This window comes from Sphingobacterium micropteri, assembly GCF_014692515.1.
Lineage (GTDB): Bacteria > Bacteroidota > Bacteroidia > Sphingobacteriales > Sphingobacteriaceae > Sphingobacterium > Sphingobacterium micropteri.
The window spans coordinates 1-115,343 of sequence record NZ_JACOIK010000004.1 but is presented as its reverse complement, the minus strand read 5'-3'; the positions used below and the strand labels follow the sequence as shown (position 1 = coordinate 115,343).

Sequence of the window (115,343 nt, the reverse complement as noted above, 5' to 3'; positions counted from 1 at the left end):
AGCATATGACGATAAGGAGCATGCAGAGCAGATAATTAAATTTATTGTACATAATTCACTCGTATAGATGGTTTGCTTGAAAGGTAATAAATTTATATTAAATATAGGTTATTCGTTTACTAATTAGCGGAAATTTAGTACTTTGGGGCTTGTTAAAAGGCTAGAAAGTTATCGTTCTAACTTTAAATATAAATACATGAAGATTCTATACGGAGTGCAAGGAACAGGGAACGGTCATTTATGTAGAGCGTTAGATATTATTCCAATACTGCAGACCTTAGGAGAAGTGGATGTGCTGGTGAGTGGTATCCAAGCGGATATAGAACTTCCATTTCCGGTAAAATATCGTCTACACGGTTTGAGCTTTATTTTCGGAAAATCGGGAGGTGTCGATTTGTGGCGGACTTTCATGAGTTCAACTGTCCGAAGATTTATTAAAGAGATTAATACGCTGCCAGTAGAGAATTACGATTTGATCATCAATGATTTTGAACCGATTTCGGCATGGGCTTGTCAAACACGAGATATACCTTGTGTCGGATTGAGCCATCAAATTGCAGCATTGCATCCCGCTAGTCCCAAACCCGAAGAAGCAGATATGCTAGGTAAATTTATCATGAAGAACTATGCGCCCGCCAGTACTTCTTACGGGTTCCATTTTAAATCCTATAACGATCACATCTATACACCTGTAATCCGGGAATCTGTTCGTCAGCTCGATCCAAAGGATAATGGGCATTATACTGTCTATTTGCCATCGTATGATGATGCCCATTTGTTGAAAAATCTTTCCAAATTTCCCGATATTCAATGGGATGTGTATTCCAAACATAATAAAAGTAAGTTTACGGTCAAGAATGTGACCATTAATCCCATACAGAGTGATACCTTTGTGAAAAGTATGGCTAATGCGGCCGGGGTGTTGTGTGGAGCAGGATTTGAAACCCCTGCAGAGGCGTTGTTTTTAGAAAAAAAATTGTTGGTGATTCCTATGAAGAATCAATACGAACAACACTTAAATGCAGCGGCTTTGGAACAAATGGGTGTTCCGGTAATTGGTAGCTTGAAGAAAAAGTTTGATTATGCTATGGAAGCATGGCTGAATAGCAAGAATAAAGTAAAGGTCGATTATCCCAATATGACAAGTGAAATTGTGATGAATATAGTAGAAAAACATAAACAATGAATATAAACAAGATTGGATTAGCCGTGATGGCAGTTACATGTACAGGAATGTCCGCAGCACAGGCGCAGGTTTTAAAATCAAATACCGATTCCGTATCCTATGCATTGGGTAAGGATGTAGGTTCTTCACTTACAAGCAGCGGTGTTAAGATTAATGCTGAAAGTTTCTTACAAGGTGTAAATGATGCTATACAGGGAAAAGAGGAATTGATTGGTGAAGAAGAGGGGATACGTATTATTAAGGCAGCTTTTGCAAAAGCGGCAGAGGAAAAAATCAATGTATTTAAGGAAGAAGAGATCGCCTTTTTCAATACCCTTAAGGAAAAGCCAAGTGTCCAACATCTTCAAGAAGGACTTTATTACGAAGTGATTCAAGAAGGAAGCGGACAGAAGCCTACGGGTGATGATGAAGTGACTGTACATTATAAAGGTACATTGGCGAATGGAAAGGTTTTTGATAATTCATATGAACGTGGAGAGCCGTTGGATATTGATTTAGCCAATGTTATTAAAGGATGGCAGTTGGGCATTCCATTAATGGCAAGTGGAGCTAAATATAAATTATATATCCCCTCTAGCTTAGGTTACGGTGAACGAGGTGCAGGAAGAGATATACCGCCTTATAGCCCATTGATTTTTGAAATCGAATTAATTGCTATAAAAGGCCAAGAAGCACCAGCTACGTTGTAGAGGAGTAAAAACGTCGTCAACAACAATGAAAGATGATAGCATTAAAGAAACTAGGACATTCCGTATTACAAGTTGCACCTATTGGTTTGGGGACGATGTCACTGAAAGGAGGTGCTACAAAACAAAACACGGAAGTTTTGCGACGTGCTGTCGAATTGGGTGTTAATTACTTTGATACGGCCGATTTGTACGAGCGGGGCATGAATGAGGATATGATCGGCCAAGTACTAGCACCGATACGTGACAAGGTCGTTTTAGCGACCAAAGTTGGCAATCAATGGCGTTCAGATGGTAGTGCGTGGGATTGGAAAGCTTCCAAAGCTTACATTCTCAAGGCAGTAGATGCTTCGTTAGCACGACTGAACACTGACTATATTGATTTATATCAATTGCATGGAGGTACAATAGAGGATCCGATAGATGAAATTATAGAAGCATTTGAACAGTTGGTAGAAGAAGGAAAAATCCGTTATTATGGCCTCTCTTCCATACGTCCAAACGTGATTAGGGCGTATGCGGAGAAATCAAATATCGTTAGTGTCATGATGCAATATAACCTATTAGATCGCCGACCTGAAGTTATATTTCCACTCCTGCGAGAGAAGAATATTTCCGTTATCAGTCGTGGTGCTTTGACACAGGGATTGTTAATTGATAAACCCGTAAAAGATTATTTGCAATTGACTTCCGGAGAAGTTGGACATGCACAACGGAATGTTGAAAAGCTGGCAAATTCATTGGGAATTAGTAAAACGCATCTTTTATTGGCGTATGTCCTTAGCCATCCTGTGGTGGAAGTTGCTGCGGTAGGCGTGCGTACGTCAGCGCAATTGAATGATCTCAAGGACGTTATAGACCGACCGGTCGTGTTGTCTGAAAATGATCGTGTAGAACTGGAGCGAGGTATCCGTAGATTGGTATATAAAGAGCATGTATAAAAACGTAGAGACGCAACATGTTGCGTCTCTACGTTCTTTTTTTCCTTTAAGAAAGGATAAACTGTACGTCAGCGTAAAATTTAACGTCCTCACTGACCATAACACCCCCTGTTTCTAAAGCGGCATTCCAGGTCAATCCGAAATCTTGTCGATTGATTTTTCCATTTACGGTATAACCGACTTTTTGATTTCCCCAAGGGTCTTTTGCTAAACCACCAAATTCAGCAACAAAGCTTGCTGGCTTAGTAACGTCTTTAATGGTTAGATCACCCGTTAATTCAAACTCGTCATCATCTATCCTTTTGATTTCATTTGTTTTAAAGCGAATGGTAGGATAAGCGTCAGCGTTGAAGAAATCAGCACCTCTTAAATGTTCGTCGCGTGACTCACTTTTGGTATTGATAGAAGCAGTTTTAATCGAAATATCTACGTTGGCTTGTGTTAGATCTTCTGCATTTCCATCTACCGTAACATCAAAATCGTGAAAATACCCTTTGACGTTAGAAATCATCATATGTTTTACTTTAAATTCTATTTCGCTATGCGCTTTGTCTAAGCTCCATGTTGCCATAATCTTATTTTATTTTTTAATTTAAACTTTAATTCTCTTGAACACTACAAATGTAGACCAAAAATCAGCACGGTACATTGATGTATGTTAAGAAAAAGAATGGGTTAGAACAGTGATGTTTGCCCTGAGTCGTCGAGATTAATATCATCAGGATTTGTAATTTCAAAGCTGACGTTGTCACGGTCGTTATCCTGCGATATAATCATTTCTTCATTTTCTCCTTCTTCTATGGTCCCCATATCCGTAAGGTCCTGTTTTACATTTTCTTCGGACGTTTCCTTTTCTGGCTGATCCACGGAAAGAAGCATGGCGTCTTCTGTTTGTTGCTCTATTTTTTCCGTAAGGTCAATGTCCTCCGTGATCAATTTTACGTTCTTCACCGTATGGAACGAAAGCCGATTACCTTGAGCGCGCATACCTTTGATATCGATAATCTCGTTTAGAGGTTGTTCTAACGTCTCTGGTGTTTGTGCTTTTCCTTTCAATAGATTTACACGAACCACTGGTTCTATGCCGTTTGTCAGGACAATAAGCTTAGAACCGGGGGCTTCGTTAATGAAGGAGAGACGTTTGCCGATGGGTTGATCGTCGAACTTGAAGCGTTTTACATAATATGTTCCCGATTTACCATCTTGATGAACAGCGGTATAAATATGTTCTGATACAAATTTCTCCATCCGCAAAACATGGCCGTCAAAGTGATTGCTGAGGTCAAAGCTGGAGAACTCGTAGGAGCCGTCCGGATACACTAATAAGATTTTGTCATCGCCATCAAATTCGCCTAAGTAACGGCCACGTTCGTCCGCATTCAGACGACGAAGAACATCATCAAACCATATTTTACGGCCGGCAAGCGTCGAAACACCCGCATTTTTGAATACTACCTTTTTCAATGGATATTTGGAAACGATATTGCCCTGCGAGCCTCTACCTTTGATCGCAATTTCCGCAAAATCAACATCGAAGTTGAGTTTACGTAATTTGGAATGTGGTTTCAGCTGTATATTGACGATTTCCGCTTCTCCATTTGGGTTGGCTGTGAAGTACAGTACTTTAGAGCCTTTTGTTCCCTTGGAAATATCGTATTCTTTATCCCGTGTGACACCGGTGACGGCAAACCGTTTGACATAACTTGTACCCGAAGTGCCATCTTTATAAATCGCATTGTAAATCGTACGGTCATCACCTTTTTTAAAAACAGCGACGTGAATGATATCTTTTCCGACAAAAACTTTGTCTTGTACTTTGGTGACGGAATATTTGCCGTCAGTGCGAAATACGATGATATCGTCTATGTCGGAACATTCCGATACAAATTCATCTTTACGCATGCCGGTTCCAATAAAACCCTCTACGCGGTTCACATACAACTTGGCATTGGCTAACGCCACTTGCGAAGCTTCTACCTTGTCGAAGATCCGGATTTCTGTTTTGCGTTCCCGTCCCTTACTATATTTGCTGCGTAAATGTTCGAACCAGTCGATTGTGAATTCCGTTAGGTTACGTAGATTTCTTTTAACCACCTTGATGTCATCCTCCAGTGCCTTCATCTGCTCGTCGGCTTTCTTTACATCGAAGCGCGTGATGCTACTCATCGGTTTATCGATCAGGCGTTTATAATCTTCAGGGGTGATCGCACGATAAAATTGATCGAAAAACGGTTCAAAGAGTTTATCTAATACGTGCACGACGGTATCAAAATCACCTGAATTTTCATAGGCAGGATGTTTATACATGCCCTCTTGTATAAAAATTTTCAGCAACGAACTGAAGAATATTTTTTCCTGCAATTCGTGAAGCTTAATCTCGAGTTCTCTTTTTAAGAGTGCTTTTGTTTGCTTGGTGTTTTCAATCAAGATATCGTTCACACTCATAAAGTGCGGTTTGTTATCGATGATAACACAGGTATTGGGAGAAATCGACGTTTCGCAGGCAGTAAAAGCATACAGCGCATCGATGGTTACGTCCGGAGAAATACCAGCGGCCAAATGCACGATAATTTCTACATTTTTAGCGGTATTATCTTCAATGCGTTTAATTTTTATTTTGCCTTTTTCGTTGGCCGTAACTACACTGTCAATCAAACCGCCTGTCGTTGTCCCGTAAGGAATTTCGGTGATGGCAAGCGTCTTTTTATCCCGTTCTTCAATTTTAGCACGTACGCGGATTTTTCCGCCTCGACGCCCTTCACTATAATTGGAGACGTCAGCAAGTCCTCCCGTCGGAAAATCTGGAAAGAGATGGGGACGCTCGCCTTTTAGTACCTGTATAGCACCATCAATCAACTCGATAAAGTTATGCGGCATGATTTTAGTCGCCAATCCGACGGCGATCCCTTCTGCACCTTGTGCTAAGAGGAGCGGAAATTTTACCGGTAAGGTAACGGGTTCTTTATTTCGTCCGTCGTAACTTAATTGCCATTCGGTCGTATCGGGGTTGAAGATTACTTCGTTCGCGAATTTAGACAACCGACCCTCGATATACCGCGGCGCAGCTGCGGAATCGCCCGTTATCGGATCGCCCCAGTTTCCCTGACAGTCGATTAATAGATCTTTCTGCCCGATCTGAACCATGGCGTCGCCAATAGAGGCATCGCCATGCGGATGGTATTTCATCGTATTACCAATCACATTGGCGGCTTTGTTGTAGCGCCCGTCGTCCATTTCCTTTAAGGAATGCAGGATACGTCGTTGTACAGGTTTAAAACCATCGTTGATATGCGGCACAGCACGATCCAGGATAACGTATGAAGCATAATCCAGAAACCAGTTTTCATACAGACCCGATAGGGGTATCGTGGTCGAATTTAACTCGTGTTCGGGATGGTCTGTGTTCTGATCTGGATTTCCGTTCGGAAAATTTGTCTCTTCGTTCATTTAAAATAAAATGCCTTTTATTTTGATACAGTTTGTTTCACTTTGAAAGTAAGTAAAAGTACGAAAAAACGAAGAATCCTAAAAGAAATTCGTGTGATGATTTGATTTAGTCATCGTGATAAAGAAAATCTTCCACACATAAATTTGTTTCATCAAACAGCTGCGCAAAAAAGTCTGCCGACAACGTCAGTTTTTCCCCTGCTATTTTTGTTTCCTTCAGCAGATATACGGCATTGTCAAAGGAGATTATAAATTCTTCCTGCGTTTATTTTGTTTTAGCGTTCATGTATGCAAAATTATCGTCCGGCAACGCCGGTTTTCAGCCTGTTATTTTTGTGACATGGAGCGGGTACGCGGGATTGTCGGACGACAAAACAAAATCTTCTTTCCATGATTTTGTTTCGTTAGACGAATATCTAGAAATGTCGTCCGATAATCCGAAATTTCCGTTCACTTTTTTTGTTTTGTCAGACGACTTTTTGTTTTTGTTAGACGGTTTTTTTGAAAACTTGTCTGTTTTTTATTTTCTGAGCGGTGTACTTGCAAAACGGTAAAAAAGTGTATTTAAATGCTTTTAAAGGCTGTTTTTTGATGAAAAAGCCTATTGTAAATAGGCCTTTCATGGGGCAAAATCCTGCCAAAAATATTTTTGAGGTACCCCTCATTTTGGCAGGATTTTATCCTATACATATCAGAAAAAATGTGTATGGGCCTTGCCGGAATGTTAAAGCAACGAAAAATCCGTTTCTTTCACATCGCTGGAACTCGTGCCGATAAATAGCTTGAAATCGCCCGGTTCGGCCACAAACTCCAGCTCGTTGTTGTAAAACTTCAGATCATCGACCGTAATCTCAAAGCGGATATCACGACTTTCCCCTTTTTTCAGAAAAACCTTCTGAAAGCCTTTAAGCTCCTTCACCGGACGCGTAACTGAACCCACCAGGTCACGGATATACAGCTGAACAACTTCTTCGCCATCATAATTACCCGTATTGCTCAGGGTAATCGTAGCGGTGAGTTTGTCATCGGCACCCATCGTGTTTTTATCCAATTGGATATCGCCGTAGTTGAATGTGGTGTAACTTAAACCATAACCAAAAGGATAGAGGGGCTCGTTCGTAACGTCTAGATAGTTCGAACGAAATTTTTCAAACCATGCGCCATCAGCCAAGGGGCGTCCGGTATTTTTGGCGCTATAATAAAGCGGAATTTGTCCTACGTTTTGCGGAAATGTAGCCGGTAGTTTACCGGAAGGATTCACTTCGCCAAAGAGCACATCGGCCACCGCTTTACCTGTTTCGGTACCCCCAAACCAAACATTCAATATAGCAGGAACATGTTCGTTTTCCCAAGTCAATGTTAAGGGCCGGCCTGCAAACAAAACCAATACAACAGGTTTACCTGTTTTTAGTAATGCCTCCAATAACCGCTTTTGGGTATCCGGGATGTCCAGATCGGTACGGCTGGAACTTTCACCACTCATCTCGGAGGATTCGCCAAGTGCGGCTACGATAACATCCGCCGATTCCGCTACTTGCAATGCTTCGGCAATGATTTCGTCTTCCGGTCGCTCGTCTCGTGGTATGGTGCGCCCAAACATGGTGGCGCGTTCTTGATAGGCAGCATCCGCCATTAAATTGGCCCCCAGATGCTGTACGATCTTCACTTGATCGCCTAGCGCAGCTTGCATACCTTCTAATAGGCTAGGCGTATTCGCCAGATCAGCACTCACACTCCACGTTCCGGGCATATTCGCTCGGGTGTTGGATAACGGACCAATTAACGCAACTGTGCCTTCTTTTTTCAGCGGGAGGATATTATTTTCGTTCTTTAATAGCACAAAAGATTTGCCGGCGATTTCACGCGCTTTGGCTAAATGGGCGGTCGTGAGGATGTTGTTTTTTGCCCGTTCCTCATCGCAATAGCGAAACGGATCGTCAAAAAGTCCTAACTTATATTTTGTTTCTAATATTAGTCGGCAAGCTTCATCAATTTCCGCTAGCGTCACTTTTTCTTCATTTAGTGATTTTTTTAACGTTGTAAGATAACCTTCGCCAACCATATCCATGTGTACACCGGCTTTCAACGCTAAAGCGGATACGGCTTGTAGATCACCCAAGCCGTGATCAATAAGTTCGTTAATCGCGGTATAGTCGGTAACGACCATCCCTTTGAATCCCCATTGGTTGCGTAAAACATCCGTCATCAGCCATCTATTTGCAGTAGCAGGTACACCATTGATATCGTTAAACGATGTCATCACCGTTCCGGCACCGGCATCGATGGCGGCTTTGTAGGGCGGGAAGTATTCGTTATACATCCGGTGCAGACTCATATCGGTTGTATGGTAATCTCTTCCAGCTTCGGCGGCACCATAAAGCGCAAAGTGTTTCACACAGGCCATCAAGGTATAGTTTGCAGCGAGATCATCACCTTGATAACCTTTGACCATTTCTGCTGCAATGCGCGAGCTAAGGTAGGTGTCTTCGCCACTTCCTTCGGATATCCGGCCCCAACGCGGATCCCGGGAAATATCGACCATCGGAGAGAATGTCCAGTTCAAACCATCTGCGCTGGCTTCTACCGCGGCGATACGTGCTGATTCGCGAATAAGCTCCATATCCCAAGTGGCTGCTAAACCGAGCGGGATAGGAAACATCGTTTTATACCCATGAATAACGTCCATACCGAAAATAATAGGGATGCCCAAGCGCGATTGTTTAACCGCTAATTCTTGTGCTGCTCTGATTTTGCCGGGGGAAGACATACTGAAGATTCCACCGATTTCGCCTGCCTTTATTTTAGCTTCTACACCGGTAGACACAACCGAGCCCGTCACGGCTTCGCCTCCGGTAACAAGATTTAGCTGTCCAATTTTTTCTTCCACGGTCATCTTGCCCATGAGATCTGCGATAAATTGATCCATTTTGGTGTCGGTTTGGGCAAAAGCAGAGGAGCAAATGGAAATAGTTAATACGACTATGGAACGTACGATCTTCTTCATGGCTACAATTTTACTTGATATATGTACTGGTAAAACCTAGTTTTTTCAAACCTTCTTGTACATCCGGCGCACCCATGAAGAGATTCCAGATGAAACCATCTTTATAGTTTTGGATCATGACGACCATCGGACCTTGATCAATGGCAAGATAACGTTGAGGATACCAATTTTCTGTTTCGCTATAGGCATCATAGAATCCGTATTTGCCCCATACCTTGTCGCCAATGCTATCTTTTAAATAGCGCATAAAGCTGATGCTTTCCTTTGGTGTGTAAGGTATGGATGAAATAGCTGCTGTGGGGGAGATCACACCGGTAGGATCATTGTCCGGATGATGGGCATTATATCCATTTGTAGAATAACTTGCTGTCCAACCCCAGCCTTTGTCTGTTCCATAACCTTTGAACTGTTTCGGGTTCTCTTTGGCGTAAGCAATATTGATTTTGGTATGGTTTGTAACCACATCTTGATAATTTGCATATTGATCGGATAGTCCCATTGGATTAAGTCCTAAAAAGGAATAGTGTGACCAGAATAGCGGACCTATTTCGCCTTCTTTTGCATTGTGTTTCAATACGGTCGGAATATCATATTTTGTAACGGATGTACGGATAGCACCGTCACGGGTCCAACCTTTATGGTAAGTGTCTGCTGGAATGGCATGGGTAGGGGATGAAGCCCCCAGAATGTAAGCAATCATACATTCGTCAAATCCTTGAATCGAATGATTCATGCCCCAGCCGTGTTTGGGGCTCCAGTGCCAATAAAGTACATCTTTCCCGTTCCGATAGAAATCCCAATTGATGCCTTTCCAGAGTTCATCAGCTTTAGCGGCTATTTTCTTCTCCGCATCGCTACCGTTTTTATAATATTCTCGGATGCAGATCAAGGCTTCAGCCATAAATGCCGTCTCCACGATATCGCCGCCATCGTCTGCGTCACTAAAAGCCTTCGGTTCTCCGGTATCACCGTGATACCAATGTGACCATACGCCTTGAAACCGATCGACCGTATCAAGAAAGTTCAGCGCTTTTTCAAAACGTGCCAGTCCTTCTTCTTTGGTGATAAATTCATTATGTATCCCTACCAAGACAGACATTAAACCAAAACCGCTTCCACCGATAGTAATAACGTTTTCATCATTTTGAGGATATTCGCCATCTATGTGAATCCGTTCTCTGGCCAATCCGGAGTTAGGTTCAGCCCCATCCCAGAAATATTGGAAGGTTTGTTCTTGAACGAGATTTATTAGCGAATCATCAGATAATGTTTTCTCGGCCTCTGAGTCCGTACTGTTTTCTGTTTTGGGAGCGGAACAATTTAGGAATAATATACTTAGTACGGTTGTGAATGTCAAATAGGTAAACTTCATTGTTGAAAATTATGAGTTTTGAAATTAACTATCGGATCTCAGCGGATCCGATAGTTGGTAAAGGGGTATCAAATATTAATTTGACGGTTGTATGCGCATCGCGTTAATATAAAAGAACTTGTTTGCATGTGTATTGTTGGCGCCTGCGGTTACGGTTATCGTAATTTCTCCATCATTGTTCGGAGTAACTGCACTAGGGCTACAGACTACCGGTGGATGTGCTGGCGGCGTAGTAGAAGTAAGTACAGACACGGTACTGGTATTTGCTCCTTCTGCGATAAAGGCGGTTTCCCTTACATTTACATCACCTCCCTCTCTAGATGCATAGTAGCAGAGTTCATAGGATTTTTCAGGATCCAGTCCGTAAAGTTTAAACACGCCTTTTTCAAAGGCTGGCGTCGTTCCCCAATCCAAAGCATGCCCAAAGAAAGATCTTCGCGCTACAGATTCGGGTATTGGAAATACCGTTGGATTAGCTAACGGGACACCGTTAGTATTTACGCCATTGAATCGTTCGAGCATGGTGTAAGATATTCCGGTAAATTCGTTATTGATGTCCTTCAGATTAGAGATAGAAAAACCAACAGCATTTGTCGTAATACCGTTCCATCCATCCACAGCAGTAGCTTGTCCAAAATCAAGATAGATTGGATCGACAAATTCAAAACTGCCACCCCAGTCTTTGTAATCGACCATATCTGTCACTTCTAGTGGTGTAGTAATGGCTGTGTGGGCAGCATGTTGCGCGATCTCGGCTTCATAATCCGACATACCAGCCGGCTTGTATGCATTGCCGATCACGCTTTGTCCAGTGATGGCTTCAAACCATACACATGCCGCCGTGTACCGGCCGATACCGCTGTTTAGATGGTAGCCATCGCGTGTAACATTGTCGCCGATAATACTGGTCCGCACGTTTTGAATAGCTGTTCCAGCTGGAACAACGAGGTCAATGTGAACCAAATCTTTCGCCCTGTTTACGGCATCAACGATGGCATTATACATCTTGGTCTGATCCCGATCATAGTTGGCAAATCCTTCATGTGTCGAGTTTTGTGCATACGCCCAAGTTTGATGCAATAGGAATTTGACTTCGGGATTCTTTGCACGAGGGGTTACGTATTTGTATATAAAAGGCAGTGTGTCTTCCCAGGTGTCGTACTGACCCGAGTTTTGGCTGACTTGCTGAAAGCTGATATGTGTCCAGTTTTCTTCAGAAAGAGCGCGGTGTATTGTATATCCTGCCGTGGTTGTTTTCTCACCTTCACGATCGATCTTTCGGAAGCTGTATGCACCTTCATTTTGCCGGATATTATCCTCATGGTTTTTGAGAGACGCGCCACCGACATAGAGATTTCCAATGGTAACAGATATCCCAGCAGCATCGAAAAGCCCGTAGAGGTGTTCCTCAAGGGCATCCTCAGAAAAGCTATTCCCTATAGCGAGGATGCGAATGCTTCCATCATCCGCCGGATCGGGGATGATTTCTCCCATAACGGGATGCTCCATTTTCTGACAGGAGCTGAAGGTTAGTGTCCCGGCTAAGATGCCAAATAGCCACAATAAACCCGTATATATATTTTTTTTCATATCAATATATGCTTAATGTATGTTATAATCAATAATCTGGATTTTGAATCAATACGCCGTTAGAACGGTCTATTTCAGCTTGTGGGAGAGGATAGAAGCGATTTCGTAATTGATAGTTTGTATGTCCAGCAGCATGCATCGTCTCTACGTCGATTCCCCAACGTATTAGATCATAAAACCGCTCGTTCTCCATCCCAAGTTCCACTTGGCGTTCGTGACGTATCGCCTGGCGCAACTCCTCTTGATTCCGTGTTGTAACCTCCGGTAAAATATTGCTGTTGTTTCCCCGTGCACGGGCTCTTACCTGTTCGAGGTAATCCAAAGCTAAATCAATATTGGCATCACCTCCTATTTCGTTGGCGGCTTCGGCAGCAAGTAAAACGATGTCGGCATAACGAATAATCCGGACATTAAACCATTGACCCATTCGGCTACCGTATTGATCTCTTAAGTCCGGATTGGTGTATACCTTTTTATTCCAGTACGGTCTTGGCAGATTGTTTGGCAATGTTTCTCCGTAAGGGGCGTTGGTCTGGCCACTAAATAATACCGTTGCTTCCAACCGTGGATCGCCCGGCTCGAAAGCATTGATGAGTCTGGCCGTAGGGATATTCCATCCCCAACCAAGATCCCATTCTCCCGAACCACGAACACCTTGGCGACTTGCATAAGTGACACCAAAATTATTCACCCCATCATAAAGAGCCTGTATTTCAAAGATAGACTCTTTGCTGTTTTCACTTTGCTCTCGGAAGATCATGTCGTAAGGAACACTGAGATCATAAACTCCCGAGTTAATAACAGCCTGTGCAGAGTTCAATGCCTCTTGATAACGCTGACGCGCGATAAAGGTTTTGGTTTGTAGCGCCAATGCAGTACCTCGCGTGACACGTCCTGGGAAACCAGCCCAAGTCTCGGGTAAATAGGCTACGGCATCCTTTAGATCGGTATCAATAAGTTCGTAAATCTGCGGAATGGTGGATTTTGGTCGATTTGCCGAAGCCTGATCTGTAATCCGAAAATCAATAATTGGAACTTCGCCAAATGTGCGCACTAGGTTAAAATAAGCCCATGCGCGAAGAAATTTGGCTTCACCAATATTGGCAAGCGTGCCGTCTGTGAGATTGTCTAAAGAGTCCGCTGCCGACAAGATGTTGTTGGATAAGTTTATGAGACCAAAATGCCCGGACCAATAACCGTTGACGAGCCAGTGATCGAGTGAATAATTGAATTCGTCATAGATCGGACCTGCAGAAGCGGCGTCACCTGGACTACTTCCTACCTGTGCATCGTCTGAACGGACGTTATGTAGAGCCACATATTGTAAGCCGCTTGTTCCTTCACTGCGCAAACCGGAATAGGCAGCAAATACCTGTTCCTCTAAGGAACCTGTAGGCAAATCCTCTTCGGTAAAGCGTCCCTTTGGTTTAATATCCAACCAATCTGTACTGCAACTCGCCGTTAATAGAAGTATCATTACGGACAAGGCAAATACCGCTTTGTTTTTTTTATATATTTTCATTTCAATCTTCATTTTCGATTTTAAAAATTCATGTTCAAACCAAAGGTATACACGGCGGGAACAGGATAGGTGCCGCCATCGACTCCAAAAGAAGTCGCGCTACCGCCAATTTCCGGTGTAAACCCTGTATTATTAGACAGCGTAAACACGTTTTGTGCATTTAAAAATAATCTCAGATTTTTTAATTTCAATCTGGATACCGTTTCCCGTGGGAAAGTATATGCTAACGTCACATCACGTAAGCGGAAAAAGCTTCCGTCTTCAATATAATATGTCGAGTATTGCCTATTGTTAGCGCGGCCTTCATCTAAAATCGGTTCCCAATTGCTGCTGCCAGGAGTTGTCCAGCGCGCCATGCGATCTTGTAGAAAGTTAATCGTGGCGAACTGGCTCTGGTTCCATGTGCGCATAATTTCGTTGCCGTACACACCTTGGAATTCTAAGCCAAGGCTGAAGTTCTTATAGGTTGATGATAACGAGATGCCATAATAAAAATCCGGGGTAGGATTACCAATATATGTACGGTCGTTGGCATCTATTGTTCCGTTTCCATCAATGTCACGAAATTTGATATCTCCAGGTCGGAAGACCCCGCCTACTACACCGTTAGCGGGATATTGATCCACTTCGGCTTGTGTTTGGAAAATACCGTCATGAATGTAACCAAAGAAATAGCCGATCGGCTGACCGGTATTGGTTCTTGACGGGCCGTCCACTACTTGAAAACCATCGGTAGAAAGTTGTTTGACCATATTTTCCACGGTAGTGATATTTCCGCCAACAGATATAGACCAGTCATCCTTTATAGGTTGGGTCCATCTTGCGGAGGCTTCAATACCCTTATTTTCAATCTCACCAAGGTTACTTAACCCCGGAATAGAACCAAACATACCGGGTACCCTGGTCATTACACCGTCCGTATTTTTGTAATAATAAACAGCTTCGAGGTCTAATCTATTTTGAAAAGCTGCCAGTTCAAAACCAACCTCCCAACTTTTTACGATTTCCCAACGCAGGTTCGGATCTGGTATATATTCTGGTCCGTAAGCAGGAATTAATCTATTGCCGAATACCGCTGAATTTCCCGCAGTAAGTTGTGCATACATCGGGTAACGGTTACCACCTACATTCTGGTTGCCCAAGGAACCCCATGACCCACGAATTTTTAAATTGTTGATAGCTGTTACATCTTCCATAAAAGCTTCTCGGGAAGCTACCCAAGCGCCACCAATGGCGAAGAAATTTTGCCAAGGGTTATTCAATGCGAAAGCCGAAGAACCATCACGTCTAAAGGAGGTATTGAGTAAATATTTGCCATCGTAATTATACAATACACGTGCCATATAGGATAATGTCCGGTATTCCGATCCTGTTCCGTTGCCGGTTTGGGTACCTACGTCGCCAATGCTGACATACCAATAGTCCGGGTCGTTGGGAATGGGCAATCCGCTGTCACCCTCTGTTCTGCGGGCGGAGGTGCTTTCCATGCCTTGTATATAGGTTGTATAGCCTAGCAAGCCCGTGAAGTTGTGCAAACCAAAACTGTTCTTATAGTTTAACAACCAGTCGGTTTGGTATTTGTAGTGCTTGTTCTGTTCCTGACTGACTGCGGTTAATAGATTTCCTACATAGTCTGTTTTATCATCCTCGGCAATATCCGGATTGTATTGTGCTACGACACCATCGTATGTTCTGAAATTGTTGAAACCATAGTCAGCGGATAAGTTAACGCGGAAATTGAAATGCGAAAGGAAATCAACTTCGGCGTATCCGTTGGCCAACACGCGGTAGTTTAACCGGATATTGGAGTTCTTTCTTTCCTCGATCGCCAACAAAGGATTGTACACCTGCGCCCGTTGAAAATCGGGCATCGTGTGGTATAGTCGGTATTCTTCGTTATATACCGGAGCTATCGGCGCCGCCTGTATTGCGCCGAATACTCCACGCTCGACAGGGAGTTGTGCTCTGTATCCATTAAGTACGATACCTGTGCGGAAATTATCGGTCAGCTTTAGTTCATCCGCAATATTAAACGTAAATTGATTGTGTCGCTCATGGTTAATAACACCCTCATCATGGGAATAACCTAAACCCATTCGAAAACTATTACGCTCCGTCGCACCACTAACACTTAGATTGTTGTAATTCAAGATACCGTTTTTGAAGATCTGATCTTGCCAGTCTGTATCGCCCGTCCAATGTGTATAGTCGTATTCAACATTCCCTTGATTAAACAACTGCTCATCATATAGTTCCTTAAATTGGGCGGCATTGGCCATTTTCATGCGATGGTTGACATCTTTTATACCAATACGAGAACTAAATTCAAAATTCAGCTGTCCTGTTTTTGCTCTTTTTGTCGTAACGGCAATTACCCCATTTGCTCCGCGAACACCAAAGATAGCTAAAGACGAGGGATCCTTTAATACTTCGATACTCTCAATGTCAGCAGGGTTCAAAAAGTTGATATTGTCATTCAATAGTCCATCCACTACGTAAAGCGGTTTTACGGAGTTGATGGAGTTCGTACCCCGAATACGGATGTCTGGCTCTTGGCCTGGGCGTCCGGAATTGGTTACTTGTAGACCAGCTACCTTACCTTGAAGATTGGCCACCGGATTCGTACCGGGTTTGTCGACGATATCTTCACCTTTTACTTGGGTAATGGAACCGGTTAAATCTCTTTTTTGAGCAGTACCATAACCAATAACAACAACTTCTTCTAAAGCTTGGTCTTCACTGACCAAGAAAACATCTATAGTTTCCTGATCGCCGACCTCGACCGTCTGGGCAGTGTACCCAATAAAACGAAAAGTTAGCGCATCTGTAGGATTCGCCTCAATCGAAAACCGTCCAGCGGCATCCGTCTGGCTTCCCGTGCCATCCGGTTTAGAAATGGTCACCCCTGGAAGACCAATTAAAGATCCGCTGTCTTTGACTGTTCCGGTGACCGTTCTAACCTGTGCATACCCATAAGATAAGGTAGCGGTTAAGAACAAAAAAAGTATAAATAACTTCCTCATAAAACTAGTTTGTTAATGTTTATAATTGTGACACAATAACAGGTTATCGTAACACCGTGCATATAATCATAACAAAGATGTGATGTATAAGGTTTTAGGCAAAATAAAGCCGTTGCACATTACTACATCATACGTTTGGTGCTGCTACAGAAAGGGTTTGTTACTGACTTATTTATCTGATTATTAGATTTTTAGTGTTAATTCGAGCTTGCTCAAATATTTTTAGTTAGTGTTTTTTGTACACTATGATGATGTAGTAATAATGATGTAGTTTTTTATCGTTCTAATAAGAATTCTGTTAGATTTTTTTCTGTCGGAAGATTGAATTTTTTACGTAAACGGTACCGTCTTATCTCTACACCCCGTGTCGTAATGTTGAGTAGAGACGCCATATCTTTACTTGACATGTTGAGTCGCAAATAAGCACATAGCTTGAGATCATTTGGAGATAAGGATGGATAATCGGCCTTTAGTTTTTTGAAGAAGTTTTCGTGCGACTCATTAAAGCTTTTTTCAAAGACATCCCAATCGCGCTCATCGCTACGGGCATTATCCATGAGTTTGTTTATTTTTTGCAATTGGTCTGCGGATAGCTTGTTGCCGCCTTTGTCTTTAATGTTGAGGAGTTCCTCTTGCAGATTGTTTAACAGTTCGTTTTTGTATACGATATTCGTCGCCACATTAGCAATCTCTCGGCTTTTTTGCGCTAATTCCTGCTCCAATTGTGCATTTTTTAATTGCATGAGCTTTTTCTCGTTTTGCTCGACTTCACGGCGCAACAATTCTTCTTGACGACGACGCAGTTTATGTCGCAGCTGGAGCTTATCTTGTTTTATTTTTTTGATGATACGACGTCGTACAATCATAAAACCAAATCCCAGTATAATAAGGTATAAAAGAAGTGCAGGCCATTGCAGATAAAATGGCGGTTTAATCGTGAACGTAATCTGACTGATGTCTGAAATCTGTCCGTTAGTGGCTAAGGCGCGTACTTTAAATACATAGGTGCCCCAAGAAAGATTCGTGAAGTCAATATAAGGTATTTCCGAAGGACTTGACCATTTATTATGGTACCCCTCTAATTGATACTGGTATTTTAAGGGCGTACTGGAATACCAAGGGGACGAGAATAGGACACGTATGTTGTTCTGGTGATAAGGAATAGATTTTTCGATGCCTAGATAAAGAATAGAATCACCGCTCATCATGGAGATATCCTGTAACCCTTTGATGATAGGACTTTTGATCGGTAAGTTATGTCTGAAATGCGGATTGTAGGCAACAAAACCGTTATCCAACGCAAAAAGAAATCGATCCGCGGCAAACTCCACATTTTCATGATTTTTCATAACCGTATTCTCTAGCACATTAAACGTGGCAGAATCAACGTGAATGTTATTGTCTTTCCACTCTACTAAAGCAAAACGTCCGTCATGGATAAAAATGTAAGTGCCATTGTCTCGCTCTTTTATGCTAGCGGCGTAGGCAAAAGAACCGAGTGATTTATTTAAATCGCTGTATACATCGAATTTTCCCAATACCTTATCGTAGATAAAAATACCTTTATCGGTCGCGAAAACTGTATTGCCCCGTATACTAGTTGGTGTGATCCGCTGGATGTCGGGGAAATCTTCTATAAAGGAGAAGGTCTTTAAGGTTTTTAGCGATGGCTGGGTTGTAGAAAGTTCTAAAAGCTGAATGTTATTGTTTAACACAGCCCAAAAGCTCCTATTCTCCCAAGGATAAAGTTTAAGGACGGCTTGTTTCAGTTCTTTAAACCTGTGATTTAATTGCCATCCTTGTCGGTTTTCAAATAGCGCTATGCCGGTGTAATTTCCTTGTATGAAAAAAGGATCGTCAGGTGTGAGCTGGATGTTTTGCCAACCTCCGGTCCAACTCGATATTCGTTCTATACGATTATCTTTCACTAAAAAAGTGCCATCATTATGTCCACATATAAGTTGATTGTTGAATATTTCCAGTGACCAAACTTGTCCTTGTGAATTAGGGATGAATTGAAATTGAAGCTGTTGGAGGTAACTATCTGCTGTCCAAGAGCTATAAAATAAGCCTTGATTCGTTCCGAGATATATTTTGTCTTGAAATACCTTGATGGCATATACGGTACCTAACTCTCCAAAAATATCTTTGTAGTAATAAAAAGGAGAGTTAATTTCGATGCGATCGATACCATTATCTAATCCAGCCCATATATTACCCTGCTTATCCAATACCATGCTAAGTACGGTATTGTTTTGAAGCCCATTTCGTTTATGGATATGTTGGAGGATTTTTCCTGTTTTATCGGCAATGAAAATGCCATTTTTTATGGTTCCGAACGCAAATGTGTTATCATCTATCTTAATGCCGTTATTTATTTGCGCTTCTTTAAGAAGTTGGTTTAATTGGGAATTCGTATTCCATGGGGAAGCTGTTCCGTTGGTGTTTAGTAAAAAAAGACCGTTTTTTGCTGTTCCAACCAGTATCTCGTTTGTACCGAAGGGAAGTAGTACCAAAACGTTCGTCAGTCGCGTTTCCAAAGGAGTAAAGCCATTAGGCCCCCAGGAACTTAGTCCACTTGGAATCTTTTCTAGCCATATATGGTCTCCTGTTTTATGGGCAAAGAGGAATGGTTCTCCGTTTCCATAATGTGTCGTTATTTTATCCTGATGCAGGAGATAAAATTTAGAGAATGACTGAAAGATAATGGAATCACCGCTGATGAGGATTTTCCATATCTCGTCGTTTTGGATGACACCGGGCTCTATCAAATGTGTTAAGGAATGATATTGAAGCTTTCCGTTCTTCTTTTCAAAATAACCGAATTCCGCTTTGCCACCCGCATATATCTTCCCGTCGTCCGCAACACGGACACTTCGCGCCCCCGCTTTATTTTTCAATGGATATATCTCCCAATAGGAGCCGTCGAATGTGATTATACCATCACCATTAGCAGCATATATCACCCCATCTTGTCCTTGATCAATACTCCAATTCTGGTTTCCTGCTTTATATTGCGATTTGGTGTAATTCTGTACGTACGGACTCCCGATAGAGGAAATGGACTGTCCATAACAGTATACGCTTAGAAGTAACCAAAACAACAAATTTAAGATACGTAATATCATATATTTCCTTTACGAACTTTGCAAGTTACAAACTCAGATGCTTTTTAGCAAAAGCTTCGTTAAACCTCCGCTGTTAAGGTTTAATGAATGTTTAATATCTCTAGCTCGCACTTCTCCCGCATCGAGAATAGTTTATATGTGGCAATAAGGGGTTAAGGATGGGATAATTGCATGAATCCTCCCTTAACATTAAAATGCTGCATCCGAATGTTTTACAACTGTACAGAACTCATTCTTAGTACTATCCCAAATGTAAAACATTCGAAGCAGCGAGGTTTTTGGTTCTTTTTTACGGAAAAAAAGAACTTTTAACTATCATTGCATTATGATTTCATTTGCTAACGCTAAAATCAATATCGGACTAAATATTGTCGGTAAGCGTGCCGATGGCTATCATCTATTGGAGTCTGTATTTTATCCTTTTCCGTTATACGATATTATAGAAATCATATCGACGGAATCTGCTACAAAAGCAACATTGGAAATTACAGGGCTACATTTGCCGGTAGAAGATAATAATCTGTGTTTAAAGGCTTACCACTTACTCGCAGAAAGATTTAGTTTACCTCCAGTACATATCCATTTGCATAAGCAGATTCCGTTTGGAGCAGGACTAGGAGGAGGTTCGTCAGATGGCGCATTTGTATTAAAAATGCTGAACGAGAAATTTAATATTGGACTTTCAGCTTTACAGTTGGAAGAGGAGGCTGCCAAATTGGGAGCGGATTGCCCCTTTTTTATGCAAAACAAACCCCTTTATGCAGAAGGAATCGGAACAGATTTTTCTCCTATTTCAATAGACCTGTCAGATAAATTTTTAGTACTCGTTAAGCCCGAAATAAGTATAGCTACGGCAGAGGCCTATCAACATGTCAAGCCTAATTCCTCCAACGATGACTTGAGAGAAGTGTTGCAGCTTCCCGTACAAGACTGGAAATTTTATGTTAAAAATGATTTTGAAGAGGGTATCTTTGAGATATATCCAATCATCAGGAAGATTAAATTAGCGTTGTATGCCGCAGGAGCCTTATATGCTTCGATGTCGGGTTCTGGATCGGCCGTATATGGGATATTTCCGAAGCCTGTCGATTTAACCACCTTAAAAGGTTTAGGCGAGGTTTATTATCCGAAAGAGATTTAAATTATATCCCGAAATATTCCCGAATACTTTTTTCATCCGCTTTAATCTGATTGCGCATGGCTTCCAGCGAATCAAACCATTGATCATGACGGATGAATTTAAGAAACTTCACCCGTAGGGTGGTAGAATAAATATCATCCTTAAAATCCAATAAATTAATCTCAATTTTTCGGTTCATGCCATCCACTGTCGGACGTGTACCAATATATGCCATTCCTTTCGCTATACGGTCGGGCTGTGGCGTGACATACTCACCGGTATGGACCGTGGACATATTGGCGTATATTTCGACTTCTACTGCATAAATGCCATAGGCGGGGATAAGTTTGTGTGGTTCATGTACGTTGAGGTTTGCGGTTGGGAAACCGATTTCCCTACCGATTTGATCGCCACGGACGACCGTACCTGTCAACTCGAATGAATAACCCAAGTATTTATTAGCCGTTTCGATGTCTCCTTTTATTAAGGACTCTCGAATTTTGGTCGATGACACGGCAACATCCTCGATATCCTGTTCAGGGATCTGCTCGACCGTGTAATCGTATATTTCTGCCAACTCTTTCAGGTCTTTGATAGATCCCTGTCGATCTTTGCCAAAATGATGGTCGTATCCAATCACAATTTGTTTGGTGCCTAGCCGCCCCACCAAGACGTTACTGATATATTCTTCTGGTGTTTGATTGGAAAAATCACGTGTAAAAGGGGTAATGATTAAGTGGTCGATCCCCGAAAGAGCTAACCGGTGGGTCTTTTCCTCTATATCGTTAATGAGACGCAAATTGTCATCATCCGGATTAATGATTAGACGGGGATGCGGAAAAAAAGTAAGCAAGATCGTTTCACCATTTCTTTCTGCAGCACATTCTCTTAATTTGGATAAAATTTTTTGATGGCCAATATGTACACCATCAAATGTACCGATAGTTACGATAGCATTGGAGAGTGGTTCAAACTCATCTAAACTTTTATATATTTTCACTATAATTAGTTGTTTGTCTGTTGTTGTTGAATCGTTGTTTTGTGTAATTTAATTTTTTCAATTAAATCCTGCAAATTCCAGGCATCATCTACGTGAAAATCACCGCTTTTTGTGCGCCTAAGCTTACTTAGATGGGCACCTATTCCCAATGCCTTCCCAAAATCATGTGCTATAGAGCGGATATAGGTGCCTTTAGAACAACTGATTCGGAAATATAGGTTGGGCATTTCAATTTTCTCTATATCGAAACTCGTAATGGTGATACGCCGTGCTTTCAACTCAACATCTTCTCCGCGCCGTGCTTTTTCGTATACACGCTCGCCTTTTATTTTAATAGCGGAATGGGCAGGTGGATACTGTTCAAGTTCACCCGCAAATTGTAGTGCTGTTTCGTAAATATCGGCTTCGGTGATATGGGTGTAATCAAATGTTTGATTAACGGCTGTTTCCAAATCGTAGGAGGGAGTAGTTGTACCTAGCGTAATGACACCGGTATATTCTTTGTCTTCCGCTTGGAAGGAGTCAATTCTTTTTGTGAATTTACCGGTACAAATAATCAATAACCCCGTTGCTAAGGGGTCAAGAGTTCCGGCATGACCTACTTTGATTTTCTGGGGTTTCATACTATTGCGGAGTTTACCTACCACATCAAAACTTGTCCATTCTAAAGGTTTATCAACCAATAGAACCTCACCTCCTGCAAAATCGAATGGAGAAGATAGGGTTTCTTCTACGTTTGTCATTTATATAATTTCCAAACTATGACCACTCAATAATAATCCAATAATCACGAGTCCTACGATAATACGGTACCATCCGAATGCTTTAAAACCATACTTTGTTAATACGCTGATAAAGCTTTTAATAGCGATAATGGCAACAATAAAACCGACCACGTTACCCACAATGAGGAGGTTTATTTCCTCACCGGTTAAAACATGCCCTTCCTTCATGAATTTATACAATTTGACAACCGAGGCACCCAACATCATCGGAATCGCCAAGAAAAAAGAGAACTCGGCGGCAGCTTTACGTGTGAGGCTTTGAGTCATACCACCAACAATGGTGCTTGCTGAACGTGATGTTCCCGGAATCAGTGCCAAACATTGATACCAACCGATGATGAAGGCTTGTTTGTAAGAGATATCGTCCGAATTATCGACTTGAGGTCTGTTAAACCATTTGTCCACAAATAATAAGATAATACCGCCGATGACCAGCATTACTGCTACCATCAATGGACTTTCTAAAAGGGAGTCGATGAAATCATTGAGTACTAACCCGAGTATAGAAGCGGGAATAGCGGCTACCACCAACTTATAATAAAAGTCTAGCGATTTAAAAAATCTTCGATAGTATAAAACTAACACGGAAAGGATGGTGCCGAGTTGTATAACGATGGTAAACAGTTTAACGAAAGGAGAGGGCTCCATGCCCATTAATGCTGTTCCGATAATCATGTGACCTGTCGAAGAAACAGGTAAAAATTCTGTTAATCCTTCAATGATTGCCAAGACAATCGCCTGAAAATAGGTCATTTTTAATTATTTTTTTTGTTTTTGGGTTTGTATAAAATGGCAACGAAGCCTAATGCGAATCCGAGAACAACTACGAAAGGTGCTAGCGTTATTTTTGTGAAACTGTAAATATCTTCCGTGCCTGTCATGAGGATGAACCCTAGAACAACCACAAGTACACTAGCAATAAACAGTTGATAGTTTATTTTTTCAAAAACAAAGCCGAATTTTGGCGGTGGGGTATGATGTTGTTTTTTTTCTGACATATTTCGTTGTTCGTAATTTAATTGGACCAATACGATTGCCCTTTATATTTCACCTTTTTATACATTTATGGTTTAACTTTTTAACTCTCTAACCCTTAATTCTTTAACTTTACTATCTATACAAACTATGTGATTTAGCTCTTAGATATTTTGTTACCGCGAAATAAGTGCTGAAACCGGAAATAACAATCCCTAGCGCAACTACTATAAGGAAAATCGCACCAAATTCATACCAGTTACGTAAAAATACCAGATCGGGAATTTGCTTTTGGGCAAATTGCAGGGTAAATATCAATAACAAAATAGCAATTAAGGCACCTAATAAACCGTGGAATATACCATATAGGAGATAAGGTTTACGAATAAAGTTCTTCGTTGCGCCGATAAGCTGCATACTCTTGATAAGAAACCGTTGTGAATAAATTGCTAAGCGGATCGTATTATTAATCAGTGCTACGGCAATGATTAATAGCACAATGGTGAAGCCTAACACCACAATACCAATAATACGGATATTCTTGTTAACCATATCAATAAGTGATTCTTGGTAAACCACCTCTTTTACGCGGCTGTTTTTAGCTGATTTCTGAATAAAAGTCTGTATGCTGTCTGTATTGGCATATTGTTCTTTTAAGTAGACGTCTATAGAAGGCAACAGCGGATTATGTCCCAGATATTCCACGAAATCCTCTCCGAGGTCTTCTTTAAGGTTTTTTGCCGCCAGTTCCTTACTGATATATTCCGTACGTAATACATAAGGATCTTTTTCAAGGTCCTTTTGCATCGCCAATACATCTCCCTCATTCACATTGTCGTTGACAATGATATTGAGAACGATATTCTCTTTGACGTATTTTGATAGATTTTTTGCGTGCACCAGAATCAAGCCTAATAAACCTGTCATCAACAGTACCAAAGCGATACTAATGACCGTTGATACATAAACAGATTTGGTTTTCTTTCTCGGTGAACCTTCTTCGTGAGTAGACATACGCTCTTTTTAATCTAATATTATGATGCGAAAGTAAATAATAATGTGCATTTAAGAAACAATTCGTCCGAATAATTTGCTTAAGCACCTAGACATTTAACATTCAATATATACATTTTATTGCCTATTCTGAAACTTTTATGCCTAAATTGATGTAAAATAGCTATTTTCGCATCTCTTTCAGATTAGCAGCATCATTATTATGGAATACAATCATCAATCGTTAGAAAAGAAGTGGCAACAATTTTGGGCGGAGAACGGTACATTTAAACCTTCGGAGACAACGGACAAACCCAAATATTATGTGTTAGACATGTTTCCTTATCCGTCTGGTGCCGGATTGCATGTAGGGCATCCGCTTGGCTATATTGCGTCGGATATTTTTTCTAGATATAAAAGATTAAAAGGTTTTAATGTATTGCATCCCATGGGATATGACTCATTTGGGCTACCTGCTGAACAATATGCTATTCAAACGGGACAACATCCGTCCGTTACGACGGAAACAAATATCAAGCGCTATAGAGAGCAACTGGATAATATCGGCTTTTCCTACGATTGGTCGAGGGAAGTGCGTACATCGGAACCCGATTATTATAAATGGACACAGTGGATTTTCATGCAGTTGTTTAATGCTTGGTATAATAAAGAAACGGATAAGGCTGAGTCAATTGATAGTTTAATAGCACGGTTTAAAGACTCAGGCTCTGAGGATATTGAAGCAGTTTGTGACGATGATATATTAACGTTTACAGCTACGGAATGGAATGGCTTTTCGGAAGAAGAGCAGCAACGAGAGTTGTTAAAATATAGGCTGGCTTATTTGCGGGAAAGTACGGTGAACTGGTGTGCTGCTTTGGGAACCGTATTGGCAAATGATGAGGTTATTAATGGTGTATCTGAACGGGGAGGATATCCTGTCGAGCAGAAAAAAATGATGCAATGGTCAATGCGTATTACAGCATATGCTGACCGTTTGCTCCGCGGATTGGATACGGTGGATTGGCCGGAACCTTTAGTAGAAATGCAACGTAACTGGATAGGGAAATCGGTGGGCGCGTCGGTAAAATTTCTGCTACCCCAGTTGCATACAGATATCGAAGTATTTACGACTCGAGTGGATACCATCTTCGGTGTCTCTTTTATCGTTTTAGCTCCGGAACATGAATTAGTTGACACTTTAACTACAGATAATCAACGAGCTGAAATTGAATCTTATAAAGAGAAAACTGCGAAGAAATCTGAACTAGATCGTATGGCGGATACCAAAACGGTATCGGGTGCTTTTACAGGTTCATACGCGAAGCACCCATTGACTGGAGAGGACGTGCCGATTTGGATTGCAGACTATGTTTTGGCGGGATATGGAACGGGAGCTGTGATGGCTGTACCATCTGGTGACCAACGGGATTATGTTTTTGCAAAACATTTTAATTTGCCGATCATTCCGATTTCCGATGCACAAAATATCGAAGAAGAAGCTGATCCTACTAAAGATGGTCGCTATATCAACGCTGATTTTATCAATGGTATGACGTACAGTGAAGCTTTACCCGCATTGATCGGACGTTTGGAAGAGCTCCGTTTAGGTAGGGCTAAAATAAACTATCGGATGCGCGATGCTATTTTTGGTCGTCAGCGTTATTGGGGAGAACCCGTACCCGTATACTTTAAAGATGGATTGCCTTATTTGATAAAAGAGGAGGAGTTACCTTTGTTGCTGCCGGAGGTAGACAAGTATTTGCCAACAGAAACAGGTGAACCTCCATTGGGTAGGGCTGAAGGATGGAAGTATAATGGGAAATATGATTACGAGTTGAGTACGATGCCTGGCTGGGCTGGTTCTTCCTGGTATTGGTTCCGCTATATGGATCCCAAAAATGACCAGACCTTTGCATCGAAAGAAGCCGTAGATTACTGGAAATCTGTAGATTTATATATCGGTGGTTCAGAGCATGCTACGGGTCATTTGCTCTACTCTAGGTTCTGGAACAAAGTGCTGAAAGATCTTGGATATCACAACGAAGAAGAACCTTTTAAAAAGTTGATCAACCAAGGGATGATTCAAGGGCGTTCTAACTTCGTGTATCGTGTGCTTGACGAAGAGGGTAAGGGAACAAATGTTTTTGTGTCATATGGTCTAAAAGATAAATACAACACTATTCCATTGCATGTTGATGTAAACATCGTTTATAATGATATACTCGATACAGAAAGATTTAAAGCCTTTCGTTCAGACTTTGCGGACGCGGAATTTGTCTTGGAGAATGGCAAATATATTTGTGGTACGGAAGTGGAGAAGATGTCAAAGTCTAAATTCAACGTGGTTAATCCGGACGACATTATAGAAACCTATGGCGCCGATACGCTCCGCCTCTACGAGATGTTCCTAGGTCCATTGGAGCAATCAAAGCCTTGGAATACAAATGGTATTGAGGGTGTATATAAATTTTTACGTAAGGTATGGCGTTTATTCCATGATGCCCAGGGAAATCTTGTTATATCGGACGAAGAGCCTAGCAAAGCAGAATACAAGGCACTGCATAAAATCATCAAAAAGGTAGAAGAGGACATAGAGCGTTTCTCGTTCAATACTTCTGTATCGGCGTTTATGATCTGTGTGAATGAGCTGACTGATTTGAAATGTAATAAACGAAAAATATTACAGGATCTCATTATTGTTCTTCAACCTTATGCGCCTCATATTACAGAAGAATTGTGGGGATTACTGGGAAATGAGGCAGGGACAATCTCCTATGCGCCATATCCTGTGTTTAATCCTAGTTACTTGGTTGAGTCAGAATTTGCTTACCCGGTCTCTGTTAATGGAAAAATGAAGATGAATCTATCGTTGGCTTTAGATTTGGATGCAAAGGCAGTAGAGGGAATTGTATTAGCAAATGTAGACGTACAGCGTTATCTGGATGGAAAGACCGTAAAAAAAGTCATTTTTGTGAAAGGTAAGATTATCAATATTGTAGTATAATATTATCACTGTTTTTAGTGGTATTTTGATTTATCATCGTTTTTAGTGATAATTTTAATTATCACTAATTTTGCTGATATGCTGTTGTATACTTATCTTTACGTAAAAGTCGTTATATGATAGCTGTAATATCAGGTGATATAATCAAATCGCGCTCTGTAGATCCGAAAGTATGGATGCCGGCATTGGAGGAAGCCATAGGACTATATTCGGATAAATTTGATATTTTTCGAGGAGATAGTTTCCAAGCGGAGCTCACACGCCAAAATGTATTAACAGCTACCGTCTATATTAAAGCTGCTATGCTGGCGTATAATTTAGATGTACGTATTGGTATTGGTATCGGAACCAAGGAATACGATGCCCCGCATATTAAAAACTCCTTTGGTTCCGCACTTACTTATTCTGGAGAAGCTTTTGAAGAACTAAAAAAGGAAACAATATTTTTTAAATCGGCTTATCCCAAGCTTGATGCCGTATGTAATGTGATATTACCTTTAGTCGCAGAATTGACTACCCGATGGACACCTAATATAGCCGAAACGGTGAAAGCGGCATTCCAGAATGAGGGAGCTAACCAAGCTGAATTGGCTAAAATATTAGACAAGAAATATCAAAGTCAAGTGAGCACCGAATTGCAAAAAGCGAGCTATGCTAAAATACAACGCGCATTGGACTATTGTACAAAAGAAATGTTAGCGTTATGAGTATTTTATTTTTAAAACTGTTGCTGGCTCATTTTATAGGTGATTTCGTCTTACAACCCAAAAGCTGGGTGCAGAAACGCAAAGATCACATCCTTTATTTGCTGATACATATTGCGATGCATACCATGCTGCTGGTCCTGTTTTTCATCCCGGAACTATCCGACCAATGGCAAATAATATTATTTATAAGCTGTGTGCATCTGTTGATCGATAGTGCTAAGATTTATTTTGAGAAAAAATTTCCACGACGTACGTTTTTGTTATTCATAGCAGATCAAACGTTACATATCCTGTCATTGGTTGCCGTTGTATGGTATACATATGGCTTACCTGTCAATTGGGAAACGTTATTTTCCGCAAAAAGCCTATTATATGTTTTAGCTTTTGTGTTAACGGTGTTTGTTAGTCCGATTATGTTAAGGGTTTTCTTCAGCAAATGGACGTCCGAAGCGGATGTTGTGAACAAGCCGAAAAATTCTCTTGTCGACGCCGGGATGCTGATTGGTATTATGGAACGGTTGCTGATCGTCCTTTTTATACAGGTAGGATTCCTGTCGGGTATAGGATTTCTTTTGGGCGCAAAATCTATTTTCCGTTTTGGTGACTTAACTAATGCTAAGGACACGAAGTTTACGGAATACATCCTCGTAGGTACCTTAGCTAGTTTTGTTATTGGGATAGCAATCGGTTATGGTTTACGTCTAGGCTTGAAGTATCTCGTATAGTTTCCACAAAGGGTAATAACTATCTTCCATAGGCCTAAATAAAAAAGCAGTTATAATTTAACTGCTTTCACCAATGCCGCTACTTCTTCAGCGACCGCTGTTTCTGTCCCATCCGTGATGGCCGACGAATGAAAATATTCGGTACCTGTTTCCTGCCAAATATGCCCAATATTGGTGGAGCGTAAACCTCCGCCAGGCATAATAAGAATACGGCTACGAGCTTGCTGTACCAAACGTTTCAATTCCTCCTTTCCTAAATCTACATTGGGCGCACAGCCAGAAGTGAGGACTGTCGAAAAACCACAATCGATAATATCTTCTAATGCTTCTATGCTGTCCGTGACCTCATCAAACGCCCTATGAAAAGTGCAAGGTTTTCCACCCGCCAATCTAACTAATGCCCCGTTTCGTCGTCTATCAATATTCCCTGCCGAATCCAGGACACCAAATACAAAACCATCCACGCCTAATGCATCATATAGGGCTATGTCTTTTTGCATTTGCGTAAACTCGTGATCCGAATACACAAAATTACCACCTCGGGGTCTTACCATAACGTTGAGTGTAATTTTTAATTCGCGGCGTACGATTTCTGTCTCCTGCAAATCGGGGCTTGTCCCACCGACTTGCATATTGGTACAAAACTCTACACGGTCAGCGCCGTACTGTTGTGCTATCCGTGCTGCTTGTGTATTAAAACAGGCAATTTCTATTTTGGGCATCTTTATTTGAGATAATGTGGAGAAAATATAAGTTCATTTCCGACATAGTCATACTTCGCATAATTAAAGCCGCCATGTATACAATATGCACCATATTCTCCTTGTTTACTAAGGGCAATAAATCCAACCTGTATGTTATCTAATGTTTTCTTCCGGTTTTTGGTGAAATTAATAATTCGATTTACCGCCTCTTCACAAGCTTTTTGAGGCGTGTGACCTTGGCGCATTAATTCCACCACCAGATGTGAACCTACTGTGCGGACAACTTCTTCGCCGTGTCCAGTGGCTGTAGCTGCCCCCACTTCGTTGTCGACATATAGTCCCGCGCCAATAATAGGGGAATCGCCAACCCGTCCATGCATCTTAAAAGCCATGCCGCTGGTTGTACAGGCTCCCGAAAGATTGCCGTCTGCGTCTAATGCAATCATGCCTATGGTATCATGGTTTTCAATATTGACAACAGGTTCGTACTTTGCTGTTTTGAGCCATTCCCGCCATTCTTTTTCCGAAACTTCCGTTAATAGGTTTTCTAATGGAAATCCTTGTTCTTGTGCAAACTGTTGTGCGCCGTCGCCAACGAGCATCACATGTGGTGTTTTTTCCATTACTGCCCGGGCTACTGATATAGCATGTTTTACCCCTTCTAGCGCAGCTACAGATCCAATATTTGCATTTTCATCCATAATACAAGCGTCCAACGTCACTTTACCGTCTCTATCCGGACGCCCTCCGTAACCTACGCTGCGCTCGGTAGCGTCAGCTTCGGTATAACGTACTCCCTGTTCGACAGCATCTAATGCACGTCCTCCTGTAGAAAGAATTTTCCACGCTTCTATATTCGCTTTCAACCCAAAATCCCAAGTGGAAAGAACGATAGGTTTGTTTATCGGGCTCTGTAGCGGTTTTAGCTGTTGGGCATAACTGGGATGTAATCCAAGCAGGAGCGAACCAACGCCCATATTTTTTAAAAATTTTCTCCGCGAATCCATATGAACAAATCTAGAAAAACCTAACGAAATCCCTATAAAAAATGAATTACTCATAAAAAAATAGCCTAGGCATTGGTGAATACAAAGCATTTTATTTAGGTTTGTAACATCATGAGTACGACATCATATTTATCAGATAGGATTAATAATTTATCCGAATCAGCGACCTTAAAAATGACAAAATTAGGGCGCGAATTAGCCTCTAAAGGTATTAACGTTATTAGTTTGAGTGTAGGAGAGCCAGACTTTAATACACCCGATAACGTGAAGGATGCAGCAAAAAAAGCGCTAGACGAAAACTATACACGTTATTCTCCGGTACCGGGTTATCCAGAACTCCGCCAAGCCATTGTGAACAAATTGAAAAATGAAAACGGGTTGGATTATGAGCCTTCGCAGATTGTGGTTTCTACGGGTGCGAAACAATCACTTTCTAACGTTATCTTGACATTGATCAATCCCGGTGATGAGGTTATTATCCCTACACCATACTGGGTCTCTTATTCAGAGATGGTCGTTTTGGCAGAAGGAAAATCCGTATTTATCGATACGGATATTGATTCGGATTTCAAGATCACTGCTGCGCAATTGGAAGCAGCTATTACGCCGAAAACAAAATTGTTTATGTTCTCTTCACCTTGTAATCCAACAGGTTCGGTTTATAGCAAGGAAGAATTAGCAGCATTAGCTAAGGTTTTCGAGAAATATCCCCATATTTTCATCTTGTCTGACGAAATTTATGAACATATTAATTTTATCGACAAACATGAATCTATCGCCCAATTCGAATCTATCCGTGATCGCGTTATCATTGTAAATGGTTTTTCCAAGGCTTTTGCGATGACAGGTTGGCGTTTAGGGTATATAGCTGCCAATAAGGAAATTGCTGCCGCGAACGATAAATTACAGGGACAAACGACTTCTGGGACTTGTTCCATTGCACAACGAGCAGGTATTATTGCTTATAATGATGGGTTGGAAAGCGTAAATGAAATGAAAGAAGCATTTTTACGCAGACGCCAACTGGTATATGATTTATTGAATGATATTCCGGGAGTGAAAACAAATCTCCCAGAAGGAGCATTTTATTTCTTCCCCGAAATCAGTTCGTTTTTTGGAAAAAAAGATGCACAAGGCAATGTAATTAAAGATTCCTCAGATCTTGCGCTATATCTGCTCAATGAAGGACATGTCGCAACGGTTGGAGGTGATTCTTTTGGAAATAACAACTACATCCGTCTTTCGTATGCTGCTTCAGATGAAAACTTGAAGGAGGCTCTTCGGCGGATAAAAGAGGCGTTAGGAAGGTTGTCTTCTTAGCATTTTTTGTCTACGAATATGTTAAATATTAGTAGAGACGCAACATGTTGCGTCTCTACTTCATATAGATCTGTATGAAACTGAAATTCGATGGCTTTATTCTGGCTCTATTTTGTTTCATTGTTTTAGCTTATTACTTTCCGCAGCTATATCTGTGGCAGGGCGGACAGATAATCGGATGGACAACAAGCATCGGTGTATCCCTGATCTTCTTTTTCTACGGACTTAAATTAAGTTTCCAACAATTGAAAGTAGGACTACGCAATTGGAAACTTCACCTACTGGTACAAGGTGCAACCTTTGTCCTATTTCCGCTGCTCTTACTACCATTTTATCCATTTGTCCAAAACGAATTACAGTACGATTTTTGGCTCTCTTTTTTCTTTTTGGCAGCATTGCCATCCACAGTGTCTTCTTCTGTGGTGATGGTTTCCATTGCCCGAGGGAATATTTCGGCCGCGATTTTCAATGCTAGTATATCGGGATTGATAGGTGTGATTATTACGCCATTATGGATGCAGTTTTTTCTTGATTTTGGTGAGATTGATGTTTTTGGTGATGTGTATTGGGGTTTGATAAAGGAAATTATTATCCCGGTTATTGCAGGGCTACTATTGCAGCCGTATTTGGGTAAATGGGCTTTAAGATATAATCGACAATTAACGTTGTTCGACAAATCCGTTATTTTACTCATTGTCTATTGTAGTTTCGCTGAATCATTTGTAAGTGGCGTGTTTGAAAGCATGGGGAAGTTATATTTGCTATGGACTTTTGTAGGTGTAGTGCTATTGTTTATACTTGTCTACGGATTGATTTATGTGTTCGCTAAATTTGTCCTCAACTTCAATAGGGAAGATTGTATAACGGCCTTGTTCTGTGGTTCAAAAAAATCATTGACTCACGGGTCGGTATTTGGAAAATTTCTGTTTGCCCACTCCATTAGCGCAGGTCTATATTTTTTGCCGCTAATGATTTTCCATGCTTTTCAGATATTGGTCGTTACGGTGATAGCACAACGATATCATCGTGAAGATACTATTTAAATAGTTCAAACCCATATTTTGCGTTACTCCAAAATTGGTCTAAAGCGATAATACGTGGTTTGAAGAAATTGATCAAGGTAGGCCAATCCTCTGCTTTAAAAACGGAAACGTTTTTGTCGAGTTCTATTCCGATACGAGTGGTGTTTTTGCCGTATTCATCATAGTGGTTTTCACTCCATATCCACTCTTCTCCAAGTTCGGCATGCAATACATTTTTGTATTCTTTAAATTGCGTAAACATCAATTCCCGTATACCTTCATCTGGATGGCTGATTGCTACATAAATTTTTGCAGTTTTATGGTCTGCTTCCATACGGAAGTAAAGATGTTTGATGCCTGTCTTATAATTAACCCAATTGATTTTTAACCCGTCTTCATTTGGAACCAAGGACATAAACCGACCAAAACTTGTCCAAAACTGCTCTTTTAATTTTTTTGCTTCCTCTTTTGAATACAATATCTTTTGCTGAAAATGTTACTGCCAGTGATTACTAAAAACTTCATAGATGTCTCATGAAAGTTTTCCAAAACTATCAATTAATAGCCAAACTTTTATAACACTTTTTGGTTTAGTCTGTATGGATAGAAAAAAATCATTATTGTTGTTGGCAGCAGTAGCGGCAGGTACAACTTTATATAATTTGCTGAAGCCCGTTAAATCGAATGTAGCGGTGGTACAAGGTTTCCAGAAGGAAAAATATCTAGGAGAGTGGTATGAGATTGCCCGTATGGATTTTTATTGGGAAAAAAATCTTAAAAATGTACTGGCTACCTATGCTTTGAATGACGATAGCAGTATCCAGGTCAATAATCAGGGATATGATATGGCAAAAGAAAAATATAAGCAAAGCATTGGCAGAGCAAAGTTCGTTAGAACAGAAGAGGAGGGGGCTTTGAAGGTTTCTTTTTTCGGTCCGTTTTATTCCGGATATAACGTTGTGATGATTGATGATGATTATCGTTATGCTTTGGTGTTCGGCGAAAATCTTGATTATATGTGGATACTATCACGGGATAAAACAATACCGGATGATGTTAAGCAGAAGTATCTCGCTTATGCTAGACGTTCAGGATATGCGATTGATAAATTGGTGTGGACGTTACAGGAATAATAAGAAATAGGCAAGGGTTAAATAATAATCCTTGCCTATTTTCGATGGTGGAGAATATCGGAGTCGAACCGATGACCTTTTGGCTGCCAGCCAAACGCTCTAGCCAGCTGAGCTAATCCCCCTTTTTTTAAAATCATTCAAACTTAGATAAAATGCTTTGCATTCACAAACTGAATGTTAAATAAGTTCATGCAGCATACCGTTAAAAATAAAAAAGTGTATCATACCTAATAGAAAAAATCATCATGAGGATTTATTACCTTAAAATCTTTTCCATCTTTCTGCCTTTCGCCAGTTCGTCCACCAACTTGTCTAAATAGCGGACTTGTCTTGTTAAGGGGTTTTCAATTTCTTCTATCCGATAGCCACAAATTACACCGGTTATGAGCGATGCGTTAGGGTTAAGATTAGCTCTCTCAAACAATATTTCAAAGGTTATGTTTTCATCAATAAGTTCTTGTAGTTTTTTGTTATCAAATCCCGTTAGCCACTCGATGACTTGATGTAACTCTTCTATTGTTCTACCTTTGTTTTTCACTTTGATCACGTAATGGGGATAAACGGAAGCAAATGTCATTTTTGCTATTCGTTCATTATGTTCAGAAGTTGTTTTCATTTCAGATTTTTTTGTGTTTCAGTCGCCTCTGATAAACTTAAATGCTTAAATATACGAAATGTAGGTCTAAGGAGTAGGGCATAGTTGATTTTATTGTTAGTCTCATCAAGTCAAAAAAAGACGATTGTAAAATAAATTCAGACGAACATTTTTCATATAAAAGATGTTCTTATATAGAAGACTAACGATACGTTAAAGAAAAAAGATATACATTATGAGCATAGTTATAAAAATAGATATGTTGAAAAAAAATTGCCTAGCAAGCATAATACTGATGAGTATACTATTCAGCGCTTGTAACGGAGGATCAAGACCATCATCTGCGGATAGGACCGATTCTCTTTCGCAACCCATCGAAGATAATGGTGTCCCGTTGAATAATCTAGAACGAAATCGAGATACGGATACTGTCGATCAGCAACTAGAAAATAATTCCGGCGTTCCATTAGATAATTTGAACCGCGACAACAGTAAGGATACGATTAACCGCCCGGGTTTAAATTGAGCATCTTTCGCAAAAAATAAAGCCCGACCTATTATAGGGGTCGGGCTTTATTTTTTGCAGAGAGAGCGGGATTCGAACCCGCGATACGGTCATCCCGTATACAGACTTTCCAGGTCTGCTCTTTCAACCACTCAGACATCTCTCTTTTCGGTGTGCAAATATACAATATTTATATTTTAAACCTAATTTTAAATCTTTTTTAATAAATTGAAAAGATGAAAGGACTGTTGACATACCGTTGTCATTCCATGCCATAATTTTGTTATGGTAATAAGATTTATAAAAGACTATTTATTGATTTTTAATTATTTAACGGTATGGGAACCACAGCAATTTTAACAAAGGAAGAGTTTTTGAAACATTGGTTAGGACATCGCGATCTGACTCGTCGAACACTGGAAAAATTTCCAGAAAAAGAGCTTTTTGATTTTTCAATAGGGGGTATGCGATCTTTTTCGGAATTGATCATGGAATTATTGTCCATCGCCGAACCCGGACTGCGAGGAATCGTAGAAAGAGATGATCAACCTTATAATCACAAATTAGCTTTGAACACAAAAGAAGATCTTTTAGCAAAATGGGATGCAGATACGCCGAAAATCATTGAGCTGTTCAATCAGATTCCGGAAGAAGACTTTCATTTGGTGCATAATTTATTCGGCGAATATAAATTTCCTATATACAGTAACCTGTTATATTTTATTGACAACGAAATTCACCACCGGGCACAAGGGTTTGTGTATCTACGGGCGCTGGGTATTGAGCCTCCTTTTTTCTGGGACAGACCATAACGCAATTGTCGAGAGTTGTAATTTGATAAAGTGCCCTATGTGATTTTAGTAACGTGGGGCATTTTTTATGAAGTAAATTTAACCTGAATATTGGCCAGTAATGCTTTGACATGTTCTTTGAGTTTCTCCGGCTCTAAAATACGTGCTTGATCCGCAAACATGAGATACCAGCGGGCAAACTCCTGTTCCATGTTTCTACAGGCGAAGGTCATCATAACCTCCGTGTCAATTATCTCTTCCGATACAAACCCATAATAGGAGCGTTCCCATTCCATATAGCGCGCGTATGCCAAAGGTACAGCTATTCGTATGGTTATGGTTGGCGCAGGTTCTTCTTTTTCTAGATAATGTGATAATGACTTATGCGTTCTGGTAAAAGGAGTAGATGCTAGTTGGATTCGTTGGATTCGATCGATGCGAAATTGCCGATAATCTTTTCGCAGGTGACAGTAAGCGATAAAATACCAATAGTTTCCCTGGTGAAATACACCTACGGGTTCGATTTCCCGATGTACGGCGGTACTGTACGTACCGCTCTGATAATCCATATTAACCATTTTATGTTGAGCGATACTTTCAAATAATATGGATAGTGCAGAAGGTACGTTTTCGTTAAATCGATGTGTTAGCGAGCCCATTAACATATTTTCTTCCAGTAACGTTACATTTAGCTTCTCGTTGTAGCGAAGGTAGGCTTTGATTTTATTGAGTGCAGAACTAAAATGCCGGAACAGATCAGGGTCTACAAATTTCTGCATCAACTTTTCTGCTGCGGCAAGAGTTAATATTTCTTCCTTAGAAAATTTAGTGGGAGGCAACCGGTATCCCTCCACGAGTCCGTAGCCTGTGCCTGCTTCGCCGTAAATGGGAATACCCGCTTGTTCCAGTGCTTTTATATCACGATAAATTGTTCGTTGGCTAACTTCAAATTGTTCGGCAAGATCCTGTGCCTTCACAATAGGTTTTGCCTGCAGTTGAAAGTAAATAGCAACAATTCTATTAAACCGCTTTGTAACGTCCATGCTGTAAAAATAAACATTTTGAAACGAAAGAAAGCCAATCTTAGATTGGCTTTCTTTCGTTTGATGTCTCTTTTTTAGCGAGAACAATCGGCCGTCCATGTGCGACCGTTTCTTATATAAGCAATGTTCAAACTAGAAGCAGTAATTCGGATGGTTCCAAGTTCCCCGTCGCTAAAGACGAGCGTATTATTGTCTCCTTTTTCCATGGTAATGTCACCTAAAGTTGGAATACCGTCCGAAAAATTGAAGGTATAATTATTGCCGACTTTTGTAACGGTGACCGAGCCGTTTGTCTCGGATACATCTTCTTCATCAGAACTATTAAAAGAAACTGATCCTTCATACTTTCCCAAAAACAAATCATTGTCCGCGGGATCATCGTCTTTACTACAAGAGCTAAACGCGATAAATGTAATAAATAATAAACTCAAAATTTTAATACTCGTTTTCATATAATCTAATTTAGTAAATCTTAAAACTGTTACAGATATATTACAATCGAAATGCCAGTTAGCATTTTGTTAACAAAAATTAACGTTCTTGATCTGTTGCTTTTGTTGCACCTTTTATTTGTTCGACGATTTCTTGTTGAAGCGTTGCTTGGCTTTTAAGCATGGCGGTCGTGCTTTCCGTAAAGCTTCCTGTATTAGAAAGAATCTCCTGAAAAATACGAAGCAATGTATTTTCCGTTTTTTCGCAGACTTCGATGACCTGGTCGCGTCCGATTGCCTCTACCGAAGGTTTTTCTTCTTGCCAGCGCGTATATAGATTGCTGGCCACCCATTCCCGTTCAGAAAATGGACTATCCTCTTTGGCTAGCACACCATTGAGCTCCGATTTGAATTGCTGTGTTAGTTGCATACATTTTTCCAAAAACGCTATCAAGTCTATATCCTTGTTGGCATCAACAGAAGAAATAATTGCGCGGTAAGTTTCAACACGCTCTGTAAGGATCTGAATAAGATCGTGCAGCTGTGTGGCATGTGTATTTGTGTTGTTTTCCATAAACAAATAAGATATTGTCTATTCTATGAACAATTTCATCGGGATTCAGTTTCTAATAAGAGAAGTATTAACGCTTAAGTTTTATAATTATATAAATTCAATATGGAAACCAGTCTAATTACCAAGGAGCAACTTGACAAGATTGTAGAGCGAGTAGAAGGAGAATTTCGGGCATATTTCACATCGGAGGAATCAAAAGTAAATTCGTTACGCGATTGTTTTTTTAAGCCGGAGATATATGCGAAAGAGAAGTTATTAAGCCTAGATCAGGAGATATTTCAGTTGCTTCCGAAAGAGATTCAAGAAAAAACACACGAGTTGATTGCCGAGTTGACGAAAGTAGATTGATATGTAACAAACATAAATGTTATTTTTTCTTCCACTGTAGGATACACGATATCGCATAATGATCGGAGAGCGGTATATCATTTCCATCGGTAAAATATTGCTTTTCCACTTTATATCTTTGAGGACAAAATTCAATAAACGTGCTATTACGAAAAAAGATTTTATCGATACTTTCACAACTATCCGTTAGCGTTAGTTTCTCACTTGGAACAAAAGTGGGATAGGGCAGTGGACATTTTCCATTTTTCATTAGCATGACCCATACATCTTGCACGCCCGTCTGTTTGGTAAACCATGATAAGTTATCCCAGGCAGCTGCAAAATGTGCGTTAAAATCGCCCATCACGATAATAGCATTGCTGGCAGAATGCGTGTTGATATAGTCTACTAACTGTTCGATATTTTTTTGTCGGGCGGTAGCTGCATATTTGTCATCCCGAGCCGTAGCATGGATGTTGTAAACATCGACATTGACTGATTTTGCGATGGTGATACGGGAAAAAGAAAATCCCTTCGCTGCTAAGCAATCTGAGCCATTACAATGCTGCCAAGGAATACGACGTGTTTCTTGGATTGGGTATTTGGACAAGGTATTGAGTCCATCGCCGTAAGGCACTGCCATTTTATGTTCAGTGCGATAACGATGCCTATTATCCTCTCCATAAAGTTCGTGATGATAATGGAAATCTTCCTGCACATTGACAATATCAAAACGATTGATTTTTTTAGAAATTTCTTTCATACTGCTTGCTCGTGAATTTACGGCGGCAGAAAGGAAATCAGGCAGACCTGCTACATTATAGGTCAATAAGGATAGCTCACCTTCACTGCGCTCTTCCAATGCAATTGTGTGCTCCTCGATATAAGATATAGAATTTGTGTTGGAGTGTGTGGTTTTGGTGAAATAAAGACCACAAACAATGGGGAGGAATGAAACAGACAAAACTTTTCGCCAGTATTTCTTTCTATGCGATATCATATTGAATGCATGGTTTTATTTTTATACATCAAAGCTAGTGCATGAGTGTTAGATATTTGTAAACCATCTATTATGCTTCCGTATGGAAATGATGTATTAAAGGTAAATAAGTATATGAAATTTCATAAATCATTAATATTCAGTTTCTATTAAGAAAATATGTCATGTTTATTTTCGTAAAAACAAACATCTAAGTATATGATAAGAATCGCTTTTTTTGCGGAGATCTTGTTTGAAGAATATGATGGTGCTGCCCGTACCATGTTTCAAATCATCAATCGAATCGATATAGAACGTTTTTCTTTCTTTTTTATTTATGGAAAAGGACCGGAAGAGATAGAAGGACATGCCTCGATTCGTATACCCACGCTCAATACAGGTTTAAATGCAGACTACAGTATTAGTCTGCCGGCGTTGGTAAAGGGGCAGATTAAGCAACAATTGGATGCGTTCCAGCCGGATGTTATCCATATTGCTACCCCTTCTTTATTGGGTTTTTTTGCTTTACGTTATGCGCGATCACGAAATATTCCGGTTATCAGTCTTTATCACACCAATTTTCTTTCTTATATACCCTATTATTTTCGGAAGGTTCCTACGCTTATTAAACCTGTGCAACGCTGGATGACGTCTGCTACTCGACGATTTTATAACAACTGTGACGTGGTCTATGTACCGTCCTGTGCTATGCAAAAACAGCTGGAGGATCTAGGTGTAGAAAGAGATAAAATGATCTTATGGCAACGTGGCATTGATTTAAAGCTTTTCAATCCGGAAAAAAGAGATAGGGCTTATGTGCGCGATATTACGGGAAACGACAATCCCAATATATTGTTTGCCAGTAGGTTGGTGTGGGAAAAAAATATACAAACTTTGATCGAAATTTATAAACGGCTTCAGAGATCGCATTTGCCCCATAATTTTATTGTGGCGGGTGATGGAGCTGCAGGGGAGGAGATGAAACGGCAAATGCCAGAAGCTATTTTTTTGGGGACATTATCCCACAGCGATCTTGCGAAACTGTATGCTTCATCGGATATTTTTGTTTTTCCGTCGATCTCGGAAACCTACGGAAATGTGGTTGTAGAAGCAATGGCTTCTGGCCTTCCCTGTGTTATCGCTGATGGCGGAGGAAGTGCAGATTTGGTACGACACGGACAAACTGGCTATAAATGTCTGCCTAGGTCTGCAGAGGATTTTCTTATTTATATCAGGATGTTGCTCGCAGATCCGACGTTACATAAATTTATCAGTGACACCGGAATCGCTTACACGGAAAAATTAGACTGGAAAAACCTGGTAGATCGCTATTTTGACGAAGTGACGCGATTAGGATTGCAATCCAACAAAAATATTGTCTGGGCAGCTTGCTAATGTACAAGAAAAGCCTTAAAATTTTAATATTTGCCTGTATCGTTGTTCCCATAGCAATATTTATTGTTCAGGTGGATTTCGCGATCGTTTTGGCTGAGCTTCGGAAAATTGGATCGGGTTTTTTTGTCATTCTATTGATCACTCTTATAGCGTATATGCTCGGTACAATAGGTTGGTGGATTTGTTTAGGATCAGAACGTACCCGCATTTCTTTAGGGCAGCTTTTTGGAATTAGGCAAATTGGCGAAACGGTAGGGCTTTATAACCCGTCGAGCGTCGTCGGAGGGGATATGCTCAAGAACGAACTATTGAAATCCTACTCCATTTCAAACAGCAATGCATCAACATCTGTTGTCGTGTCACGTGTTACCGCCATATTATCACAACTGCTGCTTTTCATCTTATCTCTTTGTTGGTTAGTGGTTATCATGGATAATTCACGACAAGCGTTTTGGCTATATGGTTTATGCATACTGATTGCATTATTACTTTCATTAAAAATATTGTTTTTCTATCTGCTACATCAAAAGCGGAGTACAGTTGAGACGCAAGAGGTAGGCTCTTTTAATTTATGGCAACGCCTCTGTAAGGTTATTCGTAGTTTAGCCGTGCAAACACGATATTTTTTTCAGCATCACACAAAGCTCTTTTGGTGGTCTTACTTTTTCTTTTTTTTACATTGGTTGATAGGAGGCCTGGAATTTTATTTTATCCTTCGTTTTCTGAACTACGATGTACCGTTAATGCATAGCGTATGGATGGATATGGGCGTCATGATCTTTAAAAGCGTCGGTGCATTTATACCAGGGCAGTTAGGGATAGAGGAATTAGGTAATAAGATACTGTTGGCGAGTATAAGTATTCAGGGGGCTACCGTATGGATAACTGTATCGATATTGCGCCGTGCTCGTCAAATATGTTGGATATTAGTGGGGGTAATCTGTTATGTTTTTGTCCGCAAAACCGATACGCTTAGCATTTTCAAACATGGAAATACTGTTCGTTAGTCACAAGTATCCACCTGCTACTGGAGGGATGGAAAAGCAAAGTTATGAGCTGATTGAAGGCATGCATGCACACGCCATTGTACGAAAAATTGTTTATACAGGGGAAGAAAGCTACTTTCAGTTTTTTCGCAAATTAAATGGACGTATCCTATCGATGATACATCGATACCCTAAGATCGGTATAATACATTTTAATGATGGGTTGATAGCGGCTGTTGGCCTCTGGCATGTAGGCTATACGCATCTGCGTAGGGTCGTTACGCTCCACGGGTTAGATGTCGTCTTTCCACTTAAGGTCTATCAACGTTTCATTTTACCGCGATTTAATCGATACGATCATATCGTCGCAGTCAGTCACGCAACGGCTACCGCGGCTATCAGACGCGGGATAGACAAAAAGAAGGTTTCGGTTATCGCAAATGGTATTGATCATCAGTTGGAACCGAAAAATAATATCGAGGATTGGGAACAGTTTCGGCACAAATATCATTTGCCGGCTCATCGTAAAATTTTAGTAACATTAGGTAGGCCTGTTAAGCGAAAGGGTTTTTCGTGGTTTATTCGTGAGGTACTTCCGTTGCTTCCGGAAGAATATCATTTAGTCATGGCTGGTCCATTGTCTAAAGAGCCATCAAAAGTAGACAAACTGTTGGCGGGTTTACCGGAGAGGTGTCGCACCCTATATATGCTTTTTATGGGCTATCCTTCAGACCAAGCAGCGCTATGTACTTTATTAAACGATCCTGCATATGACAAAAAGATCACGCATCTAGGCAAATTACCGTTGGAAGAGGTAGAAATTCTGTTGAGTCATGCCGAGGCATTCTTAATGCCTAATATTAAAGTCGAAGGCGATATGGAGGGGTTTGGTCTGGTATGTCTGGAAGCAAGTGCCTGTGGGGCATTGGTGCTGGCGTCAGCACTGGATGGAATTACAGATGCTATACAACACCAAAAAAATGGCATACAGGTGGAACCGGAGAATGCAGAGGCTTGGTCGCAAGCAATCCAACACCGGTGGGATACGGAAGGGCAGCAGCGGTATGCTTTTCGTAAGTACACATTAAATCATTTCGGTTGGGACAAAATGGTAAATGATTATGCCGTATTATTTAAGAGGTTGTGTCAACATAAAAAAAGAGGCTAAAAGCCTCTTTTATTTTTTATCGTATCAAACAATATTAAACGTTCTCTTGGTTTAAATGTTGTTTATAGATTGCTTTCTTAATCTGGGTACGACGAGTTACTGATTTTTTCTCGTATGCTTGACGAGAACGAAGTTCACGTAATACACCAGTTTTTTCAAATTTCTTTTTGAAACGTTTCAACGCTCTGTCTAAAGATTCTCCTTCTTTTACATTTACGATAATCATGCTTTAAATACCTCCTTTCGTGCCCTTTTAATTTTTTGTGTGTGCAAAGATAGAGAAATAATTTAGATATAGAAAGGGATTGTCTAAGAAATGTTTCATAATCCCAATTTTTTTACAATTTCTTCCAAAGGCTCTTCCTGACTACACAATGCGGTTTGAAATCCTAATTTTTCCGCTGTTTCCAAATGTTGTGGACTATCGTCAATAAACAAAGTTTCTTGTTGTTGAATGCCTGTATCAATCACTAAATGGTCAAAAATATCCCGATTGGGTTTGCGTAAACCTATTACATGTGAATAATATGTTTTCTCAAAGAATACCGAGTTGTCCGGAACACCATATTTTTCCTGAATATGTTGCATGCAATATGCATAGTGAATTTCGTTGTTATTACTCAGCAAAAATAGGCGATATTTTGTTTGCAGGTACTCCAATATTTCATGTTTGCCCTCTGGCACTCCGATTAATAAAGCATTCCAAGCGTCATTAATTTGTTTATCGGTCAGGTCTGGGCAGTTTGCTCGCTCTCGAATCCCATTCCTAAATTCAGCGGCACTAATTTCTCCTCGATCAAAAGAGTCAAATAGGGGATCTTGTGCCCGATGTCCAAAAAAATCATTTACATTTTTGATACCCAAGGATATAAAGGCTTCTCGCACGCGAACAAAGTCAATCATAAAAATAACATTGCCGTAATCGAGTATAATATTTTTAATTTTTTGCATGGAAAATTTTGTTTTCTCCGTGCAAATATCGATAATTGCATCGTCAAAACGGAATGACAGTGCGTTCTTTTTGATAGGTTAAAAAACTGCGCCTATAGCTCAGTCGGTTAGAGTAGAAGACTCATAATCTTTTGGTCCCTGGTTCGAGCCCAGGTGGGCGCACAAATCGAAAAGTCGTTTTTCCGCAAGGGAAAACGGCTTTTTTCGTTTCTTAGGGCACTTTAGGGACATCTGTCCTACGTCGCATCGGATACCCCGAATCGACGTGACTTGCATAGATTTTTGTTGAACTTCACGTAAAAGTGTTACAAATGTGTTACAGCCCTTTTACGTGCCAATTTCGAAAGAACTATGGCAACCGTTAGTGCAAAGGTGTTCGAGCATCACAAAAAAGCCGATGGCACCTACAATGTGAAAATTTGTGTGCAACACAAAAGATTAAGAAAGTATCTTGACACAACTCATTTTGTCGTCAGGAAACAATTAACCAAAGACTTTAAGGTCAAAGACCCGTTTATCGCCGACAAGGTCGAGAAGCAGCTTAGGGATTATCGCAAGATGATTAGTGAGCTTGACGAACGATTGGATTATTTTACCGCGGAATCCCTGAGCGATTACCTGCGTGACAAAGATGAGGATATCGATTTCATCAAATTTTGCGACCAACACATCGAACGTCTAAGAAAAGAAAAGCGTACGGGAACCGCGAACAACCACCGGAAAATCCGTAACAGCTTGGTCGATTATTTCAATAGGACATCCGTCTCGATCAAGGAGATCAATTCCAATATGCTAATGGCATACGAGCGTTACATGCGATCAGAAAGAACTATGGCAAGGGTTAATCAATTGGGAAATGAAGTTACTACGAAAGAAAAAGGGTTATCCGACAGCGGACTACATAATCAAATGCGTGACCTGCGGACGTTATTCAATGCTGCACGTGACCTATACAACAATGAAGACCTTGGAATATACCGCATCAAGCATTATCCATTCAAGAAATACAAGGTTGGTTCCCCACCCCTCACAAAGAAAAGGAACAATACACTTGAACAAGTATTAACTATTCGGGATTGTGTAACCACCCCCGGAAGTCGTGCGGAATTGGCAAAGGAACTTTATATGCTTTCGTTCTACCTTTGTGGCATAAATGCCGTAGACCTGTATCAAATAACGGAACGTGATGTTAGAAACGGACGTTTAGACTATTACCGTTCCAAGACACAGGGCAAGCGTAAGGACAATGCCTTTATCAGTATTAAGATTGTCGATGAAGCCAAGCCTTTATTGGAAAAATATTTAGGCAAATTACGTGAACGCTATTCAAGTGCCAATGCCCTTAATTGGGCATTATGTAAAGGCATGGAGCAATTACGCAAATTGACGGGGATACCCGATCTTACGCTGTATTGGGCAAGGCATACATTTGCCAACACCGCACGAAATGATTGTCGCATGAGTAAGGACGATGTAGCACTTGCGCTCAACCACGTTGACGAAGGTAATCGTACAACGGACATCTACATCGCCAAAGATTGGAAAATTGTGGATGACGTTCAGCGGAAAGTCATTGCACAGCTTAAAAAAGTTGAAATCAAGGTGATGAAGAAAATACAGGCAAAAAACTGAATAAAGAGCGTGGCCGCCTAATATGTAATAACTATCATCGTCGAATTGTATGAGGAATCTAATGCCCGTGCAATTCGATGGGATCATTTTTTAAAATGTAAATTCTGATTATCATGAAAACTGTGTTTTGGTTTTTTATCACTTGTATTCTCGCAACAATAGGTTTCTTTGCCGCACTGTCCATGAAAACCCCATGGATTGGATTTGTTGTTGCTTTTGGTGTTTGGTTGATTTTCCTTTGGAACACGACAAAACCGAGGAAGCATTAGTTCTTTCCGCGGAGCATTACAAAATTCTCTATCAGTCCTTGACTGACTATACATCAATCAATTTGTATTATTGACGCCAATAGCATCATCGGTTGTCACAATCAATAGAGTTTTACCTGTCGGTAAACGGGTTGGACTCCACGAAAAGTTCTTCTTGAGTTGATTTTTGTTCTTCTCGCGTGGTTATTTCGAATCATTTTTATCCCAAATTCGCATCAAATTTAATTTATTAATAATGATTCTAAATAATGTGGATTTGGATTTCTCAAGAGTTGCTGCGGTGATTTTTGCAATTATAGTAAATATTGGAAGTACCACTGCTCAACAAAAGCTATGGAACGTTAGCGGATATGTCTACGACATCGATGGCAACCCTATTGAGAACGCATCAGTAACAGTGAGTAACGTCCATCTTGGGACATCGACGGACGAGATGGGTTTTTTTAATATATCCGATATCGTCCTAGATTCTATAATTGTCAAGGTGTCAGCATTAGGTTACCAACACGAAACACAGACTGTTCATAAGCGAAATGTGGTCGAAAGCAATATCACCTTTGTTTGTAAGAAAAACGAAATAGCATTGCAACAGGTAACTATCACAGCCGATAAACGAGAGCGGTTATTACAAAATACCCCCTCCGCCGTTTCCGTAATCCAATCGGAAGATGTGGAAAAATTTCGGCTATGGAATCTGGCTGACTTGGGATCAGTGGCGCCCAATGTGCACATTCAAATGACCGGCAGCGATATGCATTCTTTCTCTATCAGAGGTATTGTACCTCCGGGGGGTGCGTCGTTTGATCAACCAGTTGCGGTTTATTTAGATGGTATATTACAGTACGATATCGCCAATACTATGGCGCTTCTATATAATATCGAACGCATCGAAGTGTTAAGGGGACCTCAAGGAACTCTGTATGGTAGAAATGCGATGGCGGGGGTGATCAATATCATTACAAAAAAGCCAAACCTCGCTCAGGGTTCATTGGGTTTCGCAGAAGCAAGTATTGGAGATTTTGGTGCTCAGCGTTATGTTGTAGGAACAAGTATTCCGCTGTATAAAGATTTATCGGCTAATATAGCAGGTTTTGTTAATAAGTCAGACGGCTATTATACAAATGTCTATGATGGAAATCGATTTGATAAAAACCATCATGTTGGAGGTAGCGCTACAATAAGGTACATGCCATCCAGTGCTTGGGACATGAACATTAATTTTAAAATACAACACTCGGAAAATCATGGCACTTTTCCATTTATCCTATACGACCCCCAAAAAACAATTTATCGACATGTAACCAATCAGGATACCTCCGGAAATGAAGTTCGGGATCTTTGGAATGTGTCCCTAAGTATGAAAAACCACAACAGGCGGTTTAACATACATAGCATCACAGCTTACCAATACAGTAACCGCTTTATAAAAGATGGTCGATGGGATTTTGATTGGACTCCGCGAGACATCAACAGTTCGGTGTATGTGGATTCGCCCAACGATAATGCATCGGGAACGCTGACACAGGAATTACGTTTTGATAACAACAATCTCGGCATGCCTAACTTATATTGGACTGTGGGAAGTTTTCTCCACTATCATCAGCGTAAGGAAATAGGCGTGATACATGTTGGCGAAGACGCCGTGTTCGATGGAGATAGCTATGCGCCATATCAACTACGGACACCCTCACAATTTTATAATGCGGGAATCGCAGTTTTCGGCCAGATGTCCTATACGATCTTACCAAAACTGGAAATTACAGCAGGGTTAAGATACGATTGGGAAAACAAATTAATGTATACCCAAACCGATATGATTAAGGAAGGAACGCCTGATACCGAAATCCAGCAACGTATGCGGATACCGGGAAAATATACCGCGTTCACACATAAGGTGAATTTGAGTTTTAAACCTATGGACGCGATTATGTTTTATGGCACTTATTCCACAGGGTTCCGTGCGGGTGGTTTAAATAATCGAACAAGTATACCGGCATTTCTGACCTATGATCCAGAATTTTCAACGAATTGGGAGCTGGGACTCAAACTTAACGGTTTAGCCAATAAGTTTTCAGCTAGCTTCGCCGCATTCCATATCGACTGGCGAGATATGCAAGTCGCGATGTTTTTGCCTGGATCTACATTTGATGTAGCCCTGCAAAATGCTGGGAGGGCGGTAAGTTCCGGTTTAGAATTAGAAGTTTCGGCATTATTGGCAAAGGATCTTGAATTGGATTACGCATTTGGCTTTACTACTGGACGATATAAAAAAATGGCTACCCCGGATCCCACCAAAGGCGATGAAATAGATTTGTCAGGCAATCGACTCATTTCCCAGCCTGATTTCACGTCTATGTTGGTCGCACAGTACAGTTATCCAATAGCTCCGAAAATCATTGGTACCGCCCGGCTGGAATGGAATCATATCGGATTTCAATCTTTTGACATCGCAAACTCTATTAGCCAGCGATCTTACCCGCTATTCAACGTGAGGCTTCAAGCAAACTATCAACAGATAGGAATCGCTTTCTGGATGAAAAATATTTTCAACCACCGATATATTTCAAGTATTTATGCTTCGGGTTCACCTTTCGTTGTTCTCGGTGCCCCCGGAAATTACGGCTTAACTCTGTCTCTTAGATTTCAGAATCGATGAAGACGAATGCTAAATACGCTATTATTGGCTTATTATATTTCACACAATCCATCCCCATAGCATTTATGGGAACGGCATTGCTAACCATCATGCGTTCGGAAGGCATTGGATTGGATAAAATTGGCTATTTATCGCTTGTTATGATTCCTTATGCCCTAAGTTTCTTATGGGCGCCACTCGTAGATCGATTTGGTAGCAGTTACTTCAAATGGGTATCCACTGCGAGTATATTGTATGCATTATTTCTTTTTCCGGCGAGCTTTCTATACGTCGATAGCTTATACGGGTTGCTTATATTGTTTACCCTTGCGATCTTTTGTATGAGTGTACAGGATATCGCCATGGATGCGTTCGCAATTACATCATTAACGGATAAAGAAAAGAGTATCGGGAACGGGTTACAAGCAGGTGGCGGGTATTTTGGATTATTAATTGGCGGTGGCGGAGTACTACTTGTCTATGACCGATTGGGGTGGGATGCAACTATTACATTGCTGACTGTTGTAACACTTATTCCGGTGATAGCTACAATCCGTTATAATAAATACAGTAAGAAACCGGACACAAGATCGGACGTTTCGATACGACAAATGCTTGAATATTTTAAAGATGCTAAATTTAAAAAATGGATACCTCTTTTGCTTTTATTGAAAATCCCTGCCAATGTCGCTTTTTATTTTTCTAATCCTCAGTTGATAGACAAAGGTCTCGGTCTCGCCGAAGTCGGATATATTTTCGGTATATGGGGCATGGGCGCTGCGGTGGCTTCTGGGCTTGTCGCTGGCCTTGTTTTTAAGCGAGCAGAAATACGGACGAAGTTGATAATTGCTATTGTGGCCAATATCATAGCCATTGCCTCAGCATTTCTATTAAGCTATGTTTCATCTTCACAAACAACTATAATTATATTTCTATGCTTGGCTATGGGTAGTATGCTCGGTTTAACCGGCATGATATTAAACGATGTGGCTATGCGACATGTTCGAAGTGGCGTGGAGGCAACAGATTACTCACTGCAAAACTTTCTGTCCAGCTTATTCTATAATCCGATAATATTCGTGTCGGGATATATTGCTCAAAATTTCGGATATCCTGTCCTATTTGTATGTATTGCGGGGATAATCTTGGTACAGCTAGTTTTTATGTCAACATACAAGAGTATAAAACCGAACGAGTGGGAAGATGTTGTTTAGTGATTTTCCTTATTTATATTTTAAGCGTAATTTTAGACATATGAATCTAGATCTTATTGCCACTATGTTGATAGCAGGAGGATTGCTATTGTTATCGTTTCTACATCTCAGTAACGTGACGTCCGTTAATCGGAGAGCCAATCTATTATTTGGCATTTTTACATTTCAATGGTCGACTTTCTGGCTTGATGAGCTTTTATTTTCTGAACACCTCAATACAACAAGTGCCGTATTTATCATATTAAGGACGTTTCAATTTTTAGTACCAATAACCTTCTTTTTAAGTGTCAAATTTTATACCGAACCAGACACAAGGTTAACTTGGAAGCATGGAGGGATAGCCATTGCGCCCACGGTATTTTTATTATATCTATTATTTAGGCCAAGCGTTAAAAACGAGTTATTTGAAGTTGGCTCTATCGTATTTTTCCTAGGGCACTCCGTATTTTACATAATATGGGCACATGCGAAAATTTTAAAACACCAGCGTGCAATTAAGTCCTTTCATTCCTATACCGAAAAAATAGACCTGCGTTGGATTAAATATATTACTTATAGCTTTATCGGATCAGCAACTATCGTCACGGCGTACAATTTTTTGACGAAAGCAGAGTCGCTCAGTATCTACATCAATCTATTCTTCGTTGCGGTAGTTTATCTAGTTGCATTTTATTCGCTTCGACAAAAGGAGATCTACCCTCAGGGAATAGAGCTCTCCGACATCGTCAGCAATAATACGCTAATTGAGCAACAAACAGACGTTCCTAAGGTCAAGGTCATAGAGGATGCTGACTTGCATCAACTAAAGGAAAAATTGCTCCGACTTATGGAACTCGAAAAGCCTTATCTCAATAGTGAGCTCAATCTTGTTAAGCTCGCTGAACAAATGAATTTAACTACCCACCAATTATCTTATTTAATAAACAACGCAATGGGAGAGAATTTCTTCAATTTTATTAATCGATATCGGGTTCGCAAAGCCAAGGAACTATTAAAAAATTCAGATTATGACCATTTAAATGTCCTCGTTATAGCTTATGAATCTGGATTTAATTCGAAAACCTCCTTTAATAACACTTTCAAAAAAATGACAAACTATACACCAACAGATTATAGAAAAAGCAGTGTTTAGTCTTAATTATTCTACATATATAGGTGCGCTGTACCTCATTGTTTACCCCCCATTTAAGTGTGTTGATTAACAATGTACAATCAGTCGCCACATGAAAACATTGATTACAATTCGGGTAGCCGTCTAAATGGAACGATAACTATTTGTGCGACTTTACAAACGTATACCCATAAGTCACTGGTTAATAGGTTTTTATTTCGGTTTTTGATTTGGTTCAACTTTATAACGAAGAGCGTTTTACAAATCTTATGCCTTTAGTTTTGCTGTTAAAATTTAAATTGACTTGGCTTGGCTGAACTTGCAAGTCATCAAAAAACAAAAGATAATATTAATGACAAATTTCGTTAGGGGCTCGATTTCAATCGACGCAGATTTGATTATAATTCAAGACGTATTGGTGGAGTACAAATACATTGAAGAGTGGGAAAAAGGATTCGATTCTTTTAAGGAACTTCATGTATCTAATGCAATGAAGACGATCGTGCATTGGGATATAGAACATGATATAGATTATATTTTTAGTGTGAAAGAGAACAAGGGGGGGATTCTACTGGAACTTATGGTAGGTGATTTAACCACACGCCTCAATGAAAAATATAATTTGGAGGCCACGCAACACTACGTTGATACCGTGCTCAACCGTATCAAGTCCATATCCGAGAGACTACAAGTCGCTACAAAACAAGTGAGATATACGTGTTAAACAAAATGGAAAAAATGCGCTTGGGTTTGATGGTATAGCTACGAGTTTTGCCAGGGGGGATTAAGCTCTATTAAATCCTGTAGCGTTATAAACAAAACTTCAAACGTTATCAGGAATTTTATCGATGGATTATTTTTACCGATGGAATGGTATTTTAGATTTATGAAAATTAGTAAAGACATAAAGAAGCGGGTACTTGAATTAAAATCTACAAAGAGGAAAAACATTTGGCTATTCGGAGGATCCGGATTGACCACTTCGCTGGTTAACCTTGGATTGGTAGATGAATCCGGATAAGAATCAACCCGATTATTTTGGGTGAAAGAATTCCCTCGTTTAAAGAGGTACAACAGCGCCTTTGATTGCATCTAACTATAGCAAAGCAATACCGTTCAGGGCCAGTAGATCCATATTACGAGGTTGATAACTAAATCTATGACATAACATACTCAACATTTATGAAAAAACATATTTTTTTAACCCTCTTCAAGATTTTATTTACGTCCATCGTCTTCTGTTATGTATTTGTAGCATTTAAAGAAAAAGAGAAGGATTATCATATCGATGAGATTACCGTTAAGCGGTTAAATATTGTGGATGAATCCGGAGAAGCCCTTCGAATGGTCATCAGTAATGAAACTCGGCAGCACTCAGGCATTCTCAACGGTAAGGAAATGCCCCAGCGAGAACGACCAGCTGGAATTATTTTTTTTAATTCAGTTGGAGATGAATGTGGCGGGCTGTTATATAATGGTAACGATGAGCAGGCAGGAATGGTGCTTTCGATTGATCAATATCGCGACGACCAAATCATGCAATTACAGTATCAAGAGAATACTTTTGATGATAAGCGAAAATATGGACTGCAGATTTGGGATTATAAAAAAGAGGACGGTTTTGATGAACGTTATGAGCGCTACTTGGAACTTAATACCATAGAGGACAAGGAACTGAGGGAACAGCGGATTGCTGAAATGAAATCCGACAGCTTGTGGATGGAAGACAGAATGTTTGTTGGGAAAAACTTTCAAAACCAAGTCGGCTTATTTATTAAGGATCAATCTGGTAACGCAAGAATTAGAGTATACATCGATGAGAACGATGAACCTAAATTCGAACTATTGGATAAAGAAGGGAACGTGTTAGGTAATAAATAGACATTGGAAATAGAAAGAAAATCACGCTTTGGTAGATAATATTGCGTTAAGTTTTTTGGAAATTTACCAAAGAAGTATAAATTTAAACCAAACTAATTAGTTGCGCATATGACTAAAGATATCAAATTATATAACGAACGTTTGCCTACTGAGGAAGCAAGAATATGCACTTTTCTCGCCGAAGAAATCGATCGTGCTTTACCAGAGGCTGCAAGCAAAATTTGGCATCGGCATCCGGTATGGTTTCTTGATGACAACCCTGTTGTTGGTTATAATAAATTAAAAGGTGGCATCAGGTTGATGTTTTGGAGTGGCGAGAGTTTTGAAGAAGAGCGACTTGTATCAGGAACAGGAAAATTTAAGGATGCCCATATATATGTTAATTCTATCGACATACTCAATTTGGAGGAATTATCTCGTTGGTTCTCAAAAGCTAGGGATATTCAGTGGGATTATAAAAATGTCGTCAAACGGAAAGGTAAACTAGTGCGATTAAAATAATAGGATTGGTATGTGTGTGAAATTAGGGTTAGTAGTCGTCGTGGTATGTTTGTTTTCGAAATCATTTGCACAGGTCGATCATCGTGATTTGTCGGAATTATGCAGTATACCGAATGCGCAGCATTACTTTGATGATTGCGGAGTGAAGGGTACAGTGCTCGTGTATGACACCACGAAAGATAAACTTTTTGCCTCTGACACTGTATCGATATACGATCCATCGCTTCCAGCCTCTACATTTAAAATAATAAACAGTTTAATTGCGCTGGAGATCGGAGTCATCCCTGACGAATATTACACTGTTAAGTGGTCCGGCGTTACCGACACTGTAAAATATGGATACCGCCCAGATATTTATCATGACATGACAATTGACGAAGCTTTCAGAAGTTCAGCAGTGTGGGTCTTCTTAGAACTTGCACGGAAAATTGGCAGGTCAAATTATGAAAAATATCTGGCTCTATGCGGGTTCGGAGACCCGACATTAATTGCTGAACCTTTGGATTTCTGGAACTTTGGGAAATTTGAGGTGACACCGTTTGCACAGCTGATATTTCTCAAGCAATTGCAACAGGGCAACCTACCTTTTTCGAAACGGAGTATGGATATCGTTAAAAAGATGATGACTACTGAAATCAAAGAATCCTATCAATTATATTCCAAGACGGGGTGGACGCGCGACAATGATATCAATACCGGCTGGTGGGTTGGGTTTATTGAAAAAGGAGAGAGTTCATATATTTTTGTGTCCCGATTCTTGCAAAACCGTAGGAATAATCGAAATGATTTCGGAGCATGCAGGTTATCAGTCTCAAAGGCACTTCTTGGCGAACTACAGATCATCGATTAATACATTAATACGAAATAAGTGGAAAAACCTAACCTTTTAATTCGCTAGGCAAAACACCGTATTTACGCTTGAAGGCAGCTGCAAAATGATGTGCATGTTTATACCCTATTATGTCTGCCACTTCACTCACGTACCTTTTCTCGTCAAGAAGTAGATACCTTGCTTTTTCCATTTGGAGGTCGCGGATGAAACCAAAAACGGTGTTACCGAAAAGCTCTTTGAAACCAGCTTTAAGCTTGGTTTGATTGATTCCCACTTGCTGAGCCAGCCCCACAATTGAAATGTATTGGTTGAAATGTTGCTCAATAAAGTTTTTAGCATCATGAAGGCACGCTATATCATATGAAGATAATTTACACTTTTTCGGAGAAGTTTGCCTATCCAACTCTTGAATTTGCATAAGGAAAAGTTCCATGGCTTTCGCCTCCAGATAAACGGACATTAAATGACCTTTATAACTATGCGTACCCATTTCGATAATCACTGTTTTCATCTTAGGAGTGATTGTCGCTCGAAAAAATTCTTCTGAATAAGTGGGATGCAGGAGTTGTTGCTGTATTTTTTCGAGGAAACAACTATCTGGAGTATACATTTTCTCAAAAAAAGATAATTCTATAGCAACTTCAAAAAATTGGTCCTTTTGACCATTTTTTGTTTTTGGTATATCATGGGTATAAATGCTTGGATGTTGATGATAAACATGAAATTCCTTTACGTTGGTCGAATCAGATAATTGGAAATGAGATACAATGGACGGCGCATCGAAATGTTCTGTCAGCGTCGATTCAGTCGCCGCTCTGAAGGTACCCCAGGTCATATGAAAATTTTGGTTTGCAACATCCACCAAATCCATGGATACATGATTGTGTCCGATCGAGTAATTAGTCCTTGATAAGCTTTCCGTAAAGTATCGGTTGGACAAGCTGAATCTTTCATTATCCAACGCTAGATGATATCCCATATTATTTCCTTTCCCGTTGATTGTATTTCTCACTACGTTGACTACCAGTACCTAAAATACAGAATTTTGTATCATTAATGATATCCAAAAATACACTATTTAGAATTAATATAAAATAATAATGACAGATAACCTGATTGATACGGCAGATCCAAATGAAAGTCCAAGGAAACGATATGGATCACAAACAGTCTCTACAGATGATCACCCCTTTCTCATGAGTGCCGGCGCTTTAGCTCGTCTATTGAAACCCGTTCGTAAAAAGTTAATATTAGCGACATCGTTGTCCGCTATTGCAGCGGCAGTTGGTTTAGCTCCGTATATAGCCATTGCGGAGATTGGCCGACTCACTTTAAGTTTATCGGATGGCTCGTATGAATCCGACACACTTTGGTTCTGGGTTACCGTCGGGTTAACTGGCGCGTCCCTACGTCTATTGCTTACGTTCTTTTCATCACGTATTGGCCATTATGCAGATGCCGAAATTCTACACGACATACGTCTACGTATCGTTAGACATTTAGGAATACTCCCGTTGGGGTGGTTCCGATATAAAGGCTCCTCGGCTGTAAAGAAAGTTATGACAAATGATCTTGAAGAGATGCATCAACTAATTGCCCATTCCTTGCGTGAAACCGTTGGCGCAGCGGTTGCTATACTAATAGGAAGCGCCTACTTGTTAGTGGTTGATTGGCGACTGGGCCTGATAACAATTTCTGTACTTGTGTTCATGTTTGTTTTCTACCGGATCGCCATGCGTTCCATGACGTTGCACATGAGCAAGCTGCTTGCCGCAGAAGCGCGGATAAGCTCGGCTAGTGTGGAATATGCGGATGGTATAAGCATTGTGAAAACATTCGGCACAGGCGGTCGAATGATGCAACGATTTGCGAAAGCGGTGGATGAACATACGAAAGCAATGGCTGCATGGGTGTCTGAAACCAAATATAGCTCCGCAATAGCTAGACTACTGGCGTCCGAGATGACGATATTCGGAGTAGTGATGGTGTCGGGGTTGCTTTTTGTTCGTTCCGGCTCGCTCAGCATGGGTGACCTGATTCCATTTCTGGTTGTCGGAATTGGAATGCCGACGTCAATTGTACCGGCAATACATGGGTCGCAGGGTCTACGTAAGGGGCGGCTGTCCGCCGGAAATGTAGAAAATCTATTGAATCGAAAACCGTTGCCCGAACCGTTGCAGTTCCAAACAATGAACGGGTATCAGATATCGTTTAATGATGTGTCTTTCGCCTATGACGGACAAAATATGGTTATGAAAAACATCAATTTGACCTGTGAGCCTGGAACTGTCACAGCACTAGTGGGGCCATCCGGGGCAGGAAAATCAACATTAGCCAATTTGTTACCTCGCTTCTACGACGTGACAGCTGGATCCATATCTATAGGTGGTGCAGACATACGATCAATACCATCAAACCGCTTGCTATCATCGATGTCCTTGGTTTTTCAGGATGTCGTACTGCTCCGAGACACCGTTGCCGAAAATATTCGCATCGGTAAATCCGGAGCAACACTTGCCGAAATTAAAGACGCCGCACAAGCGGCTCAAATCCATCACGTTATCGAACAATTGCCAAATGGGTATGATACTGTCTTAGGTTCCGGTTCTAGCGGGTTGTCGGGAGGGGAACGCCAGCGACTCACTATCGCCAGAGCAATTTTGTCGGGCGCCCCTATTGTCATTCTCGATGAGGCTACCGCATCTCTAGACCCCGATAGCGAGTTAGCTGTACAGCAAGCATTGTCAAAGCTTGCCTCGGGAAAAACAATGATTGTCATTGCTCATCGGCTGCACACCATTCAGGAAGCCGATCAAATCATCGTCATTGACGATGGCCAAATCGTTGAAAGCGGAAAGCACAAAGAATTGATCATCGCTAATGGTCTTTATAGCCGTATGTGGAATTCACAACAAAAAAATCAAAATCGATATGATAAAGAAATTATATAGTTTATGGCCAGAGCCGGGATTGTTGGTTCGGCTTGGCGCACTGCATGCAACCAATGCGATCCTACAAGGTGTGCTTCTAGGGATGCTAATACCTGTTTTACGAGCGCTATTGCAACCAAAACCAAATTTCGTAGAAGCTGAACCGTGGCTTGTAGCGGGTGGAATACTACTGGTTGTCTATGCTGTATTGACGATTATCGCAACTCCTGTAGGATTTACTGCGAGTATGGAACTTACCGCAAAACTTAGACACCATGTGATGAAGCATATTACCGTCTTGCCATTGGGATGGTTCACAACAGAACAGAAAGCCCGTATGGCACGGTCAATTACTGCTGATGTAGGCAACGCACCAAATCTCGCCGTAACCATCGGTGCTCCAGCAATTACCGCCACTCTGGTACCGGCTACGCTTATTTTGGTCACATTTTTCGTTGATTGGCGAATAGCACTCTTATTATTGACTATCATGGTGATAGCACTTGTTGCTTTAAGACATGCAGGTAACGTTGCAGCTATAGCCGATGAAGAACTCGAAGAAGCTGCTACAGAAATTGCCGGACGCGCCATCGAACTTGGTCAGGCACAAACCGTGCTCCGTGCTGCTGGATTGGGTATTTCAGGAACATCACGTATGCAAGGAGCATTGGAGGAACATCGCATTACCTATCGCAGGGGATTGCAAAAGTCCCTGTGGCCCGATCTTACTTTTACGGGTGTAGTCATGGGCGGCTTCATTGCATTGATTGTGTTAGGCATACAGTTATTGGTCAATAATACACTCTCTGTGCCCGATACCATCGCGCTGTTTGTAATTGCCGTACGCTTTCTTGAACCGCTCGGTTCCCTGATTGAGTTGATAGGTGCTTTGCGTGCCATGAATAATGCGGTAACAAGGGTTCAGGACATCCTTGATACGCCAAGTTTGCCCAAATGCGATAATGGCATAAAAACAATTGAACATGCGGGTATAACGCTCGAAAACGTATGTTATTCCTACGGGAACAATCTCGCGTTAGACGATGTTTCTTTCCATTGTCCACCCGGTAGTGCCACGGCTTTGGTCGGAGCATCTGGATCAGGAAAGACAACTGTAATAAGAGCTATTGCCAGATTTTTTGATGTTGACAGCGGAACCGTCCGCATTGGAGGCAAGGAACTAATGTCTTACGATTACGATAGTTTGATGCAGCATGTAGCTGTTATATTCCAAGATGTATATCTGTTTGATACGTCAATTGAGGATAATCTAAGGCTCGCGAAACCGGATGCATCTACGACGGAATTATCAAAGGCAGCAGAACTTGCATGCTTAGACGAAATGATCGCGCGATTACCTAATGGTTGGGAAACGAAAGTTGGAGAAGCGGGTACGTCGTTGTCAGGTGGAGAACGTCAGCGGGTTTCAATTGCAAGAGCATTTCTTAAAAACGCACCTATTGTACTGATTGACGAGGCAAGTTCTGCGCTGGATCCTGAAAATGAAAGGGCCATCAGCCGTGCGATAGCGAATTTGGCAAGTGACGTTAACCGTACGGTAATTATTATCGCACATCGACCTACAACTCTTGCTGCCGCCACGCAGGTAGTCTCCTTACATGAAGGAAAAGTTGTTGAGTTTGGTGACCCCGAAGCGTTAAAAAGTGGCAATGGTGTGTTTTCCAAACTATTCCACCAATACGAAAATGTAAGGAGTTGGCATATTTCCAAAGGTTAACTATAGCGATGCTCGAACTTTGATTAATGGTCTCTACCTAATATAGAGTTTAATCAACATATAAAATTGAGGGTCTATAATGACATAATCAGCTATCACAAAATGAAAGTATGAAAGATAAATCGGTTAGTTGGATATTCAGCTTGGAAAACGATTTACATCCAAGTCAAGTAAACGTCAACGGGATTGACAATTCCTATTTTCATCGCACCATTGCGAATTTGCGAAAAAACTGCAAGGTATTTCGCCCCGAATTTATAAGAATATATTGCCGTTCTAAACAACAATCCAAAATGGAGTTGGCCAATAAAGCGTGTACATATTGTATTGTCGCTTCCGAGAAGAATGTTACGGATGAGCAACTTGGTAATATCGGAAAACTTACGAAGTTAAGCCTAGAAGAGATATTTGGATACTAAGATAGTCCCTCATGGGTCAACAAAAGAAGGCGTATTTAATAGAAGGGCGCCTTCTTTTATGATTTGATTTATATCGGATAAGCTGTTTCGCTTTTCGTTTCAGACAACACAAAATAGGTTTGCACGGTATTGACATGTGGTAATACCGCCAGTTTATAACGTAAGAACTGATGGTATGCTTGCATATCTCTGGTCGCAATACGCAGCATAAAATCATACGAACCAGCCATCTGGTAACACTCCATTACTTCCGGAAATTTTGCAACCTCCCTTTCAAATTCGTTTAGTACCTCGGCAGTATGCGCCTTCAAAAATACTTGGGAAAAGGAAATGAGGTCGATCCCTACTTTCGCACGGTCCAATATAGCTACCGTACGTTTTATGTATCCGTTAGCTTTTAGTTTTTTCACGCGTTCGTGAACCGCTGCAATCGATTTGTTGAGATGATAGGATAACTCTTTGTTGCTGAGCGAAGCGTCTGTTTGCAAGAGACGCAAAAGCTTCATGTCCACATTGTCAAGTTCCATCTTATATTTTTCTTGATTTAATCATTCAAAGATATAAAAAATTGAAATAATTATTGTTTAATTCTACTTTTCAATTATATTTTCGAATTTTAATCGTAAGTATTGAATATTATTTTGTTTAATACAAATTTTGTAAAATAATTATTTAAATATGATGGAAGAGATAAGCGAATGTCTGTCTCCAAAGCTGGATAGTAAATTCAAACACTTATGGTGTTTGGTAGGTAATACGCCGATGTTAGCATTACAATATGTTTACCAAGGAAGGCCGGGAACGATTTACGTGAAATGTGAAAATTACAATTTAACAGGTAGTATCAAAGATAGGATGGCTTTGTACATTTTGTATAAAGCTTATATGAACTGTGCGATACGCCCGGATGATATGATTGTCGAAGCTACAAGTGGAAACACCGGAATAGCATTCTCTGCTATTGGCAAAGCATTGGGACATCAGGTTAAGATTATGATGCCCAATTGGCTTAGTAAAGAGCGTATCGATATTATTAAGAGTATGGGAGCAGACATACAATTGGTGAGTAAAGAGGAGGGAGGCTTTCTTGGTAGTATCCGTTTGAGTGAGGAATTGGCTGCAAAAGGTGGTGTGTTTCTTCCGCGTCAGTTTGAAAATCAGTATAACGCTGAAGCGCACGAGTTGACTACCGGACGGGAAATTGCTTCGCAACTAAAATCTATTGGGAAAACAGTAGATGCATTTGTGGCGGGCGTGGGAACAGGTGGCACGGTAATGGGGGTTGGAAATTATCTACGCCAAATAAACCCTGCTGTGAAGGTGCATCCGCTAGAGCCTGCCGAAAGCCCTACCTTAACGACAGGATATAAAGTAGGTTCACACCGTATACAGGGGATTTCAGATGAATTTATTCCTGCTATTGTTAAACTTGATCAATTGGACGAAGTCATTCAAGCTTCTGATGGTGATTCTATCCTCATGGCGCAAAAACTGGCAAAACAGTTAGGGCTCGCGGTGGGTATATCCTCCGGAGCAAACATGATAGGGGCAATTAAACTGAAAGAGCAGCTGGGACCCGATGCAACGGTTGTAACGCTCCTATGTGACGACAATAAAAAATATTTAAGCACAGATTTGGTTAAAGAAGAGCCTGTTCGGGATGGATTTATCACGACAGACGTAGCGTTTGATGGGTTCCATCCCATTAGTCGCCTAACGCAGCCTCTTGTATCACTTCCAGCATCAGCTCTATTTTCATAACTTTTCAAAAAAACCAAAGTGTATGAACAGCATAAGTAAGTTTCTTATAAGTCTGGTCTTGATGATTCCCCTGATCGTATTGGGACAAGGGGCGGATACGCTGATTTCATCCGATGGGATCGAATTTAAAGAGAGCCGGGCAGATGATGGGCCTGCTTCTACTGAAAGTGATACCCTGTTGGAAGTTCCGGACGATCTCGTCTTTGAGGAAGGAACATCAAGCAGTGACACAGCGGAAAGCCCGGGAGTTGACGCCCCGCTGCAGTCGGTAGATGCCAGCGCCGAGGGAGGACAGTCTCTCTGGAGTATCTTCATTGCCGGGTTGCTCGGCGGCTTCGCAGCCTTTATTATGCCCTGCATATTCCCCATGGTACCGCTTACTGTCAGCTTCTTCACCAAGAAAGGCGGTTCCCGTGCAAAGGGTATATCACAGGCACTTTTATACGGGCTTTTTATCATTGTCATATACGTTGCGCTGGGTATGCTCATCACCATCGCCTTCGGCTCCGATGCCCTGAATGCCCTTTCTACGAACGGCATATTTAACTTTCTGTTCTTTTTGATATTGGTCGTCTTTGCTGCCTCCTTCTTTGGTGCTTTCGAACTCACACTGCCGAGTTCCTTTGTCAATAAGATAGATGCGCAGTCAGATAGAGGTGGATTATTGGGGTTATTCTTCATGGCGCTCAGTTTGGCTTTGGTGTCCTTTTCCTGCACTGGGCCGATCATCGGCACGTTATTGGTAGAAGCTGCATCCAAGGGTGAGCGTCTGGGCCCTGCCATCGGCATGCTCGGGTTCTCCATTGCCCTGGCTATACCCTTCGTGCTTTTCGCTTTCTTCCCCTCGATGCTTAAGTCCCTACCTAAGTCGGGTGGGTGGCTCAATAGCGTTAAAGTAGTATTAGGTTTCCTTGAACTGGCATTGGCATTGAAGTTCCTATCCAACGTAGATCTTGCCTACCATTGGAATTGGCTGGATAGGGAAGTTTTTCTGGCCCTTTGGATAGCGATCTTCGGACTGCTTGGACTGTACCTGATCGGCAAGATACCTTTTGCGCACGACAGCCCATTACAGCATCTGTCCGTTCCGCGCACTATGTTAGCGGTCATCGTATTTGCCTTCGTGGCGTACATGGTACCAGGCATGTGGGGAGCACCGCTGAAGTCGATATCGGCATTCCTGCCACCGTCGGCAACACAGGACTTTGATCTTTCCACAGTGAATTTTGGCACTACGGCAACTGGAACATCCAGCACGGGAAGGCAAAAGAAATACTATGAGATTTTCCACGAACGGGGCACACCCAAAGGGTTTGATCCGTACTACGACTACGAAGAGGGGCTTGCCGCAGCGAAAGAGTTAGGTAAACCGGTGCTCATCGACTTTACGGGCTGGAACTGCGTGAACTGCCGCAAAATGGAGGCCAACGTATGGACAGACCCAAAGGTGGCGACACTGCTTCGAGAGGAGTTCGTAATGGTGGAACTATTCGTAGATGACAGAACCGAGTTATCGCCTGAGGAGCAGTATGTTTCAGAATACTCGGGCAAACGCATCCGGACAATCGGTGCAAAGAACAGCGATTTCCAGGCTTCCGCATTCAACAGTAACTCGCAACCGCTTTATGTGATCGTAGACGTAGAAGGCAACGTGTTGATACCGCCCAGTGGAGCTGACTATGACGTCAACAGCTATGCCGCTTATCTAAAAAGTGGTATTGATGCATTTAGATGATTATTTCCAACGATGTTTGTCTGCATAATCACTCAAGTTTTAGATTATTAATCTTCAAATTGTTGGTTGAATTTTTTCACCGCAGCTTCCAGTATTTCATTGGCTTCTTTCAAAAGGGCAGGTTCAATTTCTTGCGGTGTTACATAATTTTTTAATAACGCCTGCTGATTGGCAAATGCCAGATACGCCATCACCTCATACTGCCCCCAATTATAATCGTAAATAAAAGAAACACCCGTATTTGCTGTATCCTGCAAGAGTGCTAATTGTTTCAGCAGGGCAAGCATTGGTAGTATTTCTAAATAATTTTCACTGAAGAAAATAGTGATAAATGTCCAACTTTCTTCATCTTTATCGTAATGCTCCACACTTCCAAAATCTCGTCCATTAAGCAGTTGATCAAAGACCGCACGGTTATGCTGAACGTGAAAATGTGGAGTATTTGACAATGGTTTTTTGCCACTCATTTCACGGTTGTCCCACCATTGCAACCAGTTTTCGTCAATGCTTTGTGGCAAAGGTTTCTCCTGAAAAAACTGTTGAAGTTTTTCTTCTTTGATTTGAATGTTGATATAAAGTGAACATTGTTCTGACATACGATTTTTATTAAAATATTCCCCATTTAAACAAAAAGTAACCTGCACCAATGAGCAACATAGGCAGTGAAAAAGCCAGCAGAATATTGCTGCCCAAATAAATGCCCCAATACGAAACGATGCGTACATTCTGATAGTTTTTTGCGCTGTACACAATCGGTACTTTTTCGCCAATATCGTAAGCCGGTGGAATGGCACGTGCGTTAGGTGTGTAGGTTTTCCTCTCGCCCTTTACATCGTATTCTAATAGGGGTGCATACATAATAGACATGCGGTTGTTGTCGGTAGATTTCAATGCAATATTGTCAATTACCGTGGCTTCTGTTTTGATTCCGGCAGCAAGAAATTTTCAGGAACTGATAAAGATACCAACTCCCGATGCCAACAGCACCAGTCCGAGTACTACCAATATTCCGTGGATTGTATTTGCCATATTAATTTGCCTTGTGAAATATAATTAAATTAAAATCTCTGACGCCGTCGTTGTCTTCGTCATAAGTTTCCTGGCGCATCTGCATTTCAGAAGATTTCTGTTTCTCCAAGTATACCTTCATCATCTTCCATTTTCAGTGTGTTGGTTGATGGATCAAAAGTATAAATACCATGATCGTCCCAATCTTCGCGCCTAGTACATTCGCCATCAGCATTTTTTGCATATTTTTTAAGGATAAAGCTGCCATTGGATTCATAAATATATTCCCACAGATTTCTGCACGTGGGAATATCAAGTGGATCTAACGTAGAGCCGTCCACGCCTGAAATTATTTTGGCAGAAGTTGGTCTCCATGTTGCGACAAGCAGTTCCGGATTAATCGTGTCGTTGTTGTAATTATCATCATCTTTACGACATGAAGTAGTGAGCAAGGATACAGCTATAAATAAAAAAAATGTTCTTTTCATAATTTTTCGTTTATTTATCAATAAAATCAAATTTGTTTTCAATCAGTTTCCCGATTAGTGGTAACGTTTTTTACATCGTTTGCAGCATTGATGATTCCGAAAATCATCAGAATCAGAAATAGATGGATGCCAAGATAACTTAAAATTGATCGCACTTTCGGAGTCATAATGTTTTATTTTTTGTTTGTAACAAAAATCAGATTAAAAAAATGAATCTATCGCCTATTCCACATTACAAACGATCTACATCGTGAAAAAGTGTATATATAAAGCATATACAAATACGGCAATTAGTTAATTTGGGAGCATAGCGAACATTTATTACATAGCGCTGAATTTAAACTAACTTAGGAAGCTATAATCATTAAGACAGACCAAGGTCGAAAAGCAAAAAACCGACCTGCAATCTTTGCCTGTAAAGCAATTTCACTTCAAACTGTGTAAGTAACGGATTGTCCTATATCATTCCAAAGCACTTGTCCAGCGTTTCAGACTTCTTTACTTCCATCAGCGATATAACCTGTTGCGGAATTTGAATTTCTTCAACCTCCGCAAAACCGAACCACTTGGCAAAGCACCCGAAAAATCGGTGTTCATACGCATATTTAATATCGGATATGATCGCATTGTAAGCGGGATTATTCCGTTCCGTCCAGTATTGTGTATGAAATGCACGAATCCATTTATCCGCATAGAATTGGGCGTTTTTCGTTTCGTGACCATATTTCCTGAACAGATAGAGCGAAAACGCCCATCCCATGTTGCCAATTTCTCCGTCATCTTCTATGCCGTAAAGATTCTGCCAGTTAAATCGAGCGGTAAAAAAGGAAAGTAGTTGCTGTAGTCTCTCGCTGTGAGCAAGTTTCGGGTACTTTTCACCCTTTTTTGTCACGGCCAGCTTGTTATTACGTTTCTTGATCAAGCCTTCCGTAGTGAGGTACTCCTTGATTGGCCATATATATGGAATATTATCCTCCGAAAGTATTTTCACGTATTTCATGTACTTCCAGTAGATTAAATTTTTCTTTACCAACAATGTGCACACCGCTACCGGAAGATTACCTTTCGCGGTGAGTCTGAGCTCGCCGGCTTTCTGTATTTCTGCTAACAGCATGTCGGATAGTACCAATAACGGGATTGCAGCCAAATCGCTTTCATAATGAGGAGCTACCCATTTCAATGGGCTATCCTCAGCTAAGGGGTAGTGGAGTAGGAGATGCATTTGGTGTGGGCTGAGTCCATCAAAATCATCGACTGCTGACGCATTGCGTTTCTCTATATATTCAGCCATCAGGACATTGATCTGCTCGATAGATAGTTTACCACTATTTGCCTGTGGATACTTTTTAACAAATTCTTTCCATATTTCTTGCGACATGCTCATTATATAAAGGTCGTAATTATGTCCCATAATTTGATAATTTTCCTTAATTCCCGCCAGATTTGCCACAAGCTAGATATAACGGGAGCTTATGTTAAGATTGGGTATTTTGAGCGGGAAGCAGACCTCATATTTCAAGATGAAGTTCATGGAAATTTGTTTGAACAGATATATCTTGATAAGCTTATGATTTGGAATGAGGGGCATCTCCCGGAAAACTGGACGGTGGGTAATTTATTAAAAAGCCATTCGTCCCGGCCATATAATCCGGATATAGCAAACTCTTTTTTCCGTAGCGGTTATGTGGAGTCCTGGGGACGTGGTATTAGCAAAATGACGGAATTGTGTGTAGCTGGTGGTCTTCCCGAACCAAGTTATCTTGTGGAGGGATCGGATTTTTGGGTTATATTCAAGAAGGATATTTATAACACAGAGTATCTTGAGTCTCTTGGATTGAACGGCCGGCAAGTGAAAGCGGTGTTGTTTGCTAAAGAGAAAGGGAAAATCACGAATAGTGATTATCAGACGTTGAATAGTATATCTAGAGAAACAGCAACACGGGACATCAAAGAATTAGTAGATAAAAAATTGTTTAAATCCAGTGGAGTGAAAGGTGCTGGTGCCTATTATACCTTAAATTGAATTGCGTCATTAATTGCGTCAATTGCGTCACGATTGAGTATTAATTGCGTTATGAATATCCCAACCGTTTCAGATGTCCCGACAATGGATCGACCATACGCTTCATATCCGGCAGATCGCTACCACCGAGTGGCGACAGGAGGATGCCTTCGAGTTCCGTATCATGGAAAGTCCGCATGCACTGGAGCAGGCCATTCGTGATAAAGTTGCAGAAGGTTATACCGGCCGGGTGATGGCAGGTTTCTGTTGGCCTTGGACCAAACAGGCAGATGCCGAAGGGGAATTGCACAAAGATGTTGTCGTGGGAGATTATATACGGCCTTGGAATGCAGACGAGAATACCAAAGGTATGCGCCGTGGTATTCCCAAATCACAATATTGGGCTTATGACGAGGCAGGTATCGATCAGGTGGGCTGTGTCTATACGGCACAGGGCTTTGAGTGTGACTATGCCGGTGTCATTTTTGGCAATGATCTTAAATATAACCCGGATACCGGCGAATGGGAGGGATTCTCGGAAAACTAACACGATGGACAGGTGAAGGGAAGCGAGAATTTTGTGCAGTTGGTCAAGAATACGTACCGGGTATTACTAGGTCGTGGTATGAAGGCGTGTTATGTGTATTTTATGGACAAGGAGACGGAGCGGTATTTTAGGAGTCGGATGAGGAGATAAATATTCGAATACGATTGAGGGATTCCGTTTTATTATTCTTTATCTCAAGAATATGTTTATCTTTAGAAATAGCTAAACAAAAAATAAACTTTTTTACGTCTTTTGAAGCCAAAATAAAACCTAATCAAATGTCCATTTTAGAACAGAGTACGAGCTTTTACGAAGAAAGGTAGGTAGTTTTGGAGGATCTTATCCCTTCGCCGAAAAATGGGAGATAGCTGCTCCGCTGGACAGCGTTAAAAGTGCGATAGTTAATTTAAAAAATAGCGACCCAGCGCTTTTTCCTACGCAGGCATTGCTACAGTTTGAAATTGATCACACAGGATACTATTCGAAAGTAGATTTTTTCTACGAAGATAGTGGAGAGGTTGTCCGAACATTCCTCAGAGGAAGAAAGAGCGGTGAAACAACATTAACCTTAGTAGAGTTTGAAAAACGCGATAAGGGCGAGACAAAGAAAATGAATAAAGATTTTAATTACTTTGAGAATAGGAAGGAAATCAAAAAGTTTGAACGGTTGATTTATGATAAAATTAAGGAAAAGCTAGATGAAAATAACAATAAATCAAGAACAATAGTTATAAGGTATCGCTGAATTCCGGGCTGAGCTTCTATGACCCAATAAAAATCTTCACCCCATCTTCCGCCTCGGCAGCCCGATCTCGTGTTCCTGCGGATAAGGCTTGCGATGCGTCATGCTCACATCCTCACGAATCTGCTGATGAATCTTGTACTGGCTATCGCGGTCGTGGTTGTACCGCGGATCCGGGATAAAAGGCAACTTGGCCATCTTATGGATCGTCAAGGTAGGGAAGTGGTAATCCACCTCTACCGTGCCGAGCAACAAATAACAGCCGCCACCCTTGAAAGGGTAGCGCTCTAGGCAGTCCGGAAAATGCGCCGTATCGAAGTAATCACCGTTCACATCGATCCACGTACCAAAGTACATTGCGCCCCTTTTCGTCGGCACATGCTTGCGCGCGATGAGATAAGCCAGCATCCGGACCTGCTTCTTGTGGCAGTTCACCAGGTCATTCACCATCAAATCTCCCCGAAAAGCCGTCTGCAACAGATCAAAAGGCGAGCAGGAAACCGGAAAGCCCAGCAGTTCGATCTCATCAAAAGCATCCTCGAAGTAAGAACGCTCCAACTTCGGGAGCGACCATTCCTTGGCCGGTTCCCGCAGCAAAAGTGGCATGCGCTGTTCCGCTTTAAAATTTACCAGCAGCAGTCTTGCCTGCACCAACAGCTCACTTTTCGACTTCCCCGTAAAACGGAAAGCCCCGATAAAGATGAGCAGCTGCACCCCCTCGATGCCGATCGGTATACGCCGCACAAAATCCTCCAGTGACACGAAGTCGCCGTTGCGTTCACGCTCTTCCACGATACCCTCCGCCAGCCTACTTTCCAATCCCTGCAGGAGCATCAGGCCCAGATACACATCCCGGCCATATAAGGTCGTCTCATAACCACTTTTGTTGATGCATGGGTTCAAGATATGCGCGCCCGACATACGCGCCTCGTGCACATACACCTCCGTGCGGTAGAAACCACCCTGGTTATTGATCACCGCCACTATAAATTCCAGCGGATAATACACCTTTAAGTAAAGACTCTGGTAACTCTCCACCGCATAAGAAGCAGAATGCGCCTTACAGAACGAATAGCCAGCGAACGACTCGATCTGGCGGTACACCTCGCGGCTCAGCTCCTCCGAATGCCCCAAACGTGCGCAGGACGCAAAAAAGTTGTCCTTCACCCGCTGCAAGGCCGACAGCGACCGACCTTTTCCGCTCATGGCCCGCCGTAGAATATCTCCATTAGCCGCCGATAGGCCACCAAAATGCATCGCAATCTTGATCACGTCCTCCTGGTACACCATGATACCGTACGTATCGCCCAGATGCTCCTCGAATACCTCGTGGAAATACTCAAAACGATCCGGATAGTTATGCCGGAATATATACTCCTTCATCATACCCGATTGCGCCACCCCCGGGCGGATGATGGAAGAAGCCGCCACCAGCGTCGGGTAGTTGTCGCACTTGAGGCGGCGCAGCAGCCCGCGCATGGCCGGCGACTCAATGTAGAAGCAGCCGATCGTCTGGCCGCGGGCCAGAAAATCATTGCAGCGCATTTCCCCCTTGGAGAGCGTCGTATCCCGAATATCTACCTGTATGCCCCGGTTTTTCCTGATCAGTTTAACCGCGTCATTGATGCTGCCCAGACCCCGCTGGCTCAAGATATCGAACTTTTCAAAACCGATATCTTCCGCCACATGCATATCAAACTGCACAATCGGAAAACCCTTGGGCGGCATCTCCAGAGCCGTATAATCGGTTATCGGCGTTTCCGATATCAATATCCCACAGGCATGCATACTCCGCTGGTTAGGAAACTTTTCGAGCATCTTGCCATACTTGTGTACAGCCGCCACCACCGCGTTGTTATCGTGCAGCTCCATCGGCTGGGTTGCCAGCCCGTCCAGTTCCTCCTTTGGCAGACCAAATACCTTGCCCACCTCCCGGAATATCGAGCGGTACTTAAATTCCACATTCGTGCCGCAGAAAGCCACATGTTCCTTGCCATAGCGGTCAAATATATACTGCAATATTACATCCCTTTCCTGCCAGCTCCAATCAATATCAAAATCCGGCGGTGTCTTGCGGTTGAGGTTCAGGAAGCGCTCAAAATACAGATCAAGCTCCAACGGGCATATATCCGTAATGCCGAGGCAGTATGCCACGATGCTGTTCGCCCCGCTGCCCCGGCCCACGTGCATAAAGCCCATGCTGTTGCTGTAGCGAACGATATCCCAGGTAATCAAGAAATAACCGCTGAATCCCAGCTCATCGATTACCCTCAGCTCTTTTTCCACACGCTCCCGCGCAGATCGGTTTTTCTCCCCATAACGCTTTTTCAAACCCGCATAAGCCAGCCCCGTCAACAACTTGATATCACCCTCACGGTTTCCTGTATAGTGCCTTTTGTTTTTGGGTGTTTTAAAATCAAACGCAAAATCGCAAGCTTCCATTACGCGCGCCGTATTGGCTATGAGCGGTGGGTAATCCCCAAATATTTCTATTAGTTCCCCGGCAGGCCGCATATATTCATCGGCACGGCAGCAAGCATCTTCCGACAAGCGGGACAGCACCACGTTCAGGTCGATAGCGCGCAGGATACGGTGCAGGTTATGCTCCTTTTTGCCCGATACCGTTACCGGGTTTAGCGCCAGCATGCGCGGCAACAAGCTTTTCCATTTTTCCTGTACCAGCAGGTTCAATTCGCTGGGGCGGATGCCGATATATTCGTCCTCCCTCAGCTGCTGCGGCACATTGGAAAGCGGATAGATCGTGATGACATCTTGGAAATCTGGAGCCCGATCGGGGAGCGGTATACCCTCGCAGTTGCGGGCCGTGAGCAGTCGGCACAGCTCCCCGATACCCCGTTGCGTTTTCGCCAAGCCGATGTAGAGTAGCCGGTTTCCCTCACGGAATTCCATGCCCGCCACAGGTTTTATCCCTTCCTCGCGGCATATTTTGGCAAAATCATAGATCCCCGTCACGGTATTGATGTCCGTCAAGGCGAGCGAAGTTGCCCCGCAGGCAAGCGCCTGCTGCACCAGCGTTTCCAATGAAAGCGTGCCGTAGCGCAGACTGTGGTAGGAGTGGCAGTTCAGGTACATGCTTAAACCTCCTCCCGGGATAACCCCTTGAATCCCGATGCCCTGCCCACTTTGTCCACACCAAAGCGGTTTTTGATGCGATCCATCGCCTGATAGAGCGCCACCATTTCCTGCGTATCCTCAAAGATATTGATCTGCAGGCTGCCGCGCACCAGATTCGTCAGGCGCACACCGATCAGCCGGATGCGCATGCGCCTGTTATACAATTTATCGAACAATTCCATCACACAACGCGATAGCGTATGGTCCGCCGAAGTATAGGGGATACGGCACTGCTTGGTCTCGGTGTCGAAATTAGAGTAGCGTATTTTGACCACCACGGTAGCAGTCAGCCACTGCTCGCTGCGTAGCTGGTAGGCAAGCTTTTCCACCATACCGCCGATTATGCTGCGCAGTTTGGCCAGATCGATCGTATCCTGCCCGAAAGTATGCTCTGTCGAAATCGATTTGCGTTCGGTGTAAGGCTCTACAGGCGTGTAATCTATGCCGTTGGCTTTCTTCCAGAGGTCGATGCCATTCTTGCCGATCATCTGCTGCAATACCTCCATTGGCATATCCGCCAAGGTATGTATCTGGCGGATGCCTATACGCGAGAGTAGCTGAAAGGTGGCATCGCCCACCATGGGTATCTTTTTGATCGACAGTGGATTCAGGAAAGGACGCACCATTGCGGCGCTGATCTCCTTCTTGCCGATGGGCTTCGCCTCGCCGGTGCCAATCTTGGCCACCGTTTTGTTTACCGAAAGCGCAAAGCTGATCGGCAGCCCCGTATGGTAGGTGATGGATTGGGCTAGTTCCTCCGTCCATTTATACGCGCCAAAAAAACGGTCCATACCCGTGATGTCGAGGTAGTGTTCATCGATACTGGCTTTCTCCACGACGGGCGCTTTTTCTTCGATCACCTCCGTCACCGTATGGGAGAGCTTGGAATACTTTTCCATATCACCCTTCATCACCCTGGCTTCCGGGCATAGCCGCAGCGCCATCTTGATGGGCATGGCCGAGCGCACCCCATAATAGCGAGCCTCATAGGAGCAGGAAGCTACCACCCCGCGTTCGCCACCACCGATAATCACCGGCACACCCCTCAGCTTGTCGTTGTTCAAGCGCTCGCAGGATACGAAAAACGTATCCAGGTCCATGTGTACTATTGCGCGTTCCATGCTATACCTTTCCTGTTAAATTTCATACAAAGTTATCGCGAAATACTAAAAATATTAGTATGTTTGTTGTTCAAATTTAGAACAATGTTGTATCTGGCTGACAATATGAGGTATCTGCGCGGAAGGAAGGGGCGGTCACAGCAACAGCTTGCCGATGAGCTGGGTATCACCCGCACGCGCTATTCCAAGTATGAGTATGGTATGGCCGAGCCGCCTATAGAGCTTTTGGTCAAAATAGCGCGGTACTACGGGATAAGCGTTGATGAGATCATTTCGGTGGATCTATTCCGCCAAACAATAACCAGAAAACATACAGAGCAGATTTAGCGACTGAATTATTATTGATATTTGCCAGCTCGCTTTTTCACTACGAAAAGTTAAATGGTTCTTAAAGTTATCAACATGCCTGTGTAGCTTATTTTTGAGTTTATCTGTTAGAAAGAACAAAAAAAATGTAATTTTATTCAGAAAATAGAAAAAATATAAATTGGTGAAATCCATGCAGATAAGCATTTGCATACGCTAAATCACTGTCATGTTTACCTAGATATAGAAACGGAAAAGATGGAACTAGCCTCGAGGTTAATTTACGTGCTAAATATCTGTTCCGAACAACATTGGAAACTGTAGTTGCTTTTAACGAAGACTACGGTAATATACTAACAAAAAGAATTTTAAATCAAGATAAATTATGAAAAATATACTATGCATCTTTATATTATTTGTAACGACATCATTTAATGGTGATGTGCTCCATGTTGCTTCTGAATACGCACTAGATGAAGTTTATATAAAACAGGAATTAGACGCTGGGACGTTAGATCAAGACGGTAATGAAATAGATTTCATTTTTACGCCACATCAGTTAAAGGCCGGCAAATACGAAATTTCGATAACAGATGGTCCTGGTGATTTGTATGAAATTAAGGGCACTGACTTTTATATAACATTTGTTGGATACTATGGCTACGCCGGATATGGCGATGAGGGCTTACTAATTATTAATACTTATGGGAGTGGAAAGTTTATAAAGTATGAGGATTAAAAATGATTTTTTGTTAAATAAAGGGTATTTACCCTTTATTTTGTATTTATAAATAAATTATCTCTATATTTGAAGGGTAAATACTTTCAAAAGTGAAAAATAGAGATATCGATAAGCTACTTGAAGACATTTTTAACGACGATGTGTCACTGGATCTAAAAGCCCGTTTTGAAGAAAAAATAGCCGAATATGGTGTTACCAAGACCAAAGCATTGAAGCTCCTTAATGTTGATAAGGATGTATTTGAAGATATCATCAATGGTACCGCCAAGCAACCAAACCTCATTCATGTTGTCAAGATTGCCGAATTTCTGGAGATAAATGTAGACGACTTTATCCAAATGGTTCTCAAGAACCAAAATGCCGAAAATATCGCTTCTATCGACCGTGCCCGCAAGGTGAGGTTCCTGATGAAGAACTTTGACGTTAAGGCGTTGACAAAATTAGGCTTTTTTGATAATTCAGACGATATAGATGAATTGGTAGATCGTGTATTACATTACTTCGGTTATGATTCGATCCGCCAGTTTGAACAAGAATTAGTAACACCGTTATACAGCAGGACGAAACGTAAGTTCTCGGACAAGATGAAGGATTTCTGGGTGCGATCAGCTTATCAGACCTTTCGGTTGATTGACAACACAAATGAGTACGACCGGGAACGTCTTAAGGATGTCATTGCGAACATGAAACCCTATTCGCAAGACGTCAAGAACGGTCTTTATACAGTGTGTAGAGCGTTATATAATGTAGGGGTGACCGTAATCTTTCAAAACTATTTAACCACTACGCATGTAAGAGGAGCCACATTCATTATCAATGATAAACCTTGTATCGTATTAACGGATAATCAAAAAAAATATCCGACTATTTGGTTTACGCTTTTGCACGAACTGCACCACGTCTTGTTCGATTACGATGCAATCAAGACTAATAGCTATCACCTTTCCGACGATGAAGACCTCTTCCTGATCGAAGAGAAAGCCAACAGCTTTGCACGGGACTATTTTATGCCTAGGGCAAATTTTGATTACATCAAGACCTATATCAAGAATGACTATATTGTTGAGCGATTTGCCAAAGAAAATGAAATTCACAAGTCCCTGGTGTATTCATTCTATACGTGGTACCAGCAGGAACTTTACAATAAGAATTACCACGCAGCCTTTAAGGAACACTATCCCGACTATAAACCCGCTATATCGAAATTAAACCCGATCACTTGGGATGAGGATACCGTCCGAGAAGCGAGTGAAAAAATAAAAGCCGTATTCGAAATCAATTAATAAACTTTAATATATGGAAGAAAATAACAAGAAAAAGATTCAACAGGAGAAGGAGGTAAGCCAAGCGGATCTTGAGCGATTGGAGCTTCTACAACGTGCCCATGAAAAGAAAGGCAAACAACTCACTATTGATGGCGAAGCAGGAAACTTGAAAGAGATCGACGAGCTTCGTGAGTTAGTGGGCAAGCAACTGGATAACCCAGAAGAAAAATACAATCTTTATTACAAAGGTATTCGGAGACTACTCATGGATCATTTGCCTAAAGGAGAGGAGTATAAGGAGATGCGCGATATTATCTATGATGAGAAAAATATCTTTTTAAACCTTGGCAAGCGTAAGTCTGATGGTGGTGGGGTACGTGGATCGGATGGCCGTATGACCTTCCAGCCTGTGATGAAGGATATTTTAGATATTGTAATTACATGGGTAGGTGGTTCTCAAAATCCTTTTGACCTATATCGTGAGTTTTTTATGCTGAACGAAAAACACGGCTATCCACATGAGGAGTATGATGATTCTGCACGTGGCCTGGCGAATGCGATGTTGAAGTTGGGGGACGAGGATTAGTAAATTACGACGACAATGAACGATATATTAGGTCTTGGAAAGGTCCTACCAATGGATAAGTTACTGGATATTTTGTCAAAATCTGTAGGACGTCTGTCTAAGTCATATTTTGATAAGATAGACGCAAACACAAAAGCCTATGAAATTAAAAAATTAGCGGAAGCAAGAGCTGAGGAAATGAAGATTATGGCCGACGCTGTTAAGCAAAATTTTTCATCAACGGGGGGCATTGAATATAATAAAGAAGGTATAGCTATTTCTTCTCCAAAAGAGTTAGCGTTACTTTCAGAAGAAAGCTCTATATCAAATCCAGAGTTATCAATTAGGACTCAAGAAAGACTTGATTTTCAGGAACAGAAGAGGCAATTGAATATTGAAAGTATAACAGCATATGCTGCTGAACAGCTGAAAGATGAGGATGCTGTTACCGATGAGCCCGTCGATGTCGACTGGATATCACGCTTTTTTAAGATTATAGAAGATGTATCTAATGAAAATATGCAGGCATTATGGGGCAAGATATTGGCTGGAGAAGTAAAGCAACCGAAATCTTATTCTCTGCGTACATTGGAACTGCTTCGAAATTTATCTCAAAAAGAGGCAGAGGTATTTAATAAGGTTGCACGGTTTGCGATAAGAAAAGGATCTAATAATTTTCTTTTCACGGGTTCGGATGATAAAATTCTTTCGGAAGAACATAATATATCATACGCGGATAGGGCATTATTAACTGAGATTGGACTAATACAACCGGGTACATTTGTTAATTACCAAATTCATACAAGAAGCCAAGATGCCGATATAGTTTTCATCGCGGGGCCTAAGGTGCTCGTTGTTAAAGTAAAAGCAAATACTCCCCTGGTAACACTCCCCATTGATGTTTTTAGTACTGCGGGGAATGAATTGTTAACGCTAGTTGAACCAGCTCCGCCAATGGATTTTATTAGATCAATATTCAAGCCGATAAAAAATGATAATATAAATGTTGTTTATGCCGATATTTTAAAGGTGAATGCAGACAGTGTTACACATACCACCCCTTTATTGGAATTGTAGATAATTGAGTAAATAATGACCATGAAAAATGCCGATATCGCACAAAAAATTTTCGATAGATATTCACATGACTTCATTCAAACAATGGAGGTGTTTCGACTGACACATTTAGATGCGAAGGGAAATATCATCGATTTTGAAAATATGTATATATGCCCTTTGTCGCTTCGAGCGTATCATAAAAAGGATATACATAAACTCACAATTGAGCATGTGCCCCAGAATAGTCTGAAAGGTAAGCCACTAGTTTTAACAGACAAGGAATATAACAACAGTGATGGTTATACGAAGGATAAAAAGATTTTTAATTTTTTCAAATATCAAAACTTTAAGCGTGGTGTAGAGCCTATTGAAGCTAAGTTCTCTGTCCCTGATATTTTGGAGGGTAAAGTTAGCGGTAAATTGGTAGGTAGGATTGACGGAGAAGGTGCCAAAATAAAAATAGGATTGCCTGAACGGACGGTAAAACTGCTTGAGAGTCGAGGGGTATTTCGGAATTGGGACGGTTTAAAAATGAATTTTAAAATTAACTATACTCATCAGATAAATAAAAGTGCTCTGTTAAAGTCTGCATACCTAATTGCTTTTAGCAAAATTGGATACCGCTTGTTGTTTAGTAAAAAAGGATTAAAGAATGCTACATACGGAGCAATTATTCACGAACTTCAAAAAATAGACATTGACGAGGATTTTCCATTTGTTTTTACCAATGCATTAAAAGTCGATATACCGGATGATATTGGAATTATAGAAACTGAAGACATAAAATTATTGGCAGTAAAAGTAAGATATAGATTAACAGGTCAGGAATATGTGTATCACGCTATTCTTCCGCATCCAGAGGACGAAAGCTTAGATAGTCTAGTGAAATTTAGAGATATATACGTTAAACGAGAGATTGAAATAACCGTGAAATCCATCAACAGAGATTATTTGCTTAAATAATCCAGCCTTGTCAATGACAAATTAAGCCAAATTTGAGTGTGTAAACTGACTGTCGTATAAATACTTTTTATATTAGACACAGATCATGAATAACCACAAATTCGATTTTGAGCGCTTCAAATAAGAAGCGATGAAGGGCCTTTACGAGGGCAAGAAAATGGATTATGCCGACGGAGTTTTTGCCCCTATGCTGAAACACTTATTTGAATCGATGTTAGATGGTGGGCTGGACCACCACCTGCAGGAGAGTAAGGCTTCAGGAGAATTGAACCGCAAGACAATGGAATTAGACAGCGAAGACCCTGTATCATCGAAATAGACATGAAATGTTAATACAAATCCAGTAGTAAAATTGGATCATTATGAGAAATGACCTTTATGTATGGGCTTTCATCTTGTCAATGTTCTTTTTGGCAGGCTGCTCCGAGAAAGTCTCCGGAGAATATACTATCATAGACGTAAAGAGTATGGGCGAGTATAGCAAATACAGGACTAACTGGAGAATCGGGGAGTCCGTACGGCTCGATCATTATTCTAATGATAAAATAGGTCTTACCTCTGATTTTCTTTTGACCAACTTTTCTCGGAGAAATGAAAACAAGGGAAAAGTAATTTTCGAACAATTTGATGGAAGTCGATATAAGGCCGAGACATATATCGCTAACCGCAGTTACAAAAGATTTGATTTTTCATGACAAACTTATCTCATAAATGGCCGCAAAGATAAATATAAACCTACGATAAATATAGTAATAAAATTTATTATATCTCTATTTATGTCAACTATTTATTTTCTAGACCTTACTTCCTCATAAACTAATCTTTAAGGATTAGTTTTTATGTCGCGCTATTTTTTTTCCAAGCGGCAAGGTAGCTTCTTAATCTCTTATAGTGGCACAAAACGAAACGTAATAGCCGGATGATTTTTTCCAATGTAGTTTAATTTCTCTTTCAGCTACGTTATATTCGAAATTTATCAAATCAAAATTGTTATGAAGGTCGATATGCCTTCCAGCAAAACTTAATGCGTGATTGTCAGCTATATCAAAATTTACTTCCATTGTCGTATCATCATAAAATGCCGTATAGTTTCTCATCACGTCTTTCTATAAAGATTAATTTTTTGGTAGCGAGGTGTCAATTAGTTATGAATGCAAATTCTGATCTCTAATAGTCTCCTATAACAGGAAATTTTTTGGTTGCCAATTTTGGTGTATTCTTATTTCCCATTTTGAACGGGTTGACCTCATGCTTCTTGCAGATAGCGAAGAAGGAATAGATCATCGCCGACCGTTGTGCTGCTTCATGGCTACCTGCGAAGAGGTAGTTTTTCCGGCCCAGGGCAACCGGTCTTAAAGCCAAGGCTCTTGTAACTTCGGGTATCAATAAGTATCTTTACAATGGTAAGGAGATACAGGACGAGCTGGGCGCGCAGTATCGTTACGGCGCGAGGCTGTATGATGCGGAGATAGGGAGATGGAACGTGGTGGATCCGCTGGCTGAAAAGTACGTGGGTTTGTCGCTTCCTCCCAATGAGTACCGGTATAACTATGCAACTGGCGAGTATGATTATGTCAGGTCTTCAGGAGGCAACGAATATGACGCGCTTCATTTTGAACATGCATCATTTGTAGCTTATAATTTTGAGAGAGGACAACGGGTCGAACCTGGATTTTGGTATAAGCCAGGGCCAATGGCCTCAGAAGCTTTAACAGCGGTCTATCCAGAAACGTACTTTATTGGAGCAACCGCTGGAACAAGGACAATGGGTTGGTTGATGGGGAAAGTGATGGGACGGCTTGCCGCTAAGGGGGTAGTTAAAGGAACCCACTTGGTATATGAAGGTTTGGATGCTGCTGGTAATGTTAAATATATAGGGATTACAGGTAGGGACGCCACAGTAAGGTTTGGGGAGCATTTAAATTCAGAAACAGCGAGGTCATTGTTAGATTATCGTGTAATAAACGGAGCAGCTGGACTGTCCAAGACACAATCCCGAATTTGGGAGCAAACATTAATCAATCAATATGGTCTGGTCAGGAATGGTGGATAACTTTTAAATAAGGTTAATTCAATCGCACCAAAAAACTGGTGGCAATTCGGTATCAAATAATGGCAAGAGCAAACACAAAATTAGGCGATGTCTTTTCTGTTAAGATAGACGAGAATAGCAAGAAGTATTTTCAATATGTCGTTAGCGACCTTACCCAGCTGAACAGCGATGTAATCAGGGCTTTTACAAAAAAACATCCAATCGATGTCAATCCCGATTTATCAGAGATCGTAAGTGGAGAAGTGCAGTTTTACGCCCATTGTGTAACAAAGCTGGGTTTGAAAATGAACCTTTGGGAAAGCATTGGAAATACAGCAGAAGTCGGCAACACATCGCAGATATTATTTAGAGATACGAATGATTACGGCTCAAAGGTCGGGGAAGAACCAATCAGGGTATCGCGAAATTGGTATGTGTGGAACGTTAATAAGCCTTCTAAAGATGTAGGGAAATTAGAAGGAGAAAACCGAAAAGCATACATAGGAATAGTAATGAACCCTTTAGGAATTATAGAACTTTTAAAGGAGAACAAATACCCTATTAATTATCCCGAATTTGAATAAAGAGCAAAAGCCCGGCTAGTCCGGGCTTTTTTACATCAAAGAAATCTTACTTGCCTTAATAAAGTGATCAACGGTAGTGAGCAGGCATTCCTTTTCCTTTTCGGGCAGTGTTGCAATATCCTGAAACCTTTTTAACATAGCGGGGTCTTTAAATAGGTCAGCCTGTTCGTTTTCTCCCAGTAAGTAGCCGACCGTAGTATCCAAAATCTTAGCCAGTTTTTTGGCGGCCTCGATAGAAGGTACCGGGACGGTAGCGGAATAAAAACAATCGTTCGAATTCTTGAATTAATTATTCGTCGGCTCGCCATTTAATCACCACTTCTATAAAGGTTTCATCTTTATAGTCGTAAAATATAGCTACGCTGTATCTAACTCTTGTTATACCTGCATTATTTCTTTGAATAGTGGTTCATATACTCCGCTAATAGTGAATCGGTTGGGATTTGGCTATCGTTTAGGTCTTCAATAATATTATCTATCTCTTTTTGGCTTTTATTTTGACTAAGCTTAGCCTTGGCCTGTATTTCCGTGACATCTATCTCAAAAGTGACAATACCCTTTAACATTTTGTCCTTAAAATCATCAGGTAGTTTTAACCACTTTTCATAATACTCAGGTTCATATTTGGTCATAGTCCGTTGCATGACGTCCGAAATCTGGTTAGGTTGATATAGTATGGATACATTCCCATAAATATGGACGGCCATATAATTCCACGTTGGTACACTTTCCTCTTTTAAATAGTTGGTAGGAGAAATATAAGCGTGGGGTTCACTGAAAATTACCAGAACTTCCTGCCCCTCAATTTCTTTCCACTGGTTATTAGCAAGCGCAATATGCGTGTGAAGCTTCAATTTATTAGGATCCTTATTTGAAAGAATTGGGATATGAGTACCGATCACTCGGTTTTGGTTAATACTAATCAATATACCGAAACTAAATCGATCAATAAAAGCAAGGATGTCGGCAATATCCTCTAATGTGTTAATTTTTGGTATGTACATAGTAGTTTAATTAACAATACTCTCATGTCAATGGGTTCTCCCTTTAGTCGGAAGAAGCTGCACCTTAACATCCGGGTATTTCTTCAACTCATGCCGTAGAGATATACTTTTCATAACCTAAGCCTAATATGTATTTATTCAATAATTTCTTTTCCTAAAAATAGGAAATACCACTTGAAAAGGCAATATCAGTTATTTTTTTTATAGACGTATACTTTATTCTAATGAAAGTTATTATATTATTTTTAAACGCTTTGCTCCAATACCCACCAGTCTATGATTTCTTGCGCAAAAGCTGTTGCATCAATTTCGTGATTATAAAAACCATAAATAGCTACTAGATCACTTGCGATGATGTTTTGAATTTTTTCGAGATCCGCACCCTTGTGTATGTGGCTTAATATCTTATTGGCCATCGTGTCAAATTCATCCGTTGGAGACCGAAGAATTAAGCTCCATGAATTGATAATCTTTCTCAATATGGCGAGTTGGCTATGGTATTGATTGAGTAATAGTTTGTCTCTCATATAATCTATATATAATACACATCAACTTCCCTTTTACCATATCCACCGCTTTTTAATTTGATGAGAGCTCTGTTGCTTTTAATGATTCCTTTTCTTACAAAATATTTTAATTGTTTTTTCACTCTGTCAAGCTGCATTTTTATTTATTTCCTCTTCTCTTTGACTAGGAGGCTTGAATCCTAATAGACTACCTTTTTCTAGGTGCTCTTCTAGTATGTGGACGTACATACGTACCATCTTTGCGATAGTAGCCTTTAACGTGTACAGTACCTGATGACGGTCGGTATTTATTTGTGACCGTCCTAGTACTATTAGACGTGTCGCTACTCGCTGTTACGAAATAGTTGGGTATTGAATCGGTTGTAATTCTCCTTGACCCTTTGACTCGATACTTTGGCGAATGTATATACCCTAAGCGATTACCATATCTTACTTTTTGATATCCTTTTCGCGAAACTTTTGCTTGGATTTTGACTGGAGTTCCTTCAACGATCGTTTCACTCGAACTGAAATAATTTTCGTTTCCAAAATATATCTCACTATTTTCTATGAGTACGACGTCGTACATTTTGTTTACTACATTCGTTGCGCATGAACTGAATATAATAAATAGGAAGAACAAAACGTATTTAATCATAACGCTGGTTTACTATTGACTTCTTAACAATTGGAAATGCTCCTCGCAAATATAATTGATTTTTCTCTATATTTGGTTTATGGATGTTGCTACAAAACTAAAAATAAAGGGTTTAATTCGAGAACTTATAGATAATGGTACTCCGTTAGAAAGGAAAAAACGGATAATTATCGAGCTTAGAACGCTTAATTCAGATTTCGATGATGCGATGGCTAAATTAGGTATCGATGATCTGCTGTTGGATAATCCTGACAAGTAAACTATAAGTACTTAGAAACTATGACAAAATACATATTGTTAGTGTCAATATAGAATCTTTTTACGATAACCCTGCCTCTTTATTGTTATTAACACTTGCTATTCTTTCCGTTATTATGAAATTATTGGGGGCTAAAATACGCCTTTTCGGCAACAAAAAAGATAAAATAACTTCAGCTTTACCTCATATGTATTGGCTGACCAGGATACCAGCCAGCTCCATTCCCCCCATTGAAGAGCAGGTAAATTAATAGCGTAATCACGAAAACAATAATGAAAATGCGCCACCCAACAGGGAGTTTATTGTCATCTAGTTCGTTCTTGGAATTCTTCAAGAGTTTATCTTTAGTTTACCATAAAACTATAAAAAAATGCCCGCAAAGCAAAAACTCTCTTCGTTTACGAAAATATGATGTTGTTTTCCAGTCAGTTTGTTATCCTAAATAGCATCTATTAGAATAGTACTGGACGACGGGTTTTAATATCATCTAATCAGATCGTTGGTGAATTTGCATTTTCATCGAGTAGGCGATAACTATCGCGGTAATAGAGTACGAGATGGAGAATTCATATATAGGACTTATACCGATTGCTCCAAAAGTAATGATCATTCCAATTACTGTAACTAGGATTAATATTGATTTAATGATATTGGTGTCTATAACGGATGTCACTGGTCCAGCTAATTCGGGATACTGGTCCAATTATTTCGGAAGTCATCGGTCCAAAAAAACGGCTTCATTTCGGAAGTCATCGGTCCATTTCAATCCTTGAAAACGGAGGTCATTGGTCCACTTTCCATAAAACTGCATAAGTTACGGCTGTATAATCTATTACAGCAGTATGGCAGGACAACGGAAAGACATAATGGAACTTAGAACACTTATCCTTTTAAAAGATAAAGGACTCAGCAACCGCAAGGTAGCCCAGATGATGAATATCAACCGCAAGACGGTAAACAGCTACATGCAGCGCTTCAATGCTTTGGATCTGCAATATGGCGAGCTGCTATCGATGGACGATTCCAAGCTGTACGATCTTTTTACCGAAGAAGACCAGACCGAAAAGGAACGTTACGAAATACTCTCCTCAGAGTTCACCAAGATCCAGGACGAACTCAAGAGACCCGGTGCCACCCTACAGAAGATATGGGAGTCCTATCTGCAGTCATACCCCGGGGGGTACCGATACACTCAATTTACCACGCATTATAGAAATTGGAAAGGAAAGTTAAAGGCATCGGGCAAGCTGCAGCACAAGGCCGGAGAGAAACTCTTTGTTGACTTCTGTGGCAAAAAGATGTCCTATGTGGATAAGGATACCGGTCAGGTAGTTCCTGTTGAGGTATTCGTGGCCGTATTCCCCTGTAGCCAGTATACCTTTGTCAAGGCGGTGCCCAGTCAAAGGCGCGAAGACTTCATCGACTGCCTGGACAGCTGCCTGCAGTGGTCCGGCGGAGTGCCGCAGGCCATTGTATCTGACAATCTCCGCTCTGCGGTAAGCAAGGGTTCCAGGTATGCGCCCGAGATCAACAAGACCCTTGCCGACTTTGCACTTTTCCACGGCTGTGTAGTGGATCCCGCACGGCCCTACCATCCCCAGGACAAAGCATTGGTGGAACGTAGTGTTACGCTGGTCTACCAGCGCATCTTTTATCCGCTGGGCAAACAGACCTTTTTCAGCTTAAAGGAACTCAATACCGCCATTGCCGAACAATTGGTCCTTTATAACGATTACCTGTTCTCCCATGGGGCATCTACCAGGCGGAGCCAGTTCATCGACCTGGAAAGGGAGCACCTTGGTCCATTGCCGGCAGCAAAATATAGCCTGCGTTACTTCAGGCGCGCCAAAGTGCAGAAAATATCCCACATCTACCTGGGTGCCGACAAAAACTATTATAGCGTTCCCCACCGTTATATCGGACACCATGTGGAAGTCCAGTACAACAACGAAACCGTAGAGGTGTTCTACAGCTACCAGCGGATAGCCAAGCACCCAAGGAGCCTGAGGCCCGGCAACTACAGTACCGTGGGCGACCATATGCCCTCATCGCATCAGGCCTATAGCGACTGGAACCCCACATACTTTGAACAGCGGGCTTTGGCCGTCGGCGTATCGGCCGGGGAATATATACGCCGGCTCATTACACAGTACAGCTATCCGGAACTTGCCTATAAGCAGGCACAGGGAATACTTGCGCTGGTAAAAACATATGGTCCGGGACGGCTAGAGAATGCATGCAGAAGGGCCCTCGCACATGAGCGGGCATCCTATCGGACAATAAAAAATATCCTGAAGAACAAACTGGACGCAGTAGACATAGAAGTCGCCGACACTTTTCACATTCCCCAGCACGGCAACCTGCGCGATGCATCCATCTATCGATAAGGATATTATGGAACAAATTGACCCCTTTAACTATAACTTATATGAACGAAAACACAACAATCGAAAAAATGCGCAGGATGCGCATGAACACCATGGCAGATCTCTACCATGCGAGCCTGACTGAAAACCTTTACCGTGAGATGCACCTGGATGACTTTATCGCAACGGTCATCGATGCCGAATGGGAGGCCCGCCAGAACAAAAACATCGACAACCTGATCCAACGGGCCTCCTTCAAAGAAAGAGCGGCCGCTACGGACATTGACTATACAGCCTCACGGGGGCTGGACAGGAATATGTTCGAGAGGTTACTGTCCCTTGGCTTTGTAAACCGGAGGGAAAATATCATCCTGACGGGGCCTGCCGGATCGGGAAAAAGCTTTCTTGCCCAGTGTCTTGGCGTAAAGGCCTGTCAGATGCTGCTGAAAACACTTTATCTGAATACCGGACGGTTCTTTGATATGGTGAAAATGGCCAGATTGGACGGAACTTATCATAAACTCCTTAAAAAGATCGAGAGAGCTGACCTGCTCATCCTGGATGACTTTGGGCTAACGCCGATAGACCAACAGGCCAGGACAGCATTGCTCGACATTATAGAAGATAGGTACGGCAAGTCCTCTTTGATCATCGCTACTCAGATACCGGTAGAGAAATGGCATGCCCTGATAGGCGAAAGTACGATAGCTGACGCTATACTGGACAGGATAACATTCTCATCTCACAGGGTGGAACTCAACGGAGAATCTTTTAGACGAAAAAAGAAACTTGAATCTTAAATGAATTGTATATTATTGTAATCGGAAAGTGGCCCAATGACCAGCGAAATAATTGGCCCTACATGCACGAAACGACTGGACCCCTATCACCGAAATAGACAATTGGTTTTGTAGGTCAGATCTCGAGTTACATTGTATGCAATTATATAAGCGATAAGAGTAGGTATGGAAAGTATGCAACTAAATATTAAAATGACCGGGTATATTCCGAGCAGGCTCGTGGTCTCTTCGCCATATGGCATTATCTCTTTGATAATTTGTAAAACTAAAGGTGATATTGTTAGTGTAAATACCCAATGTTTTACTACATATGCCCAATCCATGATGGTTATTTAATTTGAATAGCCCGATTTTGTCCTATAAACATTAGTTTTTTTTGGTGGATGAGGATTGACCTTAACAAGTCGTTGTTCCATATCTTAGTTCAATTTCCTCGCAATGAATCCGGATCACCAGTCCTTTTTCAAAAATATACAAGATGTCGTCTCCCTCTTTTGGTTTTGATTGAGGGACAAAGCTGTCATTTATTTCTCTTGTTGTTGACGGGAAAAATGTAACTTCCGCTAAACAGATATCATCGGCATAGATACTTTTTTCGTCTTGCGCTATTACTTTCAAGAAAGTCACACTGCTATGGATAAGAACGAGATTTGAAAGTTCATCTTCTTTAACCCAATCGCCGGATGATTTTTTCCAATGTAGTTTAATTTCTCTTTCAGCTACGTTGTATTTGAAATTTACCAAATCAAAATTGTTATGAAGATCGATATATGCCTTCCAGCAAAACTTAATGCGTGATTGTCAGCTATATCAAAATTTACTTCCATTGTCGTATCATCTTAAAATGCCGTATAGTTTCTCATCACTTCTTTCTATAAGATTAATTTTTTGGTAGCGAGGTGTCAATTAGTTATGAATGCAAATTCTGATCTCTAATAGTCTCCTATAACAGGAAATTTTTCGGTGATTTCCTTTAGACTATTTACCATAGGTCTTATAAACGTTTGATCAAATGAAAGTTCAAAACGTAATTCGGCTGAATCGGGTCCCGGCTTATCACAACAGGTAGCTTGCAGGTTGAAATGACCTATTCCATCTCCTTTAATAATTAGTTTGAGATACCCCTCGAGATCTCTAAATTCTAAGCTTCCATTTAGATTATCGTACAGATTGTTTAAATCGTGTTTGAAATTTTTAAAATCAAACGTCGTCAAATCAGCAGTATATGTTCCGCTAAAGGCTCCTGCAGCTACAGTTATCTGTGTGCTTATCCAGTTTTTGTCCCAGTCTGATTCAGATTCATAATAAAGTCTTTGCAAAGGCTCTATTCGTATATAATTACCTATATCTTTTATTTCAATATTTAAACACATTATCATATCAAATTAAGATGCTGGCACCACTTAGTGTTGGCAACTAGTAAGGACTTGACATTGAAAAGCGGTTATTCCCTATCATAGTTCAATTCTTTACTACCTGGTTTTCTTTCCAAATATAACCCCAACACTATTCCTAATACTAAAGTAGGAATAAAGCCAAAGAAATATACCCAAAATAGCGGTTTAAAATAGTAATCTGTTATGTTTTCAATAAGCGAATAGTGATGCTGTGCAGGAGCAGGTAAGCCTTCTTGGATAAAGCCAACCGTGGATCCCGCAACGGTACCAATGAGCAATATTAAAAATGCTGATAAAAATCCGTACGAGATGCGGATTCTTTTACATTTGGCGAGCGCATTTCCAATGTAATAGCCCGTAAGGTAAAATCCGCTAATTCCTACCAATAAATTAAGCAGAAAATCAGCTATAAAATTCGTTATCTCAGATAAACTAAAATCTACGATTACATAGAATATTAAAAATGCCACCAACAAATTTGTGGTGATGGCTAGAAATAGATATTTAGTTTCTCTTGTCATGTTTTAATATTATAGCGCAATCCACCAATCGATAATCTCTTGGGCAGAAGATCTTGTATCAATTTCATGTCGGTAGAAACCATATACAGCTACTAGATCACTTGCGATTATGTTTTGAATTTTTTCGAGATCCGCTCCCTTGTGTAGATGGCTTAATATCTTATTGGCCATTGTGTCAAATTCATTGGTTGACGCTCCAGGGATTAAGTTCCAAGAATTAATTATTTTCATGAGACGGCTGATTCGATTGTATTTCGGTTGTTCATCACTTTTGTGTTCATAAATCTATCGTAGGTCCTCTTTTATATCTATTTAGTTACTATCCCCCGGCACCAGTTTGTCTGTAAATACTGAATATTTTAATTTTGGTCTTATACTTTCCTGGAAACGTAAACTTTCAATTCTAAAAAGTTCATTTTGAGTTTTTTGAACTTCTTGCTGGCTCCGCAGGGTTTTATATAGAAAAACAACGGTAACGATGGCGACTCCGTACATCATCCAAGCAGTTACTGTTCCCCATATTTCCGGACTGAATTGATGTTTTTCAGGAATGATGTAATTGCCAAACAGGACTACTCCGCAGATTCCTACGGTTATCAGTAATCCGGGTAAAACTAATTTAAAATTCTCATTATTCATATTTGACGCTAATATTGATCCTACCTATACAACAATCGCTTCCTCAACACTTCCCGAAAACCACTGCGGGATAGAATCTGTCTCGCTAAATTCAACAATCAGCTTTCTCATACGTCCTTTATCAGAAAAATGACGACCAAGATTAATTGTTTTATCAAAAAAATCATTCTTACCATTACTATCTGTGTAATGAAAAATTCGTACAGATTTACAGTTTTCGTGATCAAATATTTCTTTAAACATCGTGCGATCTGATAACCCACAAGAATGACCAACAACAAAAACTTGATAATTATCAGCATTCAAAAAACGCATTAAATTTCTATAATTAGAAGTTTTGAGGTAATGATAAGATTTTACATGTTCGAATAGATCATTATTACCTTGTTCTTCAAATTGTAAGTACTCTTTATCATGCTCATCGCCGAAACCAAATATAATAGGGTTACTGTAATTATTTAACTCACCATGGATATGATTCAAAATAGATTCTTTACTTCTGAGTTTGGGTAAATAAGTTTGAAATGTTTTTGTATAATTAAAATTTAAAACATACGTCGTATAGTTATTTTCAGTTGATTCTGCCATTTTCATAGCGTTTTCCACTAGAGTTCTATCTTTATCAACCATTAAATCATAATCAAGAAAAACAAAATTAGAATTAAATAGATTTACAAATTTTTGATCGCATACAACCATACACCTTTTTTCTTCGATAGATAAGTATCCTTCAAGTTTACGTATTAAAAAAGCAAAATGCTTATTTAATGTACAGATATAATCCAAGTTATGAGTGTTATCTTTATCGTTATACTTCTTTAACGCATCAAAATACTCTTGCTCTATATCCACCCATCCACAGTCTAAACATGTATCAATTAGTCTTTTGAAAAAGCTAGATTTAAATGATACATTATGAGCAGATATTTTTGAAATATATTGATATTTTTCAATATTGTTTGGCGAAACGTATTCTCTAGGTACAAAATCCAAGTATGATTTTAAAATCTCATTTTCATGCAAGTATCTACTTATACCTTTATTACCTGAACTTTTAACAAGATCCATGAGCCTATAATGTTCAAGAACTTCTACACGAAGAAAATCATCTTCATAAAAATGACCATTGGCATACATTCCTGCTTGATTAAAACATTCATCTAAATACCAAAATATAAAATCCTTATAACTAGTTTTTAACCCATGAGCAAGATCAAAACCATTGCCTATCAATATTAGTCTATTCATAACTTTTACGCTGTGAAATTGCTTTTACAGTTATTAAAAGTTCGCACATAATTTTGTACGATTTATTTGTCGAAATCTACCGGTCGAACTTCCAACTCCCTTTTAATCTCCTTGATCTTTTTCAGATAAAGAAATACGATCGGGGATAGGGCTATTGGAATTGCAATTGCAGATGGATAACCTTCGGTTGCCCAGGCGTGTATTGACTGGCCAAACAAGATGATGAGGACAGCTGCTAGCGATCCGGTTATAATGCCAGTTGTTCTTTTCTTCTTGATGAGTTCTTCGGTCCTCAATTCCGTTAATGGCATGCTCTTCATAACTTAAGCCGATTTGTATGTAAATAGTTATTACTGTTACCCTAAAAATAGAGAATGTCCGCTTGATTAACAACACTAATTATTTTTTTAATAAAAGGTTTATTCCTTAATGGCCTATTCGTATTCCGCCAAAATAGCCATTTTGTACATGTACATAGCGTCTACTGCAATGTAGTTAACGTCTATGTACAGTGACATAATCAACAAGTCAATGTAGTTGTCGGCTATGTCACGTTACATACCGTATTTGTTGCGTGACACAACCGACATGTCGCTGTACAAAATAGACTTGTTGCGTGCATGCATTGCAAAGGCACGGTACTTAGCCGAATACGCAGGGAACATACGCGCAATCTACCCTGACAAAATGAACAACGCACCGGACATAGCCGCTTCGTCAAGGAACAAAATCTAATTGTCCCGTGCGGGCAGCCACATGTACATGTACATAGCCACAACGCAACGACAAAATGAACAGCATCTACACAAGTGAAACATGCCGTGATCACTAAGTCACGAAAACTACTCGCTAAGGGGTCAGTATCCTCCAGTATATCTAGGGAGAATTCTGAAAATGGAAAAAATGAAAAAGGATTACAAATAGCAGTAAATGTTTAAAGCTTTCATTATAGTTAATTAAAGAGAAATAGTATTTTTGTGTAGTTTGTCTAATTTGAAAATACAGTTTGATGGAGCAAAGAGAATAGAAAAAGAGGAGGCTGATATAAAAAATAAGAGCTAAGTGCTGGTAACACTTAGCCCTCTTAAACTTATATCATCCGTACCTGGAAAGGCAGAATGAAAGTATTGATCATTGATCTTCTAAATTGAACGCGAAGTAAAGCAATTTGTTTCGCATAACCAAACAAATATTACGGAAACCCGTAAAAATACTTTCTCTTTCTAGGGTACCTTGGGATATTGAATGTGTCCCATGTCTTGTATGAAAAAACATATCATGTAGACTTTATTAACAGCTAAAGCAATCGCTTGAGGTGCCGCTTGTTGATCCGTTTGCTGGATCAGGAGTTTTCCCTCTAGCTAGTCGCAGAGGCAAGGTGTACAATTTCTAAAGCTAAAAAATAGAATGGCAAAGAAAACAACAACGATCAAAATTGGCAGAGATGCAGGTAGTGGGAAATTCATTCCTGTAAAAGAGGCCCAAAGGAGACCTAAAACTACTGTGGTAGAGACTATAAAGGTGCCAAAGAAAAAGTAGTTTGTCATAGCTCGAGGACTGCTGATTTGTCTTCGGGCTTTTTGTTTATTGGGATGTGATGATTAAAAAAGAAAGTGAAAAATGAAAATTCAAGGTAAGAGAGTACGTAATATAGAAAAATATCTAGCAGACATAGAAGAAGGAGCTATATTCAGGATTGCATTATTGCAACCGAATGATTTTGAAAGACGAGTTGTTAATACAGGTTTTGACGACTTGGAGTTAGGAATCCAGATTTTGCCAAATATTATTGGTGCGAGAAGCCGCATCAATGCTGAGGGTGGTTTTATTGTGCATCGTGACAGGGAAAAAGAGCGCAAATTCAGGGAATTGGTTGTCACAGACTGGCATGGGAATCCGCATACAGTAGATATTCCATACCTTCGATATCCTAGAACAGAAATACCACCGCCAAGTGTCGAGTTAACAGTCATGGAGAATGCCATAAATGAAGTATTGATTGTCTCTCCAGACTTAGTTAACGAACAAGCCAATTATCCTGATATCTTACATATCGTTAATTTGTTTCTGGAACTCTTCGGAGAATGTGATACCGTTAGGGAGGATAACGAGGTTGTGATTAACTTAAATGCTCCAGTAAGAAGGGTGAATTGGACTGTTTTACCACAGGGAGTATATCCTTGGGAAAGGTTGAGGTCGAACGTCGAGGAGCTTGTAGATAGAGCAAAACAAAACTATCAACCAATCATTAGGCAAAGATTTAAAGTAATTACTAGTTACAGTCCAAATTTTGTAGCAATAGGCCGAGCAGGATTCAATGGTTATGTTGTCTTTGGCTTTCCGGAAAAAAACTTCTTTATTCTAGAGAGTATTTTTCATAATAATGCCACCTATGTGTTGGGGCGTGACTGGGAGGATCTCTCACAGTTGACTAAAGCAGAGCTAATTGCTGACGAGCTTTATCAACAGCGATTTGAACATCGTAGTAATTGACCTGAAGAGATAAGAGCCTTATTTGCTTAAATGATACATTACTTTTTGTATTGAGCTCATTTTTAAACTTTTCATTTAAGATTTATTATGATTAAGACTAGATTTCCCAGGGTTTTAAATACACTATATACCAAAGATGGAAACCAAATAATTCAGTATTCCGCAGAGGAGTTCATTTTGAACGACTGTGTAATCGAAAGTAAAGCTCCTTTTACAATCAAAAGTGGTGAAAATGCTTATGTAGTTACTACTGATCCTAACTTCGATTCCGCGGATTACTCCTACGTACTGTTGTCTTCGAGGATTCCCACGAAGAGAGATTTCGAGAATGAAAATCTCAACTTAATCAAATGGCTTAAGCATCCATTGATTCACAATACCTCTCCGGGAGATGTTGTCGCATCATGGAATGGGAATTTTAAATTCATAAAAGAGGATATTGAAAAAAAGATTGATGGGCTTCGTGCACCCCAGCTCGGGGCTTTGCATTCTATTCTAGCTCACGGATATAATCAAGATGAAATAGGTATCATAGTTATGCCGACAGGGACGGGCAAAACGGAAACTATGATTTGTTCCATGGTAGCGACCACCTCTAACAAGCTACTAGTTACAGTACCTTCTGACTCTCTGCGTACACAACTTTTTCAAAAATTTCTTACATACGGATTGTTAAAGAAATTTGGTGTTATCGGCGAGGAGGTGATAAATCCTAATGTCGGCATTTTGACATCTGGGATAGCTAGTGATGAAGAACTGAAACGGTTTATTTCGAAGTGCAATGTTGTCATAACCACAATGGCAATCGCTTCAAAGGCTACTCCGACACAGAAGAGGCTGATGTCAGAAATGTTTTCAAGTCTGTATGTTGATGAGGCACATCATTCTGAAGCAAAAACTTGGCAGGAATTTATTTCGAACTTTGACAAGAAAAAGGTGCTCCTGTTTACAGCTACACCATACAGAGATGATGGTAAGCGTCTTAAAGGCAAGTTTATTTTCAATTTTCCATTGAGAAAGGCTCAGGAACAACATTATTATAAGGAAATTCAATTTTTTCCTATAAGAGAATATGATCGTTCGAAGGCAGATAAAATGATCGCAGACAAAGCTGTTTCTATATTAAGAGAGGATATCAAGAACGGCTATCCACATATTATCCTCGCCCGTTGCATGTCTAAGGATAGAGCTGAAGAAGTATATCAATACTATTCAGTTCATGAAGATCTTAAGCCTGTAGTTGTTTATAATAGCAAGGCTGGCCTTAGAGGGATAATGGATGCAATTAAAGCTAAAAAACATTCCATAATTATTTGTGTTGATATGCTGGGTGAAGGGTTTGATCTACCGGAATTGAAAATAGGAGCTATACACGATGAACGACAAAGTCTACCTATTACTTTACAATTTATAGGACGGTTTACTAGAACCAGTTATAGTAGTTTAGGTAAGGCAAGCTTCGTCACCAATATGGCTTATCCGCCGATCAAAGAAGAACTTGAGCAACTTTATGCAAAGGACGCAGACTGGAATCTTTTATTGCCAATGTTAAGCGAAGGAGCAGCGCAGCAGCAAATTGATTTTAAGAAATTTCTGGATGGATTTAGACATCTTGAAGACTCGGTTATTCCGTTTCAAAATATTAACCCAGCATTGAGTACCGTAATATATAAAAACGACGGAGACACTTGGCATCCGAATACTTGGAGAGAGGGGATCAGTAACTTGAATACTTATGATCATCAGTATTTTGACTATAATGCAGAAGAAAACACTCTTGTTATTATACTAGGTAAAGTGAATAGAGTAGAGTGGGGGGAATTTGATACTGTCCAGAATTTGACTTGGGATCTAATTGTTGTCTATTGGGATTTTCGCCCAGATGTTAACCGAGTTTTTGTCAACACTTCTATAAAGAACATTGCTTCGGACAAATTGGTGCAAGCGATGTTCGAAGGACACCAATCAAAGATAACTGGCATGAATGTGTTTAGAATATTTCATGAGGTGCATCGACTATCACTTTTCAATGTCGGTGCAAGAAAAGGTATCGGGAAAGACATTAGCTTCCAATCTTTCTATGGTAAGGGGGTTCAAGATGGACTCCAAATGTTGGAACAAGGGACGTTGATAAAGAATAATATTTTTGGAGTCGGATTTAAAGATGGAGAAAAAGTATCCTTAGGGTGCTCTGTGAAGGGAAAAATATGGTCTTATCTTAGAGGTAATATACAGCAACTTACAGAATGGTGCCGATCTATTGGAAGTACTGTAACTGATTCGACGATCAATCCCAACACAGTTTTAGAGCATACTCTTCAAATAGAATTAATTTCTGCTAAACCCAAAGTAAAAGCTATTTCTATTGATTGGAACGCGGACATGTATAAATTTTCAGAAAACCGATATGAAGTATACTTAAACGGGATTAGATCCTACCTTTGGGAATTAGATATTCATGTAGTTGAGGTTGATGTGGCTAATCTTCGTTTTGCAATTTCTAGTGAATTAAATCGTGTAGAATTTGATCTTGTATTATTTAATAAAAATATAGGTGGTGAGCTTGTTCCAAGTTTTAATATAACGAAAGTTGATAATACTATAGCAGAGATAAATGTAGGATCCAAGAAGATGCAATTGGTTGAATATTTAGCGAATGTTACACCAGTTTTTTGGTTTGCTGATGGAAGCCAGCTAATGCAGAATCAGTACGTGAAAATTCGCAGACAGGCCGATCATATATCTTTAGACCACATCTTCAGTCAAAGTTGGCCTGGTGTAGATATTTCCATTGAATCTCAAGGCATCAAGCCGTATAAGCATGAATCAATTCAGTATAATTTTATTGAGCAGATCCGAGGCCAATATGATATGATATATGACGATGATGGGAAAGGTGAGATTGCTGATATTATTGGGATAAATGATACCGCCGATTGTATTGATGTTCATTTATTTCATTTAAAATATGCTCGAAATGGCCAGATAGGTAATAATATAGAAAATTTCTACCAGGTTTGTGGGCAGGCTCAAAAATCCCTCAATTGGAAATACCGCGATGGGAGAGAGTTTTTTGAGCATATGTTTAAAAGGAAAGTCAAAAAAAGAAAAGGGAATGAATGTTCGAGACTTATCAAAGGAACAGAAGACGAGTTAGAATATTTTTTAAACGCGGCTAAATGGACGAAGGAACTTAGGTTTCATATTAATATAGTTCAGCCAGGACTAGCCAAGAATAGTGCTTCTGATGATATCCTTCAGATATTAGGTACTACCGATCACTATTTGAAAACTGTGGGTAATGTTAATTTAAAAGTATACACAAGTTAAATGAGTATGTAAGTGTCCAGAAATCGGCTGGCTTAACGGTTAGCTGAAGTAAGAGAGACGTTTCATATTGTTAGCTTGTTCATCTAAATATTAACTCAATTAACGTAAAATATAATTAGTACATGAGTTCAAAAAATAATATCACAGCAGTTACTGGGGAATATTTTGTAGCTGCTGAATTAGGTAAACGTGGAATCTTAGCGCTAACCACTCCTAAGAATAACCCTCTATATGATTTGGTTGCTGTAAATATGGATGGGACGAAATCAATTTTTATTCAAGTCAAAACCATGTCTGTCCGGAATAAGCAAGGGTGGAAGTTGGGAACCGACATTTGTACGCGCAAAAATAACCCAAACCTTTTTACGATATTGGTTAATTTAAAAGAGAATGACGTTGAATACTACATTTATGAGTACGATATTTTATCGAGTATTGTTGAGACTAACTACACTAATTATATAAGTGTTGTAAAAAAAGATGGTAGCAAAAAAAAGGAAGTGGCCTTTCGATGGCATGATTTTAAATTTTTTACGGCTCGGGATTATGAAAGAAAGAATAACTGGAGTATTTTGGGGTTTGGATAACGTAATTATTTTATGTAATTGCCACAGGAATTGCGTTTCAGAGACACGATCTGCCAGCATTCCTCGAACTTCATTTTTATAGAGACAATCTCTATAGTTTCTAATGGCTCGTACTTTAAAGGACTACAGTTATCGACAGCCTTCAGACCACAGAATAATTTACCTTGGAAACTTAAAAAATTCTATTTAAAAAAAGCTTGCTATATTCGAGTATCTTAATTAGAACCTTAAAAAACTATGTACCTCACTGATTTACTTGCAATTGAAAATGGCGCTAAATTTTATAGAGCCGACCTACATATCCATTCTTATGGGCCCTATGCTTCTTATGATGTAACCGATACGCAGATGATTCCGGCCAATATTATCGATGAAGCGATAAAAGAGAATATTTCAGTGATAAGTATAACGGACCATAATGAAATAGGTAATATACCGGAAGCGCTTGCATATGCAAAAGGGAAAAGTATTTTGGTTATACCTGGCATCGAGCTTTCAACCAGCCAGGGTCATTTCCTTGTTTATTTTGAAACCTATGAGCAAATTAGATCGTTTTACGGCGAATTGACGATTTCACAGGATAAAAAGCAGTGTGATACAACGATAACGGCGGCGTTGGATGTCGCTCGTAAGTATGGAGGTTTTGGCATAGCGGCTCATATAGACATTGATGCAGGGTTTGAGAGTTATACGGCAGGTTACACTCCCTTTAAAGAAGCTATCCTCAAGCACGATTTACTTTACGGTATGGAGATTTCCAATAAAAGCGCCGAAAATTGGTTCACTGAATTAGATGATAACCCTGACAGGAAACGTTTATTTAGAGCTAGGGTTGAGGACTTAAGAGAGGATAATTCTTATAACATTGCAAAAGTTATGTCTTCGGATGCTCATACACTTCCGGCTTTAGGGAAGAATCTTACTGGCAAGAAAAAATTAACAAGGCTTAAGTTGGATTCCTTAGATTTCAATTCTTTCAGGGTAGCCTTTCTGGATGCGAACGCTAGGATACGGATAGAAGAAAGTATTCCAACTTCATTCCCAAAGTTTCTTGGTATCAGCTTTGAAGGAGGAATCCTAGATAAGAATTATATTCATTTCAGCGATAATTTCAACAGCTTAATCGGCGGTCGTGGTACAGGCAAATCAACGATCCTGGAGTGTATACGTGCAGTCACAGGAAACCCCGCCCGGGATGATATTGTAGATAATGAAGTGTGGCCTGATACAATTAAATTATTTTATGAGGATGAAGCTGGTCAGATACTCGAATTTCAGAAGCAAAAGTATAATAGGGCGATTAATTTTACGGATCCCCAAAATGGAATCCAACAATTGACCATTGAAAGCTTCGGTCAAGGAGAGACTGCGGCTACAATTCAAAAATGCGGGAAAGATCCAGAAATCTTATTGAAGTTCATTGATAATTTTATTGATACCAATGTTTATGAAATCAATGACGAGACGATACGAAATCAATTGTTGCAAAATCAAACATCTAAAGAGCGCCTAAAACTCGAAATTGATCGCATCCCGACGATCGAGCAGGCTTTTGTCAATGCTAAAGGACAGCTGGCAAAATTAAAGACTAATAATGTGAAGGAAATTGTAGAATTAGAAGAAGGAATTGCCAACGAACGAGTACTTCGAAATGCGTTGCTTGAGAATTTAGATGCGCATATACAAAATATCACAGATGGGCTCAATACAAATTCTCTTAAAGAGGCGGTGCAGTCGATCACTGAGTCGGATATTATTGTTGGGAAGGAAGAGTATCGGAATGTTTCAAGCCTTATGGATAGTTACATAACATCAATTGGGCAGCAGTCTTCCAAAGTGGTTGTCGATTCTACGGACTTTAAACGAAACTTAAAGGTAGAAATTGAAAAATGGAGAGCCAAAGAAGTCGATATTATCAAAAATATAGAAGAAAAGAGGGTTGTCCTTGAAGCGCAAGGAATAAAGTTGGATATGGCTTTTATACGGAAAGCAACTAGTGATGTAAGTGACTATGATGCCAAACTGAAAGATTTAAAGCAGAAAGAAGTGCAATATAAGGAATTAGTCAAAGAACGAAGGAAGCTTATAAGAGACCGTAAGATTAATTTAGACAATCTTTATAACGAGCGCTATAAATTCATTTATACGGTCAATGAAAACCTAAGGGGGTCGGTAATCGATTATGAAGTTGAGCTTAGCATTGAAAAGCAAAATTTATCTACCGAACTGGTAAGCTTAATAAAAACTGTTATGGGATACAGGACTGCTCAGGTTCCAAAAGCAGATTTGATAGTCGAAAAAATCCCATACTTTGATTTGATCGAGGCTTTAAACAAAAACGATGTAGCCCTACTCACAGCCTTACGCAACAGCGGAGGTCAACCTGTTTTTTCAGGCGAGGAAGCTTTGGATATCATTGGACGCTTAAAAAATATTACGACACTCGGAGAATTGGAACGGCTGATTGTTAAAGATAAACCATTTATTAAAATCAAGAAGGTGGTGACCACCGAAGATGGTGCAAAAAATGTGGTAGAAAGAGATTTTTCTAAACTGTCCATGGGACAGCAGCAATCCATACTCTTAACGCTCTTGCTTTATTCGAAAAGAAACTGTCCCTTAATAATTGATCAGCCGGAAGATAATCTTGATAGTGAGTTCATTTACAAAACCCTAGTTAAAAACTTAAAACGGATTAAAGAGCATCGTCAGGTTATAATAGTAACCCATAATGCTAATATCGCAGTGCTCGGGGATTCTGAGCTTATATTGCCTTTAAAAAGTACGAACGAGAAAACCTCAATTGTAGACAGGGGGTCAATAGACAACAAAAAGACAAATACAATGGCATGTATAATTCTTGAGGGTGGTGAAACTGCATTTAAAAAGAGACAAACAATTTATAATTTAAAGTGAGGTTTCTGAATTTTTGGAAGTATACATTTGCATTATGTTTCTCTGGATAATCGCAATTTTATGGATATTGTACATAAGGATATACAAGGTGTCGAAGGATCTCAACAGTTACCTTAATTGCACCTTGCCCCAATTCCTGAATTATATGAATGATCAATAAATAAGTTAGCCAATCGGAAACGTTAGGAGCTTCCATATATATGTATCATAATGGAAACAGGCTCCTGTCTCGCCCTAGAAAAACTTCGAGATATTACACTTTTTATTTTTTGAACTAATAAATTCAGCTTTCTGTTTTAGTAGTAGAGATGGTTAACCGTTTTGTCACAGTGTATTTAAATTTAAAATTGTTCCACCTTTATAACCTAATTCGAATTTCTGATTTTGTACTTTAGAATAGTCAATTATTTCTATGTCATTCGGATTCACTGCCACAGTTTGAAATCCATCCTGATCAAACTGTATTGCTTCAGGATTAATACGGCAATGATATGAGGAAACGGCAATATGCCCCCATGGATATTCGAAAAAGGTCTTTAAATCGGAAGGTTTCAGAATACATTTTAATATAAGAGGTATTCCGATATTTTTTATTTTTTCTCCTATTCCGGGTAAATCTTGTAATGGCATATATACTTGTTCCCCACCAAAATTTGATAATAATGGTTCTGCTCCGTAGTTATTTAAAGCACAAGTGGTAAAATTAAAAAATAGGAGATTATCCCTTGATTTTTGGCTTTGAATGTCGAAATGAGCCTTCCATTCACTTTTAATTTGTTGTAATTCATTTTCTGTAAAAATAGTACTGTATTTAGAAATAAAAGCCCTCCTTATTTCTTCGCCTGTGCGACAAGAAAGGCCGCTAATTGCAATTTCATCAGATATTGCTCTTGTATAATGAAAGCCCACAATCAACCTGTTGCAACAAAATGCATCTATTTCTTTAACGAGCGACAATAAGGAAATATCTTCCAAAATGGTTTCTATAAATATATTTTCCTTGAAAATCCTATCATGTCTTTTTAGTTCCTTCAAGAAATTTGCTGGAATTCCTGAAAGGTTGTTCAGATTGATTATAGCCATAGTATCCTTTAATATTTAGAAGTTCAGTCCTAGTCAGGCATAATGATATCCTCTTCTTCATCTCCGTACCAACTGGAAGTGTCCACATCATATTCATCAACTTCGTGCCTCTCTGATGGAAAATCTTCACTGATTTCGTATCGTATCTTGGTTTCAAACGGAAAACTCTCTTCCAGATCAAGACCGTCGCCTTCACGTCGTTCCTGTCTTGATCCGTATTCCAGTATTACATACAGGTCACCACGAACGGTAACAATTATTTCCTGATCATTTATTTCTGAGATATGGTAATCTGAAACTTCACTATGTCCCAGGGTATAGTGAGGTGCTAGTTGGTCAACGTTATTAAAGAAATTTGATATCACAGATGAAATCACGTGTTCTTCGATATGACCGTCAAGAAACGTTTTAATATCTTCCCGATAGTTCTCAATTGTTTCAACCAAACTGATAAAGGATTTTAATACTTTTTGGCTGTTTATTTCGACATCAGCTTCGTCGATGTTGAATACCTCTGGATTGATATGAGTATATTTGCTTAGGATATCTATTGTGTCTTTGACATCTTTTATATTCTCGTTAAGCTCTTCAACTTCAAATCCCCATTTTTCTAAAAGTTCGTCATCTATTCCGCCTTGAATTGCATATTTGATTCGTTGATTTCTGCTTGGTTTTCCATTTGGTGTCTCAGGTTTGAACCAATTGCAATTCTTAATCCGATTTTCTGGTGCAAGATTATGAAGAAAATGCCGTGATAACTCCCTTATGGAGTAGGCGAAGTTATTATAGCGTAATTTATTGCTTTTATCATTTAGACCGGCAAGTGATGCCTCAAAAAGATCAAGTTCAAACTGGTTAGTCAGTAACTGCGTTATTTTTTCTGTTTTTTTCATCTTCACCTATTTAATTTCGGATAATGTAAATTTCAACTTGTCCCAAAACTCACTAATAAGTGTGGGCAAAATCTCATTGAGTTTCGTATCATCATTAAAAAAACGCTTCCTATTCTTGTAAGTTTTAATTTTTCCGTTGCTGAAATCAGGAAGTAATATAAACTTCTCTATTATCTTTTTATTTTTTATATTCTGATATACTTTGGGAATGCTATCAATGGAGGCGTTATGAACAATTTCATTCCGTAGGTACATTATCATTCGTATGGTATCGCTCATTTCATAGATAGAGCCAGGCATCTCCCTAAGTGCTGTTTTCTTTGAATCCCCGTATGTTGTATCCTTTGATTTCAATTTGGGATAAGTCGAGAAAATCGTATGGAGATTTTCCATTTCGTAAATGATCTTCGTTGTAAAATCCATTTGGCTGTACAAGTTGATAAATAAGTGATTCACGAGTGAGGTAATGTTTGTGACAATATAGCCGGAAGCATATTGTATGCCATTATCAACTACAGTAAGATCTTTATGTACAAGGAAACTGTTGTTATTTAGGGTTTTGTAGAAATTACCTATAATATATTTTGTCTCAAGTACAGAATTTTGCAACGTACCGATCAAGTTTTCAACATCGAAATAGTATAATAGCCTGAAAAATCTTTCCTTATCCTTAATACTATTTATAAGGATCTCAAAGTCTTCCTTTGACAATTTTATTTCTGCATCGATACCGGCAAGAGATGCGAACGGGAATATAGGAGTACTGAAGTAGCTATGGTAGGTTTGGATATCACCGAATATCTTCTTGGCAAGGTAATCCCTCAACTGAATGCATATTTTTTCTATTTCGTAGCTCTGATCTCCAGTACTAAAGCCAAGCTCACCGTTCATAAGTTCGGCGATGTAGAAGCGGTCTTCTCCTGGTGTATCGGTCGGTATTCCGTTGGTGTTATAAAATTTCATCAAAATAGTTCCATTATAACTATTACATATTCCGGCGAAGTTAATTTTAAGCTGGCTGGAAGTTCATAGTGACTTCTCCCTAGTTTAATTAAAAGCAGTAGTAACTACTTCAGAAATACTAGAAGCACCAAGTTTATCTCTTTTAGGGATGGGAATTATATTCCCATAACCAGAAAGCGCCAAGCGTAAGCCACCTGTTAGAATGATTTTTCCTTTTGATAGTAGTCCCAAATCTTGTCTCTGTTTTCATCGCCGTGTGACTGGGTGTCGATGTCTGGATGCATAATGTCAAAGTTTGACATATCGTCTTCAAATTTTATTTTGAACTTGACCATTCCTCCTCTTTTAAGAATTACATTTACATCGGCCAAAACAGGATTGAGTTGCGTCAAGCACATGTTGGTTATTTTTTGTATTTCCATGGTGCGAATTATTTTATACAAAGGTATATCAGTATATATCACAAACCAAATAGGCTATTTTATGCCCACGCACAAACCCTGCTTGCAGCCTGATCATCTGCTTTATCTCACTCATGGATTTAGGTTTTCCCGCCATTGGGTAATATCTTTTTTCCCAAAGTAAACCAAAATCAGAACCTATAAAGGGTTAATATGCTCCGGAATCTGATCCCGATTGACGCTGGACGTGTCAGCATCTGTCGGAATGCCATGCGATTATCGCTCCTAATCGAGCTTTACGTCCCTAAACAGTTACCGGATCTAACATAGCCTGAGAATTTAATTTATAGCCAAAGGTCTTTCTCAAATTATTATCAGTCTGACTTTGCTATTTAAGTCCATTACCGGCTATCTGATTAATCTCCCTTCTTATGCCTGTGAGGTTTTAGTGATGGTGTATTACCAGGTGTGTCTTTATTATCTCGTTGACGTCTGTCTGGTTTTCCCGTTGATTTAGCGATTCTTTTTGGCCCCGGTTTAATTCCCATAATCTTTGTTTTTAATTGAAACTAAGTTCGTATGCTTTGAAGTTCGCTATTTGTTTTCAAATTTCATAATAACATGTTGCGGATTTTATTAACATTTATCCTGTCAGAAATAATAGTTACAAATGCTAGTCTTTAATCTATTGAAGGTAACCAAATCCGAGGAAAGGGGCCCGTTCATATCCACATCTCGGGGATTGGAAAACATAAGTTGATACCTTTTTGTCTTTAAAAACTGTCCAAGAGCGAACAACGCTTCGTCTACCTTTTTTAAATCGAATTGCTTAAGGTTTTCCTCGATAAATGGAAAATATAGGTTGGAGTAAAAATTTAGTTTCCGGGTAGAGTGAATCTTTTCATCAACAAGCCGAAAATCTTCAGAGCCGGTAATGAAGGCAAATGCCCTGTGTATGTGCTGATCGTAAATGGGATATCTGTCAGGTTTTATTAGGTGCAAAAGGAATATATTCCACACTGCGGAAACCTTTTTGAACTTATTTATATGTTCTGAAAAGGAGTAATCTATACAGTTTTTTTTGTAATTTATATGGTCGATATGGGGCAAAATATTTTCCTCAAAGCTACGCTGTTTCAGTTTACTTAGCGGCGAACCATTTTTCCATATATATAACTCATTAAGATCCTCAGGACTATAGCTATGCTGTTTTATTCTTGAGTTATATTTGTCTTCCAATTTGTAAAAATATTGATTAGACCAGAACTCTAAAAAGATCCCCCAGTCTTGTGTCGGCTTAGGTGTAAGGATTTGTAAATTCATTGCAATAGTTTTATATTATATGTTCAAACACACGCGTCGATATGTGACTCCTCGTGAACTCAAAATCAGACAGACCTGCTTCAGATAGCAATCTCTAGTTTTTCATCCCCTTGAGCCCGGTATTGCGGCAGCACGTTCATACTATTCTTTGGAAGCACCCGTTTCCTGAGTTTTTGTTTGTCCCTAAATTGTCTTGAAACATCCTCGCATATCTTATTAAAATTATCTGTTCCATCTTTTTTTACCCGATAAAAGATATCTATAGAATTACAGTTTTCGTGCTCAAAAATCATATTTAAAAGTGTCCTATCGGACCTGCCACATGAATGACCCATAATTTGTACCTGATAGGTTTGTGATTCAATAAAGCGAAGTAAATTATGATAGTTCTTAGTCCTCAAATACCATAATGACTTTATGTGTTTGAGAAATCCGTCGACATCTTCCTTTTCCATTGCTTGGAAATCGTCGTCTAGTTCATCTCCATATCCGAAAATCATAGGATTATGTTCATCTGTGATTGACCCATGGATTTGGTTTATTGAAACGTCGGAACTATTTACATATTGGGAAACCGTATTGGTATAATTAAAATTTAAAATATAAGTGTCGGATGCATGATGATTGTACGGTGTACTTTTGTTAAAAGCTGTAAATAATAAGGAATGATCAATGGGTTTCGTAATGATATCTCGGTAAGCATCTATATAAGTATCTTGCGGTAGATCTAATAAATATTGCTTCAGATTTTCACATAGATAGCTAAGCTGATTATTCAGCTTATTAACTTGCTCCTGTTTATTGGCCTCTGTGCTTTTCGTAGTTTCATACAAGATATTTTTTAAGCAACGGTAATATGTATCTTCTATATCAACCCAGTCGCCGCAACTATTTAATATGAGAGATTCACCAAATATTGAATCTGTTTTAATACTTAGTGGTTGAGTAGTACGCTCGTGTATGGCGCCATATGATGAACCGGGAAAACTTACTTCGAAATGTTGCTTGTTTTGGCAAGTTCTCATTATTTCGTGAATGTTCTTTTCAACATAGGCATCAAAATCTTTAATAGTCCTATTGATTGAGCAGGAAAATAAGGGAAATTGCTTTCGTCTTGTCTTTCCGGGTTCTTCCACGTTCATCTCCCGAAATTCTTTTTTAACAAGCCAAACGATAAAATGTCTATAGCTAGTAGGTAACCCGTGAGAACGGTCAAAGCCATTACCGATAATAATTAGTTTCTTCATTTGAGGCCATAATAATCTATGGCAAAGGTACGCTTTACTTCTTTTATTTAGTGTGTGTCTTGTCTATTTCGGCGATAGGGGTCCAGTCGTTTCGTTCATGTAGGGCCAATTATTTCGCTGGTCATTGTGTACAGTTATACGCTGTTTTTGTTAATTATAGCTTCAAATTCAGTTGTTTTGAAAGCTTCAATCTGTTTTTGACCAGCAATTCTAATAATATTTATATAATCTTCCTGCCCTAAAACGTCCCACATTAGATTTTGCCCTTTATAGTCATTTATATCATTTGTCTTAACATATTCCAAAAATTTAGGATGTTTAAGAAATAGTTCCCGCTGTTTATTACTCATTTCTTGAACTGCTTGTCGATTCTTTTGTAAAGAATCTTCAGTATATTTGGTAAGGTAAATACATTCATCAAAATCCTCCTTTTTTCCATAATTATGGTCACCATCATAACTAAACCATTTATGTAATTTGATAGCAAAAATGTCTGACCCCATATTTATTGGAAAATTGACAGCTTTACTATCTTTTTCAAAACTAAGAATTTCATCTTTGAAATAGAGATTAAGTATGAATAAAGCACCTAATGCTCTTAGTAAGTTCTTTATATTTCCTTTGTGTAAATTTAATGTTCTATTATGTTTAACCGCCTGATAAGCTTTTTTCCAGTCACAACTACTCGATCCTCTCTTATTAGCTTTTAACAATGGTGCTAATATGTTATTCTCATCATTTTGAAAATAGAAATTTGATGCTGAAACTATCAGTTTTTTCTTACTTAGTAGCCAACTATCTTCCAGTAATTGCAAGCAGTCCGTGTCAAAGTACAGGTCTCGATCCGAAGGCTCTATTCCTCCAAGCTTAATAAATAAATCTTTGGATATAGCTTCTATTTCAACTGAACACCGTATTAGCAATTCTGAAATTTTCACTGAATATATCGAGAGTTGTTTATCATCAAAGTGAATTTGATTTGACAAATCAATTACTTCCTTTTCTAGGTTTTTATACACAGGCCAATACAGGTTTATCATAATGTTAAATTGTAATTGATAGGATGTTGTCGGTACTGCTTGTTAACGACTGTTATCATTCTATTTCTACGTTCAAGTAATCAAATTTGAGTTTTAAATTCTGCTTTAAAAACTGAATATATTTTTTGTCATTGTCAGTCGGAGGATATTGTCCAACCACAATATGCTTTTTTGGTCTTTTGTCCGTGTGATTTAGTGAATAAAGCAGAATTTGTCCTAGTGCTTCTTTTATACATTCAGAGGCGTAAGAAGATGATTTTACTTCGTAAAAGGTTACAAACCTCGGTTGAATTAGTTTTATATCAACATAATTTTCTTCGAGGATTACATTTTCTTTCCCGTATTTTTCTGAAAGTATCCTTACTAATGCCTCTTGAATTTTATTATGCTTTTGTTCAGCAATGTATGAACGTGTCACCGTTCTTATTTGTGGTGTTGTGTTTCGTCCTTTTGTAGCTTGTCTTGTTGTTCTTCTTTGGCTTTTCCGTTCTTCTATTCCGGGAATTTCGTTTTTATTTTCATTATTGCTAAATCGGTCAAAAAGTTGCCACATAAATGCATACACATCCAAATATGCAGGTTTGTTCAACATCATTACATTTTGAATTTCAGAAATTCTTGTGTGTCGATTTGTTATTAAACCAAAATGGTTTGCGATTCTGAATAAAACGTCCCGTTTATAAATAGGTATTAGTCTTTCATTCGAGTATAAAAACGCAACTTTCCACTTAAATAAATCTGGTAAGGGTATATCGTCTATTTCAGAAAATTTTCCAATTTCTGAAAGCCGTATGATTTTAATTAAGTCTCTTTTAGTATTTTCAAAAGCTGTTTTTCTATTATCTCCATAACCTTGTAACCAAGAATACTGATCATCATTTTTGTAATTTTTTGGTTTTTTGCTCTGGTCTTTTCGCTCGTAAATTCCAAACTTTATAGAGGTCAAACCTTTTATACTTCCCAGCATTCTTGTTTTTGTCTCAACCCATTGGCAAAACGTGTCCTTATTTCCAACTCCAACATATTCTTGTAATGTTAAATTTTGGATATTGTCAACTCTCCATCTATTTAAAAATTCGTCAAGAAGTTCTTTTAGTTTGTCTACTGTCATTGTTTATGATTGTGCGTTTTATGATAGTCGGCAACGATTCGGTAGCTTCATGAAGTGATGGTATAATTTGTAGGAAGTTGTCCTTCGTAGTCAATTAACCAATAACCCCGCCGATTACTTGCGGTGCGCTCTTCAGTCGGTTTGCCAAACTCCTTTTTAAGCGATGTTTTTTCTAATTGAAGAAATAATTTTTTTATATGCTTGAGGATAAGGATTTTTGGTGCTGTCTTTTTTGATATAAACTAATTTAACATTTAGAGATTTTAGCAACTCTGTTTGGTCCTTATCTTCTTCAGTTGTATAGTAATATATCGTGTTTTTAATTTGCTTTTCTGAATTGTTACTTAGCATCATACGAGCTCTTTTATTTAAAATCCACCACAAGTCAATTTCACTATAATCAAATCCAAATCCAACGATATGTATATCTGAGTTGAAGAATAATTCAATCCAACTAATACCGTCAAACTCTCCTGATTTTAGTTTGTCCGAAATGCTTTTAGTTCCTACTTTTTGATTGTTTAATTGGTATGTATAATTGCCTTTAACATAGCTATCTATTTTTCCAATACTTCCGCAATAATGATCTAATCCCAACATAATTGATGGGATTGTATTAATCTCTCCATGTATATGCCAGATATCAAACTCTTTATTTTCTGTAACAATTGTTTTTTTTCGTCTAACACTATATACTCCCTCAGTGCTTTTTTCGGTTATTTCAAATGAAATTTCTTCTTTTAATGAATTTATAAAGGTGTAGTCATAATTAGTAGTCAAATAATTTTGAAATCCTAATCTGAAAAAATCGAAATAATATTTATTGGTGGGATGAGTACTTAATCTTTTCGCAATTTGCTCTTTTATGAATCCCTCTTTTTTAGATAAGGTGTCAAACGAAACAGGATTTCCTATAATTCCTCTTTCATAAATCATTGTATTAGGAAGCTTACCATTTTCAAATAAATTTTCTCCTTTTATTATTTCAAGTAGTTCTTTCCAGGAAATGAAGTTTTCACTTAAATAGTTTATTCCATTTCCAAATAATAGAGTTTGTTTCATTTTTAGCGTTAGGGTTATTAAAATGTCGTCTAACAATTATTTATACGAAACCGAAATACAAAATCATTCTCTAAATCGTTTCTATATCCTGTTTCTTATTCTTAAAGTAGCGACCTCGGTCAATAATCTTACTTCACCTAAAAATAGCAAAAACCTCTCATTAATCAAAACCTTGCTATATTTTAAAAACAATCCCTCAGTATGCGGTAAGTTGTAGGTGCGTACACGTCTTAATGGTTAAATTAGCAGCTTTACGTTACCAAGCAGGATAGCGGGACTTCCTCAACACTCGCAGATACCTTTCCCTTTTTCAAAAATTTCAGTCTTTACGTTGTCTACTAGTGAATATTTCATAAAGGTTTTGGTTTTAAATTTTAGTTCGACTGACTCTCTTTAGTCTTCTTGATAATTGCCCATTCTTCAATAAGCAAAAGCGCTTTTTCTAACGCTTCAGACAGCACCTCTAGTTCAGCGTTTAAAAAATCAATTTCGTTACTCCAGATCTCTTTTAATTCCGCGATATCGAGTTGTTTGTGAAAATCCTTTATTAACTGAACGCTTCTCATACCTGATGGGGTGTTAGAAGAGTTATAATGAATTGATGGATGCCTCATAGTAGATAACCGACTATGTTCGTTATCTAACCTATTAAAAAACCAGTTAAATAGATGTGTTTTTAATGATGGATCTAGTGATTTTCCTTTGTCCCTAAAGTATTTACCATAAGATGGCGGGTTCTTAGCGTTAGCGTTTAATGGGTAGAATTCAGTGAAGATGAAAGCTATCCTTTCCCAAAAATTATATAACCCCTGTGCTGTTTCGGCTATGCAATTATTATATCTAGGATAAAGGTTCAATCCAGAATCGTGGTTTCCAAGTAGTTCTAATTCCTCAAATACACGCTCTTTATGTGTTTTAAGAAAGGTGAGAGCGTTTCTAGTTATAACAAAAACTTCATTTAGCTCATTTTCAAAATAAATATCCAATACTGGACCACTATATGAAGGAAAATATATCTTTCTTATTCTACGTCCTTCATTGATATAATTAAACTTTTGAGTTGTACATTCACACGCAGAGAGTGTTGGAAGATTGAGCGAACTTTGTAATTCTGCATTTCTCTGTATTTTTAAATACACCAATAGCTCATCGAATCCCATTAATATATGGTTTTCTACACATTCTGGTCGCCTAAGGACCACATAAAGATCTATTGAAAAGTTCGATAGTAAATTTTCATTGTGGCGTCCCTTGGAATCATAGAAGCTTAAGCTACAGGAGAGAGAGAGTTTATTGATTTCTTTTTTATTAACATCGATAAAGGTGCTGATGCTACCGTCTTTATCGCTGAAGCATATGACCCCATGATAGGCTGGCGCATCGGAATAGTTTTTTAATCGTTTCTTGACTAAATGTACGTTTGGGGCTCGGAATAATTCGCCAAATAATTCATCAAACAGATATGCATCATCTTTGTAATGTATCATGATATAATATTATTGATATTTCCTACCTTCTAAATTTACAGAAATCAGCTATCTAAAGCAAGGTAATTTGACTGTCGTCTAGCAATAAAAAATTGTAGTATATTTAGGATGGTCAAATAGGAACCGATTTGACGGAGATTTTAGCATTTTAATTCAACCTAAGTGTTGAGGAGAATAACAAGTGAAAGAAACAAGTAAGACTGTAGTATGTAGAAAGGAGCATCCTGAAAGACTTAAACATCCAATCGTCATTGGAGGTGGAACTTATCTCATCTATGAAGGTGAGATAAAGTTACATTGCGAACATAATGATATTTTATTGCATGGCAAGGTCGAATACAAATTGGTTAGATATCCAAAGGTATTTATCAGTGGAAGAATAATATCAGTGTCTGATTCACCCAGTATACATGACTTTGCCTACCAGATTTTGATAGGAGGCAGAGATTGCGGTAGTATAGTTATTAATGATTCTACCATAAGCTCAGATCCAGAGAAGTCCTTTGCATATGGTGTATCACGTGATTTCTTTTGGCCAATAGAAGACACCGAACCAGATTATTTGTTATTTGCAATTCCAAACATGCGAGAGTTATTTGGTGGAGAATTGCTAATGGATGTAAAAGGCACCAATACACGGAGGTCTATGGATAGGTTTTTGATTTCTAAAACTAATCCTTTTCTCGCAATCGACAAAGTCGAAGATTTTAAACAGAGATTTCGTCAGCTGAAAACCGATGGGCAATATGATATCTTGTATACGGGAAGACTGGATCTGTATCAACAATTGTCTTTTAAAGAGTTTAAATATATCATTCCTGTTTTTTTAAGTTTTATTAATGGTAGAAAAGCTGGGACAATAATGAATGCAGGAATGGTCGATGGACGGCCTGTCTTTATAGATTTTTCCCAGGAGACAATCGAACCGTATCAATATGTCAGCTCGTGGAGTTCAATCCACTTCCCCGTATTTAAAGATATTTGGGGAAAGTTCAATGAACTTTGGAAGGACGAATTGGATCGTGATTTTTTAATAACTGTGATACATTGGTATGTAGAATCGAATTCTAATGCAGGGAAGCTAGAAGGCTCCATAATTCTAATGCAAACCGCACTAGAGCTCATTTTTAATTGGTTGGTTGTCGAACATCTTCGATTAATTGATAAGAAATCCGCAAAGCGATTAAGCGCTGAACAGAAGATAGCGTGTATTCTGGCACAACTAAATGTACCCATCAATATCCCGGAATTATATAACAGTCTTTCCTCACATTTAGGATATGACAACGGACCAAAGGCTATAACCGAGATTAGGAATGCGCTCGTACACGGTAACGTCAATAAACGAAGGAAAATGCTTATAGTATCTAGCGAGGTTACCTTTCAAACACTTCATTTGGGCCTTTGGTATGTAGAGTTATCGATTCTCTTTATTTTGGATTATAAGGGCCTCTATAATAATCGTACCAGTGTAAATAAGTGGACCGATTCTGGTGAACGAGTTCCGTGGGCAATAAAGTAATGAATTTATCAATATGATGTTAAAAATGAGTAGCTACTCATATCCTACGAAAGAGGAATGGGGTAAGTTTGTAGATGAAACACCAGTTGTTAGTAGTTTTGGTTTCCCTTGGGTATCAGAAATAGATCTGCTCATGAATAAAAAAAAGACAATTGCCGAAGTGAATCAGATACAAAATCTGCACGAGTGGGATTGTCTCCTCAATAAAAAAACTTGGAATCTCAGGCAGTCATTTATCAATGCCATGGTAAATTTCGATCGTGGAGTTGCGTTGACGTCCTGCGATTACAAACGCGAGAGTAAGATAATTAATCTTTTGCAATACGAGCTTTATAGTGAGATGACATTTTATTATTTGATATCTACACGTGATCTGATATTACAGATTATAAATTTGGCATGGGAATTATGCTTAGCTGAGAATAGTGATAAATCGAATAGAGAGAATCCTTTTGTCACGATGAATAACCTCAAAAAGAGATTGAAGGAATACGATTACTACAATATATACAGTATCGTTATCGATATGGAGACAGAAATGAAAGAAGCTAATACGATACGCAATTCGATGGTGCATTCCTTTTCGATGTTAGATTCAGACCGTAGGAGTAGTGTTTCTAATGATGGTAGTACGTACAGTGCAGGCACAGGGCATATGGTTCGTTTCGAAGAACAGGTTAGAATTATGCGTAAATCATTAAATGCTATGTCTAATTTTATGCAATCATTACGACTAGAGCTTATAAATAAGGGCTTTCATCTAGAGTCAATGATCGATTAGTATGTGCATATTAGCAACTTTATAGGTTTAATAAAGACCCGGAAACTTCTCAGCCCGTGCGGGCAATGTCTGCAAGAATTATCACAATATATTTTGTCGTAAAGAAACTAATTCCTATAATTGTTTATGCTTGTTGGCAAGCTTGCCCGTTCGTGCAAAGATTTCATCAGCCAATAGTTTAATAATGCAAACCTGCCTGCTTATTATCCAAACAAGATTACGAACGCCAAAAATTCAGGATATTAAGTCGGTGCAACAGGAATGTATTATGGAAACTATTGAGTACTTTAAACTCCAGGCAAAAAATCTGTACAAAGATTTTAAAACACAAAAACCTTATTTCGATCCCACTTATGGGCGTGACCTTTATGCGTACACGCCAAAGTATTTTGACGTAGATGCACTCGCTCTCGATTATGACATCGATGAAGACAATTTTTCTCTTATGAAAGCCCAGCACTACATCGCGCTATTGGCGGGGTTTAGGAAGTGGGCGGAAATGCTGAAAGCTTCTCCGCCGGCGTTGGAACTATCTAAACTGCTGTTCGATAACATGCACAAAATCAGTGTCGATGAATGGGATATCTATATCTCGGGGGAACAACGTGAGAATGGTTTTCTATACGATGACGAGCTTAAACTGGATATTTTCAAAGCGGTCTTTGACGAAGTAGAAGGGCATCAAACTGATGGCATGGATCATCGCTTACGCCAAAAGGAAGAAATTCCCGCTATTAAAGAACAATCTACGGCAAGCCAAATTAACAAACCAAAGAAAATGAAAACTCCCGTGCAAATTACCACTTTACCACTTTCTGGTGCGGATCGAACTGAATTTATAGAAACAGCTAACGCCGCTTTCGAGCGTGTTTTTGAAAGGATTGGACCGGATAACCCGAGATTAGTCCGTAAAATGTGGGATGCCGAAAAATATATTGATGAGAAATTACTGACCCCCGATAAGCTGCCGATCGATCGAGATTATGCGCTTTCAATTGTGGATGCTTTCATGGTAGGTTATGTTATACAGCTTGCCGTTGAAGCGGACAATCAGGCCGGACGATTCAATTAAATTAAATACAACGTAATCGCTGAGGAAGCAGTACTCAGTGGCTATACGTATTCACAAGCGTATAAGATCCGGTCCAGTGCCGGATTTTTTTTGACCTGAAGGTGACCTTTTTGGCCACCTTCTTTTCTCTTTTCTTTCGATAAAACTTCTTTTATTCATTTCATCTAATCGGGTTGTTAATCGACATTTAGTAAAAATAGAGATCAATTTTCGAATAATACTTACCATTGAATATCTTTCTTTAGATCAGTACTGTCACATTCCTCGGTTTGATAATTCCAGCGTCCTCCGCAATCTAAACATGCATCGATCTCAAAAAAGTTAGATTTTCTCAAGTAAACGTAACTCAATAAGATAGTCAGAACCACCAGCAATAAAATCAAATACTTCTTACCTCCCATGATTAGCTTTTATATATCGTTGTTCTTCAGTACTTCTTGTCAACGACCACCTCAATTACTTCTTCCTATATACATTCGTGTTCCCTTTCATGGATGAGGATCGACTTGAACATTCGGGTGCCTTTTCAGTTCATTTTGTAATGACCTTCCTTTAATTTTCAAATCCTCTTGATCAGCTTTATTTTGCTTGGCACATTGTCGATGTCGGAAAAGAATGGAGTTAACTGTGGATCTAACCACGCAATTAAATCGTATAAGGTTTTGTATATATCTTCTGCATCCAAACAATCGATATGACTGCCGTTGAAACAAATCGGTTCACAGTGATTTATTCTATTCCTGAACTCTTTTATTTTCTCTAATTTGGTATAGATGCTTGCACGGTTTTCAGACGATGGCTTATAAGGAAAGACATGTATTGGACATCCGTTCAGCAATGAATAGTGATGCCCAAGAAAGAGGGCTGTCCAAAAACCGAATGTTTGATCAGCCAAAAGTTTACCGCTTGTGATAGCAATTTTTCTCCGACGAAGCTTTCGTTCCGTATTAGAGATAGATTCCTTTAAGAAGTATCTGGAATTAGAGAGCGAAGGGTGTGACATAAATCCATTCTTTTGGTTAATTATCCAATCTGCGTCTTTAAAATGTGTAGTTACCGTATTCTGGATAGAGTTGCGCAATACCACTTCAAACTGTGTAAGTAACGGATGAAAAGCCTGTGCTAGACGTATATTGGCGTTATATAGACGCTTTGCTCGAGGTATATCGGATTGTGTTGCTTGAAGATACCTATTGTATCGCGGTCTAGATAAATATTTATGTCTAAGATCAATCTTCATTTTGATAATTGGTTTAATATTGGTATATTTGTAGCGTAAGACTTGGTAAAGCCTCTTTCAGCAATGAAACGTAACTAAGTAGGAGATTAAAGGGATGCCGTTTTGGTATCCCTTTATTTTTTTATACTTCCCTAAACCGCCTAATCTCCTCACGCACTTTCCCTATAATCTTTAATTAAACCCAAAGCTATTTTTGCTCTAGTAATTCTGTTATACGATTACTCATGCTGGTAACGTTGTCAATTAATAGCAAAATTGCCTCACTTTGTTTCTCATCAGTAGACTTAAAAGTATGAAAAGTACTATTTATTGGTGAACTGTATACATGTTCGAAATGACTAAGATTTGTGGAAGAAGAAAGTAGGGAAGAAACGTCTGTTTTGAATAAGACAGCAGTGTTTTTTACTAACTCGGGTGTGATTTTGCCATTCGCATTTTCAATGGCTACAATTTCATTTTCCTCTACATTTAATTTGACAGCTGCCTCTTTTGTGGATATACCACTTATTTCTCTATGTACCTGAAATTTGATTGCAAATTTTTCTTTATCTATATTCTCAATTAGTTTTTGAATATCCATAATTAAAATAGTAACTAAAACTTATTTATTCTGTTTTTGGAGCTCCTTATCCAGCAGAAGCATGATACTTTTATTCATTCTTACGACATTTTCAATCAATAATAGAATAGCTTCGTTCTGTCGTTCGTTTGTTGATTGATAAGTGTGAAAAGTACTCATTATTGGTGAGTTATGTATATTGTCGAAATAATTTATATCAGAAGAAGAAAGTAAAAGTAACGGATCGATATCTAATATTTCTGACACTTTCCTAACAAATTCGATAGTAATTTTTGTTTCGCCACGTTCATACTTGGTATAAGCTGCTTCCTTTATGCCAAGCCGTTCAGCAACATCAAAAGCTTTTAGACCCTTGATTTTTCGTTGGATATATATTTTCTGCCCAATTTTTTTATTGTCCAAATCTAGATATGATTTATTCTCTTCAGTTGACATATTTAACAAAGATAACTTTTTTGATTTTCAATTGGTAAATAGTTTTTTACTACTTTTTATGATGGTAAAACTACTAAAAATAATAGCATTTCACAAATTATGATTGTACTTTTGTTTTTAGTAATGTATAGCACAGCGGTGACTATTACATTTTGATTGGATAGTTTACTTAATTTAGTAAATTCGCAGAATCTTCAATAGAAACAATGAAGCTTCTGCTTCGAGTCTTGTTCTGGAAACTAGCACTTTCAATTGAGCACAAGATGAGAAGTAAGAACTCCCATGTTATAAGCATGGGGTTCCCTTCTTATGTGTGCTCAGGGTGTGCTAGCCCTCCAGAACCATAGGTTGGGGCCTCATGCTTATAGCTATAAACCCGCTCCTAAGAGACTCGTTTATAAACAAGCGAGTTATGCATAAAAAACAATTATTCAAAAACATCACAAAGCCCGCGAGCTAATTGAGCTTGTTTTGCCATTAAGGCTTTCCAAAAGATGCGGCAATACAAACCGATTGTTTTAATTATGAAATCCTGTTTAGTCCGCAATCACTTTTCAAAATTTTTACTAACTGTGTGGCCTAAGTTCCGCTTAGGCACAGTGATGAGCTAGCAAGGAAAAATCGCCTAAGCACCTCGGGCCACACCCTAAAAACCTCGAAAAATGAACAATTTTTACAAGGGTGGGAGAGGACTGGCCTTTAGCCAACGCGAAGGAGGAGCTTGTTCCCGAAAAGAAAAACCACCTAGATTATCCAAAATTTTAAACCATCCAGTTGGAGAGAGCGTCCTTGCCTTGCCTTCGGCAACCGTTCGAGAGGTGTTCGACGTTTCTTCGGAATATCCTCGGGATTTGTTCGACACTGGTTCGGGCGCTGTTCGGGAAGTGTTCGACTGGAGTTGCTACCTTTAGTGCGAGACAGATTTAATAAGTAATTTTAAATTTGTAGAGATGCATAGAAAGTTTGATGATTCATTTAAGATAATGGCGGTGGATCTGAGCGTTGTTAGAGGTTCGGTGG

108 protein-coding genes, 3 tRNA genes and 2 pseudogenes (1 of these 113 running past the window's edge) are annotated in these 115,343 nt (G+C 39.8%); 55 read left to right on the top strand and 58 right to left on the bottom strand.

What is annotated here, in order from left to right; genetic code table 11:
- Positions 1 to 52, bottom strand: the start of a protein-coding gene (locus tag H8B06_RS06470; RefSeq protein ID WP_190993480.1) for a zinc dependent phospholipase C family protein. 890 nt of this gene lie to the left of the window's left edge; 52 of the gene's 942 nt are visible here — the first part of the coding sequence; the start codon lies at positions 50 to 52; the stop codon falls past the left edge of the window.
- A gap of 144 nt (positions 53 to 196) precedes the next feature.
- On the opposite strand from H8B06_RS06470, the gene H8B06_RS06465 reads away from it, so the two are divergent.
- Genes H8B06_RS06465 through H8B06_RS06455 form a run of 3 tightly spaced genes read left to right on the top strand, consistent with a single transcriptional unit; the run spans position 197 to position 2,813 of the window.
- Positions 197 to 1,186, top strand: a complete 990-nt coding sequence (locus tag H8B06_RS06465) for a glycosyltransferase family protein (protein WP_190993479.1) — start codon at positions 197 to 199, stop codon at positions 1,184 to 1,186.
- Positions 1,183 to 1,875: an FKBP-type peptidyl-prolyl cis-trans isomerase gene (locus H8B06_RS06460; protein ID WP_190993478.1), complete on the top strand. Its 693-nt coding sequence runs from the start codon at positions 1,183 to 1,185 to the stop codon at positions 1,873 to 1,875. Before H8B06_RS06465 ends, H8B06_RS06460 begins: the two co-directional genes overlap by 4 nt.
- Before the next feature lie 32 nt (positions 1,876 to 1,907).
- Entirely contained in the window at positions 1,908 to 2,813 is a 906-nt protein-coding gene (locus H8B06_RS06455) for an aldo/keto reductase (protein WP_223857510.1), read from the top strand.
- Between the two features lie 46 nt (positions 2,814 to 2,859).
- Here the strand turns inward: H8B06_RS06455 and H8B06_RS06450 are convergent, their stop codons facing one another.
- Both H8B06_RS06450 and H8B06_RS06445 read right to left on the bottom strand, forming a co-directional pair.
- Complete coding sequence (locus H8B06_RS06450) at positions 2,860 to 3,384, bottom strand: YceI family protein (protein WP_190993477.1); 525 nt, start codon at positions 3,382 to 3,384, stop codon at positions 2,860 to 2,862.
- A gap of 104 nt (positions 3,385 to 3,488) precedes the next feature.
- The gene (locus tag H8B06_RS06445) at positions 3,489 to 6,260 is read right to left on the bottom strand and encodes a DNA gyrase/topoisomerase IV subunit A (protein WP_190993476.1); all 2,772 of its coding nucleotides are present in this window, start codon (positions 6,258 to 6,260) and stop codon (positions 3,489 to 3,491) included.
- A gap of 284 nt (positions 6,261 to 6,544) precedes the next feature.
- On the opposite strand from H8B06_RS06445, the gene H8B06_RS06440 reads away from it, so the two are divergent.
- A complete protein-coding gene (locus H8B06_RS06440) occupies positions 6,545 to 6,814 on the top strand; it encodes a hypothetical protein (protein ID WP_130140011.1) in 270 nt (89 codons plus the stop codon).
- Positions 6,815 to 6,984: 170 nt separating this feature from the next.
- Here H8B06_RS06440 and bglX read toward each other — a convergent pair whose 3' ends face one another.
- The 6 genes from bglX to H8B06_RS06410 form a co-directional block, all read right to left on the bottom strand.
- Positions 6,985 to 9,264, bottom strand: a complete 2,280-nt coding sequence (gene bglX / locus H8B06_RS06435; protein WP_190993475.1) for a beta-glucosidase BglX — start codon at positions 9,262 to 9,264, stop codon at positions 6,985 to 6,987.
- A gap of 10 nt (positions 9,265 to 9,274) precedes the next feature.
- Entirely contained in the window at positions 9,275 to 10,636 is a 1,362-nt protein-coding gene (locus tag H8B06_RS06430; RefSeq protein ID WP_190993474.1) for a glucoamylase family protein, read from the bottom strand.
- A gap of 75 nt (positions 10,637 to 10,711) precedes the next feature.
- Positions 10,712 to 12,226 (bottom strand): DUF4886 domain-containing protein, encoded by a 1,515-nt coding sequence (locus tag H8B06_RS06425; RefSeq protein ID WP_190993473.1) that lies wholly within the window; start codon positions 12,224 to 12,226, stop codon positions 10,712 to 10,714.
- A 28-nt stretch (positions 12,227 to 12,254) separates the two neighbouring features.
- Positions 12,255 to 13,748: a RagB/SusD family nutrient uptake outer membrane protein gene (locus H8B06_RS06420; protein WP_190993472.1), complete on the bottom strand. Its 1,494-nt coding sequence runs from the start codon at positions 13,746 to 13,748 to the stop codon at positions 12,255 to 12,257.
- 20 nt (positions 13,749 to 13,768) lie between these two features.
- Complete coding sequence (locus H8B06_RS06415; RefSeq protein ID WP_190993471.1) at positions 13,769 to 16,771, bottom strand: SusC/RagA family TonB-linked outer membrane protein; 3,003 nt, start codon at positions 16,769 to 16,771, stop codon at positions 13,769 to 13,771.
- Between the two features lie 275 nt (positions 16,772 to 17,046).
- Complete coding sequence (locus H8B06_RS06410) at positions 17,047 to 19,899, bottom strand: helix-turn-helix and ligand-binding sensor domain-containing protein (RefSeq protein ID WP_190993470.1); 2,853 nt, start codon at positions 19,897 to 19,899, stop codon at positions 17,047 to 17,049.
- A gap of 325 nt (positions 19,900 to 20,224) precedes the next feature.
- Between H8B06_RS06410 and ispE the strand changes: the two genes are divergently transcribed.
- Entirely contained in the window at positions 20,225 to 21,040 is an 816-nt protein-coding gene (ispE, locus tag H8B06_RS06405; RefSeq protein WP_190993469.1) for a 4-(cytidine 5'-diphospho)-2-C-methyl-D-erythritol kinase, read from the top strand.
- Between the two features lies 1 nt (position 21,041).
- On the opposite strand, the gene H8B06_RS06400 is transcribed toward ispE, so the two are convergent.
- From H8B06_RS06400 to H8B06_RS06380, 5 genes are all read right to left on the bottom strand, one after another.
- Positions 21,042 to 22,019 carry a bifunctional riboflavin kinase/FAD synthetase gene (locus tag H8B06_RS06400; protein ID WP_190993468.1) on the bottom strand — a complete coding sequence of 326 codons (978 nt, stop codon included), beginning with the start codon at positions 22,017 to 22,019 and terminating at the stop codon, positions 21,042 to 21,044.
- A gap of 5 nt (positions 22,020 to 22,024) precedes the next feature.
- Entirely contained in the window at positions 22,025 to 22,762 is a 738-nt protein-coding gene (gene truB, locus H8B06_RS06395; protein WP_190993467.1) for a tRNA pseudouridine(55) synthase TruB, read from the bottom strand.
- Complete coding sequence (locus tag H8B06_RS06390) at positions 22,763 to 23,557, bottom strand: undecaprenyl-diphosphate phosphatase (protein WP_190993466.1); 795 nt, start codon at positions 23,555 to 23,557, stop codon at positions 22,763 to 22,765. It abuts the gene before it with no gap.
- A gap of 2 nt (positions 23,558 to 23,559) precedes the next feature.
- The gene (locus H8B06_RS06385) at positions 23,560 to 23,802 is read right to left on the bottom strand and encodes a DUF3098 domain-containing protein (RefSeq protein WP_190993465.1); all 243 of its coding nucleotides are present in this window, start codon (positions 23,800 to 23,802) and stop codon (positions 23,560 to 23,562) included.
- Positions 23,803 to 23,914: 112 nt separating this feature from the next.
- Entirely contained in the window at positions 23,915 to 24,793 is an 879-nt protein-coding gene (locus tag H8B06_RS06380; protein WP_130140025.1) for a cell division protein FtsX, read from the bottom strand.
- Positions 24,794 to 24,995: 202 nt separating this feature from the next.
- Here H8B06_RS06380 and leuS point away from each other — a divergent pair, with 202 nt between their 5' ends.
- The 3 genes from leuS to H8B06_RS06365 all read left to right on the top strand — a co-directional run bounded on the left by leuS (position 24,996) and on the right by H8B06_RS06365 (position 29,211).
- On the top strand, positions 24,996 to 27,779 hold the full coding sequence (gene leuS, locus H8B06_RS06375) for a leucine--tRNA ligase (RefSeq protein ID WP_190993464.1): 2,784 nt from the start codon (positions 24,996 to 24,998) through the stop codon (positions 27,777 to 27,779).
- Positions 27,780 to 27,895: 116 nt separating this feature from the next.
- Positions 27,896 to 28,486 (top strand): hypothetical protein, encoded by a 591-nt coding sequence (locus H8B06_RS06370; protein WP_190993463.1) that lies wholly within the window; start codon positions 27,896 to 27,898, stop codon positions 28,484 to 28,486.
- A complete protein-coding gene (locus tag H8B06_RS06365) occupies positions 28,483 to 29,211 on the top strand; it encodes a DUF3307 domain-containing protein (RefSeq protein WP_190993462.1) in 729 nt (242 codons plus the stop codon). The genes H8B06_RS06370 and H8B06_RS06365 overlap by 4 nt, the downstream gene beginning before the upstream one ends.
- A gap of 50 nt (positions 29,212 to 29,261) precedes the next feature.
- On the opposite strand, the gene H8B06_RS06360 is transcribed toward H8B06_RS06365, so the two are convergent.
- Both H8B06_RS06360 and H8B06_RS06355 read right to left on the bottom strand, forming a co-directional pair.
- Positions 29,262 to 29,933 carry a copper homeostasis protein CutC gene (locus H8B06_RS06360; RefSeq protein ID WP_190993461.1) on the bottom strand — a complete coding sequence of 224 codons (672 nt, stop codon included), beginning with the start codon at positions 29,931 to 29,933 and terminating at the stop codon, positions 29,262 to 29,264.
- A 2-nt stretch (positions 29,934 to 29,935) separates the two neighbouring features.
- Complete coding sequence (locus H8B06_RS06355) at positions 29,936 to 30,892, bottom strand: N(4)-(beta-N-acetylglucosaminyl)-L-asparaginase (RefSeq protein ID WP_317125932.1); 957 nt, start codon at positions 30,890 to 30,892, stop codon at positions 29,936 to 29,938.
- Positions 30,893 to 31,033: 141 nt separating this feature from the next.
- On the opposite strand from H8B06_RS06355, the gene H8B06_RS06350 reads away from it, so the two are divergent.
- Positions 31,034 to 32,242, top strand: coding sequence for a pyridoxal phosphate-dependent aminotransferase (locus tag H8B06_RS06350; RefSeq protein WP_223857509.1), 1,209 nt, complete (start codon positions 31,034 to 31,036; stop codon positions 32,240 to 32,242).
- 74 nt (positions 32,243 to 32,316) lie between these two features.
- Complete coding sequence (locus H8B06_RS06345) at positions 32,317 to 33,285, top strand: bile acid:sodium symporter family protein (RefSeq protein WP_190993460.1); 969 nt, start codon at positions 32,317 to 32,319, stop codon at positions 33,283 to 33,285.
- Here the strand turns inward: H8B06_RS06345 and H8B06_RS06340 are convergent.
- The gene (locus tag H8B06_RS06340) at positions 33,278 to 33,742 is read right to left on the bottom strand and encodes a DUF4268 domain-containing protein (protein WP_130140031.1); all 465 of its coding nucleotides are present in this window, start codon (positions 33,740 to 33,742) and stop codon (positions 33,278 to 33,280) included. The genes H8B06_RS06345 and H8B06_RS06340 overlap by 8 nt on opposite strands.
- 121 nt (positions 33,743 to 33,863) lie before the next feature.
- Between H8B06_RS06340 and H8B06_RS06335 the strand changes: the two genes are divergently transcribed.
- Positions 33,864 to 34,397: a lipocalin family protein gene (locus H8B06_RS06335; protein WP_190993459.1), complete on the top strand. Its 534-nt coding sequence runs from the start codon at positions 33,864 to 33,866 to the stop codon at positions 34,395 to 34,397.
- Positions 34,398 to 34,442: 45 nt separating this feature from the next.
- Here the strand turns inward: H8B06_RS06335 and H8B06_RS06330 are convergent.
- Both H8B06_RS06330 and H8B06_RS06325 read right to left on the bottom strand, forming a co-directional pair.
- Positions 34,443 to 34,519: transfer RNA gene (locus tag H8B06_RS06330), tRNA-Ala, on the bottom strand.
- A gap of 134 nt (positions 34,520 to 34,653) precedes the next feature.
- Positions 34,654 to 35,013 carry a DUF2200 domain-containing protein gene (locus H8B06_RS06325; RefSeq protein ID WP_130140033.1) on the bottom strand — a complete coding sequence of 120 codons (360 nt, stop codon included), beginning with the start codon at positions 35,011 to 35,013 and terminating at the stop codon, positions 34,654 to 34,656.
- A 274-nt stretch (positions 35,014 to 35,287) separates the two neighbouring features.
- Here H8B06_RS06325 and H8B06_RS06320 point away from each other — a divergent pair, with 274 nt between their 5' ends.
- Positions 35,288 to 35,518 carry a hypothetical protein gene (locus tag H8B06_RS06320; RefSeq protein ID WP_130140034.1) on the top strand — a complete coding sequence of 77 codons (231 nt, stop codon included), beginning with the start codon at positions 35,288 to 35,290 and terminating at the stop codon, positions 35,516 to 35,518.
- Between the two features lie 57 nt (positions 35,519 to 35,575).
- Here H8B06_RS06320 and H8B06_RS06315 read toward each other — a convergent pair.
- A tRNA-Ser gene (locus tag H8B06_RS06315) sits at positions 35,576 to 35,663 on the bottom strand.
- 172 nt (positions 35,664 to 35,835) lie between these two features.
- Between H8B06_RS06315 and H8B06_RS06310 the strand changes: the two genes are divergently transcribed.
- Positions 35,836 to 36,309 carry a DinB family protein gene (locus H8B06_RS06310; RefSeq protein WP_190993458.1) on the top strand — a complete coding sequence of 158 codons (474 nt, stop codon included), beginning with the start codon at positions 35,836 to 35,838 and terminating at the stop codon, positions 36,307 to 36,309.
- A 65-nt stretch (positions 36,310 to 36,374) separates the two neighbouring features.
- On the opposite strand, the gene H8B06_RS06305 is transcribed toward H8B06_RS06310, so the two are convergent.
- The 3 genes from H8B06_RS06305 to H8B06_RS06295 all read right to left on the bottom strand — a co-directional run bounded on the left by H8B06_RS06305 (position 36,375) and on the right by H8B06_RS06295 (position 38,336).
- Positions 36,375 to 37,331 (bottom strand): helix-turn-helix transcriptional regulator, encoded by a 957-nt coding sequence (locus H8B06_RS06305; RefSeq protein WP_190993457.1) that lies wholly within the window; start codon positions 37,329 to 37,331, stop codon positions 36,375 to 36,377.
- 74 nt (positions 37,332 to 37,405) lie between these two features.
- Positions 37,406 to 37,783, bottom strand: coding sequence for a hypothetical protein (locus H8B06_RS06300; RefSeq protein WP_190993456.1), 378 nt, complete (start codon positions 37,781 to 37,783; stop codon positions 37,406 to 37,408).
- 79 nt (positions 37,784 to 37,862) lie between these two features.
- Complete coding sequence (locus H8B06_RS06295; RefSeq protein WP_190993455.1) at positions 37,863 to 38,336, bottom strand: hypothetical protein; 474 nt, start codon at positions 38,334 to 38,336, stop codon at positions 37,863 to 37,865.
- A 102-nt stretch (positions 38,337 to 38,438) separates the two neighbouring features.
- Between H8B06_RS06295 and H8B06_RS06290 the strand changes: the two genes are divergently transcribed.
- Complete coding sequence (locus H8B06_RS06290; protein WP_190993454.1) at positions 38,439 to 38,684, top strand: hypothetical protein; 246 nt, start codon at positions 38,439 to 38,441, stop codon at positions 38,682 to 38,684.
- A gap of 19 nt (positions 38,685 to 38,703) precedes the next feature.
- On the opposite strand, the gene H8B06_RS06285 is transcribed toward H8B06_RS06290, so the two are convergent.
- A complete protein-coding gene (locus H8B06_RS06285; RefSeq protein ID WP_190993453.1) occupies positions 38,704 to 39,663 on the bottom strand; it encodes an endonuclease/exonuclease/phosphatase family protein in 960 nt (319 codons plus the stop codon).
- 198 nt (positions 39,664 to 39,861) lie between these two features.
- Here H8B06_RS06285 and H8B06_RS06280 point away from each other — a divergent pair, with 198 nt between their 5' ends.
- Genes H8B06_RS06280 through H8B06_RS06270 form a run of 3 tightly spaced genes read left to right on the top strand, consistent with a single transcriptional unit; the run spans position 39,862 to position 43,191 of the window.
- The gene (locus tag H8B06_RS06280; RefSeq protein WP_190993452.1) at positions 39,862 to 41,037 is read left to right on the top strand and encodes a glycosyltransferase family 4 protein; all 1,176 of its coding nucleotides are present in this window, start codon (positions 39,862 to 39,864) and stop codon (positions 41,035 to 41,037) included.
- The gene (locus tag H8B06_RS06275) at positions 41,037 to 42,044 is read left to right on the top strand and encodes a lysylphosphatidylglycerol synthase transmembrane domain-containing protein (RefSeq protein ID WP_190993451.1); all 1,008 of its coding nucleotides are present in this window, start codon (positions 41,037 to 41,039) and stop codon (positions 42,042 to 42,044) included. Before H8B06_RS06280 ends, H8B06_RS06275 begins: the two co-directional genes overlap by 1 nt.
- Positions 42,025 to 43,191 carry a glycosyltransferase family 4 protein gene (locus tag H8B06_RS06270; protein ID WP_190993450.1) on the top strand — a complete coding sequence of 389 codons (1,167 nt, stop codon included), beginning with the start codon at positions 42,025 to 42,027 and terminating at the stop codon, positions 43,189 to 43,191. The genes H8B06_RS06275 and H8B06_RS06270 overlap by 20 nt, the downstream gene beginning before the upstream one ends.
- Before the next feature lie 34 nt (positions 43,192 to 43,225).
- Here H8B06_RS06270 and rpsU read toward each other — a convergent pair whose 3' ends face one another.
- Both rpsU and H8B06_RS06260 read right to left on the bottom strand, forming a co-directional pair.
- The gene (gene rpsU, locus H8B06_RS06265) at positions 43,226 to 43,417 is read right to left on the bottom strand and encodes a 30S ribosomal protein S21 (RefSeq protein ID WP_130140044.1); all 192 of its coding nucleotides are present in this window, start codon (positions 43,415 to 43,417) and stop codon (positions 43,226 to 43,228) included.
- 95 nt (positions 43,418 to 43,512) lie between these two features.
- Complete coding sequence (locus H8B06_RS06260; RefSeq protein ID WP_130140045.1) at positions 43,513 to 44,142, bottom strand: HAD family hydrolase; 630 nt, start codon at positions 44,140 to 44,142, stop codon at positions 43,513 to 43,515.
- An 88-nt stretch (positions 44,143 to 44,230) separates the two neighbouring features.
- On the opposite strand from H8B06_RS06260, the gene H8B06_RS06255 reads away from it, so the two are divergent.
- The 9 genes from H8B06_RS06255 (at position 44,231) to H8B06_RS06215 (ending at position 54,235) form a co-directional block, all read left to right on the top strand.
- Positions 44,231 to 44,304, top strand: a tRNA-Ile gene (locus tag H8B06_RS06255).
- A 189-nt stretch (positions 44,305 to 44,493) separates the two neighbouring features.
- Positions 44,494 to 45,774, top strand: a complete 1,281-nt coding sequence (locus H8B06_RS06250) for a tyrosine-type recombinase/integrase (protein ID WP_190993449.1) — start codon at positions 44,494 to 44,496, stop codon at positions 45,772 to 45,774.
- A gap of 504 nt (positions 45,775 to 46,278) precedes the next feature.
- Positions 46,279 to 48,699, top strand: coding sequence for a TonB-dependent receptor (locus tag H8B06_RS06245; RefSeq protein ID WP_190993448.1), 2,421 nt, complete (start codon positions 46,279 to 46,281; stop codon positions 48,697 to 48,699).
- Positions 48,696 to 49,892, top strand: a complete 1,197-nt coding sequence (locus H8B06_RS06240; protein WP_190993447.1) for an MFS transporter — start codon at positions 48,696 to 48,698, stop codon at positions 49,890 to 49,892. Before H8B06_RS06245 ends, H8B06_RS06240 begins: the two co-directional genes overlap by 4 nt.
- Positions 49,893 to 49,932: 40 nt before the next feature.
- Complete coding sequence (locus H8B06_RS06235) at positions 49,933 to 51,024, top strand: helix-turn-helix domain-containing protein (protein ID WP_190993446.1); 1,092 nt, start codon at positions 49,933 to 49,935, stop codon at positions 51,022 to 51,024.
- 331 nt (positions 51,025 to 51,355) lie between these two features.
- Entirely contained in the window at positions 51,356 to 51,727 is a 372-nt protein-coding gene (locus tag H8B06_RS06230) for a hypothetical protein (protein WP_190993445.1), read from the top strand.
- A 458-nt stretch (positions 51,728 to 52,185) separates the two neighbouring features.
- Positions 52,186 to 52,884: a hypothetical protein gene (locus H8B06_RS06225; protein WP_190993444.1), complete on the top strand. Its 699-nt coding sequence runs from the start codon at positions 52,186 to 52,188 to the stop codon at positions 52,882 to 52,884.
- Between the two features lie 108 nt (positions 52,885 to 52,992).
- A complete protein-coding gene (locus tag H8B06_RS06220; RefSeq protein WP_190993443.1) occupies positions 52,993 to 53,385 on the top strand; it encodes a DUF1801 domain-containing protein in 393 nt (130 codons plus the stop codon).
- 10 nt (positions 53,386 to 53,395) lie between these two features.
- Complete coding sequence (locus H8B06_RS06215; protein WP_190993442.1) at positions 53,396 to 54,235, top strand: class D beta-lactamase; 840 nt, start codon at positions 53,396 to 53,398, stop codon at positions 54,233 to 54,235.
- 28 nt (positions 54,236 to 54,263) lie between these two features.
- On the opposite strand, the gene H8B06_RS06210 is transcribed toward H8B06_RS06215, so the two are convergent.
- Positions 54,264 to 55,088 carry a helix-turn-helix transcriptional regulator gene (locus H8B06_RS06210; protein WP_165292926.1) on the bottom strand — a complete coding sequence of 275 codons (825 nt, stop codon included), beginning with the start codon at positions 55,086 to 55,088 and terminating at the stop codon, positions 54,264 to 54,266.
- 229 nt (positions 55,089 to 55,317) lie between these two features.
- Between H8B06_RS06210 and H8B06_RS06205 the strand changes: the two genes are divergently transcribed.
- From H8B06_RS06205 to H8B06_RS06195, 3 genes are all read left to right on the top strand, one after another.
- Complete coding sequence (locus tag H8B06_RS06205; protein ID WP_223857508.1) at positions 55,318 to 57,168, top strand: ABC transporter ATP-binding protein; 1,851 nt, start codon at positions 55,318 to 55,320, stop codon at positions 57,166 to 57,168.
- Entirely contained in the window at positions 57,149 to 58,885 is a 1,737-nt protein-coding gene (locus H8B06_RS06200) for an ABC transporter ATP-binding protein (RefSeq protein WP_190993441.1), read from the top strand. The genes H8B06_RS06205 and H8B06_RS06200 overlap by 20 nt, the downstream gene beginning before the upstream one ends.
- Positions 58,886 to 58,995: 110 nt before the next feature.
- A complete protein-coding gene (locus H8B06_RS06195) occupies positions 58,996 to 59,304 on the top strand; it encodes a hypothetical protein (RefSeq protein WP_190993440.1) in 309 nt (102 codons plus the stop codon).
- Positions 59,305 to 59,372: 68 nt separating this feature from the next.
- On the opposite strand, the gene H8B06_RS06190 is transcribed toward H8B06_RS06195, so the two are convergent.
- On the bottom strand, positions 59,373 to 59,831 hold the full coding sequence (locus tag H8B06_RS06190; protein WP_190993439.1) for an Lrp/AsnC family transcriptional regulator: 459 nt from the start codon (positions 59,829 to 59,831) through the stop codon (positions 59,373 to 59,375).
- Positions 59,832 to 59,982: 151 nt separating this feature from the next.
- On the opposite strand from H8B06_RS06190, the gene H8B06_RS06185 reads away from it, so the two are divergent.
- Together H8B06_RS06185 and H8B06_RS06180 are read left to right on the top strand one after the other, a co-directional pair.
- A complete protein-coding gene (locus H8B06_RS06185; protein ID WP_190993438.1) occupies positions 59,983 to 61,065 on the top strand; it encodes a PLP-dependent cysteine synthase family protein in 1,083 nt (360 codons plus the stop codon).
- Positions 61,066 to 61,087: 22 nt separating this feature from the next.
- A complete protein-coding gene (locus H8B06_RS06180) occupies positions 61,088 to 62,800 on the top strand; it encodes a protein-disulfide reductase DsbD family protein (RefSeq protein WP_190993437.1) in 1,713 nt (570 codons plus the stop codon).
- Between the two features lie 47 nt (positions 62,801 to 62,847).
- Here the strand turns inward: H8B06_RS06180 and H8B06_RS06175 are convergent, their stop codons facing one another.
- Together H8B06_RS06175 and H8B06_RS06170 are read right to left on the bottom strand one after the other, a co-directional pair.
- Positions 62,848 to 63,396 carry a hypothetical protein gene (locus tag H8B06_RS06175; RefSeq protein WP_190993436.1) on the bottom strand — a complete coding sequence of 183 codons (549 nt, stop codon included), beginning with the start codon at positions 63,394 to 63,396 and terminating at the stop codon, positions 62,848 to 62,850.
- A gap of 10 nt (positions 63,397 to 63,406) precedes the next feature.
- Positions 63,407 to 63,667, bottom strand: a complete 261-nt coding sequence (locus H8B06_RS06170) for a DUF3592 domain-containing protein (RefSeq protein WP_190993435.1) — start codon at positions 63,665 to 63,667, stop codon at positions 63,407 to 63,409.
- Between H8B06_RS06170 and H8B06_RS06165 the strand changes: the two genes are divergently transcribed.
- Positions 63,666 to 63,857, top strand: a complete 192-nt coding sequence (locus tag H8B06_RS06165; RefSeq protein WP_190993434.1) for a hypothetical protein — start codon at positions 63,666 to 63,668, stop codon at positions 63,855 to 63,857. The genes H8B06_RS06170 and H8B06_RS06165 overlap by 2 nt on opposite strands.
- Before the next feature lie 58 nt (positions 63,858 to 63,915).
- Here H8B06_RS06165 and H8B06_RS06160 read toward each other — a convergent pair whose 3' ends face one another.
- Together H8B06_RS06160 and H8B06_RS06155 are read right to left on the bottom strand one after the other, a co-directional pair.
- Complete coding sequence (locus H8B06_RS06160) at positions 63,916 to 64,296, bottom strand: hypothetical protein (RefSeq protein ID WP_190993433.1); 381 nt, start codon at positions 64,294 to 64,296, stop codon at positions 63,916 to 63,918.
- A gap of 457 nt (positions 64,297 to 64,753) precedes the next feature.
- Positions 64,754 to 65,707 carry a hypothetical protein gene (locus H8B06_RS06155; protein WP_190993432.1) on the bottom strand — a complete coding sequence of 318 codons (954 nt, stop codon included), beginning with the start codon at positions 65,705 to 65,707 and terminating at the stop codon, positions 64,754 to 64,756.
- Between H8B06_RS06155 and H8B06_RS06150 the strand changes: the two genes are divergently transcribed.
- Positions 65,699 to 66,319, top strand: coding sequence for an ATP-binding protein (locus H8B06_RS06150; protein WP_190993431.1), 621 nt, complete (start codon positions 65,699 to 65,701; stop codon positions 66,317 to 66,319). The genes H8B06_RS06155 and H8B06_RS06150 overlap by 9 nt on opposite strands.
- A 73-nt stretch (positions 66,320 to 66,392) precedes the next feature.
- Positions 66,393 to 66,995 (top strand): annotated as a pseudogene (locus H8B06_RS06145) (DNA/RNA helicase domain-containing protein).
- A 631-nt stretch (positions 66,996 to 67,626) separates the two neighbouring features.
- Here the strand turns inward: H8B06_RS06145 and H8B06_RS06135 are convergent.
- The gene (locus tag H8B06_RS06135) at positions 67,627 to 70,680 is read right to left on the bottom strand and encodes a DNA polymerase III subunit alpha (RefSeq protein ID WP_190993428.1); all 3,054 of its coding nucleotides are present in this window, start codon (positions 70,678 to 70,680) and stop codon (positions 67,627 to 67,629) included.
- A gap of 2 nt (positions 70,681 to 70,682) precedes the next feature.
- Positions 70,683 to 71,843, bottom strand: coding sequence for a DNA polymerase IV (gene dinB, locus H8B06_RS06130; RefSeq protein WP_190993427.1), 1,161 nt, complete (start codon positions 71,841 to 71,843; stop codon positions 70,683 to 70,685).
- Positions 71,844 to 71,948: 105 nt separating this feature from the next.
- On the opposite strand from dinB, the gene H8B06_RS06125 reads away from it, so the two are divergent.
- From H8B06_RS06125 to H8B06_RS20600, 8 genes and pseudogenes are all read left to right on the top strand, one after another.
- The gene (locus tag H8B06_RS06125) at positions 71,949 to 72,170 is read left to right on the top strand and encodes a helix-turn-helix domain-containing protein (RefSeq protein WP_237225532.1); all 222 of its coding nucleotides are present in this window, start codon (positions 71,949 to 71,951) and stop codon (positions 72,168 to 72,170) included.
- 364 nt (positions 72,171 to 72,534) lie between these two features.
- Positions 72,535 to 72,888 (top strand): hypothetical protein, encoded by a 354-nt coding sequence (locus H8B06_RS06120; protein ID WP_190993425.1) that lies wholly within the window; start codon positions 72,535 to 72,537, stop codon positions 72,886 to 72,888.
- A 92-nt stretch (positions 72,889 to 72,980) separates the two neighbouring features.
- On the top strand, positions 72,981 to 74,174 hold the full coding sequence (locus tag H8B06_RS06115) for an ImmA/IrrE family metallo-endopeptidase (RefSeq protein ID WP_190993424.1): 1,194 nt from the start codon (positions 72,981 to 72,983) through the stop codon (positions 74,172 to 74,174).
- Positions 74,175 to 74,187: 13 nt separating this feature from the next.
- Entirely contained in the window at positions 74,188 to 74,742 is a 555-nt protein-coding gene (locus tag H8B06_RS06110) for a hypothetical protein (protein WP_190993423.1), read from the top strand.
- Positions 74,743 to 74,757: 15 nt separating this feature from the next.
- Positions 74,758 to 75,798 carry a DUF2806 domain-containing protein gene (locus H8B06_RS06105; RefSeq protein ID WP_190993422.1) on the top strand — a complete coding sequence of 347 codons (1,041 nt, stop codon included), beginning with the start codon at positions 74,758 to 74,760 and terminating at the stop codon, positions 75,796 to 75,798.
- A gap of 15 nt (positions 75,799 to 75,813) precedes the next feature.
- Positions 75,814 to 76,743 (top strand): hypothetical protein, encoded by a 930-nt coding sequence (locus H8B06_RS06100; RefSeq protein ID WP_190993421.1) that lies wholly within the window; start codon positions 75,814 to 75,816, stop codon positions 76,741 to 76,743.
- A 130-nt stretch (positions 76,744 to 76,873) separates the two neighbouring features.
- A pseudogene (locus H8B06_RS06095) lies at positions 76,874 to 77,020 on the top strand (IS256 family transposase); the annotation flags it as partial.
- Between the two features lie 85 nt (positions 77,021 to 77,105).
- A complete protein-coding gene (locus H8B06_RS20600; protein WP_223857507.1) occupies positions 77,106 to 77,438 on the top strand; it encodes a hypothetical protein in 333 nt (110 codons plus the stop codon).
- 183 nt (positions 77,439 to 77,621) lie between these two features.
- Here H8B06_RS20600 and H8B06_RS06090 read toward each other — a convergent pair whose 3' ends face one another.
- Together H8B06_RS06090 and H8B06_RS06085 are read right to left on the bottom strand one after the other, a co-directional pair.
- Positions 77,622 to 77,843 (bottom strand): hypothetical protein, encoded by a 222-nt coding sequence (locus H8B06_RS06090; protein WP_190993419.1) that lies wholly within the window; start codon positions 77,841 to 77,843, stop codon positions 77,622 to 77,624.
- 67 nt (positions 77,844 to 77,910) lie between these two features.
- Entirely contained in the window at positions 77,911 to 78,129 is a 219-nt protein-coding gene (locus H8B06_RS06085) for a hypothetical protein (protein WP_190993712.1), read from the bottom strand.
- Here H8B06_RS06085 and H8B06_RS06075 point away from each other — a divergent pair.
- Together H8B06_RS06075 and H8B06_RS06070 are read left to right on the top strand one after the other, a co-directional pair.
- Positions 78,125 to 78,796 (top strand): RHS repeat-associated core domain-containing protein, encoded by a 672-nt coding sequence (locus H8B06_RS06075; protein WP_317170873.1) that lies wholly within the window; start codon positions 78,125 to 78,127, stop codon positions 78,794 to 78,796. The two genes, H8B06_RS06085 and H8B06_RS06075, sit on opposite strands and share 5 nt — an antisense overlap.
- Before the next feature lie 59 nt (positions 78,797 to 78,855).
- Complete coding sequence (locus H8B06_RS06070) at positions 78,856 to 79,359, top strand: hypothetical protein (protein WP_190993417.1); 504 nt, start codon at positions 78,856 to 78,858, stop codon at positions 79,357 to 79,359.
- A 30-nt stretch (positions 79,360 to 79,389) separates the two neighbouring features.
- On the opposite strand, the gene H8B06_RS06065 is transcribed toward H8B06_RS06070, so the two are convergent.
- From H8B06_RS06065 to H8B06_RS06055, 3 genes are all read right to left on the bottom strand, one after another.
- Positions 79,390 to 79,563: a hypothetical protein gene (locus H8B06_RS06065; RefSeq protein WP_223857506.1), complete on the bottom strand. Its 174-nt coding sequence runs from the start codon at positions 79,561 to 79,563 to the stop codon at positions 79,390 to 79,392.
- A 185-nt stretch (positions 79,564 to 79,748) separates the two neighbouring features.
- Positions 79,749 to 80,363, bottom strand: coding sequence for an FMN-binding negative transcriptional regulator (locus H8B06_RS06060; protein WP_190993416.1), 615 nt, complete (start codon positions 80,361 to 80,363; stop codon positions 79,749 to 79,751).
- Positions 80,364 to 80,608: 245 nt separating this feature from the next.
- Complete coding sequence (locus H8B06_RS06055) at positions 80,609 to 80,890, bottom strand: hypothetical protein (RefSeq protein WP_190993415.1); 282 nt, start codon at positions 80,888 to 80,890, stop codon at positions 80,609 to 80,611.
- A gap of 716 nt (positions 80,891 to 81,606) precedes the next feature.
- On the opposite strand from H8B06_RS06055, the gene H8B06_RS06050 reads away from it, so the two are divergent.
- From H8B06_RS06050 to istB, 3 genes are all read left to right on the top strand, one after another.
- Entirely contained in the window at positions 81,607 to 81,786 is a 180-nt protein-coding gene (locus H8B06_RS06050; RefSeq protein WP_190993414.1) for a hypothetical protein, read from the top strand.
- An 866-nt stretch (positions 81,787 to 82,652) separates the two neighbouring features.
- Complete coding sequence (gene istA / locus H8B06_RS06045) at positions 82,653 to 84,173, top strand: IS21 family transposase (protein WP_190993413.1); 1,521 nt, start codon at positions 82,653 to 82,655, stop codon at positions 84,171 to 84,173.
- Positions 84,174 to 84,214: 41 nt separating this feature from the next.
- Positions 84,215 to 84,952 (top strand): IS21-like element helper ATPase IstB, encoded by a 738-nt coding sequence (gene istB, locus H8B06_RS06040; protein ID WP_190993412.1) that lies wholly within the window; start codon positions 84,215 to 84,217, stop codon positions 84,950 to 84,952.
- A 396-nt stretch (positions 84,953 to 85,348) separates the two neighbouring features.
- Here the strand turns inward: istB and H8B06_RS06035 are convergent, their stop codons facing one another.
- From H8B06_RS06035 to H8B06_RS06005, 7 genes are all read right to left on the bottom strand, one after another.
- The gene (locus H8B06_RS06035; RefSeq protein WP_190993411.1) at positions 85,349 to 85,696 is read right to left on the bottom strand and encodes a hypothetical protein; all 348 of its coding nucleotides are present in this window, start codon (positions 85,694 to 85,696) and stop codon (positions 85,349 to 85,351) included.
- A gap of 188 nt (positions 85,697 to 85,884) precedes the next feature.
- A complete protein-coding gene (locus tag H8B06_RS06030; RefSeq protein WP_190993410.1) occupies positions 85,885 to 86,325 on the bottom strand; it encodes a WapI family immunity protein in 441 nt (146 codons plus the stop codon).
- A gap of 71 nt (positions 86,326 to 86,396) precedes the next feature.
- A complete protein-coding gene (locus tag H8B06_RS06025; protein ID WP_190993409.1) occupies positions 86,397 to 86,870 on the bottom strand; it encodes a hypothetical protein in 474 nt (157 codons plus the stop codon).
- A 9-nt stretch (positions 86,871 to 86,879) separates the two neighbouring features.
- The gene (locus H8B06_RS06020) at positions 86,880 to 87,041 is read right to left on the bottom strand and encodes a hypothetical protein (RefSeq protein ID WP_190993408.1); all 162 of its coding nucleotides are present in this window, start codon (positions 87,039 to 87,041) and stop codon (positions 86,880 to 86,882) included.
- A gap of 141 nt (positions 87,042 to 87,182) precedes the next feature.
- Entirely contained in the window at positions 87,183 to 87,509 is a 327-nt protein-coding gene (locus tag H8B06_RS06015; protein WP_190993407.1) for a hypothetical protein, read from the bottom strand.
- A gap of 24 nt (positions 87,510 to 87,533) precedes the next feature.
- Complete coding sequence (locus H8B06_RS06010; RefSeq protein WP_190993406.1) at positions 87,534 to 88,757, bottom strand: AbiH family protein; 1,224 nt, start codon at positions 88,755 to 88,757, stop codon at positions 87,534 to 87,536.
- A gap of 62 nt (positions 88,758 to 88,819) precedes the next feature.
- Positions 88,820 to 89,077 (bottom strand): redox-active disulfide protein 2, encoded by a 258-nt coding sequence (locus H8B06_RS06005; RefSeq protein WP_190993405.1) that lies wholly within the window; start codon positions 89,075 to 89,077, stop codon positions 88,820 to 88,822.
- 1,300 nt (positions 89,078 to 90,377) lie between these two features.
- Here H8B06_RS06005 and H8B06_RS06000 point away from each other — a divergent pair.
- From H8B06_RS06000 to H8B06_RS05985, 4 genes are all read left to right on the top strand, one after another.
- A complete protein-coding gene (locus H8B06_RS06000; RefSeq protein WP_190993404.1) occupies positions 90,378 to 91,250 on the top strand; it encodes a hypothetical protein in 873 nt (290 codons plus the stop codon).
- An 87-nt stretch (positions 91,251 to 91,337) separates the two neighbouring features.
- Positions 91,338 to 94,580, top strand: a complete 3,243-nt coding sequence (locus H8B06_RS05995; RefSeq protein WP_190993403.1) for a DEAD/DEAH box helicase — start codon at positions 91,338 to 91,340, stop codon at positions 94,578 to 94,580.
- Between the two features lie 122 nt (positions 94,581 to 94,702).
- Positions 94,703 to 95,167, top strand: coding sequence for an aspartate-ammonia lyase (locus H8B06_RS05990; RefSeq protein ID WP_190993402.1), 465 nt, complete (start codon positions 94,703 to 94,705; stop codon positions 95,165 to 95,167).
- Between the two features lie 237 nt (positions 95,168 to 95,404).
- Positions 95,405 to 98,083: a TrlF family AAA-like ATPase gene (locus H8B06_RS05985; protein WP_190993401.1), complete on the top strand. Its 2,679-nt coding sequence runs from the start codon at positions 95,405 to 95,407 to the stop codon at positions 98,081 to 98,083.
- A gap of 324 nt (positions 98,084 to 98,407) precedes the next feature.
- Here H8B06_RS05985 and H8B06_RS05980 read toward each other — a convergent pair whose 3' ends face one another.
- The 9 genes from H8B06_RS05980 to H8B06_RS05940 form a co-directional block, all read right to left on the bottom strand.
- Positions 98,408 to 99,166, bottom strand: a complete 759-nt coding sequence (locus H8B06_RS05980; RefSeq protein ID WP_190993400.1) for a hypothetical protein — start codon at positions 99,164 to 99,166, stop codon at positions 98,408 to 98,410.
- A 29-nt stretch (positions 99,167 to 99,195) separates the two neighbouring features.
- Positions 99,196 to 100,059, bottom strand: a complete 864-nt coding sequence (locus H8B06_RS05975) for a pPIWI-associating nuclease domain-containing protein (RefSeq protein ID WP_190993399.1) — start codon at positions 100,057 to 100,059, stop codon at positions 99,196 to 99,198.
- A 6-nt stretch (positions 100,060 to 100,065) separates the two neighbouring features.
- Complete coding sequence (locus tag H8B06_RS05970; protein WP_190993398.1) at positions 100,066 to 101,025, bottom strand: hypothetical protein; 960 nt, start codon at positions 101,023 to 101,025, stop codon at positions 100,066 to 100,068.
- Positions 101,026 to 101,219: 194 nt separating this feature from the next.
- The gene (locus H8B06_RS05965; RefSeq protein WP_190993397.1) at positions 101,220 to 101,444 is read right to left on the bottom strand and encodes a hypothetical protein; all 225 of its coding nucleotides are present in this window, start codon (positions 101,442 to 101,444) and stop codon (positions 101,220 to 101,222) included.
- 1,382 nt (positions 101,445 to 102,826) lie between these two features.
- Complete coding sequence (locus tag H8B06_RS05960) at positions 102,827 to 103,993, bottom strand: AbiH family protein (RefSeq protein ID WP_190993396.1); 1,167 nt, start codon at positions 103,991 to 103,993, stop codon at positions 102,827 to 102,829.
- Between the two features lie 134 nt (positions 103,994 to 104,127).
- Complete coding sequence (locus H8B06_RS05955) at positions 104,128 to 105,033, bottom strand: hypothetical protein (RefSeq protein WP_190993395.1); 906 nt, start codon at positions 105,031 to 105,033, stop codon at positions 104,128 to 104,130.
- 55 nt (positions 105,034 to 105,088) lie between these two features.
- A complete protein-coding gene (locus H8B06_RS05950) occupies positions 105,089 to 106,144 on the bottom strand; it encodes a hypothetical protein (RefSeq protein ID WP_190993394.1) in 1,056 nt (351 codons plus the stop codon).
- Between the two features lie 156 nt (positions 106,145 to 106,300).
- Positions 106,301 to 107,206 (bottom strand): hypothetical protein, encoded by a 906-nt coding sequence (locus H8B06_RS05945; RefSeq protein ID WP_190993393.1) that lies wholly within the window; start codon positions 107,204 to 107,206, stop codon positions 106,301 to 106,303.
- Positions 107,207 to 107,580: 374 nt separating this feature from the next.
- A complete protein-coding gene (locus H8B06_RS05940) occupies positions 107,581 to 108,693 on the bottom strand; it encodes a hypothetical protein (RefSeq protein WP_190993392.1) in 1,113 nt (370 codons plus the stop codon).
- 181 nt (positions 108,694 to 108,874) lie between these two features.
- Here H8B06_RS05940 and H8B06_RS05935 point away from each other — a divergent pair, with 181 nt between their 5' ends.
- The 3 genes from H8B06_RS05935 (at position 108,875) to H8B06_RS05925 (ending at position 112,068) form a co-directional block, all read left to right on the top strand.
- Positions 108,875 to 110,215 carry a hypothetical protein gene (locus tag H8B06_RS05935; protein WP_190993391.1) on the top strand — a complete coding sequence of 447 codons (1,341 nt, stop codon included), beginning with the start codon at positions 108,875 to 108,877 and terminating at the stop codon, positions 110,213 to 110,215.
- Between the two features lie 25 nt (positions 110,216 to 110,240).
- Positions 110,241 to 110,996, top strand: a complete 756-nt coding sequence (locus H8B06_RS05930) for a Cthe_2314 family HEPN domain-containing protein (RefSeq protein ID WP_190993390.1) — start codon at positions 110,241 to 110,243, stop codon at positions 110,994 to 110,996.
- Between the two features lie 268 nt (positions 110,997 to 111,264).
- Positions 111,265 to 112,068 carry a hypothetical protein gene (locus H8B06_RS05925; protein WP_190993389.1) on the top strand — a complete coding sequence of 268 codons (804 nt, stop codon included), beginning with the start codon at positions 111,265 to 111,267 and terminating at the stop codon, positions 112,066 to 112,068.
- Between the two features lie 559 nt (positions 112,069 to 112,627).
- On the opposite strand, the gene H8B06_RS05920 is transcribed toward H8B06_RS05925, so the two are convergent.
- From H8B06_RS05920 to H8B06_RS05910, 3 genes are all read right to left on the bottom strand, one after another.
- Positions 112,628 to 113,308, bottom strand: a complete 681-nt coding sequence (locus H8B06_RS05920; RefSeq protein ID WP_190993388.1) for an Abi family protein — start codon at positions 113,306 to 113,308, stop codon at positions 112,628 to 112,630.
- Positions 113,309 to 113,495: 187 nt separating this feature from the next.
- Positions 113,496 to 113,888 carry a hypothetical protein gene (locus tag H8B06_RS05915; RefSeq protein WP_190993387.1) on the bottom strand — a complete coding sequence of 131 codons (393 nt, stop codon included), beginning with the start codon at positions 113,886 to 113,888 and terminating at the stop codon, positions 113,496 to 113,498.
- Between the two features lie 21 nt (positions 113,889 to 113,909).
- On the bottom strand, positions 113,910 to 114,323 hold the full coding sequence (locus H8B06_RS05910; RefSeq protein WP_190993386.1) for a helix-turn-helix domain-containing protein: 414 nt from the start codon (positions 114,321 to 114,323) through the stop codon (positions 113,910 to 113,912).
- A gap of 662 nt (positions 114,324 to 114,985) precedes the next feature.
- Between H8B06_RS05910 and H8B06_RS05905 the strand changes: the two genes are divergently transcribed.
- Positions 114,986 to 115,234 carry a hypothetical protein gene (locus tag H8B06_RS05905; protein ID WP_190993385.1) on the top strand — a complete coding sequence of 83 codons (249 nt, stop codon included), beginning with the start codon at positions 114,986 to 114,988 and terminating at the stop codon, positions 115,232 to 115,234.
- Positions 115,235 to 115,343: the final 109 nt, after the last annotated feature.

What these genes read in the sequence shown, in the direction of transcription:
- H8B06_RS06465 (WP_190993479.1), top strand. Translation starts at nt 197, where the DNA reads ATGAAGATTCTATACGGAGTGCAAGGAACAGGGAACGGTCATTTATGT.
- H8B06_RS06460 (WP_190993478.1), top strand. Translation starts at nt 1,183, where the DNA reads ATGAATATAAACAAGATTGGATTAGCCGTGATGGCAGTTACATGTACA.
- H8B06_RS06455 (WP_223857510.1), top strand. Translation starts at nt 1,908, where the DNA reads ATGATAGCATTAAAGAAACTAGGACATTCCGTATTACAAGTTGCACCT.
- H8B06_RS06450 (WP_190993477.1), bottom strand. Translation starts at nt 3,384, where the DNA reads ATGGCAACATGGAGCTTAGACAAAGCGCATAGCGAAATAGAATTTAAA.
- H8B06_RS06445 (WP_190993476.1), bottom strand. Translation starts at nt 6,260, where the DNA reads ATGAACGAAGAGACAAATTTTCCGAACGGAAATCCAGATCAGAACACA.
- H8B06_RS06440 (WP_130140011.1), top strand. Translation starts at nt 6,545, where the DNA reads ATGTATGCAAAATTATCGTCCGGCAACGCCGGTTTTCAGCCTGTTATT.
- bglX (WP_190993475.1), bottom strand. Translation starts at nt 9,264, where the DNA reads ATGAAGAAGATCGTACGTTCCATAGTCGTATTAACTATTTCCATTTGC.
- H8B06_RS06430 (WP_190993474.1), bottom strand. Translation starts at nt 10,636, where the DNA reads ATGAAGTTTACCTATTTGACATTCACAACCGTACTAAGTATATTATTC.
- H8B06_RS06425 (WP_190993473.1), bottom strand. Translation starts at nt 12,226, where the DNA reads ATGAAAAAAAATATATATACGGGTTTATTGTGGCTATTTGGCATCTTA.
- H8B06_RS06420 (WP_190993472.1), bottom strand. Translation starts at nt 13,748, where the DNA reads ATGAAAATATATAAAAAAAACAAAGCGGTATTTGCCTTGTCCGTAATG.
- H8B06_RS06415 (WP_190993471.1), bottom strand. Translation starts at nt 16,771, where the DNA reads ATGAGGAAGTTATTTATACTTTTTTTGTTCTTAACCGCTACCTTATCT.
- H8B06_RS06410 (WP_190993470.1), bottom strand. Translation starts at nt 19,899, where the DNA reads ATGATATTACGTATCTTAAATTTGTTGTTTTGGTTACTTCTAAGCGTA.
- ispE (WP_190993469.1), top strand. Translation starts at nt 20,225, where the DNA reads ATGATTTCATTTGCTAACGCTAAAATCAATATCGGACTAAATATTGTC.
- truB (WP_190993467.1), bottom strand. Translation starts at nt 22,762, where the DNA reads ATGACAAACGTAGAAGAAACCCTATCTTCTCCATTCGATTTTGCAGGA.
- H8B06_RS06390 (WP_190993466.1), bottom strand. Translation starts at nt 23,557, where the DNA reads ATGACCTATTTTCAGGCGATTGTCTTGGCAATCATTGAAGGATTAACA.
- H8B06_RS06385 (WP_190993465.1), bottom strand. Translation starts at nt 23,802, where the DNA reads ATGTCAGAAAAAAAACAACATCATACCCCACCGCCAAAATTCGGCTTT.
- H8B06_RS06380 (WP_130140025.1), bottom strand. Translation starts at nt 24,793, where the DNA reads ATGTCTACTCACGAAGAAGGTTCACCGAGAAAGAAAACCAAATCTGTT.
- leuS (WP_190993464.1), top strand. Translation starts at nt 24,996, where the DNA reads ATGGAATACAATCATCAATCGTTAGAAAAGAAGTGGCAACAATTTTGG.
- H8B06_RS06370 (WP_190993463.1), top strand. Translation starts at nt 27,896, where the DNA reads ATGATAGCTGTAATATCAGGTGATATAATCAAATCGCGCTCTGTAGAT.
- H8B06_RS06365 (WP_190993462.1), top strand. Translation starts at nt 28,483, where the DNA reads ATGAGTATTTTATTTTTAAAACTGTTGCTGGCTCATTTTATAGGTGAT.
- H8B06_RS06360 (WP_190993461.1), bottom strand. Translation starts at nt 29,933, where the DNA reads ATGCCCAAAATAGAAATTGCCTGTTTTAATACACAAGCAGCACGGATA.
- H8B06_RS06355 (WP_317125932.1), bottom strand. Translation starts at nt 30,892, where the DNA reads ATGGGCGTTGGTTCGCTCCTGCTTGGATTACATCCCAGTTATGCCCAA.
- H8B06_RS06350 (WP_223857509.1), top strand. Translation starts at nt 31,034, where the DNA reads ATGAGTACGACATCATATTTATCAGATAGGATTAATAATTTATCCGAA.
- H8B06_RS06345 (WP_190993460.1), top strand. Translation starts at nt 32,317, where the DNA reads ATGAAACTGAAATTCGATGGCTTTATTCTGGCTCTATTTTGTTTCATT.
- H8B06_RS06335 (WP_190993459.1), top strand. Translation starts at nt 33,864, where the DNA reads ATGGATAGAAAAAAATCATTATTGTTGTTGGCAGCAGTAGCGGCAGGT.
- H8B06_RS06325 (WP_130140033.1), bottom strand. Translation starts at nt 35,013, where the DNA reads ATGAAAACAACTTCTGAACATAATGAACGAATAGCAAAAATGACATTT.
- H8B06_RS06320 (WP_130140034.1), top strand. Translation starts at nt 35,288, where the DNA reads ATGAGTATACTATTCAGCGCTTGTAACGGAGGATCAAGACCATCATCT.
- H8B06_RS06310 (WP_190993458.1), top strand. Translation starts at nt 35,836, where the DNA reads ATGGGAACCACAGCAATTTTAACAAAGGAAGAGTTTTTGAAACATTGG.
- H8B06_RS06305 (WP_190993457.1), bottom strand. Translation starts at nt 37,331, where the DNA reads ATGGACGTTACAAAGCGGTTTAATAGAATTGTTGCTATTTACTTTCAA.
- H8B06_RS06300 (WP_190993456.1), bottom strand. Translation starts at nt 37,783, where the DNA reads ATGAAAACGAGTATTAAAATTTTGAGTTTATTATTTATTACATTTATC.
- H8B06_RS06295 (WP_190993455.1), bottom strand. Translation starts at nt 38,336, where the DNA reads ATGGAAAACAACACAAATACACATGCCACACAGCTGCACGATCTTATT.
- H8B06_RS06290 (WP_190993454.1), top strand. Translation starts at nt 38,439, where the DNA reads ATGGAAACCAGTCTAATTACCAAGGAGCAACTTGACAAGATTGTAGAG.
- H8B06_RS06285 (WP_190993453.1), bottom strand. Translation starts at nt 39,663, where the DNA reads ATGATATCGCATAGAAAGAAATACTGGCGAAAAGTTTTGTCTGTTTCA.
- H8B06_RS06280 (WP_190993452.1), top strand. Translation starts at nt 39,862, where the DNA reads ATGATAAGAATCGCTTTTTTTGCGGAGATCTTGTTTGAAGAATATGAT.
- H8B06_RS06275 (WP_190993451.1), top strand. Translation starts at nt 41,037, where the DNA reads ATGTACAAGAAAAGCCTTAAAATTTTAATATTTGCCTGTATCGTTGTT.
- H8B06_RS06270 (WP_190993450.1), top strand. Translation starts at nt 42,025, where the DNA reads ATGGAAATACTGTTCGTTAGTCACAAGTATCCACCTGCTACTGGAGGG.
- rpsU (WP_130140044.1), bottom strand. Translation starts at nt 43,417, where the DNA reads ATGATTATCGTAAATGTAAAAGAAGGAGAATCTTTAGACAGAGCGTTG.
- H8B06_RS06260 (WP_130140045.1), bottom strand. Translation starts at nt 44,142, where the DNA reads ATGCAAAAAATTAAAAATATTATACTCGATTACGGCAATGTTATTTTT.
- H8B06_RS06250 (WP_190993449.1), top strand. Translation starts at nt 44,494, where the DNA reads ATGGCAACCGTTAGTGCAAAGGTGTTCGAGCATCACAAAAAAGCCGAT.
- H8B06_RS06245 (WP_190993448.1), top strand. Translation starts at nt 46,279, where the DNA reads ATGATTCTAAATAATGTGGATTTGGATTTCTCAAGAGTTGCTGCGGTG.
- H8B06_RS06240 (WP_190993447.1), top strand. Translation starts at nt 48,696, where the DNA reads ATGAAGACGAATGCTAAATACGCTATTATTGGCTTATTATATTTCACA.
- H8B06_RS06235 (WP_190993446.1), top strand. Translation starts at nt 49,933, where the DNA reads ATGAATCTAGATCTTATTGCCACTATGTTGATAGCAGGAGGATTGCTA.
- H8B06_RS06230 (WP_190993445.1), top strand. Translation starts at nt 51,356, where the DNA reads ATGACAAATTTCGTTAGGGGCTCGATTTCAATCGACGCAGATTTGATT.
- H8B06_RS06225 (WP_190993444.1), top strand. Translation starts at nt 52,186, where the DNA reads ATGAAAAAACATATTTTTTTAACCCTCTTCAAGATTTTATTTACGTCC.
- H8B06_RS06220 (WP_190993443.1), top strand. Translation starts at nt 52,993, where the DNA reads ATGACTAAAGATATCAAATTATATAACGAACGTTTGCCTACTGAGGAA.
- H8B06_RS06215 (WP_190993442.1), top strand. Translation starts at nt 53,396, where the DNA reads ATGTGTGTGAAATTAGGGTTAGTAGTCGTCGTGGTATGTTTGTTTTCG.
- H8B06_RS06210 (WP_165292926.1), bottom strand. Translation starts at nt 55,088, where the DNA reads ATGGATTTGGTGGATGTTGCAAACCAAAATTTTCATATGACCTGGGGT.
- H8B06_RS06205 (WP_223857508.1), top strand. Translation starts at nt 55,318, where the DNA reads ATGACAGATAACCTGATTGATACGGCAGATCCAAATGAAAGTCCAAGG.
- H8B06_RS06200 (WP_190993441.1), top strand. Translation starts at nt 57,149, where the DNA reads ATGATAAAGAAATTATATAGTTTATGGCCAGAGCCGGGATTGTTGGTT.
- H8B06_RS06195 (WP_190993440.1), top strand. Translation starts at nt 58,996, where the DNA reads ATGAAAGATAAATCGGTTAGTTGGATATTCAGCTTGGAAAACGATTTA.
- H8B06_RS06190 (WP_190993439.1), bottom strand. Translation starts at nt 59,831, where the DNA reads ATGGAACTTGACAATGTGGACATGAAGCTTTTGCGTCTCTTGCAAACA.
- H8B06_RS06185 (WP_190993438.1), top strand. Translation starts at nt 59,983, where the DNA reads ATGATGGAAGAGATAAGCGAATGTCTGTCTCCAAAGCTGGATAGTAAA.
- H8B06_RS06180 (WP_190993437.1), top strand. Translation starts at nt 61,088, where the DNA reads ATGAACAGCATAAGTAAGTTTCTTATAAGTCTGGTCTTGATGATTCCC.
- H8B06_RS06175 (WP_190993436.1), bottom strand. Translation starts at nt 63,396, where the DNA reads ATGTCAGAACAATGTTCACTTTATATCAACATTCAAATCAAAGAAGAA.
- H8B06_RS06165 (WP_190993434.1), top strand. Translation starts at nt 63,666, where the DNA reads ATGCGGTTGTTGTCGGTAGATTTCAATGCAATATTGTCAATTACCGTG.
- H8B06_RS06170 (WP_190993435.1), bottom strand. Translation starts at nt 63,667, where the DNA reads ATGTCTATTATGTATGCACCCCTATTAGAATACGATGTAAAGGGCGAG.
- H8B06_RS06160 (WP_190993433.1), bottom strand. Translation starts at nt 64,296, where the DNA reads ATGAAAAGAACATTTTTTTTATTTATAGCTGTATCCTTGCTCACTACT.
- H8B06_RS06150 (WP_190993431.1), top strand. Translation starts at nt 65,699, where the DNA reads ATGTCCCATAATTTGATAATTTTCCTTAATTCCCGCCAGATTTGCCAC.
- H8B06_RS06155 (WP_190993432.1), bottom strand. Translation starts at nt 65,707, where the DNA reads ATGGGACATAATTACGACCTTTATATAATGAGCATGTCGCAAGAAATA.
- H8B06_RS06135 (WP_190993428.1), bottom strand. Translation starts at nt 70,680, where the DNA reads ATGTACCTGAACTGCCACTCCTACCACAGTCTGCGCTACGGCACGCTT.
- dinB (WP_190993427.1), bottom strand. Translation starts at nt 71,843, where the DNA reads ATGGAACGCGCAATAGTACACATGGACCTGGATACGTTTTTCGTATCC.
- H8B06_RS06125 (WP_237225532.1), top strand. Translation starts at nt 71,949, where the DNA reads ATGAGGTATCTGCGCGGAAGGAAGGGGCGGTCACAGCAACAGCTTGCC.
- H8B06_RS06120 (WP_190993425.1), top strand. Translation starts at nt 72,535, where the DNA reads ATGAAAAATATACTATGCATCTTTATATTATTTGTAACGACATCATTT.
- H8B06_RS06110 (WP_190993423.1), top strand. Translation starts at nt 74,188, where the DNA reads ATGGAAGAAAATAACAAGAAAAAGATTCAACAGGAGAAGGAGGTAAGC.
- H8B06_RS06105 (WP_190993422.1), top strand. Translation starts at nt 74,758, where the DNA reads ATGAACGATATATTAGGTCTTGGAAAGGTCCTACCAATGGATAAGTTA.
- H8B06_RS06100 (WP_190993421.1), top strand. Translation starts at nt 75,814, where the DNA reads ATGACCATGAAAAATGCCGATATCGCACAAAAAATTTTCGATAGATAT.
- H8B06_RS20600 (WP_223857507.1), top strand. Translation starts at nt 77,106, where the DNA reads ATGAGAAATGACCTTTATGTATGGGCTTTCATCTTGTCAATGTTCTTT.
- H8B06_RS06070 (WP_190993417.1), top strand. Translation starts at nt 78,856, where the DNA reads ATGGCAAGAGCAAACACAAAATTAGGCGATGTCTTTTCTGTTAAGATA.
- H8B06_RS06060 (WP_190993416.1), bottom strand. Translation starts at nt 80,363, where the DNA reads ATGTACATACCAAAAATTAACACATTAGAGGATATTGCCGACATCCTT.
- H8B06_RS06055 (WP_190993415.1), bottom strand. Translation starts at nt 80,890, where the DNA reads ATGAGAGACAAACTATTACTCAATCAATACCATAGCCAACTCGCCATA.
- H8B06_RS06050 (WP_190993414.1), top strand. Translation starts at nt 81,607, where the DNA reads ATGGATGTTGCTACAAAACTAAAAATAAAGGGTTTAATTCGAGAACTT.
- istA (WP_190993413.1), top strand. Translation starts at nt 82,653, where the DNA reads ATGGAACTTAGAACACTTATCCTTTTAAAAGATAAAGGACTCAGCAAC.
- istB (WP_190993412.1), top strand. Translation starts at nt 84,215, where the DNA reads ATGAACGAAAACACAACAATCGAAAAAATGCGCAGGATGCGCATGAAC.
- H8B06_RS06030 (WP_190993410.1), bottom strand. Translation starts at nt 86,325, where the DNA reads ATGTGTTTAAATATTGAAATAAAAGATATAGGTAATTATATACGAATA.
- H8B06_RS06025 (WP_190993409.1), bottom strand. Translation starts at nt 86,870, where the DNA reads ATGACAAGAGAAACTAAATATCTATTTCTAGCCATCACCACAAATTTG.
- H8B06_RS06020 (WP_190993408.1), bottom strand. Translation starts at nt 87,041, where the DNA reads ATGGCCAATAAGATATTAAGCCATCTACACAAGGGAGCGGATCTCGAA.
- H8B06_RS06015 (WP_190993407.1), bottom strand. Translation starts at nt 87,509, where the DNA reads ATGAATAATGAGAATTTTAAATTAGTTTTACCCGGATTACTGATAACC.
- H8B06_RS06010 (WP_190993406.1), bottom strand. Translation starts at nt 88,757, where the DNA reads ATGAATAGACTAATATTGATAGGCAATGGTTTTGATCTTGCTCATGGG.
- H8B06_RS06005 (WP_190993405.1), bottom strand. Translation starts at nt 89,077, where the DNA reads ATGAAGAGCATGCCATTAACGGAATTGAGGACCGAAGAACTCATCAAG.
- H8B06_RS06000 (WP_190993404.1), top strand. Translation starts at nt 90,378, where the DNA reads ATGAAAATTCAAGGTAAGAGAGTACGTAATATAGAAAAATATCTAGCA.
- H8B06_RS05995 (WP_190993403.1), top strand. Translation starts at nt 91,338, where the DNA reads ATGATTAAGACTAGATTTCCCAGGGTTTTAAATACACTATATACCAAA.
- H8B06_RS05990 (WP_190993402.1), top strand. Translation starts at nt 94,703, where the DNA reads ATGAGTTCAAAAAATAATATCACAGCAGTTACTGGGGAATATTTTGTA.
- H8B06_RS05985 (WP_190993401.1), top strand. Translation starts at nt 95,405, where the DNA reads ATGTACCTCACTGATTTACTTGCAATTGAAAATGGCGCTAAATTTTAT.
- H8B06_RS05980 (WP_190993400.1), bottom strand. Translation starts at nt 99,166, where the DNA reads ATGGCTATAATCAATCTGAACAACCTTTCAGGAATTCCAGCAAATTTC.
- H8B06_RS05975 (WP_190993399.1), bottom strand. Translation starts at nt 100,059, where the DNA reads ATGAAAAAAACAGAAAAAATAACGCAGTTACTGACTAACCAGTTTGAA.
- H8B06_RS05965 (WP_190993397.1), bottom strand. Translation starts at nt 101,444, where the DNA reads ATGGAAATACAAAAAATAACCAACATGTGCTTGACGCAACTCAATCCT.
- H8B06_RS05960 (WP_190993396.1), bottom strand. Translation starts at nt 103,993, where the DNA reads ATGAAGAAACTAATTATTATCGGTAATGGCTTTGACCGTTCTCACGGG.
- H8B06_RS05955 (WP_190993395.1), bottom strand. Translation starts at nt 105,033, where the DNA reads ATGATAAACCTGTATTGGCCTGTGTATAAAAACCTAGAAAAGGAAGTA.
- H8B06_RS05950 (WP_190993394.1), bottom strand. Translation starts at nt 106,144, where the DNA reads ATGACAGTAGACAAACTAAAAGAACTTCTTGACGAATTTTTAAATAGA.
- H8B06_RS05945 (WP_190993393.1), bottom strand. Translation starts at nt 107,206, where the DNA reads ATGAAACAAACTCTATTATTTGGAAATGGAATAAACTATTTAAGTGAA.
- H8B06_RS05940 (WP_190993392.1), bottom strand. Translation starts at nt 108,693, where the DNA reads ATGATACATTACAAAGATGATGCATATCTGTTTGATGAATTATTTGGC.
- H8B06_RS05930 (WP_190993390.1), top strand. Translation starts at nt 110,241, where the DNA reads ATGAGTAGCTACTCATATCCTACGAAAGAGGAATGGGGTAAGTTTGTA.
- H8B06_RS05925 (WP_190993389.1), top strand. Translation starts at nt 111,265, where the DNA reads ATGGAAACTATTGAGTACTTTAAACTCCAGGCAAAAAATCTGTACAAA.
- H8B06_RS05920 (WP_190993388.1), bottom strand. Translation starts at nt 113,308, where the DNA reads ATGAAGATTGATCTTAGACATAAATATTTATCTAGACCGCGATACAAT.
- H8B06_RS05915 (WP_190993387.1), bottom strand. Translation starts at nt 113,888, where the DNA reads ATGGATATTCAAAAACTAATTGAGAATATAGATAAAGAAAAATTTGCA.
- H8B06_RS05910 (WP_190993386.1), bottom strand. Translation starts at nt 114,323, where the DNA reads ATGTCAACTGAAGAGAATAAATCATATCTAGATTTGGACAATAAAAAA.
- H8B06_RS05905 (WP_190993385.1), top strand. Translation starts at nt 114,986, where the DNA reads ATGAACAATTTTTACAAGGGTGGGAGAGGACTGGCCTTTAGCCAACGC.